The sequence below is a fragment of the Streptomyces cupreus genome (assembly GCF_014257025.1).
In the GTDB taxonomy this organism is placed as follows: Bacteria; Actinomycetota; Actinomycetes; order Streptomycetales; family Streptomycetaceae; genus Streptomyces; species Streptomyces cupreus.
The window spans coordinates 1-99,780 of record NZ_JACMSF010000033.1 but is presented as its reverse complement, the minus strand read 5'-3'; the positions used below and the strand labels follow the sequence as shown (position 1 = coordinate 99,780).

Here is a 99,780-nt window from a genome sequence, read left to right as displayed (position 1 = left end):
GCCCAGACGGCCGCGTACGGCCACTTCGGCCGCGAGCTCCCCGAGTTCACCTGGGAGCGCACCGACCGCGTGGACGCGCTGCGCCAGGCGGCGGGGCTGTAAGGCTCCGCTTCCCGTACGGCTGACGAGGCCCGGTTTCCCTTCGGGGGCGCCGGGCCTCGCCGTATGTCCGCGAGGCGCCGCTGTCAGTGCAGTTTGGTAAGAATGCAAGCGTGAGCAGCGAAGACGGGCAGGTTGACGGTGGGGCTGAGGGGGCGCCGCCCGAGCAGCTCGCGTTCATTCGGGAGAGCGTGCGGAAGGCCAAGGCGCCTCGGGCCAAGCCGCGGACCTGGCGGGGGGCCGCGCTCGCTCCGGAGTTGCCTGTCGCGCGGGTGCTTGTGGACAAGGGGGTGCTGCATCTTGATCGGTACTTCGACTATGCGGTGCCCGAGGAGCTGGATGCCGACGCGCAGCCCGGGGTGCGGGTGCGGGTGCGGTTCGGGGCCGGACGGCACCGGGTGCGGGAAGGGCGCCGTGAGGGTGGGGGGCTGATCGGCGGGTTTCTGATCGAGCGGCTGGCCGAGTCCGAGTACTCGGGGCCGTTGGCCGCGCTGGCTCAGGTGGTGTCGCCGGAGCGGGTGCTCGACGATGAGCTGCTGGGGCTGGCTCGGGCCGTCGCGGATCGGTACGCGGGGAGTCTGGCCGATGTGCTTCAGCTGGCTGTGCCGCCGCGCAGTGCTCGGGCCGAGCAGCGGCCCTCGCCTGAGCCGTTGCCGGCGCCTGGGGCGCCGGAGGCGGGGTCCTGGGGGCGGTACGAGCATGGGGGCGCGTTTCTCCAGGCGCTGGCTTCGGGTGGGGCGCCTCGGGCCGTGTGGAACGCCTTGCCCGGGCCCGAGTGGAGCGAGGAGATCGCCCGGGTTGTCGCGGCGACGCTGGCGTCCGGGCGCGGGGCATTGGTCGTGCTGCCGGACGGGCGGGCCGTCGCGCGGGTCGATGCCGCGCTGACCGCGCTGTTGGGGGCGGGGCGGCATGCCGTGCTCACCGCCGATGCCGGGCCCGAGAAGCGGTATCGGGAGTGGCTTGCCGTGCGGCGGGGGTCCGTGCGGGCCGTGGTGGGGACTCGGGCGGCCATGTTCGCGCCGGTGCGGGATCTTGGGCTGGTGGTCATCTGGGACGACGGGGACGACAGTCACAGTGAGCCGCATGCTCCTCAGCCGCATGCGCGTGATGTGTTGTTGCTGCGGGCCGCGCAGGACAAGTGTGCGTTTCTGCTGGGGGGTTGGAGCTGCACCGTCGAGGCCGCCCAGCTGGTGGAGAGCGGGTGGGCTCGGCCGCTTGTCGCTGGGCGGGAGCAGGTGCGGGGGGCTGCGCCGCTGGTGCGGACCGTGGGGGACGGTGACTTCGCCCGGGACGAGGCCGCCCGGGCCGCTCGGTTGCCGACGCTCGCCTGGCAGGTCGTCAGGGATGCGTTGCGGCAGGGGCCTGTGCTGGTGCAGGTGCCTCGACGGGGGTATGTGCCGCGGCTGGCGTGTGCCAACTGTCGGGCACCTGCGCGGTGTCGGCACTGTTCGGGTCCGTTGGAGGCGCAGGACGCGGGGGCGTTGCGGTGCGGGTGGTGCGGGCGTGATGAAGGCGCCTGGCACTGTGCGGAGTGCGGGGGGTTTCGGCTTCGGGCGCAGATTGTCGGGGCTCGGCGGACCGCGGAGGAGTTGGGGCGGGCGTTTCCTGCCGTGCCGGTGCGGACGTCCGGCCGGGAGCAGGTGCTGGACACGGTGCCGGGGGTGCCTGCGCTGGTGGTCAGTACGCCTGGGGCCGAGCCGGTGGCGGAGGGGGGTTACGCGGCGGCCTTGCTGCTCGATGGGTGGGCCATGCTCGGGCGGCCTGATCTGCGGGCCGGTGAGGATGCGTTGCGGCGGTGGATCGGGGCTGCTGCGCTGGTGCGGCCGCAGGGGGCTGGGGGGACCGTGGTTGTGGTGGCTGAGCCGACCTTGCGGCCTGTGCAGGCGTTGGTGCGGTGGGATCCCGTGGGGCATGCGGTGCGGGAGTTGGCGGAGCGGGCCGAGCTGGGGTTTCCGCCGGTTTCTCGGATGGCTGCGGTGTCGGGGACGGCGGAGGCTGTGGGGGAGTTTCTGCGGGCCGTGGAACTGCCTGGGGAGGCTGAGGTGTTGGGGCCTGTACCGGTGCCTGTTACCGCGCCTGGGAGGCCTCGGCGGGTCGGGGGGCCGCCGCCGGGGGAGCGGTGGGAGCGGGCGTTGATGCGGGTGCCGCCGGGGAGGGGGGCGGCGCTGGCCGCCGCGCTGAAGGCTGCGCAGGCTGCCCGGATGGCTCGCGGGGGTGCGGGTGGGGAGGCGGCGGTCCGGGTGCGGATCGATCCGCCGGACATCGGGTGAACTTCGCGCTGGGGTGACTGTGTGCCTGGGCTGATGTGGGGGGTGCTCGACCGTGTTTGCGGGGTGCCGGTGTCTTTGGCGGCGGGCGCCGGTCCAGGGGCACGACTGCCTGCGGCGGCGGGTGCACGGAGGTGCCTGGCGGGTGGGCGTCGGCATGGTGGGGTGACTGTGCGCCGGGCTGATGTGGGGGTGGGTTTTGCTCGACTTCGCAAGCGCGGCCTCAGCGGTACGACTGGCCACAGCTGCGTGGGTGCAGCGGTACAGCAGGCCGTAGTTGCGGCGGGGCCGCTGCCCGCGTCCCGCGTGCCCGCGCCCCCGTCCTCCCGATGTCGGCGCGGGAGGGTGGGGGCGCGGGGGGTCGGCGGGTCAGCCGTTGCGGGGGGACGGGAAGGCTGGGGGGCGGGGGTCTTCTCGGAGGGTGGGGGTGGATGCCGTGGGCTGCGTGGGCATCGAGCGGGCCGCGGGGACCGCGGGGACCGATGGGATGCCCGCGTTGACGCTCACCGCCCGGGTGCCCGTCGGCTCCGTCGCGCGCTCTGCCTCGGCTGCCGCCTGGGTCACGGCGCGGCGGGAGCCGTAGCGGCGGTGGACCGCCTGCTTGGTCACGCCGAGGGCGGAGCCCACCGCGTCCCACGAGAACCCGAGTGAGCGGTCGAAGTCCACGGCCGCCGTCACCAGGGTCTCGACACTGTCCCGCAGTTCCTGGGCGAGACGTACCGTCGGGGCGGGGGCGCGTCCGTAGACGACGAAGCCCGTGGACGGACCGGAGCGGCGCGGGCGGTAGACGTTGCCCAACTGGGCGGTGAGCGTGCGCAGTGCGTCCACCTGCCGGCGGACCCGCTCGATGTCCCGCACCAGCAAGTGCAGGCTGGCCCGAGCCTGGGCGTCGTGGGTTGCGTGGTCGGCCATGAACAAGCCTCTCGAACCGGCGTTGAAAAGGATCGGGCCGCGCGATGTGCGGCCCGTTGTGGTCAACTCTTTCTTGACCAACGCGTGTGCGCTCCACTGGTCACGCAGAGGGGGCGTACCGGCATATGCGTGCGCCGGGAGGGGGTGGCGGTCACGCGTCGTCGGCGGCTTTCCTGCAGTGGCCGGGGGACCTCCTCCCCCTCGCCCCAATAGACTGGTGCGCTGCCCGACCGACTCCCGACCGAGAGGCCCGCACGCACCCATGAAGCTCGTCTTCGCCGGTACCCCCGAGGTCGCCGTTCCCGCTCTGGACGCTCTTCTCGCCTCCGGGCGGCATGAGGTGGCCGCCGTTGTCACGCGGCCCGACGCTCCTGCCGGGCGCGGGCGCAGGCTCGTCGCCTCTCCTGTGGCCGAGCGGGCCGAGGAGGCCGGGATCGAAGTGCTCAAGCCCGTCAAGCCGCGCGATCCGGAGTTCCTGGAGCGGCTGAGGGAGATCGCGCCGGACTGCTGTCCTGTCGTCGCCTACGGGGCCCTGCTGCCGCGCGTCGCCCTGGACATCCCGGCCCATGGCTGGGTCAACCTGCACTTCTCCCTGCTGCCCGCCTGGCGTGGGGCCGCCCCTGTGCAGCACGCCATCATGGCCGGGGACGAGATCACCGGCGCCTCCACCTTCCTCATCGAGGAGGGGCTGGACTCCGGGCCCGTCTACGGGACCGTGACCGAGACCATCCGGCCCACCGACACCAGCGGCGATCTGCTCACCCGGCTCGCCTTCGCCGGCGCCGGGCTGCTCGCGGCGACCATGGACGGGATCGAGGACGGCTCCCTGAAAGCCGTACCGCAGCCGGGCGAGGGCATCAGTCTGGCCCCGAAGGTCAACGTCGAGGACGCCCACATCGACTGGAGCGCTCCCGCCCTGCGCGTCGACCGGGTGGTACGTGGATGCACCCCGGCGCCCGGCGCGTGGACCGTCTTCCGCGGTGAGCGGCTCAAGCTCATCCAGGTTCAGCCGGTGCCGGACCGTACCGAACTCGCCCCGGGCGAGCTCGCCGTGGGCAAGAACAGTGTGCATGTCGGCACCGGTTCGTACGCCGTCGAGCTGCTGTGGGTGCAGGCGCAGGGCAAGAAGCCGATGAGGGCGGCCGACTGGGCGCGCGGGGTGCGGATCGCCGACGACGAGCGCCTCGGGGCCTGACCGGCCGCGCACCGCGCACGGAGTGCGACGTACGCTGGACGCACAGGTCATCCAGCAACGACGCACCCGTCATCCAGCAATGACGCACCCGTCATCCAGCCATGACGCGCCCTTCATCCAGCAATCCGGAGCACCTTTTTCGTGAGCGACACCTCCCGTCGGCCCCGTAAACCCGGCAAGCCCTACCGGCGGCCCAAGAAGGACCCCGTCCGCGTTCTCGCCTTCGAGGCCCTGCGGGCCGTGGACGAGCGGGACGCGTACGCCAACCTCGTGCTGCCGCCGCTGCTGCGCAAGGCGCGGGAGAAGGGCGACTTCGACGGGCGGGACGCCGCCCTCGCCACCGAGCTGGTGTACGGGACGCTGCGCCGGCAGGGGACGTACGACGCCGTCATCGCCGCCTGTGTCGACCGGCCGCTCAGGGAGGTCGACCCGCCGGTGCTCGATGTGCTGAGCCTCGGGGCGCACCAGCTCCTCGGGACGCGGATTCCGACGCACGCCGCGGTGTCCGCCTCCGTCGAGCTCGCCCGGGTCGTCCTCGGCGACGGGCGGGCCAAGTTCGTGAACGCCGTGCTGCGGAAGGTCTCCCAGCACGATCTCGACGAGTGGATCGAGCGGGTCGCGCCGCCCTACGACGACGACCCCGAGGACCACCTCGCCGTCGTGCACTCGCATCCGCGCTGGGTCGTCTCCGCGCTGTGGGACTCGCTCGGCGGAGGACGCGCCGGGATCGAGCGGCTGCTGGAGGCCGACAACGAGCGGCCCGAGGTGACGCTGGTCGCCCGGCCCGGGCGGGCCACCACCGAGGAACTCCTCGATGAGGACGCCGCCGTGCCGGGGCGCTGGTCGCCGTACGCGGTAAGGCTTGCCGAGGGTGGTGAACCCGGCGCCATCGAGGCCGTGCGCGAGGGGCGTGCCGGGGTGCAGGACGAGGGCAGCCAGCTCGTCGCCCTCGCACTCGCCAACGCTCCGCTCGACGGGCTCGACGCCAAGTGGCTCGACGGATGTGCCGGGCCCGGTGGCAAGGCCGCCCTGCTCGGTGCGCTCGCCGCCGAGCGCGGTGCCATGCTGCTCGCCTCGGAGAAGCAGCCGCACCGGGCCGGTCTCGTGGCCAAGGCCCTCGACGGCAACCCCGGGCCGTATCAGGTCATCGCCGCCGACGGGACCCGGCCGCCGTGGCGGCCCGGCTCCTTCGACCGGGTGCTGATGGACGTGCCGTGCACCGGGCTGGGCGCTCTGCGGCGGCGGCCTGAGGCGCGGTGGCGGCGCAGGCCCGAGGACCTCGACGGGTTCGCGCCGCTCCAGCGGGGCCTGCTGCGCACCGCGCTCGACTCCGTGCGGGTCGGCGGGGTCGTCGGCTATGCCACCTGCTCCCCGCATCTCGCCGAGACCCGTGCCGTCGTGGACGACGTGCTCAAGCAGCACCCGGGCGCGGAACTCATCGACGCCCGCCCACTGCTGCCCGGCGTACCGGACCTGGGCGACGGGCCCGACGTACAGCTGTGGCCGCATCTGCACGGGACCGACGCGATGTATCTGGCGCTTGTCCGCCGGACCGCCTGACGTCAGGGGGTCGCCCGCCCCAGGAGGCGGACAGCGACGAGGAGCTGCTGCGCGCCTACCACCAGCTCCGGCGGATGATCGCCTGGCTCAAGGTCCCGCTGGACGACCCGAGTGTGTCTCCGCCGCAGCAGGAGTGACCGGCACCGGCGCCCCGCCGTCCTCCTTCGCCAGCCGGTGCGGCCACCACACCTTCGGGCCCATGTCCAGGAACAGCGATGTGACCAGGACCGAGCGCACGATGAAGGTGTCCAGCAGCACGCCCAGCGCCACCGCGAAGCCGATCTCCGCGAAGGCGACCATCGGGAGCGTGCCGAGGGCGGCGAACGTGCCGGCCAGCACCAGGCCCGCCGAGGTGATGACCGCGCCCGTCGCGGCGAGTCCGGTCACCACGCCCGGGCGGGTGCCCTGGCGGCCCGCCTCCTCGCGGATCCGGGTGGTCAGGAAGATGTTGTAGTCGATGCCCAGGGCGACCAGGAAGACGAAGACGAACAGCGGGAAGTCCGTCGACTCGCCCGCGTAGTCGAACAGGTGCCGGAAGGCGAGCGCACTGATGCCCAGGGCCGCCGCGAAGGACAGGATCACCGTGCCGATCAGCAGCAGCGGGGCGATCAGGGCGCGCAGCAGGGCGCACAGGATCAGCAGCACGACGACCAGCACCAGCGGGATGATCAGCACGTTGTCGTGCGTGGTCGCCTTGTCCATGTCGAGCAGGGCCGCCGTACCGCCGCCGACCTGGGCGTCGGCGTCCGGCACCGCGTGCACGGCGTCCCGGACCCGCTCCACCGTCTGCTTGGCGGCCTCGCTGTCGGCCGGGTCGGACATGGTGGCCTCGAACAGGACCTTGCCCTCGAAGGACGGTTCGGTGCCCGGTGGCAGGCCCAGGGAGTCCGGGACCACGCCCGGGGTGTCCGCGACGGCTCGGCCGACCTCCTCGGCCTGCGCCTGGTTGCTGATGATGACGAGCGGATCGCCGCTGCCCGCCGGGAAGTAGCGCTCGGAGACCTTCTGGCCGGTGATCGAGTCCGGGGTGCCGGTGAAGGCGTCCGCGTTGCTGATGCCCTCGGCGCGCAGCTGGATCAGACCGAGCGAGCAGACGGCGAGGACCACCGCCGTGACGGCCCAGACCATGCGCGGACGGTCGGCGATACGGCGGCCCATGCGCGCCCAGATGCCCCGCTCGTGCGGGTTCGGGGCGCCCAGGTGCGGGACCACCGGCCAGAAGATCCACCGGCCGAAGATCACCAGCAGTGCCGGGAACAGCGTCATCATGGCCAGCAGTCCCACCGCGACGCCGATCGCCGCGACCGGTCCGAGGCCCCTGGTGGAGTTCATCTCGGCGGCCACCAGCACCAGCATGCTCAGCACGACGGTCGCGCCGGAGGCGATCACCGCCGGGCCCGCGCGGTGCAGGGCCAGCGCCATCGCCTCGTGCCGGTCCTCGTGGCCGCGCAACTCCTCGCGATAGCGGGCGACGAGCAGCAGGGCATAGTCCGTTCCCGCGCCGAAGACGAGCACGGTGAGGATGCCCGCGCTCTGGCCGTTCACGGTCAGTCCCGCGTACTCCGCCAGGAAGTAGATGAGGGCCTGCGCGGTGAACAGGGCGGCGATCACGGCGATCAGCGGGACCAGCAGCAGGGTGGGGCTGCGGTAGGTGATCAGCAGCATGACGATGACGACCGCCATGGCCGACAGCAGCAGCGTGGAGTCGATGCCCTCGAAGGCCTCGGCGAAGTCCGCCGACGTACCGCCCGGGCCGGTGATGTGCACGGCGAGCCCGCCGCCGCCCTCCCCGGTGATGTCCCGGATGTCGTCGACCGCGGGACCGATCCGCTCCCAGCCCTTCTCGTCCATCGTGATCGGCACGTACACCTGCGCCGCGCGCGGATCGGTCTCCCGGTCATAGGTGGGCCCACGGGTCTCGTCCCCGCGGATCCCGTGAGCGGTGAGCTGCTTGAGCTCCCGAACGTCCTCCTCGATGGCGGCCCGGTCCTCGGCCGTAAGCCCGCTCTCCCGGGCGTAGATGACGATGGCGGGGATCTGCTCGGGCCTGAAGTCCTCGGAGATCTCCAGTACTTGGGTGGACTCGGCGGAGCCGGGCAGCCAGGAGGAGGCGTCGTTGTCCTGGGCGTCGGTGAGTTTCTGGGCGAACGGAGCCGTAAGGAACAGCACGATGAGCCACAGCACCAGGACGACCCACTTGGCCCGCCGCCCACAGACGAGATGTGCAACCCCACGCTTTTCAGTCATGGCCACCCCCGTGGCCGAAAGGATGCCACGCAACCGAGCGCCCCGTAAGGGGTTCGGTCAGCCACAGCGGACCCGCGGGCATCATCCGACCGTCACCCCCCGGCCCCCCAACGCCCAAGCCCAGCGGAGCGCATACGCTTGGGTCATGGCCGTGCAGATCAATCCCAGCATCCTGTCCGCCGACTTCGCCCGCCTCGCGGACGAGGCGAAGGCGGTCGGTGGAGCCGACTGGCTCCACGTCGACGTCATGGACAACCATTTCGTCCCGAACCTCACGCTCGGTGTGCCGGTCGTAGAGTCGTTGGCCCGTGCGACGGACACTCCGCTGGACTGCCATCTGATGATCGAGGCCCCCGATCGATGGGCGCCCCAGTACGTAGAAGCGGGGGCCGGTTCCGTCACCTTCCACGTCGAGGCGGCCGCCGCTCCGGTGCGTCTGGCCCGGGAGATCCGGGCCAAGGGCGCGCGAGCCTCCATGGCGCTCAAGCCCGCCACGCCCATCGAGCCGTACGAGGATCTGCTCCCCGAGCTCGACATGCTGCTGATCATGACGGTCGAGCCGGGATTCGGGGGGCAGGCGTTTCTCGACATCATGCTTCCGAAGATTCGCCGCACCCGCGAGTTGATCAGCAAGCACGGTCTTGAGCTGTGGCTTCAGGTGGACGGCGGGGTCTCGGCGTCGACCATCGAGCGGTGCGCGGAGGCGGGCGCGGACGTCTTCGTGGCCGGTTCCGCGGTGTACGGGGCGGCGGACCCCGCCGAGGCGGTGCGCGCGCTGCGCGCCCAGGCGGAAGGAGTGACGAAGTCCGCGGCCTGGGCATGCGACCACTGAGCCAAGGGAACGTGAACGGCGCCCATCAGGGCGGATCCAGTGCGCCGGATCTGCAAGGATGAACGGCGAATCCAGAGTGTGAACAGTAGTGAGGAGATCGCCGTGTCGGGTATGTCGGCGGGCCGGTCAGCCATGCGGATGGGACCCGCTGAGCTGGTGCAGGCGGCGGCCATGGCCCGCCGCTTCTACCTTGAGGGCAAATCCAAGATCCAGATCGCCGAGGAGTTCGGCGTCAGCCGCTTCAAGGTGGCCCGGGTCCTGGAGACCGCCCTCGAACGGGATCTCGTGCGTATCGAGATCCGCGTCCCCGCCGAGCTGGACGCCGAGCGCTCGGACGCGCTGCGCGCCCGCTACGGCCTCAGGCACGCCGTCGTGGTCGAGTCGCCGGCGGAGGCCGAGGACTCTCCCGACCCGGAGAACCTGGGAGAAGTGGCCGCCGATCTGCTCGGCGAACTGGTGAACGAAGGTGATGTGCTGGGCCTGGCCTGGGGCCGGTCCACCATCCATATGGCGGCTGCGCTCGACCGGCTGCCGCCCTGCACGGTGGTGCAGCTGACGGGCGTGTACGACGCCGGGACCGCCGAGCGCGGCTCGGTGGAGGCGGTGCGCCGGGCGGCCCAGGTCTCGGGCGGTGACGCGCACCCGATCTACGCGCCCATGCTGCTGCCGGACGCGGCCACCGCGGCGGCGCTGCGCAACCAGACCGGGATCGCCCGGGCCTTCGAGTACTTCGACAAGGTCACGGTCGCCTGTGTCTCCATCGGCTCCTGGGAGCCGGGCATCTCCACGGTGCACGACATGCTCAGCGACCAGGAGCGGGCGCACTACGCCTCGCTCGGGGTCGCCGCCGAGATGTCGGCGCACCTCTTCGACGCCGACGGCCGCCGGGTCGGGCGGGACCTGGGCGAGCGGTGCATCACCGTCAAGGCCGACCAGCTCCGCCGTATCCCCGAGGTCGTCGCCATCGCGGGTGGGGCGCGCAAGGCGTCCGCGATCGACGCCGTGCTGCGGTCGGGGCTCGTCACCAGCCTGGTGACGGACACCTCGGCGGCGGATGTGCTGATGACGGCGGGGCCGACTCCGAAGCCGGCGCTCAACAGGGCCGACCCGGACGGACAGTGACGGTATGTCAGGAAGGGGGCGGCCCGATGGCCGCCCCCTTCGTTCAACCGCGATCACTACGGACTTGGCGGTACTGAGATGACGGAGCTCGTGGTCACGGTGGACCTCGACGGGGTCCTCGACAAGGCGGGGCTGATGGACCGCTGTGCGCGGGCGCTGGAGCTGCCCGACTGGTTCGGCCGCAACTGGGACGCGCTCGCCGACGTCCTCTCCGACCCGGGACTGTGGCCCGAGGGCGCCGTCGACAGGGAATTGCTGATCGTCGTACGGAACTGGCAGCCGTACGCGAAGGCGCGTCCCGAGGAGTGGGAGACCGCCCGCGAGGTGTTCTCGTCCGCCTCCGCCGCCACTGTGGCGCTCGCTCTTGGAGAATCCTCCTAGGGGCCCCTGACCAGCCTGGACGATGTGACCGGGCATCGCATTCCGGTCGGCATGGGACAATGAAGTACGTGCTCTTCCCCCTGGCTGACCTGTCCGGGGGTCACCTCTGAACGACTGGGATGTGCAGCACGTGCGTTTCCTCAATGACATCCAGCCCCCGTACGACCTGACGTACGACGACGTCTTCATGGTCCCGAGCCGCTCCGCGGTCGGTTCCCGGCAGGGCGTGGACCTCAGTGCCCAGGACGGCTCGGGCACCACGATTCCGCTCGTCGTCGCCAACATGACCGCCATCGCCGGCCGCCGTATGGCGGAGACGATGGCCCGGCGCGGCGGCCTGGTGGTCATCCCGCAGGACATCCCGATCGACGTCGTCACCGAGGTCGTCTCCTGGGTCAAGAGCCGTCACCTGGTCCTCGACACCCCCATCGTGCTGGCCCCGCACCAGACCGTCGCCGACGCCCTCGCCCTGCTGCCCAAGCGGGCGCACAACGCCGGTGTGGTCGTCGACGACGACCACAAGCCGGTCGGCGTGGTCACCGACGCCGACCTGAGCGGCGTGGACCGCTTCACGCAGCTTGAGGTCGTCATGTCCCGCGACCTGCTGCTCCTCGACGCCGACATAGACCCGCGCGAGGCCTTCAACACCCTCGACCACCACAATCGCCGCTACGCCCCGGCCGTGGACGCCGACGGCAAGCTGGCGGGCATCCTCACCCGCAAGGGCGCCCTGCGGGCCACGCTCTACACCCCCGCGGTGGACGCCGACGGCAAGCTGCGCATCGCCGCCGCCGTCGGCATCAACGGCGATGTGGCGGGCAAGGCCAAGCAGTTGCTCGACGCGGGCGTGGACACGCTGGTCATCGACACGGCGCACGGCCACCAGGAGTCGATGATCACAGCGATCAAGCTGGTGCGCGCGCTCGACCCGCAGGTGCCGATCGTGGCCGGCAACGTCGTCGCCGCCGAGGGCGTCCGGGATCTGGTCGAGGCCGGCGCCGACATCGTCAAGGTCGGTGTCGGACCGGGTGCCATGTGCACCACCCGCATGATGACCGGCGTCGGCCGGCCGCAGTTCTCCGCGGTGCTGGAGTGCGCCGCCGAGGCCAGGAAGTACGGCAAGCACGTGTGGGCGGACGGTGGTGTCCGGCATCCGCGTGACGTCGCCATGGCGCTGGCCGCCGGTGCCTCCAACGTGATGGTCGGGTCCTGGTTCGCGGGCACGTACGAGTCGCCGGGTGACCTCCAGCAGGACTCCACCGGCCGCCTCTACAAGGAGTCGTTCGGCATGGCGTCCGCGCGCGCGGTGGCCAACCGTACGTCGGAGGAGTCGGCGTACGACCGTGCCCGCAAGGCGCTGTTCGAGGAGGGCATCTCCACCTCGCGGATGTTCCTCGACCCGGCCCGTCCGGGCGTGGAGGACCTGATCGACTCGATCATCGCGGGTGTGCGGTCGTCGTGCACGTACGCCGGTGCCGGCTCCCTGGAGGAGTTCGCCGAGAAGGCCGTCGTCGGCATCCAGAGCGCCGCCGGCTACGCCGAGGGCAAGCCGCTGCACGCCAGTTGGAGCTGACCAACTCCCTTTCGTACGGCCCCCGTTGTCCCGACGGGGGCCGTACGCGTTTCCCGGCCCCGAAGGGCCCCTACGCAACGGTCGAAAGCCCCCGCGCAACGAACACCCACCCAGCACCGATGAACGCAATGATCTTGCGGGCATACGCAAGGTTGCTGCATTACAACGGCAACGCCGAAGCTCATAGGCTGTCGCCTCGTACGTGGCGTGGCGGGGACCCCGCTCGGTGGGTTCCTGTTTCTCAGGTGTGCCGCCGGTCCCCGTCTCCCTGACCGGCAGCGATAAGGAGCCCAGCGCAGTGCTCAATCAAGGCGCACCCCCGCAGGACAGAAGTCAGACCGCCCCCGCGTCCCTGGGTCTCGGCGCGCGCCTGATGCGTCGCAAGCCCGTAGAACACCTGGTGGAGGAGGGTGGCCAGGGCGAGGGGGGCTCGCTGCGGCGCTCCCTGGGCCTGTGGCAGCTCACCATGATCAGTATCGGTGCCACCCTGGGCACCGGCATCTTCGTCGTCCTCGGCGACGCCGTCCCCGAGGCCGGCCCCGCGGTCACCCTGGCCTTCGTCATCGCCGGTCTCACGGCGCTGTTCTCCGCCCTGTCCTACGCGGAGCTCGCGGGCAGCATCCCGGTCGCGGGCTCCTCGTACTCGTATGCGTACGCAACGATGGGTGAACTCGTCGCCTGGGTCTGCGGCTGGTGTCTGGTGCTGGAGTACGGCGTCTCCGTGGCCGCCGTCGCGGTCGGCTGGGGCGAGTACCTCAACGAGCTCCTCGACGGCACGATCGGTGTCACCATCCCCTCCGCGCTGTCCTCGGCGCCGGGTGAGGGCGGCATCATCAACCTGCCCGCGCTGATCGTCGTCCTGCTGGCGATGGTGTTCCTGCTCGGCGGCGTCCGCGAGTCCGCCCGCGCCAACACCATCATGGTCGCGGTGAAGATCGCCGCGCTCGTGCTGTTCTGCGCGGTCGGCTTCATGGGCTTCAAGTCCGGCAACTACGAGGACTTCATGCCGCTCGGCATGGCGGGCGTCAGCGCCGCCGGTGCCACGCTGTTCTTCTCCTACATCGGCTTCGACGCCGCCTCCACCGCCGGTGAGGAGGCCAAGAACCCCAAGAAGGACCTGCCGCGCGCGATCATGCTCTCGCTGATCATCGTCACAGCGCTGTACATCCTCGTCGCGGCTGTCGCCGTCGGCGCCTGGAACTGGACCAAGTTCGAGGGCTCCGAGGCCTCCCTCGCGGCGATCATGAACGACGTCAGCGGTCAGACCTTCTGGGGCACCCTGCTCGCGCTCGGCGCGGTCATCTCCATCGCGTCCGTGGTCCTCACGGTGCTGTACGGCCAGACCCGCATCCTCTTCGCGATGTCCCGGGACGGTCTGGTGCCCAAGGCGCTCGGCAAGGTTGACGCGAAGACCGGCTCGCCGCGTCTGAACACCGTGATCGTGTCCCTGTTCTGCGGTGTCCTCGCAGCGGTGATCCCGCTCGGCAAGCTCGTCGACGCCACCAGCATCGGCACGCTGTTCGCCTTCGCCCTGGTCAACATCGCGGTGATCGTGCTGCGCTACAAGCGGCCGGAACTGGAGCGCACGTTCAAGGTGCCGTTCGGTCCGGTGCTGCCGATCCTGGGCTTCGCGTTCTGCGCGTACAACATGTTCAGCCTCGACACCGTGACCTGGGTGGTCTTCGGGTTCTGGATGGCGGCGGGTCTCGTGTTCTACTTCCTGTACGGCTATCGCCGTTCCCGTCTCGCGGCGGGAGAAGCTCTCGCAACGCCAGAAGTGAAGTGAACCACCCGCAGTGCTGAACGATCTCGACGAACGCATCGTGCACGCCCTCGCCGAGGACGCCCGCCGCTCCTACGCGGACATCGGGCAGCTCGTCGGCCTGTCCGCGCCTGCCGTGAAGCGGCGCGTGGACCGGCTGCGGGCGACCGGGGCGATCACCGGATTCACGGTGCGCGTCGATCCGGCGGCGCTCGGTTGGGAGACCGAGGGGTTCGTCGAGATCTACTGCCGGCGCAACACCTCGCCGGAGACCATCCAGCGGGGTCTTGAGCGATACCAGGAGGTTGTGGCCGCGTCCACGGTCACCGGGGAGGCGGATGCGGTGGTGCAGGTCTTCGCCTCGGACATGCGGCACTTCGAGAGGGTGCTGGAGCGGATCGCGGGGGAGCCGTTCGTGGAGCGGACCAAGTCCGTACTGGTGCTCTCCCCGCTGCTGAGGCGGTTCTCCTCGGGTTCGCCCACCTAGGCGCTCGGCCTGGGCCGTTCGGCTCGGTCCCTGATCGACGCCAGCAGGCGCCGTATGCCCATCGCGTGTCCGCCCGTTCCGATCGCGAGGCGTCTGTAGAGGCGGCCCGACAGGCCCGGGAAGGCCGCTCGGGTTTCCGCCCGGAGCAGGTAACGGCCCGGGCCCGCCTCGTCGATGTGGAGGGTCAGGGCGTAGATCGAGTAGCGGTGGCGGCCGATGAGGACCAGTTCGCGGCCCCTGTCCGCCGCCTCCACCCGGAATCCCGGCAGCGTCGAGCCCTCCGCCAGTGGGCGCGGGCCTGACGCCCGTACGTCGGCACAGCCCACCAGGCGGGCGTAGGAGGTGGAACGGGCGGCCCCGAAGGACGCGTCCAGGGCCTCCGTCAGGCCCTCCCAGAGCGCGTCGGGGTCCGCGGCGACGATCATCGTGTGCTCGTCGACGTAGGGCAGCGCGGCGATCGTCATCCCGGACTCCTTCACATCGCGTCCCCCGTCTTGCGGGCCAGCGCGTTGTTCCCGATCGAGTTGTGCACGCTGAAGCTCACCGCGTCCGAGCGGTAGCGGTCGTCCGACCACTCCACCGGGCGCCCCTCCCGGGTCGTGGTCACCCGGCGCACGCGCAGCAGCGGACTCGTGCGGCGGAGGCCGAGCAGCTCGCCGTCCTGGGCGCCCGCCGCCACCGCGTCGATGACATGCTCGCCGTAGGCGAAGACCAGGCCGGTGTCCTCGTAGAGCCGCTGGGTGACGGACGGACAGTCCGGTTCGATGGAGGCGACGGCCGGGGAGATCCAGTCCGCGTAGACCGTCCGCTCCAGCAGGACCGGCTCGCCGTCCAGGCCGCGTACCCGGATGATGTGCAACACCTCGGTGCCCGCGGCCAGTTGGAGGCGTACCGCGTCCTCGGCGGTCGCCGGGCTGTACTCCTGCGCGACGACCTGTCCCGTGGCCTGGCGGCCCATCGCGCGCGCCCACTGGGCGAAGCTGCGCAGTTCGGCGAAGCTCTGGCTGCGACGGCTGGCCAGCACCACCCGGCGGGCGCCCTGGCGGGAGCCGATGAGTCCCTCGGCGGTGAGCGCCGCCACGGCCTGGCGGACCGTGCCGCGCGAGACGCCGTAGTGGGCCGCGAGTTCCGTCTCGGCGGGCAGCAGACTGCCGACGGTGTACTCCTCGCGGTCGATCGCCCGGCGCAGCTCGCCCGCGATCTCCTCGTGTCGCGCCGTCATGCTTCCCCTCTGAACCGGTTGCTGTGCACAGCGCGAGCAGCGTACGAAGGCCAACTTGTGCAGACAAGTTCGGGGCATCCTCGGACTGGGCAGGATTTTTCGCTGCACGGGAGCACCGAACCGGCCTAACATCGATGCCATGACCTGGCGACATTGATCCATAACCCGTCGTGCCTCCCGAGGGCCGCCGCGGACGCCGCTTCTCGCTCGCGTCCGATCCGCCCCTCCGGGAAGGCCTCATGACACTCTCACCCGCGCGCGTGCCCGCCACCGGCAGCATCCGACGGCTCACTCGCACGCTGTACGGTTACGCGTTCCTCGAAGATCTCATCCTGCTCTACCCGCTGTACGCACTGCTCTTCGCCGACAGCGGGCTCTCGCTGTGGCAGATCTCCTCGCTGTTCGCCCTGTGGTCGATCACCGGCGTCGTGCTGGAGGTGCCCTCCGGCGCCTGGGCCGACGCCGTCTCCCGTCGAGCGCTGCTGTGGCTGGGTCCGCTGCTCAGCGCGGCCGGCTTCGCCCTGTGGGTGCTCGTGCCCTCGTACTGGGCCTTCGCGGTCGGCTTCGTCCTGTGGGGCATCAGCGGAGCGCTGGGCTCCGGTGCGCTGGAGGCCCTGGTCTACGACGAACTGGACCGGCTCGGTGCCGCCGAGGGCTACGCACGCGTCATGGGCCGGGCCCGGGCCGCGGGGCTGCTGGGCGTGATGGCGGCGATGGCGGCGGCCGGTCCGGTGTTCGCGCTCGGCGGCTATCGGGCCGTGGGCGCGGCGAGTGTCGCGGTCTGTCTGCTGGCCGCGGTGACGGCGAGCCGGTTCCCGGAGGACCGGGGCGCGTCGAGCGACGGCGAGGGCTGGGCGGCGACCCTGCGCACCGGGCTCGCCACCGCCCGCCGTGACCGCTCGCTGCGCCGGACACTGCTGCTCGTCCCGGCCGTCGGCTGCGTGTGGGGCGCGCTCGACGAGTACTCGCCGCTGCTGGTCCGCGAGACCGGTGTGCCCGACGGGTTCGTGCCCTACGCGCTCCTGCTGATCTGGGCCGCGGTCACGGCCGTCAGCCTGCTGGCAGGACCCGCCGAACGGCTCGGCACGACCGGCTTCACCTGGCTGATCGCGGCCTCCGCCCTCGCCCTGGCCCTGGGCGCGGCCGCCCGCACCCCGGCCGGCCTCGTCCTGATCGCCGTGGCATTCGCGGGCTTCCAACTGGCGACCGTCCTCGCCGACGTCCGCCTTCAGCACCGCATCGAGGAGGGCGGCCGAGCCACCCTCACCTCGGTCGCGGGCCTCGGCACGGAGCTGCTGACGGTTGTCGTCTACGGCGCCTACGCGGCGGCCGGCGACCACGCCTCCCACGGCACGGTCTTTGCCCTGTTCGCCCTGCCCTACCTGGTGGGGGCGGTGATCAGAGCGTCCGCGGCCCGGGAGTGACACCGGGGGCCGCGCAACGAATCGCCGCCAGGGCGCCGGTCGACGCAACGTTCCGCTCACGAGCGCGCAACGGCTCCTGCTTGTCCGGCCGAGCGCGCCGACCGTACCGTCTATGTGGCCCCCAAACCTCCTGCCCGGTGAGGATCACGCATGCGCACCGCCCTGCTCCAGAGCTCCGGCCGTCCCGGCTCGGTCGCCGAGAACCTCAAGGTGCTCGACGAGGCCGCGGGCCGTGCCGCCGCCGCGGGCGCCGGGCTGCTGATCGCGCCGGAGATGTTCCTGACCGGGTACGCGATCGGCGACGACATCGCGCGGCTCGCCGAGCCCGCCGACGGGGACAGCGCGGACGCGGTCGCGGAGATCTCCTCCCGACACGGTCTCGCCCTTGCCTACGGCTACCCCGAGCGGGACGGCGAGACCGTGTACAACTCCGCCCAGCTGATTTCCGCCGACGGCACCCGCCTGGCGAACTACCGCAAGACCCACCTCTTCGGCTGCTTCGAGCGCGACCACTTCACGCCGGGGGAGCGGTCCGTGGTGCAGGCGGAGCTGAACGGGCTCCGCGTCGGCATCCTCATCTGCTACGACGTCGAGTTCCCGGAGAACGTCCGCGCCCACGCCCTCGCCGGCACCGACCTGCTGGTCGTGCCGACGGCGCAGATGCACCCGTTCCAGTTCGTCGCCGAGTCGATGATCCCGGTGCGCGCCTTCGAGAACCAGATGTACGTCGCCTACGTCAACCGGGTCGGCCAGGAAGGGGAGTTCGAGTTCATCGGCCTCTCCACACTGGCCGGTCCCGACGGCGTCGCCCGCACCCGCGCCGGACGCGGTGAGGAGCTGGTGTTCGCCGACACCGACCCCGCGTTCCTCGCCGCCGCCCGCGAGGCCAACCCGTACCTGAAGGACCGTCGCCCCGGCCTCTACGGGTCCCTCGTCTGAACCTCCCCCCTCTCGCTTCTCAGCTTTCGCAAGGAGTCCGTACCCCATGACGTCCACGGTGCCCAACGCCGTCCAGCACGCCGACGAGCAGCAGCCGCCGATCACCATGTTCGGTCCGGACTTCCCGTACGCGTACGACGACTTCCTCGCCCACCCGGCGGGCCTCGGCCAGATACCCGCGACCGAGCACGGCACCGAGATCGCGGTGATCGGCGGCGGTCTGTCCGGCATCGTGGCCGCGTACGAGCTGATGAAGATGGGCCTCAAGCCCGTCGTCTACGAGGCCGACCAGATCGGTGGCCGGCTGCGCACCGTCGGCTTCGACGGCCCGGGCACCGACGGTCTGACGGCCGAGATGGGCGCGATGCGTTTCCCGCCCTCCTCCACCGCCCTCCAGCACTACATCGACCTGGTGGGCCTTCAGACCCAGCCCTTCCCCAACCCCCTTGCCGAGGCGACGCCTTCGACCGTCGTCGACCTCAAGGGCGAGTCGCACTACGCCGAGACCATCGACGACCTCCCGCAGGTGTACCGGGACGTCGCCGAGGCCTGGAACAAGTGCCTCGAAGAGGGCGCCGACTTCTCCGACATGAACCGCGCGATGCGCGAACGGGACGTCCCGCGCATCCGCGAGATCTGGGCGCAGCTCGTCGAGAAGCTCGACAACCAGACCTTCTACGGCTTCCTCTGCGACTCCGAGGCCTTCAAGTCCTTCCGGCACCGCGAGATCTTCGGCCAGGTCGGCTTCGGCACCGGCGGCTGGGACACCGACTTCCCGAACTCCATCCTGGAAATCCTGCGCGTCGTCTACACCGAGGCCGACGACCACCACCGCGGCATCGTCGGCGGCTCCCAGCAGCTTCCGCTGCGTCTGTGGGAGCGTGAGCCCGAGAAGATCGTGCACTGGGCCCACGGCACCTCGCTCGCGAGCCTGCACGAGAACGGCGCGCCCCGCCCGGCCGTCACCCGCCTGAACCGGACCGCGGGCAACCGGATCACGGTGACCGACGCGGCCGGCGACATCCGCACCTACCAGGCCGCGATCTTCACCGCGCAGTCCTGGATGCTGCTCTCGAAGATCGCCTGCGACGACTCGCTCTTCCCGATCGACCACTGGACGGCGATCGAGCGCACGCACTACATGGAGTCCTCGAAGCTCTTCGTCCCCGTCGACCGGCCGTTCTGGCTGGACAAGGCCGTCGACGACAGGGGAAACCCGACCGGCCGGGACGTCATGTCGATGACCCTCACCGACCGTATGACGCGCGGTACGTACCTCCTCGACGACGGCCCGGACAAGCCCGCCGTCATCTGCCTCTCCTACACCTGGTGCGACGACAGCCTGAAGTGGCTGCCGCTGTCCGCGAACGAGCGGATGGAGGTCATGCTGAAGTCGCTCGGCGAGATTTACCCGAAGGTCGACATCAGGAAGCACATCATCGGCAACCCGGTGACCGTGTCGTGGGAGAACGAGCCCTACTTCATGGGCGCGTTCAAGGCCAACCTGCCCGGCCACTACCGCTACCAGCGGCGCCTGTTCACGCACTTCATGCAGGACCGGCTGCCCGAGGACAAGCGGGGCATCTTCCTCGCCGGCGACGACATCTCCTGGACGGCCGGCTGGGCCGAGGGCGCGGTGCAGACCGCGCTGAACGCGGTGTGGGGCGTCATGCACCACCTCGGCGGGTCGACCGACGCGACCAACCCCGGCCCGGGTGACCTGTACGACGAGATCGCGCCGGTTGAGCTGCCGGAGGACTGACCGGTCCGGGTCAGTCCGGCAGTGGGGTGAGCAGCATGCGGCCCGCGAACCCCACCGCCGCGTCAAGGCGCTCGGTGAACTCCTCGGCCAGATCGGGGAGTCGGCGCAGCGCCCACAGCGCCCGGGCCGCCGACCAGGTGGCGTCCCGGGCCCGCTCCAGGCTCCACGAGCCGAGCAGATGGGTCAGTGGGTCGGCGATCTGGAGCAGGTCGGGTCCCGGCATCAGATCTTCGCGGATCCGCTCCTCCAGCGAGACGAGGAGATCACCCACGCGATCGAACTCGTCCTCCAGGTCGGTGGGTTCGCAGTCGAGCGTACGACAGGCGTCCACGACGGCGAGCGCCAGATCGTGGCCGATGTGCGCATTGATGCCCGCCAGCGCGAACTGCAACGGTCGTACGCCGGGATGGCGGCGGAACTGGAACAGGGGCCGCCAGCAGGCGGGTGGGCGCCGCTCGTCGGCGACCGTGTCGACCGCCGCGAGATAGCGCTCCGCGAACCGCACGTCCAGCGTGATCGCGGCCCGCGCGTCCGCGAACCGGCCCGCGCCGATGCGCCGGTCCACCGCCTCGGTCACCGCCAGGTAGACGCGGTTGAAGACGGCGACGCCGTCCCGGGCGGGCAGGTCCGCGTCAAGGGCGCGCATACGGCGAATGACCGCGTCCACAGGTGAGGTGAGTTGTTCGCATTGCGCCATGGGGGCAGAGTCGCAGCTTTAGGCTGGCGGAAGTACCGGCGGGCCCGACGCTTCCCCAGAACGGGGGAACGCGCCCGCCGCGGGGGGAGTGAGCAGTGGCAGGGCTACGTGCCCAGCGTCTGGCCGCGCGCAGGTCCGCGCGGCGGCGGACCGCACGGCGGGGAGCCATGGTCGTGGCCGCCTCCGTCGTGGTCGCCGTCGGTACCGCGGCCGGGATGATCTCGGCGCTGGACGAAGGGGGCGGCTCCGACGAGGCCCGCCCCGAGGTGACGTACTCGCCGCGTCTGCAGTCACTGCCCGTGGAGCCGCCGGTGTCCCTGTCGCCCAGCGAGTCGCCCTCCGCCTCGCCCTCGCCGACGAAGAAGAAGGCGAGCCCCACGCCCTCGCCGACGAAGACCGAGCGCGAGCGGCAGACGGCCGCCGTGTTGACCCGCTTGTACCGGCACCCCGAGTCCCAACTGCTGGACTGGGTCCGGGAGAACACCGGTGATCCACGGCACGGCGTCATACAGTCCCGGATCGCCGCGCAGCCGGCCGCGGTGTGGTTCGCCGACTTCAGCCCGGACACCATCACCGCCCGGGTCCGCGCGGTCACTTCCGGCGGCGCCGCCCTTGGCCGGGTGCCGGTGGTCGTGGCGTACGCGATCCGGGACCGCGACTGCGGCGGGGCCAGCCAGGGCGGGGCGCCCGACCTCGACGCCTACGACGACTGGATCGACCGCTTCGCCGCAGGGCTCGGCTCCGACGACGTCATCGTCGTCCTGGAACCCGATTCCGTCGCCCAGGCCGAGTGCCTCTCGGGCGGTCAACGCGCCGACCGCTTCGCCTCGTTGGCCCGCGCGGGGCGCGTCCTGAAGGAGGCCAACCCCAGGGCCCGCGTCTACTACGACGCTGGCCACTCCGGCTGGCACGCTCCCGGCAAACAGGCGGGCTGGCTGAAGCAGGCCGGCGCCGCCTTGCCCGCCTCCTCCGACGGGATCTTCAGCAACGTCTCCAACTTCCACGCCACGGCCGACGAGATCGCCTACGACCGACAGGTCCTCGTGGCCCTCGGCGGCCCCGCCTCGCTCGGCGCCGTCATCGACACCAGCCGCAACGGCAACGGCGCCCCGGCGGACGGCGAGTGGTGCGACCCGGCGGGACGGAGGATCGGCCGGGCCCCCACCCTGAGCACGGGGGAGGCGCGGATCGACGGCTACCTGTGGGTCAAGCTGCCGGGGGAGTCCGACGGCTGCAAGGGGACGCCGGGCACGTTCAGCCCTTCGTACGCCTACGACCTGGCCTCGCCGTAGGAGGACGTGCCCTCGTCGAGGAGCGGCTCCTGTGTCTTGAGGTGGGCCGGGGCGAAGAAGCGCAGGGCGTGGTAGCCGGTGATGACGACCAGGGTGCCCAGCGCGATGCCGCTCAGCTCGAAGGTGTCGGTGAACTCCATGGTGACGTTGCCGACGCCGATGATGATGCCCGCGGCGGCCGGCACCAGGTTGAGCGGGTTGCGCAGGTCCACCTCGGCGTTGATCCAGATCTGCGCGCCGAGCAGGCCGATCATGCCGTACAGGATGACGGTGATGCCGCCGAGGACGCCGCCCGGGATGGCGGCGACGATCGCGCCGAACTTCGGGCACAGGCCGAAGAGGAGGGCGAAACAGGCGGCGGCCCAGTACGCGGCCGTGGAATAGACGCGGGTGGCCGCCATGACGCCGATGTTCTCGGAGTACGTGGTGGTGGGCGGGCCGCCGACCGCGGTGGAGAGCACGGAGCCGACGCCGTCGGCGGAGATCGCGGTGCCGAGCTTGTCGTCCAGGTCGTCGCCGGTCATCTCGCCGACGGCCTTGACGTGTCCTGCGTTCTCGGCGACGAGGGCGATGACGACGGGCAGGGCGACCAGGATCGCCGACCACTCGAAGGACGGGCCGTGGACGGTGGGCAGTCCGATCCAGTCGGCCTGGCCGACGCCGGAGAGGTCCAGGCGCCAGTGGTCGGTGAGCCTGCCGCTCGCGTCGACCGAGTGGATCTTCCCGAAGATCCGGTCGAAGGCCCAGGAGATGCCGTAGCCGAAGATCAGTCCGAGGAAGATCGCGATCCGGGACCAGAAACCGCGCAGACAGACGACGGCCAGGCCGGTGAAGAGCATCACCAGCAGGGCGGTCCACTGGTCCTGGGGCCAGTAGGTGCTCGCGGTGACCGGCGCGAGGTTGAAGCCGATCAGCATCACGACCGCGCCCGTGACGATCGGCGGCATCGCGGCGTGGATGATCCGTGCGCCGAAGCGCTGGACGGCGACGCCGACGAGGAAAAGCGCGACACCGACGACCAGGACCGCGCCGGTCACGGTGGCGCTGGTGCCGCCCTCGGCGCGGATGACCGCCGCGACGCCCACGAAGGACAGCGAGCAGCCCAGATAGCTGGGCACCCGGCCGCGCGTGGCGAGCAGGAAGACCATGGTCGCGACGCCCGACATCATGATCGCCAGATTGGGGTCGAGGCCCATCAGGACCGGGGCCACGAAGGACGCCCCGAACATCGCCACCACATGCTGGGCGCCGAGCCCGGCCGTGCGCGGCCAGGAGAGCCGTTCGTCGGGCCGGACCACCGCTCCGGGCGCCGGCGTGCGTCCGTCGCCGTGCAGTTTCCAGCGGACGCCAAGATCCATGGTGCGGTTTCGCTTTCGGGCGTGCGTGCGGGTGTCCGGACCATTGTCAGGGGTGAATGGGGATGCTGAGGTCCAGGTGAACAGGGGTGCTGAGCGTCCGCTTAGGATGAGAGGTCCGCGTTTCAACTGTCCGGGAGTACGACCCATGACCGCCGAAGTCCCGATCGCCCCCGCCCTGTCGTACGGCCGGCTGATCCCCGTCACCGTCCACTTCGACGACCTGGACGCGCTCGGGCTGCTGCACAACGCCCGCTACCCGGTGATGGTCGAGCGGGCCTGGGCCGAGCTGTGGCAGGAGCACGGCTTCCGCTTCGAGGGCGACTGGGCCGCGGCCGGCGACGCCTGCAACGCGGTCAAGGAACTGCGGATCAGCTACGAGGCGCCGGTGACCAAGCCCGGCGGCTACGCCGTCCACCTCTGGCTGGAGCGGCTCGGCAACACCGGGCTGACCTACGGCTTCCGCTTCTGCTCGGCGGACGGCGCGGTGACCTACGCCGAGGGTGCCCGGGTGCTGGTCCGGCTCGACTCCGCGACGCTCAGGCCGGCGCCGTGGAGCGAGCGGTTCAGGGCCGCGGGTCGGGAACTGCTGCGTCCGGCCGGCTGATCGTCGCGGGCTTGCGCTCGGCGGTGCGCAGTACGCCCGCGAAGGCGGCGAGCCCGGTCGCCAGCAGCGTCACCAGACCGAACGACACCACCAGGCTGGTCGCCTGGGCAAGACCGCCGATCGCGCTGGGCGCGACCAGGCCCGAGGTGTACGTGATGGTCGCGACGCCCGCGATGGCCTGACTGGGGTTGGGGCCGCTGCGGCCCGCCGCGGCGAAGCACAGCGGCACGACCACCGCGATGCCCAGGCCCATCAGACCGAAGCCGGTCATCGCCGGCACGGGATGGTTCGCCACGACGATCAGCAGACCGCCGACGGCCGCGAGGACACCGCCGGTACGGACGGTGCGCACGGCGCCGTACCGGTCCACCACCTTGTCGCCCGCGATCCGGGCGACGGCCATGGTGAGCGTGAAGCCCATCGTGCAGGCGGCGGCCAGACCGGCCGAGGCCGCCAACTCGTCGCGCAGATAGACCGCGGACCAGTCCAGGCTCGCGCCCTCCGCGAACACCGCGCAGAATCCGACCGCGCCGATGAGCAGTGCCGAGCGGGGCGGCAGCGCGAACCGGGGCGGGGGTTCCTCGTCCTGGGCCGGCTGGAGGTCGAGCACCCAGGCGCAGGCGGCCACACCGAGGATCGTCAGTACGGCCGCCGCCACCAGGTGGTGCAGCCGTGCGTCGGTGCCCAGGTGTGCGGCGAGTGTGCCGCCGAGCGAGCCGAGGACGGCGCCCGCGCTCCACATGCCGTGCAGGCCGGACATGATCGACCGGCCCAGGCGGTTCTCCACCTCCACACCGAGCGCGTTCATCGCGACGTCCGCCATTCCGGAGGTGGCGCCGTAGACGAACAGGGCGAGGCAGAGGGTGAGGAGGTTCGGGGCGAGGGACGGCAGCACCAGGGCGAGCGTCCACATTGCGATCAGCGCGCGCAGGGCGCCCCGGGCACCGAACCGGTGGGTGATGCCTCCGGCGAGCGGCATCGCCACGGAGGCGCCGAGCGCGGGGAAGGCCAGGGCGAGCCCCAACTGGCCCGCGCTCACCGAGGCGTGGTCCTGGATCCATGGCACACGGGTCGCGAACGAGCCGGTCACGGCTCCGTGCACGGTGAAGACGGCGGCCACGGCATAGCGCGCCCGCCTCACCTCGCGTCCGTCGTAGACCACGTCACTCATGCTCAGGCCCCTCCCTCGCGTCTGCTGGTGGCGTAAACTATCAGGAACCCTGCCTGATAGATAGGGGATCAGAGGCCGCGCATCGCACGGCCACGCCGATCTGGAAGGATCCCGGCATGTCCGCATCCCCCAGCACCGCCCGGGCCATCAACGACCGGCTGGCCCTGCGCCTGCTCCAGCAGGAGGGCCCGTTGACGGCGGGGCGGCTCAAGGAGCTGACCGGACTGTCCCGGCCGAGCGTCGCCGACCTCGTCGACCGCCTCACCGCCGCCGGACTGATCGAGGTCGTGGGGGAGTCGGGCGAGCAACGCCGGGGACCCAACGCCAAGGTGTACGGCATCGTCGCCGGCCGGGCGCATCTTGCGGCGCTGGATGTGCGCACCGAGGGGGTCGCGGTGGCCGTGTCCGACCTGGTGGGCGAGGTGCTCGCGGAGGCGTCGGCGCCGATCGACGGGGGCGTGGGAACGGGCCCCGCCGTGGAGCAGGCGGTGGCGCTGGTGGAGCGGGCGGTCAAAGAGGCGGGCGTGGACCGGCCGCACACGGTCGGCATCGGCGCGCCGGGCCTGATCGACCCGGCGACGGGTGAACTGCGCAGCTCCACGGGCCTTCCGGAGTGGCACCGGCGTCTCGTGGCGGCGCTCCAGGAGCGGCTTCCCGAGGCGCGGGTCAGCGTGGAGAACGAGACGAACCTGGCGGCGGTGGCGGAACAGCGGGACGGAGCCGCGGCGGACCGCGACACCTTCGTCCTCCTCTGGCTCGGCGTGGGCGTCGGCGCCGCGGTCGTCCTGGACGGCGTCCTGCGCCGGGGCGCCTCGGGCGGCACGGGCGAGATCGGCTTCCTTCCGGTACCGGGCACGACGGGCCTGCCCTCGGCGACGGGCTGCGACGGTGGCTTCCACTCCCTGGCGGGGGCGGCGGCGATCGCGGAACTGGCGGCGGAACACGGAGTGACGGCGCCGGAGGCACCGGGCGAACCACATGCGGCGACCCTGGTCCGTACGGCGGCGGAATCCGCGTCCCTCGCTCCCCACGGCGCCTTCCTGAACACCCTCGCCGACCGCCTGGCCCTCGGCGCCGCCGCGGTGATCTCGGTCCTGGACCCTGGCTGCGTGGTCCTCGGGGGCGAGATCGGGCGAGCGGGCGGAGAGGAACTGGCGGCAAGAGTCCAGGACCGCCTGCTCCACCTGTCCCCGCTGCCCACGGAGGTACGGGCCGGCAGGCTGGGCGGGGAGGCGGTGCTGCGGGGGGCACTGCTGACGGCGCGGGACCGGGCCCAGGAGGAACTGTTCGCTCCGCCCGTGCGCTAGGGGCGGCGGGGGCGAAGAAGCGTCTCAGCGGCCGAAACGTACCGCCAGATGCTCGTCGAACGTGCCCTTCCCCACCGCACGCTCCGGCGCCAAGTGGCCCCCAGCTCTGAAGGCCCGGTACGCCTTGCCCGCCAGAGGCACGTTCACCACCCGCCGCTTCCGACCCGTCGCCTTCAGGTAGGCCCGGGCCAGGGAGTCGAGCGCCCGCGCCTCCGGCCCCGCCATGTCCTCGACCCGGCCCGCGGGGGCGGCCAGAGCCAGTTCGACCAGACGGTCCGCCACCTCCGCCACGTCGACCGGCTGGTCCCGCACCCCCGCCGGGAGCAGCATCACCGGCGGCTTGGACAGGACCCCGAAGACCTGCACCAGCAAGTCGTGGAACTGTGTCGCCCGCAGGATCGTGAAGCCGACGCCCGAGTTCTCGATCAGCTTCTCCACCGCGAGCTTGCTCCGGTAGTAGCCGAACGGCACCCGGTCGACGCCGACGATCGAGATGTAGACCAGATGGCCCACCCCCGCCCTCCGCGCCGCCGCGATCAGATGCGACGCCGCCTCCTCGTCCCCACCGCGCGGCGAACTGGCGCAGTGCACGATCGTGTCCACACCGGAGACGGCCGCGTCCAGCCCGGGCCCGCCCTCACGCAGATCCACGGCGTACGGCTGCGTGTGCCTGCTGAGCACCCGCACCTCGTGCCCGTCCGCCCCCAGCCGCTCCACGACGAGCCGCCCGAGGGTTCCGGTACCGCCGGTCACCAGGATCGAGGTCATGCTGTTCCGTCCTTTCGCAGGCCGAAGCCGCTAAGCCAGTTCAGTCATGACGAACCCTAGTTCGTCGGGATGTTGGAGGCCCGGCGGCGGGCAAGGGCCGTCGTCACCGCCGCCGGGCCGGTCCGAGCGCGGGGCTCAGCAGGCGCCGAGGTCCTGCCACACACCCCATTCACCGGTGGTCCCGGGCTCCTCGCCCTTCGTCCACCACTTGGCCTTCCACGAGTGGCCCTGGTGGGACACGGTGCCGCCCCCGCCGTACTCCGTGCTCGCGCTCCAGGCCGGAGCCGTGCACGAGCCGGTCCCGTCGGAGGGAGTCGGCGACGGAGTGGGAGTCCCGCTCCCCGGCTCCACCACCGTCGTGCCCCGAGTGAGATCCCCCGCCAGCGCATACGTCGTCCCCCCGAACGTCACCGTCCAGTTCGACGGCGTCGACACCGGCAGGTAGTACACGAAGTCCAGCTCCACCGACGCCCCGGGCGCCAGCGTCTGCCAGCTCGGCAGCTTCAGCGAGACACGGTGGTGGTCGCCCTTCAGCCCGCCGACATTGCTCCCGGTGTGGTCACTGCGGATCACCGAAGTACCCCACCCGGACTGGTCCTTGGCGTTCCCGGGAGCCGAAGTGCCGTAGTCGAACCGGAACTCCGTCCCACCCGGCAGCGTCGCCGACGTGTTGTTCGTGATCTTCAGCTTCGGACTGATCGGGTAGTTGGAGTCACCCAGCGGGAACTGACCGAACTCCACACCGATGTTCAGCGCCTTGCCCGGCAGATCGACCGTCGACCGCTTCGCGCCGTACGGGGAGGCGGACTTGAACTTCTCGTACATCGCCGTCGTCAGCGTCGACCCCGGCTCGTACTGCCCCTTCGCCGCGTTCCAGCCGTAGTCACCGGCCAGCTCCCACACCATCGTGCCGCCGATGCCGTTCTCGACGACGTAGTCGGCCTTGGCGTTCACCGACTGCTCGTCCTCGGTGGACAGGAACACCTTCTTCTCGGCGTTCCACAGCCACGGCGCGACCAGCGTGGAGTCGTACTTACGGGCGTAGGTTCCGGTCAGCTCGGTGCCGGCGGGGAAGCCGTACTTCGTCATGTAGTCCCCGACGACGCCCTTCTCCAGGTTCTTGGCGTGCCACATCGGGTTCGAACCAGCGGGCGACTCCTTGCCGTTGGTGTCGAGGTCGTGCCAGAGGTTGTCGATCCCGGTGGCACCGTCACCGCACTTGGTGAGCCCGGATCCGGCAGGGCAGTTCGTGGACGCCGCCTTGCCCCACAGCCCGTCGGTCCCGCCGGTGACGTTCTTGAATCCCCTTGTGTAGTAGGGGAGGCCGATGTTGATCCGTCCGGCCGGCATCGAACCGCGGAAGTAGTGATACGACCAGTCGGTGTTCAGATAGCCGATTCCGCCGTACTGGGCGGTCGAATACACGCCCGCGGCGGCGAGTTCGGCGTCCTTGCCGTCGTCGAAGAGCGAGGCGTTCGGGCCGACGTACTCGTTCCAGGCGCCATGGAGGTCGTACGACATGATGTTGACGTAGTCCAGGTACTTCTGGACCTGGAAGGTCTCCATGCCGCGCAGCAGATATCCGGAGGAAGGTGCCGCGACCGAGAGAAGATAGTGCCTGCCGTCCGCCGCGCCCGCCCGGTCGAGCTTCTCGCGCAGGGTCTTCATCAGGGCCGCGTAGCCCTTGACCAGGCCTGACCTGCGGGCGTTGGAGAGGGACCAGTCGAGCGGGTTGCCCGCGTCCTTCATCGTCGTCGGGTACTCGTAGTCGATGTCGACGCCGTTGAAGCCGTACTTCCTGATGAAGTCGACCGCGGAATCGGCGAAGGTGTCGATGCCCGCCTGATTGACCGAGCCGTCGGCGTTGGTCGCCATCGAGTAGAAGCCGCCCGAGTTCACGCGCGTGCCGTCGTCCGCGAAATAGCCGCCGGTCTCGGCCCAACCGCCTACCGATATCAGCGTCTTGACGTTCGGATGCTGCTTCTTGAATTTGTTGAGCAGGTTGAAATGGCCCTTGTAGGAGAACGCGGGATCCATCTCGGCGCCGCTCACGCCCGGCCAGGTCATCCCGGTCGCCGCGTTGGTCGCGCTGTCCGTGCCGACGGAGATCTTGTTCGAGCCGTCGATGTGCGCGAACGCGTAGTTGAGGTGCGTGACCTTGTCCCATGGGATGTCCGGGGCGAGATAGGCGGGCGTGCCGTCCTTGCCGGTGCGCCAGCCGGTGAAGTAGCCGATCACCCGGCGCTGGTGGTCGGCGCCCATCTTCTCCCGGCCCTCGGCGTCGTAGACCGAGCAGTACGGGACATCGACGCCGGGCGTCTTGTAGAGCCCGTCGGGGCGGCAGGACTCCTGGTCGGCGGCGTGCGAGACGGTGGCCGGGAGCCCGGCGAGCACCAGTCCTGCGACCGTGGCCGCCGCGCCGAGCAGGGCGGGTCTCGCTCGGTTGCGTGACAGCAAGTCGGTTCCTCTCCACGGAAGTTGCGCAGACCTTAGGGAGGACTAGACCAATGAGTCAATAGGTATGGACCAATTCGGGAATGGATTCAGGAGCGAAGAAGTCCATCCGGACAGCCTGTGAGCCACCCCACAGCCCTCACCCGCATGGACGCCCACCCGGCGTGGCACACTGGCCCTGTACCAGAAGCAGCGCACTCCGGGGTCGGTGAAAGTCCGAACCGGCGGTTACAGTCCGCGACCCGACCGCTTCCAGCGGCCGGTTGACCAGGTGAAATTCCTGGACCGACGGTTAAAGTCCGGATGGGAGGCAGTGCGCGGCGGGCGGGCATTCGTGCGCGCCGCCGATTTGAGTTCGTCCCTCGCGGATGGATCTTTCCGGCGTCGCCCCCGGTGTCGTCGTCCGTAGTCTCTGTCGTTCTTCGACAGCCCCGGAGTCCGTGCCCCATGAGGCAGGAGGACCCGGGAAGTGTTCACCGGAATCGTCGAAGAGCTGGGCGAGATCACCGCCGTCGAGAACCTCGGCGACGCCTGTCGCTTCCGTCTGCGCGGCCCCGTCGTCACCGACGGCGCCAAGCACGGCGACTCCATCGCGGTCAACGGCGTCTGCCTCACGGTCGTGGACCACGAGGGCGACGAGTTCACCGCCGATGTGATGGCCGAGACCCTGAACCGCTCCAGCCTGGGCGCCCTCGACGTCGGCTCCCGTGTCAACCTGGAGCGCCCCACCGCGGTCGGCGCCCGCCTCGGCGGCCACATCGTGCAGGGCCATGTCGACGGCACCGGCGCGGTGCTGGAGCGCAAGCCCTCCGACAACTGGGAGATCATCAAGATCTCGCTCCCCGCGGACCTCGCCCGGTACGTCGTGGAGAAGGGCTCCATCACCGTCGACGGCATCAGCCTCACCGTCGTCGACGCGGGCCCCGACTACTTCACCGTCAGCCTCATCCCCACCACCCTCGCCCTGACCACGCTCGGCATCAAGCAGCCCGGCGACCCGGTCAACCTGGAAGTCGACGTCGTCGCCAAGTACGTCGAGCGGCTGCTGGGAGCGACCAAGTGAACTGGCTCAACTCCGAGGCCTTCGTCCTGTTCGGCCAGCACATCATCTGGTCGGACATGGCCGGCAACATCTTCGGCCTCATCGCCCTCGCCCTCGGCTGGCGGCGCTCCGTGTGGACCTGGCCGGTGCAGTTCCTCGCCGGCCTCATCCTCTTCGGCGCCTTCTTCGGCCACCTGACCGGCAGCGCGGGCAAGCAGGCGGTCATCATGGCCGTCGCCCTGTACGGCTGGTGGCAGTGGAAGCGCGGCACGGGTCAGGCGGAGGACGGCCATATCTCCGTACGGTTCGCCACCTGGCGCGAGCGCGGCGCGATGGTCGCGGCGGGCGCCGCCGGCACCGTCGCGGTGGCCCTGCTCTTCAAGGCGTACCCGAGCCTGTCCTGGGACCCTTGGCCGGACGCCTACATCTTCGTCGGCACCATCGTCGCCATGTACGCGCAGGCTCGCGGCATGGTCGAGTTCTGGTTCGCCTGGCTCCTCGTCGACCTGGTCGGCGTCCCGCTGAGTTTCGAGAACGGCTACGCCTTCTCCGGCTTCGTCTACGTCATCTACGGCGCACTCGTCCTGTGGGGCATGCGCGACTGGTGGCTGCGCTCCCGCAGGGACACGCGGCCCGTCCTGGAAGGAGCGCCCGCGTGAGCACCTCACCCGTCCTGTACAGCACCGACAACATCGAGGACTGGTCGCTCGACCCGGTCGAGCAGGCCATCGCCGACATCGCCGCGGGCCGCCCGGTCGTGGTCGTCGACGACGAGGACCGGGAGAACGAGGGCGACCTCGTCATCGCCGCCGAGAAGGCGACCCCCGAGATCGTCGCGTTCATGATGAGCGAGTGCCGCGGTCTGATCTGCGCCCCCATGGAGGGCGAGGAGCTGGACCGGCTGCGCATCCCGCAGATGGTCGAGAACAACACCGAGTCGATGAAGACCGCGTTCACAGTCACCGTCGACGCCTCCGGCGCTCACGGTGTGACCACCGGTATCTCGGCCTCGGACCGCTCGACCACGCTTCAGCTGCTCGCCAGTGGTGAGGCGCAGGCCGACGACTTCGTCCGCCCCGGCCACATCTTCCCGCTGCGCGCCAAGCCCGGCGGCGTCCTGGCCCGCAACGGCCACACCGAGGCCGCCGTCGACCTCGCCCGCCTCGCGGGCCTGCGCCCGGCCGGCGCCATCGTGGAGATCGCCGGCGAGGACGGCCGGATGCTGCGGCTGCCCGAGCTGATCCCGTTCGCCCGCAAGCACGGCCTGACGATCATCTCCATCGAGGACCTGATCGCCTACCGCCGCTCCGCCGAGCCCACCGTACGCCGCGAGGCCGAGGTCCACCTGCCGACCGCGCACGGCACCTTCACGGCGTACGGCTACCGCTCCACCGTCGACGGCGTCGAGCACGTCGCCCTGGTGCACGGCGAGATCGGCGACGGCGAGGACGTCGTGGTCCGCGTCCACTCCGAATGCCTCACCGGCGATGTCTTCGGCTCCCTGCGCTGCGACTGCGGCCCCCAGCTCGACGCCGCCCTGGAGCGCATCCAGGCCGAGGGCCGGGGCGTCGTGGTCTATCTGCGCGGCCACGAGGGACGCGGTATCGGCCTGCTGTCCAAGCTGCGCGCCTACGAGCTCCAGGAGCGCGGCCGCGACACCCTGGACGCCAACCTGGAACTCGGCCTGCCCGCCGACGCGCGCGACTACGCGGCCGGCGCCCAGATCCTCGAAGATCTTGGCGTGCGCAGCGTGCGCCTGATGACCAACAACCCCGACAAGACCGACGCGCTCGTCCGGCACGGCATCAAGGTCACGGACCGGGAGCCGATGCCCGTCACCGCGGGCGAGCACAACCTCCGGTACCTGCGCACCAAGCGGGACCGGATGGGACACGATCTGCCCTGGCTGGAGGCGGCCCCCGTCTCCGCGTGCGGCAACCAGTAGGCGAGAAACACACAAGGAGAGACGTGAGCGGCAAGGGTGCACCGGAACTGTCCGTACAGGGCGTGGGCGATCTGCGGGTCGCCGTCATCGCGGCGCAGTGGCACGAAAAGGTGATGGACGGCCTGGTGGACGGCGCCCTGCGCGCCCTGCACGACCTCGGCATCGACGAGCCGACCCTGCTCAGGGTCCCCGGCAGCTGGGAGCTCCCGGTCGTCGCCAAGGTCCTCGCGGGCCGCGGCTACGACGCCATCGTGGCCCTCGGCGTCGTCATCCGGGGCGGCACCCCGCACTTCGAGTACGTGTGCCAGGGCGTCACCCAGGGCCTCACCCAGGTCTCCGTCGAGACCGGCGTCCCCGTCGGCTTCGGCGTGCTCACCTGCGACACCGAGGAGCAGGCCCTGGACCGCGCCGGTATCGAGGGCTCCAACGAGGACAAGGGGCACGAGGCGGTGACCGCGGCGGTCGCCACCGCGGCCACCCTGCGTTCAGTATCTGAACCCTGGCGCTGACGAACCGGGTGAGTGGCATAGGCTGAGCGTCACCATGTCCAAGAAGACGTTCGAGGAGCTCTTCACCGAGCTCCAGCACAAGGCCGCCAACGGCGATCCCGCCACGTCCCGCACCGCGGAACTGGTCGAGAAGGGCGTCCACGCCATCGGCAAGAAGGTCGTCGAAGAGGCCGCCGAGGTCTGGATGGCCGCCGAGTACGAGGGCAAGGACGCGGCCGCCGAGGAGATCTCGCAGCTGCTGTACCACGTCCAGGTGATGATGGTCGCGCGCGGGATCTCCCTCGACGACGTCTACGCCCACCTCTGAGCCGCCGCACCCACCCGCACATCTCACGCAAAGGAAGCCGACCTCATGCTGCGCATCGCCGTCCCCAACAAGGGTTCCCTGTCAGGCCCTGCGGCGGAGATGCTGCATGAGGCCGGCTACCAGCAGCGCCGCGAGTCCAAGGAACTGCGCATCGTCGACCCGGAGAACGAGGTCGAGTTCTTCTACCTCCGCCCCCGTGACATCGCGATCTATGTCTCCTCCGGCCGTCTCGACATCGGCATCACGGGCCGCGACCTGCTGATCGACTCCGCCGCCGACGCCGAGGAGATCCTCCCGCTCGGCTTCGCCCGCTCCACGTTCCGCTTCGCCGCCAAGCCCGGCACCGCGAACGGCGTCGAGGACCTGAAGGGCAAGACGGTCGCCACGTCCTACGAGGGCATCGTCGAGGGGCACCTCGCCGACAACGGCATCGACGCCTCCGTCGTCCACCTCGACGGCGCCGTCGAGACGGCCATCGAGCTCGGAGTCGCCGAGGTCATCGCCGACGTCGTCGAGACCGGCACCTCGCTGCGCAACGCCGGCCTTGAGGTCTTCGGCGAACCGATCATGAAGTCCGAGGCCGTCGTGATCCGCCGTACCGGCGCCGACGCCGAGGACCCCAAGGTGCAGCAGTTCCTGCGCCGCCTCCAGGGCGTCCTGGTGGCCCGGACGTACGTGATGATGGACTACGACTGCCGCGTCGAGCAGTTGGAGAAGGCCGTCGCCCTCACTCCGGGCCTGGAGTCCCCGACCGTCTCCCCGCTGCACAACGAAGGCTGGGTCGCGGTCCGGGCGATGGTCCCCGCCAAGGAGGCCCAGCGGATCATGGACGACCTGTACGACATCGGCGCGCGGGCCATCCTCACCACGGCCATCCACGCCTGCCGTCTCTGAGAGCCGTACGCCATGTCCGAACTGCCCGCCTTGCCCGTCACCTTCCGGCCGGGCCGCACCCGCGCGGTCCTGCTCACCGCCGGTACCGCCATCTTCGTGGTGATCACCGCGGTGGCCCTGCTGCTGGAGAAGCTCGGCCCCGGCGAGCGCCTGAGCTTCATCTTCACCGGGGCGCTTATGTTCGGCGTCCTGGCCCTGCTCGCCCGGGTCAAGGTCGTCGCCGACGAGTCCGGCGTGACCGTCGTGAACATCGCCGGCCGGCGGCGTCTCGACTGGGCCGAGATCATCCAGGTGAACCTCCGGCCCGGTGACCCCTGGGTGTTCCTCAACCTCAGCGACGGCACCAGCCTGCCCGTACTGGGCATCCAGCCGGGTATCGCCAAGCAGCGCGCGATCGAGGACGCCCGCGCCCTGCGAGCGCTCGTCGAGGCCCGCACGACAAGGGATCTGCCGTAGAGAGCCCTGCCTTGATTAATCTGTTGGCGGAGGCGTTTCCCGGCGCCTCCGCCGCTGATGTTCCCCCTGGTCTTCAGAGGCCCCCTGCTACCCGAGGAGTGACTCCCTCCAGCGATGGACGGATCGTCCTGTAGTACCTGCGCCGCCCCCTCCCGACATATCGAGGCGGCGGCATGACCATCCCCCTGCTGCTCCTTGCCGCGGCATTCCTGCTGATCCTCGCCAACGGCTTCTTCGTGGCCGCCGAGTTCGGCCTGGTCACGGTCGAGCGCCCGGAGGCCGAGAAGGCCGCCGCCGAGGGCGACCGCCGTGCCCGTACGGTCGTCGAGTCGCTGAAGGAACTCTCCTTCCAGCTCTCCGGCACCCAGCTCGGCATCACCATCACCTCCCTGGTGGTCGGCATGCTCGCCGAACCGGCGCTCGCCGAGCTGCTGCACGCCCCGATCACCGCGCTCGGCATCCCCGAGGGCGCCGTCTCCGGGGTCGCGGTGATCGTCGGCATGCTGCTGGCGTCCGCCGTGCAGATGGTGATCGGCGAACTCGTGCCCAAGAACTGGGCGGTGTCCCGCCCCTTGCAGGTCGCACGGTTCGTCGCGGGCCCGCAGCACCTGTTCGCGCGGGTCTTCCGGCCGGTGATCGCCGTTCTGAACTCCGTCGCGAACCGGCTCGTCCGCGCGCTCGGCATCGAGCCCACCGAGGAGCTGGCCTCCGCCCGCACCCCCGGTGAACTCGTCTCCCTGGCCCGCCACTCCGCCCAGGCCGGCACCCTGGAGCAGGACACGGCCGACCTGTTCGTACGGACCCTGTCGCTCGGCGAGCTCACGGCGCAGCATGTGATGACCCCGCGGGTGAAGGTCAGCGCGCTCCAGTCGTCGGCCACCGCCGAGGACGTCGTCAACCTGACCCGCGCCACCGGCCTGTCCCGCTTCCCCGTCTACCGGGAGCGGATCGACGAGGTCGTCGGCATGGCCCACCTCAAGGACGCCCTCGCCGTTCCCGCGGCCGACCGGCTGCGCACCCCGGTCGGCCGGATCGCCCGGCCCGCCCTGCTGGTCCCCGAGACCCTGCCGGTACGGCCGCTGCTCGCCCGGCTGCGCAGCGAACAGCCCATCGCCGTCGTCGTCGACGAGTACGGCGGCACGGCCGGAGTGGTCACCCTGGAGGACATCGTCGAGGAGATCGTCGGCGAGGTCCGCGACGAGCACGACGGCCAGGACCTTCCCGAACTCGCCGCCGCCCCGGCCGAGGACGGCAGGCCCGCCTGGGATGCCGACGGCAGCTGCCGGGTCGACATCCTGCAGCGGATAGGACTCGATGTGCCCGAGGGCCCGTACGAGACCGTCGCGGGTCTGGTCGCCGACCTGCTCGGCCGGATCCCGGTCCCCGGCGACAAGGCCGAACTGCCCGGCTGGCGGCTCTCCGTGCGCCAGGTCGGCCACTACCGCGCCGAGCGGGTCCGCCTGGTCCGCACCGCACCCGTGGTGGAGGCCGCCCGATGAGCGTGCTCCAACTTCTCTTCGCCGCGCTGCTCGTGCTCGCCAACGGCTTCTTCGTCGGCGCCGAGTTCGCCCTGGTCTCCGTCCGCCGCAGCCAGATCGAACCGCTCGGCACGGCCCGGGCCCGCCAGGTGCTGTACGGCCTTGAACACCTGCCGCAGATGATGGCGGCGGCCCAGTTCGGCATCACCGTCTGCTCGCTGACCCTCGGCGCGGTCGCCGAGCCGACGGTCGCGCACATCCTGGAACCGTTCTTCGAGTGGATCCACCTCCCGCACGCGATGATCCATCCGCTGGGGTACGTCATCGCGCTGGCGACCGTCGTCTTCTTCCACCTCGTCATCGGCGAGATGGTCCCGAAGAACCTGGCGATGGCCGCGCCCGAGAAGGCCGCGCTGTGGCTCAGCCCCGGCCTGGTCGCCTTCGCCCGCCTCTGCCGGCCCCTCACCGTCGCCCTCGGCGCCTGCGCCCAGGGCATCCTGCGGCTCTTCCGCGTCGAGCCGAAGGACGAGGTCGAGGCGGTCTTCACCAGCGTGCAGCTGGGCAGGCTCGTGGAGGACGCGGGACAGGCGGGCCTGCTCGACCCCGAGGAACAGGAACGCCTGGAGGACGCCCTGGAGCTGGGCTCGCGCCCGGTGACGGACGTCCTCCTGAGCCGAGAGTCCCTGGTCACGGTCCCGCCCTCGGTCACCCCCGGCCAGATCGTCGGCCTGACCGCCCGCACCGGCTACTCCCGCTTCCCGGTGGTGGCGGACACGGGTGCCTTCATGGGCTACCTGCACGTGAAGGACGTACTGGACCTGGAGGACTCGGAACGGGCGGTGCCCCAGCAGGTGTGGCGCCCCATGACGACGCTCCGCCCCGAACTCCCCCTGGACGACGCCCTGACGGTGATGCGCCGAGCGGCCACACATCTGGCCCAGGTCGCGGACGCCTCGGGCAAGGTGCTGGGCCTGGTCGCGCTGGAGGACGTACTGGAGCTGCTGGTGGGGGAGGTGCGGGATCCGGCGCACCGGGAGACACCGCCGCCACGCAAGGCGGAGCCGAAGGAAGCGGTGCCTGGCTGACGCGGCAGACCCGCGCCCCACAAGGGCGCGGGGAACTGCCGAGCTCTTGGGCGCGCCTCACAACCCCGGAGGATCCTGCGGCCCTCGCCCCGACAACACTTCCCCATACGCCTGCATAAGATCCGGCAACCGCAATGTCGACAAGTCGTCCCGCGTCAAGGTCCCGGGATATGTCGACAACCGCAGATCCCGATACGCGCAGCTCTTCTCGTACAGCGTCCGCAGGAACCGCCCGTTCCCGAGCTCGTCGATCCACCCCTGATCGACCACATGCCCGGCGATGGAGCGCAACTCGTCCAGCGCCTCCTCGTCCCACACGTCACCGTTCTCACCGGCGAGCACCTCGCCGATGGAGGTGAGTTCGAGGGGCCGGTACGAGGGAAAGTCCACCCGGGTGGTGAAGCGGGAGGACAGTCCGGGGTTGGCGGCCAGGAGACGATCCATGCCCTCCGGATAACCGGCCAGGATCACCACCAGGTGGTCCCGGTTGTCCTCCGCCCGCTTCAACAGCACCTGAAGCGCCTCGTCGCCGTACGCGTCGCCCTTGCCGTAGCCGGAGTTGGACAGCGAATAGGCCTCGTCGACGAACAGCACCCCACCCAGCGCGGAGTCGATCAGCTCGTTCGCCTTCACGGCCGTCTGCCCGAGGTACTCGCCCACGAGATCGGCCCGCTGCGCCTCCACCAGATGGTCGCCGCCGAGCAGTCCGAGCGCGTAGAACACCCGGCCAAGGATGCGCGCGACGGTGGTCTTGCCGGTGCCGGAGGGTCCGGAGAAGACGAAGTGCCGTTTCGGCGGCTGGACGGGAAGCCCCTGCCCCGCCCGCAGCCGGGCCATGTTCAACTGCGCGGAGAGCGCCTTGACCTGGCGCTTGACCGGCTCAAGGCCCACCATGCGCTCCAGTTCGGCGAGCGCCTCCTCAAGCAGCGCGGGATCCGTGGGACCGGCGGGCGGCGGCTGCCCGGGGAGGTTCGCCCGCTCGCGCACACCTGGGTCGGGCACCGGCGGAAGCAGGCCGGACGAGGGCAGATCGGGCCCGGAGAGCTTCAGCTCACGCCCCTCGCCGAAGAGCGGGTCGAGGGTGTCGGGGCCGTCCACGGAGTCCTGGCCGAACCCGGTGAGTGTGATCGGCGCGAGATCGCCGGCCTCGTCGTACCCGTCGCCCTCGGCGATGGCGGCGAGCCGGGCCGAGGTGTCCATGAAGGCGGGGTCGACACGGTGCACGGCCCGGTACAGGGGGAGCGCGGCGGCCGACCGGCCGGTGCCCTCATGCGCCCGCGCCAGCCAGTACCGCAACTCCTTGCGCTGCGGCTGCTCGCTGCGGCAGCGCATCAGGGCCGCCGAGAGCAGCGGTTCGGCCTGGCCGTACATCTCCAGACGGACCCGGGCCATGCCGCCGAACAGTCCGGCCTCGATCCCGAGCATGGGGTCGTCGAGCAGCGGGTCGGTGTGCCGGACGAGCTGTTCCCAGTCCTTGACCAGATAGGCCCGGCAGGCGTGCAGGAAGCGGACCTGGGCGTCGGCGTCCACCGGCGGCAGTCCGGCGAGCGCCCGGTCGAGCTCCGGTACGTGCCGGCCGTCCAGCCAGTGCGAGGCGTGCGCGAGCAGCAGGTCGCGCGGGCTCTCCAGCACCGGCTGCACCCACCAGCCAAGCCAGTACCAGGAGTTGAGGGTCCGGCGGTGCCGGGCGCGCTGTTCCCCGAAGCGGTCCCGGTGCCGGAACATCCGTAGCAGCGCGGTCGTCGTGTCCACGCGCAGCGCGTGCAGACCGAGCCAGCCGTCGGCCATGCCGGGATCCATCCGCACCGCGGTGCGGAACTCCTCCTCCGCCTGCGGATAAGCGCCCATGGTGTAGGCGTCCACGCCTCGCAACCAGGCGAGGTCGGCCGGGGCCTCGGGGCCCTGCGTGCCGAAGTCCATCACGTCCCCCACAAACCGTGCCCCCGTCGGTTGGCCACCGGTCCGTCGCCCGTCGGCCTTCGGAGTCGAACCGCCGTACTGCGGACCGGAGTTGCAACGGTGCGCGGAGCAGCAGTCCCAGGTCGCACCGAGGGCATCGTACCTGCGGTAGTGCGGCCCGCCCCAGGGTGCCGCACCGGCCGTTTGGCGAGGTGGGAGCAGATGGGGGCGCAGACTTCGGTAACCGAGGGTGAGCGAATCGCGGCTCGGTGCGGCCGGAAAACGGGTGAGGGCAGAACGAAGCCCCCGATCACGGGGGAACAACCGGGGGCTTCGCGTCTGGCGGGCGATCTGCGTCGACCGCACATTGAGAACGTAAGACCTGTACGGCCCTTGGGTCAAGCCGAGTTGAAGTCACTACGGCAAGTTCTCGCAGGCGCATCTTCACAACTTCACCACATTGCAGATAGTCCCTCACTCAGCGTGAGGAGCTGATCCGTTTCCATGGTCCCGGCAGGCCCGGGACGCAACTCGTAACCCTTCGCGCACTGCCGTACCAAAGCGTCGGCGAACGGCCGTGAGGGGTCCACGGAGAAGTGCTTCTGTTCCGCCTCGACCCAGCCGTCCCAGAACTCCCGCAGTTCCTTCCCGTCCCGTGACCGGCCGCGTGCCCAGGACTCCGCCCGCGGCAGATCCATCCAGAGCAGGAAGGCGAGATACGGCCGCAGCGCGCGCCGCCCGGCGCCGACCCCCTCGACGAGGACCACCGGGGCGGGCGGTAGGGGGACGGGTTCCCGGAAGCGGCGGGCGTGCCAGTCGTAGGGGGAGTAGTGCGCGGTCTCGCCGTGGGAGAGGGGCTCGATCACCTGCGCCAGCAGCCGCTCGGTCCAGTCGAAGAGCTCGTCATGGCTGGCGATGTCGTCGAGCCGCAGCACCGGCGCCCCGCCGAGCGCTCGCGCCAACCGCCCGGCGAACGTGGACTTCCCGGACCCGGCGTGCCCGTCGACCCCGATCAGCCGGACCGGACCGCAGGACGCGGGGAGGCGGCGAAGGAGCGAAGCGAGTTGATGAATGACGGTTCCCGGGGTGAGTCGTGCGTGCACCGGAAGTCTAGTGATGTGGCACCTCGGGTGATGCCAGTGGTCGAGGCCAATATTCCTGGCGCGGCATGCCCCGAAGTGCTGGCAGGAGGCCTCGCCTGCGTCCATAGTTGGCGCACACACCGTGCACTGGACCTGCCCCGACTCGGACACCTGGGGGTCTTCCGCCCATGAGCAGATCCGAACAGCCGTCCCGCAGAACCGTTCTGACCGCCGCGGTCGCCGCAGCCGTGGCCGGCGGCGTCGGCGCGTTACCCGCAGCCGCCGCCACCCCCACCGAAGCGGCCGACCCCGAGCAGGCCGCGGCCCGACAGATCGACAACCGTGCCTGGACGACGTACACCGACTGGCGCTCGGGCACCGCGAAGGGCACCCGTGCCGTCGCGGGCGTCCGGCCCGGCGTGGCGATCGGCGCCCCCGTGGGCCTCGCCGACTACACCGACCCGCACACCGGCACCACCGCCACCTGGGAGTACGCGACCTGGACCTCGCCCGTCCACCGGCTCGCCGTGCCCTCGACCGAGGCCATCGCCTCGTGGAACGCGCACACCCCGGTCGGCACGTGGCTCCAGGTCGAGCTGAAGGGCACGTACTCCGACGGCACCAACAGCCCGTGGTACGTCATGGGCCGCTGGGCCGCCGGCGACCAGGACATCAAGCGGACCTCCGTCGACGACCAGACCGACGACAAGTCCACGATCTGGACCGACACCTTCGCGATCGACGACCCGGCAACGGGCCTGCGCCTGACCTCGTACCGGCTGCGCCTGACCCTCTACCGCAAGCCGGGGACGAAGAAGACCCCCACCGTGTGGCGGCTCGGCGCCATGGGCTCCGATGTCCCGGACCGTTTCACCGTCCCGGCGTCCACGCCCGGTCTCGCCCAGGAGCTGGCCGTACCGCGCTACTCGCAGGAGATCCACATCGGCCAGTACCCCGAGTACGACAACGGCGGTGAGGCCTGGTGCAGCCCCACCTCCTCGCAGATGATCATCGAGTACTGGGGCGGCAGGCTCACCGAGGAGCAGCTCGCCTGGGTCGACCCGAGCTTCGCCGACCCACAGGTGTGCCACGCGGCCCGCTTCACGTACGACTACCAGTACGCGGGCTGCGGCAACTGGCCCTTCAACGCTGCCTACGCGGCCACCTTCAAGGACCTCCAGGGCGTCGTCACCCGGCTCGGTTCGCTGACCGACCTGGAGACGCTGATCGCGGCCGGCATCCCGGCCATAACGTCCCAGTCCTTCCTGAAGGAGGAGCTGACGGGGGCGGGCTACGGCACCTCCGGCCATCTGATGACCGTGATCGGCTTCACCGCCGAGGGCGATGTGATCGCCAACGACCCGAACTCGCCGAACAACGCCGCGGTACGGCGGGTGTACCTCAGGAGGGAGTTCGAGAACATCTGGCTGCGGACCAAGCGGTACAACGCCAGCGGCAAGGTGGTCTCGGGCACCGGAGGCGTCTGCTACCTGTACTTCCCGGCGCGTCCGTCGATGCGCCAGCTCGCGGCGCTCGCGGCGGTGGGCGTGCGCTGAGACGCCGTGGGACGGCCTCCGACGGCTGTCGGGGGCCGTCCGCTGTGACCAAGGTCTCTGCCGGCAAAAGCCCTGTTCAGTGGCAAGGTGGACGGATGAGTACGAATGCAGCCGCCGTCGCCCGTGCCCGCACCGGCGGCCCCGAGGAAGACGGTCCGAAGGTCTTCGAACACGTCATGGGATGGGTCCTCGTCGTGGTCGTCGCGATGCTCGTGACCCAGCTCGGTCTGCTGTGACCTGACACATATTCGAACCTGCCATACTGCGGATGTCCCGCCGCCCGCTTGAGACCAGGGTCGAAATTGAAGAGTCAGCAGCACGTTGCCGTCGTCCGTCCCCGGGCGCGCGGCACCGAGCGGTCGGCGGCCCGCCGCGCCGAACTCATCGCCATCGGGCGGAGGTTGTTCGCCGACACCTCCTATGACGCCCTGTCGATGGACGACATCGCGCGGCAGGCGCATGTGGCCAAGGGACTGATCTACTACTACTTCCAGTCCAAGCGCGGCTACTACCTGGCGATCATCGAGGACTCCGTCGCCGACCTGGTCACCTACGCGGCGGGCGGCGTCGAACTGCCCTCGGCGGAGCGGGTCCACCGCACGATCGACAGCTATCTGCGCTACGCCGAGCACAACCAGGCCGCCTACCGCACGATCGTCAGCGGCGGCGTCGGCTTCGACACCGAGGTGCACGCCATCCGGGACGGGGTGCGCGAGGCGATCGTCGCGACCATCGCCGAGGGCGCCTACGGCCGTACCGACATCGCCCCGCTGGCCCGCATGGCCCTGCTGGCCTGGGTGTGCAGTGTCGAGGGCGCGGCCCTGGACTGGATGGACCACCCCGAACTCTCCCGCGACACCATGCGCGAACTGCTGGTGAAGACCCTGGGCGGCGCCCTGCGCGCCATCGAGGAGCTGGACCCCGCCTTACCCGGCCCCGGGGCCCGCCCGCCGCGGCACATGACGAAGGGGCGGAGTCTCGTGGTCTCCGCCCCCAGGTCCCCCGTGTCAGGGGTCAGTTGATCGCCTTGATGAGCTCACCGTTCGCGGTGTCCCCGCTGAGCTCCCAGAAGAACGTGCCCGCCAGACCCTGCTGGTTCTTGTACGTCATCTTCGTGGCGATGGTCGCCGGGGTGTCGTAGCTCCACCAGTTGGTGCCGCACTTGGCGTAGGCGGTGCCGCCCACCTTGCCGGTCGCCGGGCACTTGGTCTTCAGGACCTTGTAGTCCTCGATGCCGTCCTCCCAGGTCCCGTCCGCCGGTCCGGTCGCGGTGCCGCCGGGCGCCGACTGGGTCACTCCGGTCCAGCCGCGGCCGTAGAAGCCGATGCCGAGCAGGAGCTTGGAGGCCGGGATGCCGAGGCCCTTGAGCTTGGCGATGGTCGCCGAGCTGTGCATGTTGGCCTTCGGGATGCCCGCGTAGGAGTGCAGCGGCGAGTGCGGGGCCGTCGGGCCCGTCGCGTCCCAGGCGCCGAAGTAGTCGTAGGTCATGGGGTTGTACCAGTTGACGTACCGGGCCGCGCCCGCGTAGTCCGCCGCGTCGATCTTGCCGCCGGCGGTGGCGTCGGCGGTGATGGCCGCGGTCACCAGGTTGCCGCTGCCGAACTTCGCGCGCAGGGCCTGCATCAGGTTCTTGAAGGCCGCCCGGCCGCTGGTGTCACAGGTCGCGCCGCAGGCGTTCGGGTACTCCCAGTCGATGTCGATGCCGTCGAAGACGTCCGCCCACTTGGAGTTCTCGACCAGGTTGTAGCAGGACTGGGCGAACGCGGCCGGGTTCTGGGCCGCCTGGCCGAAGCCGCCGGACCAGGTCCAGCCGCCGAAGGACCACAGCACCTTGAGGTTCGGGTGCTTCTTCTTCAGCTCGCGCAACTGGTTGAAGGTGCCGCGCAGCGGCTGGTCCCAGGTGTCGGCGACGCCGTCGACCGACTCGGCCGCGGTGTAGGTCCGTTCGGTGGCCGCGTAGGAGTCGCCGATGGCGCACTTGCCGCCGGTGACATTGCCGAAGGCGTAGTTGATGTGCGTGAGCTTGGCCGCGGAACCGGAGGTCTCGATGTTCTTGACGTAGTACTTGCGGTCGTAGGTGCCCCATTCGGTGAAGTAGCCGATCACCTTGGAGCCGGCGGCCGACTCGGCCGCGGGAGCGCTCGATTTCGCGGTGGCAGAACCCGCCCCGGCAAGCAGTCCGGCGCCGAGGACGGCCGCGCAGGCGGCGGAGACCAGCGTCCGGAATCTGGTGCGGTGGGGAATGTGCATCGGGTGTCTCCTCCTGGGGGGAGAGGGGAACGCGCGCCGATTGGCATGAACGCGGTAAAGCGTTGCCCGCACATTAGGAGGACTAGACCAGTCGGGTCAATGGTTCGGACCAATTTCGTGCGGCTTGAGTTTTCTTGGAGTGAGCGGTCGTTAACTGGTGACTCGGTGCCTCCGATCGGGCATACTCACAGCGCAGAGCCGCTGGTCAGCAGCTTCCGTGACCCGGGAGTGCGGGCCATCGGCCCGCACCCAGTGAGACCCGGCGGAGCCGCCCCACCCAAGGCGCACGTCCGCCGATGCGCCCGATAAGGGAGGAGAGCGTCGCCATGCCCGACCGCGCCCCGCAACCGGTGGACCGGCACCTGCCCACGGACGAGGCCCGGGATCTGATCTCGCTCGTCCGCGACATCGCCCAGCGCGAGATCGCCCCGAAGGCGGCCGAGGAGGAGGACGCCGGACGCTTCCCGCGCGAGGTCTTCGCCCTGCTGTCGGAATCGGGCCTCCTCGGACTGCCCTACGACTCCGAGTACGGCGGCGGCGACCAGCCGTACGAGGTCTACCTCCAGGTCCTCGAAGAGCTCGCCATGGCCCGGCTCACCGTCGGCCTCGGCGTCAGCGTGCACACCCTGGCCTCCTACGCCCTCGCCGCCTACGGAACCAAGGAGCAGCAGGTCGAGCATCTGCCCGCGATGCTCGGCGGAGGACTGCTGGGCGCCTACTGCCTGTCCGAGCCGTCGTCCGGATCCGATGCCGCCTCCCTGCGCACCAAGGCCGTGCGGGATGGGGACGACTGGGTGATCACCGGGACCAAGGCCTGGATCACGCACGGCGGCATCGCCGACTTCTACACGGTCATGGCCCGCACCGGCGAGGAGGGCCCGCGCGGGATCACCGCCTTCCTGGTGCCCGGGGACGCCGAGGGGCTGAGCGGGGCCGCGCCCGAGAAGAAGATGGGCATGAAGGGCTCGCCGACGGCGCAGGTCCACTTCGACGGCGTGCGGGTCCCGGACGAGCGGCGGCTCGGCGAGGAGGGGCAGGGCTTCGCCATCGCCCTGTCCGCGCTGGACTCCGGGCGGCTCGGTATCGCGGCCTGCGCGATCGGCGTGGCCCAGGCGGCGCTGGACGAGGCCGTGGCGTACGCCGCCGGGCGCAGGCAGTTCGGGCGGCCGATCGCCGACTTCCAGGGCCTGCGCTTCATGCTCGCCGACATGGCGACCCAGATCGAGGCGGGCCGTGCGCTGTACCTCGCGGCGGCGCGCCTCAGGGACGCGGGCCGGCCGTTCGCCAAGCAGGCGGCCATGGCCAAACTCCACTGCACCGACACGGCGATGAGGGTGACCACCGACGCCGTGCAGATCCTCGGCGGGTACGGCTACACCGCCGACTTCCCCACCGAGCGCTACATGCGCGAGGCCAAGGTGCTCCAGATCGTCGAGGGCACCAACCAGATCCAGCGCATGGTCATCGCCCGTCACCTCGCGGGTCCCGAGGGGCGCTGAACTCACCCGCCCGTACCGTCGGCGCCGCCAGCCGGACCCACTCCGGGTCGTGGCGGCCCGGCAGGGTACGGCCCCGATCGGCCCAAGTGCGCATCAGATCCCGGTAGATGGGCGGGTCCTGGAACTGGGGCGTGGCCAGCGGAACCGATTCTGCGGGTCGCGGCACGAAGACGCGTCGTTGACGCCCGGTCGTCGAATATGTGGGGGCCATACCAGGGCAACGCGGCGGCGACCGGGCAGGTCACCGATCCACGGAATCGGGCGTGAGTTCGCGGATGCCCCCACGGAGCCCTGTGGGCACACTGAACCCGCACCACGGCAACCTGCGAGCCGGGGTGCGGGATTTCGGCTACTGGGCCAAGAGATCGAGCGGGATCACTCAGGCGGCGTGGCGCCGCATCGCCGGCACGCGCATCGGGCGCGAGCCTGGGCCGCCGACGTGCGAGAACGGCTGCGTCCGCCAGTCGAGTCCCTGAGGGAGCGTCAACAACAGGGCGGTGTCCTGCTCCTGGGGTTCGGCCGACTCGTCCGCGGCGCGGGCGTCGGAGGCGCTGCGGCCGGTGCCGGCGCACACCGTCAGGCCGAACGGGTTCCACGGCGAGGCGCACAGCGCGTGCTCGGGCAGAACCTCCTCGTCCGCCAGCAGCGCGATGGGCTGGGCGCAGTCCGGGCAGATCACCCGGTACATCTCGAAGGTGTCGTACGCGTCGAACTCCTCGTCGGCGAAGTCGCCGTCGGGTTCGACGCCCTCCGGCTCGGGCTCGACGACAAGCTGCGGGCGCTTGGGTGCGGTACGACCAGGGCGCTTAAGACTCTGCATGGGATTCTCCCCCTCGGGCTGGGCCGTTCAGGCACTGCGGCCTCGACCACAGCAAGCACTTCCCGCCCCGTCTCGGCGGTAATCACGAGGACATCACGGAGCCGGTCCGGCGGCTGTGGTGTTCGTCACATGCCGTCCGCAGGTGCCCGGGGCGGCCGGTTTGTCCCCCAGGAGGCTCACAGACTCATCCCCGTCACATCACGAACCGGGCATGACCTGGGCCGCTCAGGTATCCCAGGAGGTCAGGGGCACTGTAGGTTCTTGCGCCATGGAGGAGCTGGACCGACAGATCGTGCAGCTGCTCGTCAAGGACGGGCGGATGAGCTACACAGACCTGGGCAAGGCCACGGGCCTGTCCACGTCGGCCGTGCACCAGCGGGTGCGACGGCTCGAACAGCGTGGCGTCATCCGTGGCTACGCCGCGGTCGTGGACCCCGAGGCCGTCGGGCTGCCCATGACCGCGTTCATCTCGGTGAAACCGTTCGACCCCAGCGCGCCCGACGACATCGCGGACCGCCTGGCCGGGGTCCCCGAGATCGAGGCGTGCCACAGCGTCGCGGGCGACGAGAACTACATCCTCAAGGTGCGCGTGGCCACCCCGCACGAACTGGAGGAACTGCTGGCCCGTCTGCGCTCGCTGGCGGGCGTCTCCACCCGGACGACGGTGGTGCTCTCCACGCCGTACGAGGCACGCCCGCCGCGTATCTGAGCCGGCCTGCGTGCCGGGCGGCCGCGGGGAGGCGGGAGACTGTTCCCCATGAGTGAGCGCACCGCCGAGTCCCAGACCGTTCTGCTTCGCCGCGGGGAGGTCCACAGTCCCGCCGACCCGTTCGCCACCGCGATGGTCGTCGAGCGCGGGCAGGTCGCCTGGGTCGGTTCGGAAGGTGCCGCGGACGCCTTCGCGGACGGTGTGGACGAGGTCGTGGACCTGGACGGCGCGCTCGTCACCCCGGCGTTCACCGACGCCCATGTGCACACCACCGCGACGGGCCTCGCCCTGACCGGCCTCGACCTGTCCGCCGCCCCCTCCCTGGAGGCGGCCCTCGATCTCGTACGGGACTTCGCCGCCGCCCGCCCGAACGACCGCGTCCTCCTGGGCCACGGCTGGGACTCCGCCCGCTGGCCCGGCGGCCGTCCTCCGACGCGGGCCGAGCTCGACGCGGCCACCGGCGGGCGGCCCCTCTATCTCTCCCGTATCGACGTCCACTCGGCGGTCGTGACGACGGCCCTGCTCGACCTGGCGTCCCTGGGCCGGGTCGACGGCCCGCTCACCGCCGACGCCCACCACGCCGTACGCGCCGCAGCTCTCGGCGCGGTGACGCCCGCTCAGCGCGTCGAGGCCCAGCGCGCGGCCCTTGCCCACGCCGCCGCTCTCGGCATCGGCACCCTCCACGAGTGCGGGGGCCCGGAGATCTCCTCCGAGGACGACTTCACCGGCCTGCTCCGGCTCGCCGCCGAGGAGGCCGGACCGCGGGTCGTCGGCTACTGGGCGGAGCAGGACGTGGACAGGGCACGGGAGCTCGGCGCGGCCGGCGCCGCGGGCGACCTCTTCGTCGACGGCGCCCTCGGCTCGCACACCGCCTGTCTGCACCAGCCGTACGCCGACGCCGAGCACACCGGCCTCGCCTACCTCGACGCCGTAGCCGTCGCCGCCCATGTCGCCGCCTGCACCGAGGCGGGCCTCCAGGCAGGCTTCCACGCGATCGGCGACGCCGCCGTGAGGGCCGTCGTCGAGGGCGTGCGCGCCGCCGCGGAGAAGGTCGGCCTCGCCCGCGTCCGCGCCGCCCGGCACCGGGTCGAGCACGCCGAGATGCTGACACCCGAGACGATCGCCGCCTTCGCCGAGTTCGGCCTGACCGCCTCGGTCCAGCCCGCCTTCGACGCGCTGTGGGGCGGCGAGGACGGCATGTACACCGCTCGCCTGGGCGCCGAGCGGGCCCGCACGCTGAACCCCTTCGCGGCCCTGCTGCGGGCCGGTGTCCCGCTCGCCTTCGGCTCGGACAGCCCGGTCACACCCCTGGATCCCTGGGGCACCGTCCGCGCCGCCGCCTTTCACCGGACGCCCGAGCACCGGGTCTCCGTGCGGGCCGCGTTCACGGCGCACACACGGGGCGGCTGGCGCGCGATCGGACGGGACGACGCGGGCATCCTGGTCCCCGGCGCGCCCGCCGACTACGCCGTGTGGCGCACCGACGAACTGGTGGTCCAGGCCCCGGACGACCGGGTCGCCCGCTGGTCGACCGACCCCCGCTCCGGCACCCCTGGCCTGCCCGACCTCACCCCGGGCCGTGACCTGCCCGTCTGTCTGCGGACGGTGGTGGGCGGACGGACGATCTTCGTACGGCCGGGCGAGTGATCTCCCGGGATGGCGTGCGGCCGATCCGGTGCCGCCGCCCCGTCGCGCGACCTGCGTATCCTCCGCGCTGACCAGGGAGTTGAGGAAAGATCCGCAGGTCAAACGGCTGTTGACAGCCGACGGCAGGGGGCCGGTAGGTTCTGCCGAGTCCACCACCGGACGCCCGACCAGGAATGCGTGAACGTTCCGGGAACTCGTCGCAACGCCGCTGGGTCAGAGACGGTGTGCCGCACCGGGGCACCGCCACTGGGAGCCAGGCTCAGCGCCCACGCCACGGCGAGGGAACCTTCCGGCCGGTCGGGGAGGTGAGACTCGGGTGGGGCCCGGGCGCTCAGTAGACAACGGCTTTCGGTCGACCCGCAGCCAGCGGGCCCCAGGTCGGCCCGAAGGGCGCCGGGCCCCCATCCGCAGAGCGCCTGCATGATCCGAAAAGCAGATGGCTACCCCGCTCTTGTGCAATCGACACCACCATACGAACGTGATGTCACGTAATCGCAGGCCGCGCCCACTAAGGTGGACCTTCTGCGGACGCACACGAAGGGGCAGCAGTGAACGACGGCGACGGGATCCGTGAGGCGCAGGCCTCGGGGAGGCGGTTCGGTCCGCTCGGCACCGCGTTGGTGATCATTCCGACCTACAACGAGGCGGAGAACATCAAGGCGATCGTCGGCCGGGTGCGCTCGGCCGTGCCCGAGGCGCACATCCTCGTGGCCGACGACAACAGCCCCGACGGCACCGGCAAGCTCGCCGACGAACTGGCCGCCGAGGACGATCATGTCCAGGTGCTGCACCGCAAGGGCAAGGAAGGCCTCGGCGCCGCCTACCTCGCGGGCTTCCGCTGGGGCCTGGAGAACGGCTACGGCGTCCTGGTCGAGATGGACGCCGACGGCTCCCACCGCCCCGAGGAACTGCCCCGGCTGCTCACCGCGCTCAAGGGTGCCGACCTGGTCCTGGGCTCGCGCTGGGTGCCCGGCGGCCGGGTGGTGAACTGGCCCAAGAGCCGCGAGTTCATCTCCCGCGGCGGCAGCCTGTACTCCCGCATGGCCCTCGATCTGCCGCTGCGCGACATCACCGGCGGCTACCGCGCCTTCCGCCGCGAGACCCTGGAGGGCCTCGGCCTCGACGACGTCGCCTCCCAGGGCTACTGCTTCCAGGTCGACCTCGCCCGCCGCGCCGTCAAGGCCGGCTACCACGTCGTCGAGGTGCCCATCACCTTCGTCGAACGCGAGCTCGGCGACTCCAAGATGAGCCGCGACATCCTCGTGGAGGCCCTGTGGCGGGTCACCACCTGGGGCGCGCAGGAGCGGGCCGGCAAACTCCTCGGCCGCGTGAAGCCCCAGCCGCCCCAGTCCTAGTCCCCGTGCTGGTCCCCGTCCTGTTTCATGGCCGCACTGCCCGTCGATCGCCCCCTTATCCCGCACTGAGCCGGGCCCAGGCACACTGGACGCATGACGACTGGCGCACCGACTCCCACGCATCCCGCCCGGCCCCGGCGCTCCCGGCTGCGCACGTTCCTGCCGCTCGGCATCGCCGCCTGGCTGGTGCTGGAGATCTGGTTGCTGACCGTGGTCGCGGGCGCCGCGGGCGGGCTCACCGTCTTCCTGCTGCTGCTCGCGGGCCTCGTGCTCGGCACCGTGGTGATCAAGCGGGCGGGCAGGCGCGCCTTCCAGAACCTCAACGAGGCGCTCCAGCGGGGCGGCACCCCGGCCCCCTCCGGAGGCGGCAACGGCCTGATGATGCTCGGCGGTCTGCTGCTGATGCTGCCCGGTCTGATCTCGGACGCGGTCGGTCTGCTGCTGCTGATCCCGCCGGTGCAGAAGGCCCTCGGGCGGTACGCCGAGCGCACCGTCGAGCGCAAGCTCCGCCAGGCCGACCCCGGCTCCCTGGGCGGTGCCTTCCAGCAGGCCCGTATTCACCGGCCCGACGGGAAGGTCGTGCAGGGTGAGGTCATCAGGGACGAGCCCGGGGACACCCCCGAGGGACCTCGCCCGCCGCTGACGCACTGAGCCCGGCCGCAGCCGGACACACGAAAGACCGCGGGCGCCGTACGAAGAACGTACGGCGCCCGCGGTCTTGTGCTGTATCGGGGTTCCGGACCCGGGGGACTAGGCCGACTTGCGGCTGTCCCTCGGGTGGACCGCGATGTTCATCGCGCCGGAACGCAGAACGGCCAGGCGCTCCTCGAGGACCTCTTCGAGCTCCTCGCGGGTGCGCCGCTCCATCAGCATGTCCCAATGCGTACGCGCGGGCTTGGCCTTCTTCTCCTCAGGGCCGTCGCCGTCAACGAGGAGTGCCTGGGCCCCGCAGACCTTGCACTCCCACTCCGGCGGGATCTCCGCCTCGACCGAGAAGGGCATCTCGAAGCGGTGCCCCTTCTCGCATGCGTACTCCACGGCCTGGCGCGGGGCCAGGTCGATGCCGCGGTCCGTCTCGTAGCTGGTCACCACGAGGCGCGTGCCGCGAAGAGCTCGCTCACTCATGAATCGTGCCTCCCGGGCTTGTCGCCCACAGGACAGGTGTCGCTGTCGTCGTCATCCGGTCAACGTCCGGTCGGCGGTAAAGATTCCCGTTCCGGGTCATGCGTCGCCGTCGTAGCCGCCCCTTGTTGTACCCACCGGCGCCCGGTTTGTCACATCTGCTAGCAGATGTCACCCAGCGTTTCGGCATCTTTGACGCGCAGTAACGGTACGCCTGGCAGGCCAAACGCGTACACTACAGCCCTTTCGCGTTGAACGCTAAATTCTTGCCGGAACCGGGTTTCCCGCATCGCTGATCGCCTGCCGCACCGGAACCCGCGCGAGCAGCACGAACCCGAGCGCGAAGAAGGCCACCAGCGAGATGATCGCGTCCCGATAACTTCCGGTCAGCTGGTAGGTGAGCCCGAACAGCAGCGGGCCGAGCCAGCTCATCCCGCGGTCGCTCACCTCGTACGCGGAGAAGTACTCGGCCTCCTTGCCCGGCGGTACGAGATGGGAGAACAGGGAGCGGGACAGGGCCTGGCTGCCGCCGAGGACAAGGCCGATCCCGGCCGCCAGCACGAAGAACCACACCGGTGCCCCGGCCGGCAGGAAGTACCCGGCCGCCAGCGTCACCGTCCACGCGACCAGCGATCCGAGAATCGTGCGCTTGGCGCCGTACGTCCGCGCGAGTCGTCCCATGAGCAGCGCCCCCGCCACCGCCAGCACCTGGACCAGCAGCACGGCGCCGATCAGTGTGGACTGGCCGAGCCCCAGTTCCTCGGAGCCATAGATGGAGGCCTGGGAGATCACGGTCTGGATGCCGTCGTTGTAGACGAGGTAGGCCAGCAGGAAGGCGAGCGTCAGCGGATGGCGGCGCATGTCGCGGATCGTCGCCGCGAGCTGCCGGAAGCCGGGCGCGGTCGCCTCCCCGGCCGGGGCGGAGCGGCGGTCGCGCAGTCGGCGCAGCGGTACGAGGGTGAAGGCGCCCCACCACAGGCCGGCCGACGCCAGACAGATGCGGACGGCCGTGGTCTCGGAGACGCCGAAGGAGTCGTGCGCGAGATACAGGACCAGGTTCGCGATCAGGACCAGGGCGCCCGCCGCGTACCCGAACGCCCAGCCGCCGGAGGACACCGCGTCGCGCTCCTCGGGCGGGGCGATCTGCGGCAGATAGGAGTTGTAGAGCATCATCGCGACCGACTGCGCGGCGTTCGCGACGATCAGCAGGGCGCCGCCGAGCAGATAGCGGTCGCCGTCGAGGAAGAACATTGCCGTCGTCGCCGCGGCCCCGGTGTACGCGGCCGCGGCCAGCAGTGGCTTCTTCCGGCCACTGCGGTCGGCGGCGGCGCCGACCAGGGGCATCGCCAGGACGGCCACGATCACCGACAGGGACACCGAGTAGGCGAAGAAGGACCCGGCGCGCACCGGGATGCCGAGCGGGTGGACGAAGCCGTCCGCGTCGGCGGCCTCCTCGGCGACCGAGGTCAGGTAGGGGCCGAGGAACACCGTGAGCACGCTCGTCGAATAGACGGAACACGCCCAGTCGTAGAAGTACCAGCCGCGCTGCTCGCGCCGTCGCCCGGCGACCTCGTCGGCCGCCGTCGCCCCCATGGTGCCGGTGTCCACCCGCGCCCTCGCTTCCCCGTCCGGGCCGCGGCCCGCCGAGGTCTCAGACCCAGACGCCCCGGTCCTCCATGACCTTGCGCAATGTCTCGATGCGATCGGTCATGATGCCATCGACTCCCAGGTCCAGGAGCCGGTGCATACGGTCCTCCTCGTTGATCGTCCACACATGCACCTGGAGCCCGTGCGCGTGGGCCGTGCGCACGAAGCGGTGGTCGACGACCTGGATGCCGGACTGCATCTCGGGAACCTGCGCGGCGACGGCCGAGCGGCGCACCGCCGCGGGCAGCCCCCAGGAGCGCAGCCGCAGATTGAGCACCCCGCGCGTGCCGTACGACGTGGCCAGTCGAGGGCCGGCCAGGCGCTGGGCCCGTACGACCCGGGCTTCGGAGAAGGAGCCCAGGCAGATCCGGTCCCAGGTGTTGGTGCGCTCCACCAGGTCGAGGAAGGGCAGCAGCGCGGGCTCCGCCTTCACGTCCACGTTCCAGCGGGCCTCGGGGAAGGCCTCCAGGAGTTCCTCGAACAGCGGCACGGGCTCCTGACCGGCCACGCGCGCGTGCCGTACGTCCGACCAGGGCAGGTCGGCGATCTTGCCGGCGCCGTCGGTCACCCGGTCCAGCGTGGAGTCGTGGAAGGCGACCAGCTCGCCGTCGCGGGTCGCGTGGACGTCGGTCTCCAGGTACCGGTAGCCCAAGTCCACCGCGCGGCGGAACTGGAACAGGGTGTTCTCCAGGCCGTCCGCCGCCCCGCCCCGGTGGGCGAAGGCGATCGGACCGGGATGGTCGAGATAGGGGTGGCGTATCGGCGTGCTCACCGTCGCAGTATGGCGCGCCGGGGTTGACCCGTGGCAACGACCGTGCTGCCGCCGGGTGCCGGGGGGACGGCGAAGACGCGCAGGAAGAGCTGGGCGAGCGGGCCGATGGCCAGCGCGTACAGCAGGGTGCCGACGCCGATCGTGCCGCCCAGGAGGAAGCCGGAGACGACCACCGCGAGCTCAACCGCCGTACGCATCAGGCGGATCGAGCGGCCGGTACGCCGGTGCAGGCCCGTCATCAGGCCGTCGCGCGGGCCCGGTCCGAAGCGGGCGGCGATGTAGAGGCCGGTGGCCACGCCGTTGAGGACGATGCCGGCGACGAGAAGGGGAATCCGGACGGTGAGGGTGTGCGCCTCGGGGAGGGCGGCCAGGGTGCCGTCCATGGCGATGCCGACGACGAAGACATTGGAGACGGTGCCGAGGCCGGGCCGCTGGCGCAGCGGGATCCACAGGAGCAGCACCGCGGCGCCGACGATGATCGAAACTACGCCGATCGTCAGGCCGGTCAGCTCGGCCAGGCCCTGGTGCAGCACGTTCCAGGGTTCGAGGCCGAGGCCGGCTTCGACGAGAAGGGCCGAGCTCGCCCCGTAGAGCGCGAGACCGACGTACAGCTGGATCAACCGTCGCCCGAGACGGCTTGTGGTGGACAAGAGGGTCCCCCCTGTGGTGGTAGTGGCCTGCGTCATGACACCCTGTGGCTTGAGGAGAACGGCCATCCATGGCCAATCCGGGGAAGGTGGACTGATTTCCATGGCGCAGTGGACCTCGGCGGTGGGGCCGGCTCAGCTCGCCCGGCTGCTCAGCTCCCAGCAGGACCGCCCCGCGGGCCCCGGCACACGCCGCCCGCCCGCCTATCGCGCGCTCGCCGACGGGATACGGCTGCTGGTCCTGGAGGGGCGGGTGCCGGTCGCGGCGCGGCTGCCCGCGGAGCGCGAACTGGCCCTTTCCCTGTCCGTCAGCCGTACGACGGTCGCCGCGGCCTACGAGGCGCTGCGCGCCGAGGGATTCCTGGAGTCCCGGCGCGGGGCCGGTAGTTGGACCGCGGTCCCGGCCGGAAATCCGCTGCCCGCGCGCGGTCTTGAACCCCTGCCGCCCGAGGCCCTCGGTTCGATGATCGACCTCGGCTGCGCGGCGCTCCCCGCACCCGAGCCGTGGCTGACCCGGGCCGTGCAGGGCGCCCTTGAGGAGCTGCCGCCGTATGCCCACACGCACGGCGACTATCCGGCCGGGCTGCCCGCGCTGCGCGCGATGATCGCCGAGCGGTACACCGCGCGCGGGATCCCCACCATGCCCGAGCAGATCATGGTGACGACCGGGGCGATGGGCGCGATCGACGCCATCTGCCATCTCTTCGCCGGGCGGGGCGAGCGGGTCGCCGTGGAGTCGCCGTCGTACGCCAACATCCTTCAGCTGATGCGGGAGGCGGGGGCGCGGCTGGTGCCCGTCGCCATGGCCGAGGGGCTCAGCGGCTGGGACATGGACCGCTGGCGGCAGGTGCTGCGTGACGCGGCGCCCCGGCTCGCCTATGTCGTCGCCGACTTCCACAATCCGACCGGCGCGCTCGCCGACGACGACCAGCGGCGGCGCCTGGTGGAGGCGGCGCGCTCCGCGGGCACGGTGCTGATCGCCGACGAGACGATGAGCGAGCTCTGGCTCGACGCGGATGTCTGCATGCCACGGCCGGTGTGCGCTTTCGATCCGGCTGGGGCCACGGTGATCACCGTCGGCTCCGCGAGCAAGGCGTTCTGGGCGGGGATGAGGATCGGGTGGGTACGGGCGGCGCCCGATGTGATCCGCAGCCTGGTCGCCGCGCGCGCCTACGCCGACCTGGGGACACCGGTGTTGGAGCAGCTCGCGGTGAACTGGCTGTTCAGCACCGGCGGTTGGGAGCAGGCCGTCGAACTGCGCCGCAGCCAGGCCCTGGAGAACCGTGACGCGCTCGTCGACGCGGTGCGTCGGGAGCTGCCGGAGTGGGAGTTCGAGGTCCCGAAGGGCGGCCTGACCCTGTGGGTCCGCACGGGCGGCCTGTCCGGCTCGCGGCTCGCGGAGGCTGGGGAGCGGGTCGGAGTCCGGGTCCCGTCGGGGCCCCGCTTCGGTGTCGACGGCGCCTTCGAGGGGTATGTGCGGCTGCCGTTCACCGTGGGCGGCGCGGTCGCGGAGGAGGCGGCGGTACGGCTGGCCGCGGCGGCGCGGTTGGTGGAGAGCGGGGGGACCGGGGGTGGGGAGGCGCCTCGCACCTTCGTGGCGTGATCGACGGTGAGCGCTACGCCAGCTTTGACGGCTCCGCCGTCACCGCTTCCGCCGTCACCGCTTCCGCCGTCACCGCTTCAGTCGCCACCGGCTCCGGCTGCTGTTCCGCGTCCGCCGGGGTCGTGCGTGGGGGGAGCAGGTCCAGTACCGCCTGGCGGTGGGTGTCCGTGGTGGCGTCGTCGTACGGGTCCGGGGTGGCCGGGACCTGGAGGCGGAGGACCGGGCCCGAGCCCAGTCGGGCGTAGCCGCGGCCCGGGGGGACCTGGGTGGTCGGGGTGGTGTGCGGGGGTGCGCCCAGGAACGCCGTCAGCTGGTCCGCCGTCGCGGGGCCGAGGACCGCACGCGCGCGTGTGTGCTGGCGTACGGCATCGCTCAGCAGCTCCGCGCTGTCGAACTGGTCGGCCACGACCACCGTGACGTTCGCCGCGCGGCCGTGCCGCAGGGGTACCTGGAGCAGGGACTGCGGGTCCTTGTGGCCGTCGGTGGCGGCCAGGTGGGCGAAGGCGGTCGGGCGGTCCAGGAGGATCCACAGGGGGCGCTTGGTGTCCTCCGGTGGCGGGTGACCGGCCTGCCGGGCACGGTTGAGCGCGATCAGCCTGCGCTCCGTCTCGTGCGCCGCCCACTCCAGGCTGGCCAGTGCTCCGGCCAGCGCGCACTCCACTGCGAGGACACCGTCCCGGCCGGTCAGACAGGCGTACTCGCCGGTGGCGCCGCCCTCCACGATGACGACATCGCCGTACTGGAGGGCCTGGAGGGCGATCGAGCGGAGCAGGGTGGAGGTGCCGCTGCCGGGCTGGCCCATGACCAGCAGATGCGGTTCTGTGGAGCGGATCCCGGTGCGCCAGACGACCGGTGGCATGTCGCGCTGCTCCTCGCCGTGGGTGAGGGGGAGCGTGCGCTGGACCTCGCCGGGGTCGGTGAAGCCGAGCACCGTCTCGCCGGGGGCCGTGACGAAGCGCTGGGCGGCGATGTCGGTGGGCAGCGGCGGCAGTACGGAGAGGGAGAGCTGGTTGCCCTCCTCGTCCCAGTCGAAGCGGTACTCCCGGCCGCGTCCCGACTTCGCGGTGAGCAGATGCTCGATCCGCGCTCGGGCCTCGGGCTCGCCGTCGGTGAAGTAGGCCGGGTAGCGGATCGCGAGGCTCGTGACGCGCCCCGAGGCGTCGAACTCGTACTCGGGGAAGGTGCTCTCCCACTCACCGCCGTGCGCGTACAGAGGGGCGGGGTCCTCCGGGGTCGAGAAGTACGGCACCAGTGCCTCGTACAGCGACTTCAGTCGTTCCGTCTGCGACTCGTCCGGGCCCTCGGGGGTCGGCGGGGTGCGGTCCCGGCCCTGCCAGGCCGCCGCCGCCATCAGTGTGACGACGGCGAGCAGTGGGCCGTACGGAACGAGCGCCACGACCAGGATCACCGAGGCCACCAGGAACAGCAGCGGCCCGCGCTTGTCCTTGGGGGTGTCGGCCCACTTGCGCCGCCCCGCCGAGGCCAGCCGGTGCAGCCCGCGAGTGATCGTGATCAGCGGGTGGAGGACGTCGGTGGCACTGGCGACCGCCGTCCGGGCCAGCTCCCGGCTCCGGGCGATCTGCGCGCTGCCTGTGCTCAGGATGCGGGGGAGGGGGCGCCGGGCCACGGCTGTCTCCTGAAGGTGCGTACGGACGGGACGGGCGGGCTCAGAACTTGATGCCGCCGAGCAGGCTCGCCAGGCTCTCGCCGCCGGCCTTGATGCTCGGGGCGATGGCCGTACTGGCCAGGTAGAAGCCGAACAGGGCCGCGACGCAGGCGTGCGAGGCCTTGAGTCCGTCCTTCTTGAAGAAGAGGAAGACGATGATGCCGAGCAGGACCACGCCTGAGATGGAGAGGATCATTTTGGGATCTCCTGGTTCGTGGGGACAGTCACCATGAGTACTTCCAGGCTCACAGAATGTATCCATACGATAAAAGGTGCAACTGGGTGGATTTCTGCAGATTTCCCTCGGTTGGTGGAGTCGTCCAGGGCCGGACGAGCTGGGCTCTTGCGTCCGACCGGGTTCGTGGTGATCTTTACCTCGGGCGCATCGGGTCATGTGCCCGGCGAGCCAGTACCCTGGCGATTCACCTGAACGGTTGTATGGAGAGGCGGTCCGGCGATGAGTGAAGCCCCCGACCCCGAGGTCGTGGAGCTGGCCACCAAGATCTTCGATCTGGCCCGGCAGGGGCGGACCGAGGCGCTCGTGGCGTACCTCGACGCGGGCGTTCCGGCCAACCTCACCAATGACCGCGGCGACTCGCTGGTGATGCTCGCCGCCTACCACGGCCACGCCGAGGCGGTGCGCGCGCTGCTCGCGCGTGGCGCCGAGGCCGACCGGATCAACGACCGAGGCCAGACCCCGCTCGCCGGGGCCGTGTTCAAGGGCGAGACGGATGTGATCAAGGCCCTTCTGGAGGGCGGCGCCGACCCGTCGGCGGGCACTCCGTCGGCCGTCGACACCGCCCGGATGTTCGGCAAGACGGAACTGCTGGAATTGTTCGGCGCACACTGATCCGTACGCTCTGACCAGCTACGACACAGAAAACGGGGGAGGCGGTAAAGGGCCGCCGAAATTTCGGTCGCGGCAGATGGAACTGCCGAGTCATCATGACGTCGTGATTCACGGACGCGATGGCTGGGCAGGTGTTGCCGCACCGCGCGGACCGTGATCGGTCCGCATGGGCCACCGACGAGAGGCAGAGGAAGATGGCTTACAGCAAGCAGGAAACGGCGGGCGCCCCGACGTGTTGTCACGCGGCCAGGTAGAGCACGTCCCCGGTTGCGTCGACGCTTGATGTGAGGCTGTTTCCCATGTTCGATCCGGTCATAGCGCCCAGCGGTACGCTGCTCGGCCTGCTCCAGCGGGGCCGCGGCGACGGCACACTGCACGCGCTCACCGCACCGCGCGCCGAAGCGCTCGCGGCACTGAACCACTGTGTGCTGAGCGACCCCCGCCACGACTGGCAGGTCGAGAACCGCTCCCTTTACTACGCCCGACTTTTCCTCGACCTGAGCGGCGAGCTGGACGAGATCGAGGCCCATCTCTTCGACGTCGAGGACGTCTTCGACACCGAGGAGTCACGCACAGGCCTCGCCCTGGCCGTCCTCGGCCACCTCGCCTCCTACGGCAGGCGGGACGCGCTCGCCCTGCTGCGCAGGTACGCCGCCACCGGCTCCAACTGGGCCTGGGCCCTGGACGAGCTGGCCCTGCGCGACGACGACGCCGGACTGCGCGCGCTCGCCGCGCCCGTCCTGGCGCGCTTCGCCACCGACGCCGAGGGCGAGGCCGAGCTGGCCGCCGCCGTACGCGACGCTTTTGAGCCACGGCCCTGGCGGCTGTGGGCCGAGGATCCGCGCGAATCGATCGCCACGCGTGTGCGTGCCGCTCAGGAGACCGGCTGTTTCGACCGCTGGCAGCGGCAGATGAGCCCCACCGGGCCCCGCCCGGGGTGGAGCGTGCGGGCCGTCTTCGAGTGGGCCCAACAGGGCGTCGACCGCGGCGCCGCGCTCCATGTGCCGGCCGCCCGCTGCCTCACCGCCGTCGCGGGCCCCGAGGACCGGCCCGAGATCGTCCAGGCCGCCAAGGACGGCACCGAAGGCGCCCGCTGCACCGCCCTGCGCTACCTCGCCGACAGCAACGACCCGGACGCCCTCGACCTGATCGAGGCGGCCGTGACGGCAGGGCCGCCGCCCGTCGTGGAGGCCGCCGTCGACGCCTTCGAACGGATGCGCAGTGTCGCCGCAGTGGACCGGGCCCGCGGCTGGGCCCGTCGGCCCGATCCGCTGGGCGCCTCCGCCGGACGCATGCTCGCCTGCCGCGGCGGGGCCCAGGACAGCGACCTGGTCCTCGCGGCGCTGCGGGAGGCCGTCCGGGGCGAGGGGCCCGACGCGAAGACCCTGTGGACCCTCGTGGACGGCACCGGACGGCTCGGGATCGCCTGCGCGGCCCCCGTCCTGCGCCATGTCTATCGCGAGACCGCCTCCTCCCATCTCCGCGGCCGGACCGCCCGCGCCCTGGCCGCGACCGATCCCTCCTTCCCGTCCGGCTTCGCCGTCGAATGCCTCTGGGACTGCGAGGAGACCACCCGCGAGATCGCCGCCCGGCACGCCGAGACCGGCGACAACCGCGTCGTGGAGCGACTGCGCAGGCTCGCCGCCGACCCGGCGGAGGAGGCCGAGGTCCAGACAGCCGTTCGCAGCCGGATCGGGCCTGACACGCCCGCAGGGTGAACGAGGGGTGACCCGCGGGTCAGGCGGGCATGGACACGGTCTGACCTGCTCGGGTGTGCAGCGCAACGCTCATGGGACGTTCCCTGTTCGGAAAGATCCACGTTGACGCGGCCACGTCCAGCACGGCGACAACACCGGTATGCGTGTCGTCATCGTGACCGAATCCTTTCCCCCCGATGTGAACGGCGTGGCCCACTGCGCGCTCCAGACCGCCCGACACCTCGTCGATCGCGGTCACGCCCCCGTCGTCGTCGCCCCGGCCCCCGCTCCCGGGAGCAAGCTCGGCGCTCTCGCGCCCTGCCCCGTCGTCCATGTCCCCTCCCTTCCGCTCCCCGGCTACCCCCAGGTGCGTGTCGCCCTCCCCAGTCGGCGCCTCGCCTCGACGCTCATCGAGCACAACGCCGAGATGGTGCACCTGGCCAGCCCCTTCGTCATCGGCGTCCGCGGGATGGCGGCCGCCGCCCGGCTCGGCATCCCCGCCGTCGCCGTCTACCAGACCGACCTGGCCGGATACGCCCGTACGTACATGGGCGCCGGCGAGGCCGCGGCCTGGCGCCGAATCCGCTCCGTCCACTCCGCCGCCGACCTCACCCTCGCCCCGTCCAGCGCGTCCCTGAGTGACCTGGAGGCCCATGGCGTGCCCCGGGTCAAGCTGTGGCCGCGCGGTGTGGACACCGTCCGCTTCCGCCCCGACCTCCGGGACGAGGCACTGCGCCGGGAGCTCGCCCCGAACGGCGAGCTGATCGTCGGCTACGTCGGCCGGCTCGCCCCCGAGAAGCACATCGAGCTGCTGGCCGGCGCCTGCCGCCTGGAGGGCGTCCGGGTCGTGATCGTGGGCGACGGACCGAGCCGCCCCAACCTGGAGCAGGCGCTGTCCGGCGCGGTCTTCCTCGGCCGCCGCACCGGCGACGACCTCGCCCGGATCTTCGCCTCGCTGGACGTCTTCGCGCACACCGGCCCCTTCGAGACCTTCTGCCAGACCGTGCAGGAGGCCATGGCCAGCGGCGTGCCCGTCGTCGCGCCCGCCGTCGGCGGCCCGCTGGACCTGGTCGCCCACGGGCACACCGGCCTGCTGTTCCCGGCCGGTGACGCCGACGCCGTACGCGAAGCGGTGCGGGCCCTCCAGGCCGACCCGGCCATGCGCACCGCCTACGGCACCGCCGCCCGCGCCATGGTCGAGGGGCGCACCTGGGCGGCCGTCGGCGACCAGCTCATCGGCCACTACGCCGACGTGCTGGTCGGCCGCAGGGCGAAGGTGGCGGCGGCGTGAACGAGTCACTGCGTATCGTCCGGCTCGCCAACTTCGTCGCGCCCGCCTCCGGCGGACTGCGCACGGCGCTGCGCGAGCTCGGCAAGGGCTTCAAGGCGGCCGGGCACGACCCGGTGCTCATCGTGCCCGGCGAGCGCCACACCGACCAGGAGACCGAGCAGGGCCGGGTCATCACCCTGCCCGGGCCGCTGTTGCCCGGCACCGGCGGCTACCGCGTCCTGACCGACAAGCGGCGGGTCGCCGCCCTCCTGGAGGAGCTCGGCCCGGACCGCCTGGAGGTGTCCGACCGTACGACGCTCAGGTGGACCGGCAAGTGGGCGCGACGCGCGCGCGTACCCGCCGTGATGGTCTCCCACGAGACCGCCGACGGCGTCCTGCGCACCTGGGGCGTCCCCGAGGGCGCCGCCCGCCGCGCCGCCGACGCCCTCAACGTCCGTACGGCCCACACGTACTCGCGCGTGGTGTGCACCACGGAGTTCGCCGAGCGGGAGTTCGTGCGGATCGGCGCCCGCAACGTCGTACGCGCTCCGCTCGGCGTCGACCTGGTGCAGCGGCACCCCGCGCTGCACGACGCGGGACTGCGCGCCCGGCACGCGCGCGGGGACGAGGCGCTGCTCGTCACCTGCACCCGGATGTCGGTGGAGAAGCGGCCCGGGACCGCGCTGGACGCGCTGGAGGCGCTGCTCGGCCGGGGCAGGCGGGCGGTGCTGGTGGTGGCCGGGGACGGGCCCCTGCGGCCGCGTCTGGAACAGCGGGCGCGGGAGCGTGGGCTTCCGGTGACCTTCCTCGGGCATGTCTCCGACCGGGTCATGCTCGGGGCGCTCCAGGCATCGGCGGACGTGTGTCTGGCGCCGGGGCCCGCGGAGACCTTCGGGCTCGCCGCCCTGGAGGCGATGGCGTGCGGTACGCCGGTGGCGGTCAGCACGTCGTCCGCGCTGCCGGAGGTGATCGGCTCCGCCGGAGCCGTCGCCGCCGACCACGGGGAGGCGTTCGCCGACGCCGTGGAGAAGCTCCTCGCCCGTCCCGAGGCCGAGCGGCGCGAGGCGGCACGCGCGCGTGCCGAGTGCTTCGGCTGGGACACGGCGGTCACCGCCTTCCTCACCGCGCACGACGTGCCCGTCCCCGGGCGGGCCCGGGTGCCGGAGGGCGTCGCATGAGACCCCTGCGCTTCGTAGCCCTCGGGGATTCACTGACCGAGGGCGTGGGTGATCCCGTCGGGGACGGGTGGCGCGGCTGGGCCGCGCTGCTCGCCGGCGGGCTCTCCGAACAGCCCGTGGACTTCACCAACCTCGCCGTCAGCGGGGCGCAGACACGCGACGTACTGGAACGACAACTGCCCGACGCGCTGGCGCTGCGGCCCGACGTGGTGGCCGTCGTGGTCGGCGTGAACGACACGCTGCGCTGCACCTTCGACATCCATGCCGTCGCCGAACGGCTGGACCAGGTGTACGCGGCGCTCACCGCGCAAGGGGCGGTCGTGCTGACGTCCTGTCTGCCCGATCCGGGGGCCATGCTCCGCCTTCCGGGCGCGCTGGCGCGTCCACTGGCCCGGCGGCAGCGGGCGGTCAACACGGTGGTGCATGCGCTGTCCGAGCGGTACGACGCGGTGCATCTGCACGCGGCCGAGGGCGCCTGGCTGACCGACCGGGCGATGTGGAGCGCGGATCGGCTGCATCCGGGGGAGCGGGGGCATCGGCAACTGGCGGTGCGGTTTCACGCGTTGCTGGCCGAGGGTGGGCTGGCCACCGGCGTCGCGCCTTCGCCCGAGCCCGAGTTTCCGGCTCCCACCAAGTCGGCGAGTCTGTGGTGGCTGGCCACCGCGGGGACCGGGTGGGTGGCTCGGCGGTGCACGGATCTGTTGCCGCAGCTGTTGACGCTCGCGTTCGACGAGATGCGGCACCGCGCGCGCGGGACGAGCGCTCGGCTCGATCTGCGGACGGCGCATGCGGTGTCGGCGGCGCTGGCCGCGTTGTCCGTGGCCGAGCAGCAACCCGACGCCGCGTGATCGTCATCTTCGGCGTATCGCGATGAAGCGGACCGGCGTCCCCGGCACCGCCTGGGCCGCCGCCGGTAGGTCCTGGGCTCGGACCACCGCGATCACCGGGTAACCCCCCGTGGTCGGGTGGTCCGCCAGGAACACCACCGGCCTGCCGTCCGGGGGGACCTGGACGGCGCCCAACACCATGCCCTCGCTGGGGAGTTCGCCGGGGACGGATCTGTCCAGGGCCGGGCCCTCCGTGCGCAGGCCGATGCGGTTGCTCGCGGGTGACACGCGGTACGGGCGGGAGGCGAAGGTCATTACGGCCTCCGCCGTGAACCAGTCGTCCCGGGGGCCGAGGGTCACGTGGAGGACCAACTCCGTTGGCGGGGACGGCTGGGGGGCCGCGTCCACGCGCGCGTGGAAGTCGGTCGGTCGGCCCAGGGGCAGCACTGCGCCGTCCGTCAGGGGGGCCGGGCCCAGGCCGGACAGCAGGTCGGTCGATCGGCTGCCCAGGATCGGGCCCACCGCGATACCGCCGGACACGGCCACATAGCTGCGCACGCCTGAGAGTGCCGGGCCGACGTCCAGGACGGCCCCGGCCGGGACGTGTACCGGGGCGCCCCAGGCGACCGGGCGGCCGTCCACCGTGACCGCGCAGGGGGCTCCCGCGACGGCGGCGGTGACCGTCGAGCGCGGGCGTACGGCAACGCCGTTGAGCGTGGTTTCCAGGACCGCCGCCTCGGGCGGGTTGCCGACCAGTCGGTTGACCAGGGCCGCCGCGGGTGTGTCGAGCGCGCCGGAGCGGGGCACGCCGAGGTGGGCGTGGCCGGGGCGGCCGGTGTCCTGGACGGTGGTCAGGGCACCCGCGCGGACCACGGCCAGGGCGCGGTCCGTCATGAGCGCCTCGCCGGTTCCGCGGGGACGAAGCGCACACGCGTGCCCGGTGCCAGCAGCGCGGCCGGCACGCGCGTGTGGTCCCACAGCACCGCGTCCGTGGTGCCGATCAGCTGCCAGCCGCCAGGTGACGAGCGGGGGTAGATGCCCGTGTACGGGCCCGCGAGGGCGACCGAGCCCGCCGGGACGGCCGTACGCGGGGTTTCCCGGCGCGGTACGTCGTAGTGCGGCGGCAGGCCGGTGAGGTAGCCGAAGCCGGGGGCGAAGCCGCAGAAGGCCACGGTGAACTCCGTGTCGGCGTGGATGCGGGCCACCTCCTGCGCGCGCACTCCCCAGTGCGCGGCGACGTCCGCGAGGTCCGGGCCGTCGTAGCGCACCGGGAGTTCGACCACCTCACGCGCGCGTGGAGGCGCATCGGGCGTCTCGGAGGCGGTGAGCTCGGACGCCAGCCGGGCCGGGTCCGCAACGCCGTCGAGGAGGACCGTACGGGCGGCCGGGACGATCTCGCGGACCGACAGTGAACCTTCCGCGCGGCGGCGCTGCAGTTCCGCGTGCAGTGCCTGGGCCTGCTCGCCCGAGGAGACCTCGACGAGCAGGGCGTCGCCTCCGACGCGCAGCGCCCTCATGCGAAGGCCTCCACCCGGACCCCCGACCGCTGGAGCTCCTCGCGAACCCGGCGGGCGAGGTCCACCGCGCCGGGTGTGTCGCCGTGCAGGCACAGGGAGCGGGCGCTCATCCGGATGCGTGCCCCGGAATGGGCGTCGACCTCGCCGAAGCGGGCCATGCCGACCGAGCGGGCCACGACGGCGTCGGGATCGGTGACGACGGCGCCCTCCCGGTCACGCGGGACGAGGGTGCCCTCGTCGGTGTAGGCGCGGTCCGCGAACGCCTCCGTGACCGTCGCAAGACCCGCCTTGTCGGCCAGCTCCAGCAGGCGGGAGCCGGGCAGGCCGAGCACGGGCAGCGTGGCGTCGGCGAGGAGCACTCCGTCGACGACCGCGCCCGCCTGCTCCTCGTCGTGCACCACGCGGTTGTAGAGCGCGCCGTGCGGCTTGACGTACGACACGCGCGTGCCGGCCGCGCGGGCGAAGACCTCCAGCGCGCCGATCTGGTACGCCACCTCGGCGGTGAGCTCCGCGGGCGGCACGTCCATCGCGCGGCGCCCGAAACCCGCCAGGTCCCGGTAGGAGACCTGGGCGCCGATCCGCACCCCGCGCGCGGCCGCCAGCTCGCACACCCGCCGCATGGTGGCCGCGTCCCCGGCGTGGAATCCGCAGGCCACGTTGGCGCTGGTGACGACGGACAGCAGCCGCTCGTCGTCGGTGAGCCGCCAGCGGCCGAACCCCTCGCCGAGGTCGGCGTTCAGATCGATCGAGGTCATGGGTCTCCTGTCAGGCGGCGTTCAGCACGCGGTACTGCGCGTCGCGGGCGTCGGTGAGGAACATCTGGCCCGGCGCGTGGGTGAGGGCGAACGGTGGGCGGGAGGCCGTCACGGCGGCCTGTGGGGTCACTCCGCAGGCCCAGAACACCGGGATGTCGTCCGGCGCGATCTCCACCGGGTCCCCGAAGTCGGGGCGGCCGAGGTCGTCGATGCCGAGAACCGAGGGATCGCCGCAGTGTACGGGGCCGCCGTGCACCGCCGGGAGCAGACTGCTCTCCCTGATCGCCGCCGCCAGATGCTCCGGCGGCACCGGGCGCATCGACACCACCATCGGTCCGTGCAGCCGCCCCGCCGAGCGGCACTGACGGTCCGTCACATACATCGGGACGTTCCGGCCCTGCTCGATGTGGCGGATCGGGACGCCCGCCTCGGTCAGCGCCCACTCGAAGGTGAAGCTGCACCCGATCAGGAACGACACCAGATCGTCCCGCCAGTGCGCGCGCACATCCGTCGGCTCGGCCACCAACTCGCCGTCCCGCCACACCCGGTAGCGCGGCAGATCGGTGCGCAGATCGGCACCGTCGGCGAGGACGGTCGTCCACGACCCGGCGTCCGTGACGTCGAGCACCGGACAGGGCTTGGGGTTGCGCTGGCAGAACAGCAGCATGTCGTACGCCCAGTCGGCGGGCACCGAGATCAGGTTGACCTGGGTGTGGCCCGCGGCGACCCCGGCCGTGGGGCCCGAGAGCCCCGCGCGGAAGCGGGTGCGGGCGTCCGCGGGCCGCCACGCGTGCGCGTGCTGGTCGACGAGGACCAAGGGGTGGTCGTCGGTGCGGTTCACGCGAGCTCCTTCCCGCGCGTCTCCGGCAGTCCGAGCAGCGCCAGCGCGGCCAGTGCGTAGCCGATCGCGCCGAAGACCAGCGCGCCGCCCACGCCCCAGCTGTCGGCCAGGAAGCCGACCGTCGTCGGGAAGACGGCACCCACCGCGCGGCCGGTGTTGTAGGTGAAGCCCTGTCCGGTGCCGCGCACCGCCGTCGGGTACAGCTCGCTCAGGAAGGACCCGAAGCCGCTGAAGATCGCCGACATGCAGAACCCGAGCGGGAAACCGAGCACCAGGAGCAGGGCGTTGGCGCCGCTCGGGATGTTCGCGTACGCCAGGATGCAGATTGCCGACAGCAGCGCGAACAGCCAGATGTTGCGGCGCCGGCCGAGCCGGTCGGTGAGGTAGCCGCCGGTCAGATAGCCGAGGAAGGCGCCCGAGATCAGGAAGCTCAGATAGCCGCCCGTGCCCACGACCGACAGGTCGCGCTCCGTCTTCAGGTACGTCGGCACCCATGTGGCCAGGGTGTAGTAGCCGCCTTGGACTCCGGTGGAGAGCAGCACGGCGAACACCGTCGTGCGCAGCAGGCCCGGTGAACCGGGGGTGCCGGGCCTGAAGATCGTGGCGAAGGAGCCCTTCGCGGAACCCTTCTCCCGTACGGCCACCGCCTGGGGCGCGTCGTGCACACGGCGGCGCATCCAGACCACGAGCAGCGCGGGCAGCGCGCCGGTCCAGAACATCACCCGCCAGGCCAGATCCTCGTCGAGCAGCGAGAAGACCAGCGTGTACATGATCGCGGCAAGCGCCCAGCCCACGGCCCAGGAGCTCTGGATCGCGCCGAGGGTGCGGCCCCGGTGCTTGGCGCTCGCGTACTCGGCGACCAGGATCGCGCCGACCGCCCACTCGCCGCCGAAGCCGAGACCCTGGAGGGCGCGGAAGACCAGCAGCGTCTCGTAGTTGGGCGCGAATCCGCAGGCGACGGTGAAGACCGCGTACGTGACGACGGTGATCATCAGCGCCTTGACCCGGCCGATCCGGTCCGCCACCACGCCCGCGAGGGCGCCGCCGACCGCGGAGACCACGAGCGTGACCGTGGTGAACAGGCCCGTCTGGCCGCTGTCCAGGCCGAAGTACGCGGCCAGCGCCACCATGCTCAACGGCAGCGTGAAGTAGTCGTAGGAGTCCAGGGCATAGCCGCCGAACGCGCCGGCGAAGGCGCGCCGGCCCCGCGGTCCCAGGGCGCGCAGCCAGCCCAGGGGGCCGTCGTCGGCGGTCCGTTCACCCGCGGCGGGACGGGCGTGGGTGGTGGGAGGGGTCGTGCTCATGTGCACCTCGCAGAGGGAGGACGGAGGGTGCTGGGGACTGAGCCGTGCCGTGCGGAAGTGACCGGCGCCGCGGTGAGGGAGGCGGCGCCGTGCGTAGCAAGGTAGAGGATCGTTGAACGATCCCTCAATACCCGTGTTGTTTCGTTCTTGTATCTGCGATTGAATTCCGGGCATGGCAGAGCAGTTGACGGGTCTGGCCGACGACCGCGCCCTCCTGGGTCGCACCAGCACCGCCGAGCGGGTCTCGGACATCCTCAGGACCCGGATCGCCGAGGGATACTTCCCGCCCGGCACCCGTCTGTCGGAGGACAGCATCGGCGGCGCCCTCGGCGTCTCCCGCAACACGCTGCGCGAGGCGTTCCGCCTGCTCACCCATGAGCGCCTGCTCGTCCACGAGCTGAACCGGGGCGTCTTCGTCCGGGTCCTGACCGTCGAGGACGTCGAGGACATCTACCGCACCCGGAGCCTGGTGGAGTGCGCGGTCGTACGCGGGCTCGGGGAGGCGCCGTACGGCCTGGAGGATCTTGAGGAGGCCGTCGGGGACGGGCAGCGGGCGGCGCGCGAAGGTGACTGGAACGGGGTGGGTACGGCCAATATCCACTTCCACCGGGAACTGGTGGCCCTCGCGGGCAGCGACCGCACCGACGAGCTGATGCGCAGCGTCTTCGCCGAACTGCGCCTCGCCTTCCATGTCGTGGACGATCCGCGGCGACTGCACGAGCCGTATCTGGTCCGGAACCAGGAGATCCTCCAGGCGTTGCAGGGCGGCGACCGGGACAAGGCGGAGCGGCTGCTCGCGGTCTACCTCGACGACTCGCTGCGGCGGGTGGTGGAGGTCTACCGGCGCCGGGTGGGGGAGGACGGGGCCGGGCTCGGCTGAGGTCTCTCGCGGTCTGTCGTGCGGTTGCGACGGCCGTCGCTTCTGAGTCGTTTGGGTCGTTGTCAGACCTAGGACCTAGTCTGTGCACCGTGACTTCGCCTGCTTCGACGGACAGCGTTCCGCCCCAGCTCAGCGCGGGGCCGCGCCCCGCGTTGGGCCCGGCCGCCGACGAGGGCCTGGCGCGGCGCCTGCGCGCGCTCGCCTGCACCGCCCCACTGCACGACCTGGACGCGCGCAAGGCCAACCTGGCCGGTGAGTACTCGGTGTACGGCATGGCGGAGGTGGCGCTCGCCGCCATCGACCTGGTCACCCTGAACATGGACTTCGACACGGGCGCCGACCATGACCAGATAGTGGCCCGGCTCATCCCGCGCATCGCCGCCCAGGCCCCGCACCGGTCCGTCGTCGAGCACGAGCGCGTGGCCCGCTGGGTGCTGGAGAACCTGATCAACGTCGGCAGCGTCGACCGGGGATTCCGTGCCGTTTACGGGACTTTCGCCTCTGATGGCACCTATGTCCGGCGCGACTACGACTTCAAGCTGATCGAAGAGGTGCCGGGCCCCGGCGGCACGGTGTACCTCCGTACCACGGACGAAGCGGTCAACGTCCTCGTCGGCGCACTGGACACCGATGTCACGAGCGCCCAGATCGCCGCCGAGGTCAAGCTGGAGGTGCTGATCAGCCGGGGCCGCCTCGCCGACGCCCAACTCGCCGCCGAGCAGGCCCGCTACCGGACCGTGCAGTACTCGGAGACCCTGCGCAGGGCCCTGGACGCGACCCGGCGCAACGTCCGCGCGGTGGACTGGCTCCAGACGGTGCCCGACATGATCGCCGAGGCGCTGGACCACGTCGCCGACCGGTACCGCCACGAGAACGCGATCCTCACCAACATCCGCAAGGCGCGGGACGAGTCCGAGGACCCCGAGCACAAGCGCCGCGCCGCCGAGCTCGTCGACATCGTCAAGGACTGCATCCGACGGCACACCCAGTTGCAGTCGCGACTGCTGGAGGCAGGCCCGCTGTTCCGCGCGGAACAGGACCGGCAGGCCTTCGCGACACCGATGACGACATCGGGCGTAGACCTGTACGGCCATCTCGTCGCCCCCGTGCTGCCGCTGCCCGTCGAACGGGCGGTCCGGGTCACGGACGCGTTCTTCGGGCGCGGGACGGGATTGCGGACGCCGGTGTCGGTGCGGGTCGGGGACCTGGTGGACATACTGCTGACACCGCCGGTGGAGCGTGAGCACCTCGGGGCGGAGATGCCCGAGCCGGATCTCATCGCCACCCCGGACGACAGCCGGTTCAGCGAGGAACAGCTCGCCGCGGCCATGGAGCTGCTGGACCTGCCGGCGGACGCGCCACGACGGCTGTCCGGATTGCTGGCGCAAGCGCGCCGGTCCGATCCCGATCTGCCGTATCTGGTCGCCCTGTTGGCCGTTCACGCGGCCAGTCCGGCGGTCGGGACCGCCTATCGGCAGGGCGAGGAGAAGCTCCTGTTCGCCGTGGACGACGGGACCGAACTGGACGATCCCGAGTTCGGCGGGGCGGATCTGATCGTGGGTACGGCCCTGCTGGACGCCGCGGGGATGGCGGCGGACAGGACGGAAGCAGCATGAGTCGAGCGACAGCACAGCAAGGAGCCCAACCGTGAGCGAGCACGTCGAGTGGAGTGAGCCCGAGGCCGCAGCCCCCTCCACGAGCGCCGCCGTCACGCCCGCCGACGCCGCCGACGCCGCACGGCTCGTCGCCTTCGGGCTCCAGCCGAAGCTTCAGCCCGCGCGGGACCAGGAGTACACCGAACTGCTGCGGCGCTACCGGGAGGACCCGCCGTTCGCCCGGCTCGCGGACGCGGTCGCCGCCGGGCTCGGGCTCGTGGTGCTGGAGGTGTCCCCGCGCGCGGGCATGGCCGTGACCGCCGCCGAGGACTCGGTGTTCGCCGTCCGCATGGGCGACTACGCCCGCCGGACCTCCGCCGACTCCGGGGACCGCTTCCTGCACGGCCTCGCCCACCTCGCCGTCGCCGCCCTGGCGTTCCCCCGGCCCGAGGACCTCGCCGACGACGGCTACATCGGCCGCGTCTCCGTCAACGGCGTCGACGCCTTCGTACGGCAGGCCTGTCGGCGCCTTGAGGAGCGGGCCGAGGAACAGGGCGAGAACACCGACCCGGCCAGCGACGCACCCGGTCTGGAGGCCGCCTGGCGGATCTGGGCCAGACGCACCGCCACCGGCGCCACCAAGGACGCCCGCAGACTCGCCGGGTCCACCACCGGCATCGTCGGCAAGGCCGTCGCCTTCCTCACCGACTCCGGGTTCCTCCAGCGCACCGGCGACGACAACGGCGGCACGTACCGCACGACCGCCCGCTACCAGCTCCAGGTGCGCGACATGGCGGGCAGCGCCGCGATGGCCGAACTGCTGGAACTGGGCGTCGTCCCGGTCACCGACGGCACGGCGACGCTGCTGCCGCCCGAGGAGAGCGACGACCTGGACCTGGTGGCCGACGCCGGACTGCCGTTCCACTCCGCCTGAACCACCCCCACCTGCCGAAGACTTACGAGAGTCCGCCATGTACGAGCTGTCCCGGGTCCGCCTCTACTCCATCGGGCCCGCCGGTGCGCGCTACGCCGACACCGTGCTTGACCTGCGGGGTGTGGGCGAGCCCGTGCCCGATCCCGCGCCCACCCAGGCGGAGTTCTTCGAGGAGGAGCCCGTCGGCCCGCCGCGCCGGCCCGCGCCCGCCGGTGTGCTGTTCCTGGAGAACGGCGGCGGCAAGTCCGTGCTGCTCAAGCTGATCTTCTCGGTGATGCTGCCGGGCCATCGCAACACCCTCGGTGGCGCCAGCTCCGGTGTGCTGCGCAAGTTCCTGCTCGCCGACGACTGCGGACATGTCGCCCTGGAGTGGCAGCACACCCTGACCGGTGAGTGTGTGGTGGTCGGCAAGGTGAGCGAGTGGCGGGGGCGGCAGGTCTCCAACGACCCGCGGAAGTTCGCCGAGGCCTGGTACTCCTTCCGGCCCGGGCCCGGGCTCTCGCTGGACAACCTCCCGGTCGCCGAGTCCACCGCCGTACGGCCGCCCGTGGAGGGCGCCTCCGGCGCGCAGGGCCGCCGCCGCACCATGAAGGGCTTCCGGGACGCCATTACCGAGGCGGGCAAGGCGTATCCGCACCTGGAGGTGCACTGGGAGGAGATCCATGACCGGTGGATCGAGCACCTCGGCGACCTCGGCCTGGACCCCGAACTCTTCCGCTACCAGCGGGAGATGAACGCCGACGAAGGTGAAGCCGCCGGTCTTTTCGCCGTCAAGAAGGACTCCGACTTCACCGACCTCCTGCTGCGCGCGGTGACCGACACCCGGGACACCGACGGGCTCGCCGACCTGGTCAGCGGGTTCGGCAACAAGCTCGGTCGGCGCGCCGAGCTGATCGCCGAACGGGACTTCACCGCCGGGTCCGTCGATCTGCTCGGGCGGATCGTGGAGGCGGCCGAGGCGCGCTCCCGCGCGCGGGACATCCACGCCGGGGCCGAGCGGCGGACCCGGACCCTGGCGCGGCGGCTGTCCGCGCGCGGGGTCCGGGAGCGCGTGCGCGCCGCCGACCTCGCCCAGCGGGTCACCGCCGCCGCGTACGCGGTCACCCACGCCGAGGCGGGGCGCGAGCGCAGCGCGTCGATCGCCGCCGAACTCGCCTACCGGCACGCCTCGTTGGCCCTCGCCGCAGCCGAGAAGTCGGCGGCCGCGCAGAAGCGAGAGCTCGCCGAGGCACGCACCCTGCACTCCGCCTGGCAGGCCGCCGAGGCCGTGCTGCGGCACCGCGCCGCCGCCGACCGCGTCGCGCGCGTGGCCGCCGCCATCCAGGAGGCCGAGCGGGACGCCGCCCCCGCCCTCGCCGCCCGCGCCAAGGCCGCCGTCGATCTCGTACGGGCGCTGCACGCGGCCGCGGAGAGTGCCGAGGCCCTCGCCAACGAGGGGGAAGAGCGGTCCGCCGCGCTCCAGGAGGTCGGCGAGGCCGCCTACCGGGACTCCACCTCCGCCGCCACGGAGGCCCAGCGCGCCCGCAGCGAGATCGGTCACCTCAAGCAGCGCCTGTCCGAGGTCGAGCAGGAGACGGCCGAGGCCGTGCGCGCCGGCTGGCTCGACGACAGCGCCCGCGACGCCGACCCGGCCCGCGCCGCCCTCGCCGCGAGCGACGCCGAGAAGAGCGCCGTCGCCGCCTGGGACACGGCGCGGGACGCCTCCCGGCGGGCGTCGGAGCATGCGCGCGAGGCGGCCGCCACGGAGTCCCGCGCGGAGCTGACGGCGGCCCGCGCGGCGGACGCCGCGACCGCCGCCGAGCGTGCCTATGAGGCCGAGCGCCGTCTCGCCGAGGGGCTGGCGGGGGAGGAGCGGCTGGCCGAGCTGCTGAGCCTGCCGGGCGCCCCTGGCGGGCCCCGGGCGGGCCTGCCCGGACCCCGAGCCGGGACGGACGCCGTGTCCGGCGGGACGCCCTCCGCACAGGGCGGGGCAGCGGCCGGCGGCAACGGCCCGCACGCCGACGCCGCCACAGCGTCGCGCGGCCGGACGACCGGCTCCGGCGCCGGAGAGCCCGTCGGCACCCGGGCCCCGCGCCTCGCTTCTGACGGCACGCTCACGCCCGAGGAACTCGACCGCGTCGCCGACGAGTTGCGTGAACTCCTCGACGACGCCGTCTCCTCCGCCGAGCGGCAGCTCTTCGAGCTGCGGACGGCCGCGGCCGACGACTCCCGGATCCTCGGCGCCCTCGGCGACGGCGGACTGCTGCCGCCGGGACCGGACGTGCTGGCCACCGTGGAGTTCCTCGGTGAGCACGGCATCCCCGCGCTGCCCGGCTGGCGGTACCTCGCCCAGGCCGTCGACCCCGCCGACCACGCGCGCGTGCTGGCCGCCCGGCCCGAACTGGTCGACGGCGTCATCATCACCGACCCCGACACACACGCGCGTGCCCGCGAGGCGCTCAGCGAAGCGGCCCTGCTGCCCCGGTCCGCCGTGGCCGTCGGCACGGCCGCCGCCCTCCTCGCCCCGACGCCCGGCACCGGCGCACAGAGCGGCGACGTCTTCCTCGTACCGCCGAACCCGGCCATGCACGACGAGCACGCCGCCGACGAGGAGCGGCAGGCGCTGCGCGCGCGGGCGAGTGAGCGGGACGAGGAGATCCGTACCCTGGCCGCCCGGCTCGGCAAGGACCGGGAGCTGGCCGCGCGGCTCGCCTCCTGGCGTACCGGCTGCCCGGCCGGACGGCTGGTCGAGCTGGCCGAGGCCGCACGGGTGGCGCGCGCGTTCGCCGAGGAGTCCGAGGCCGAGCTCGCCGAGGCACGCACCGTGCGCGCGGAGGCCGACGAGGCCGCCGCCGAGGCCGCCCAGGTCCGCGACGAGCGGCAGGAGGCCGCGCAGAAGGCCAGGCGAGCCGCCGACGCCCTCGCCGGACTCGCCTTCCGGCTGCGCGAGCGGGCCGGTTGGCAGGCCAAGCTGCGCGAACTCGCCGACGAGGCCACCGAGTCGGAGGCCCGCGCCCAGTCCTACCTGGAGCGCGCCCGCGCCGCCGACGAGGACCGGCGCGCCGCCCAGCGCGCGGCCGATGACGCCCGCCGCACCGCGCGTGCCCTGCGCGCCGAGCGCTCCGAGATCGCGGGCGCCCCCGACGACGTACCGGAGACCGACGCGGACGCCCCCAAGGCGTCCCTGCCCGCCCTGCGCGAGGCCTACCGGGCCGCCTCGCAGGTATACGAGAAGGTCGGCGTCGCCGCCGATCTACGGGCCGAGCAGGCGCGTGCGGAGAGCGACGAGAGCGCGGCGCGCGCCGAGCTGGACCGGCTGAGCAACAAGGTCCGTACGCGCGCGGAGCAGTTGCTGGAGTCGCCCGACGGCTCCGACGGGCCGTCCCGGCAGGCGGCCGTCGCCCGCGCGGAGGAGCTGGTGCAGCTCCTGGAGACCCGGATGTCGACGGCGAGCGAGCAGCTCGGACGGCTGCGCGGCGAGGCCGAGCGGCACGCGCCCGAGGACGGCGAGGCGCACACCGAGCTGTCCGAGGAGCTTCAGCCGCGCGACGCCGAGCACGCCCAGGCGCTGCTGCGCACGGCCACGTCCGAACTGGCCTCGCGCACCGAGGCGTTGGGGCAGGCCCGGGAGGCGCACGCGGAACTGCTGGCGGCCCATCGCGCCGCCGAGGACGCGGCCGGCGGCTTCGACGAGATCGCCGCGATGCTCCGCGACCTGCTGCGCGAGCACGCCCCCGAGGAGGACCAGGAGGAGCCCGAGCCGTACCCCGGCAGCCTCGACGAGGCCCGGCAGTCCGCCGCCGAGGCCCGCCGGTCCCTGCGTGGCTGCGCCGCCGACCTCTCCGCCGCCGAGGCCGCCGTACGCGAGGCGAGCGATGTGCTCGTGCGGCACGCCAACTCCACGCGGTACGAGCAGGTGCGCACCCCCGCACGGCAGCAGATCCGGGAGCTGCCCGCCGCCGCGCTGCCCGAGCACGCGCAGAAGTGGGCGGACGCCTTCGCGCCCCGACTGCGGGTCCTCACCGATGAGTTGGAGCAGCTGGAGCGCAACCGCGACTCGATCGTGGACCGGCTACGAGGTCTTGTGGAGTCGGCGCTCGCCACGCTCAGGTCCGCACAGCGGCTCTCCCGGCTCCCCGAGGGGCTCGGCGAGTGGTCAGGGCAGGAGTTCTTGCGCATCCGCTTCGAGGAGCCCGATCAGGCCACGCTCACCGAGCGGCTCGGCGAGGTCATCGACGAGGCCACGCGCGCGGCGGTGAGGAAGAACTCCGATCTGCGGCGGGACGGAATGTCCCTGCTGCTGCAGGGAGTCGGCGCCGCGCTCCAGCCCAAGGGCGTCGCCGTCGAGATCCTCAAGCCGGACGCGGTCCTGCGCGCGGAGCGCGTGCCCGTCGGGCAGATGGGCGACGTGTTCTCCGGCGGACAGCTTCTTACCGCGGCCATCGCGCTGTACTGCACGATGGCGGCCCTGCGCTCCAACGACCGGGGCCGGGACAAGCACCGCCATGCGGGCACGCTGTTCCTGGACAACCCCATCGGCCGCGCCAACGCGACCTATCTGCTGGAGCTCCAGCGCGCGGTGTCCGACGCCCTCGGTGTCCAGCTCCTGTACACCACCGGTCTGTTCGACACCACCGCGCTCGCCGAGTTCCCGCTGGTCATCCGGTTGCGCAACGACGCCGACCTCCGGGCGGGACTGAAGTACATCAGCGTCGAGGAACACCTCCGCCCGGGACTGCCCCAGCAGCCCCAGGCAGAGGAGACGGTGCACAGCGAGATCACGGCGACCCGGATGTTCAAGCGGCCGCAGGACCAACAGGGCTGAAGAGCGTCCTCCTTCAGCAGGTCCGCGCATTTCTCGCCGATCATCATCGTCGTGATGCACGGATCAGGAGTGCGACAACTGCCCCGCACCCCGCCCGGGTATCCGCTCCTGGGCGCGCTCGGTCGTCCTCGCCTGCCGCCGCTCCCTGCGCCGCTCCCGCCGCAGCGTCCGCGCGGTGCTGGCCGGTGTCGAGACCACGCCATTGCGCTGGTTCCAGACCTGGCGGGTCACCCAGACGTCCAGCGCACCCCAGGTGGCGACCACTGTGCCGGCCACGCTGCTGAGCACCATCGGGAACGCCAGCCACGATCCGGCCAACGTGCACAGGAAGGCCACCATCGCCTGGATCAGCGTCACGGCGATGATCAGCACCGCCCGCACCGCCGCCGTACGTACCGGATCGGGCATCCGGCGCCGCCGCGCCGGTTCCTCGACCCACAACGGGCGATCCAGCGCCTGCGCTTGCGCCCTCTCACGCTTGTCGGAGCCGGTGACCTGCGCGTACGCCATCGGCTTCTCGTCCGGGCCCGTCAGAACCTCACCCCGGTCCGCCGGAATGTCGCGATCCGGCGCCTCCGGGCCCTGGCGCACCGTCAAGCGCGCCGCCGCACCGCCGTCGTCGGGCGCCTCGCGCCGCTCCGCCGTGCCCATCACCGTGTCACTCCCCACCGCCAGCAGACCGCTCGCTCCCGTGTCCGAAGACCCGACTCCCCAGTGGCTGCCCGGCTTGCGCTGATTTACGCCGCCGGGAGGCGAGATGCGGCTCCTGTGGCCGATTCCGCCCCCGTTTCCCATAGAGAAGGACGAACGACATCGCCCGAAGATTCCCAACGAAGGAAAAATTCCAGCCAATTGACATTGCGGACGAGTAGGGCCGGTTCCACCGGCCGACGCCGGAATCCGGTAGGCAATCTCCCCCAATGACCGGACAACTCCCCATGTCTCCTCCCCGGTGCGGAAGTTCAGCTTCCGGATGGCTCTTCGAGTTACCTGTGCGTCGGTAGTAGGCTCGCGCCGTTTGTTGACGCACATGTGTACCCCCGGCCCGCGGGGGTCGAGCTGGGGGAGGCCATGCGCTTTCGCGGGAAGTCCATCCGCCGGAAGATCGTGGCGTTGCTTCTCGTGCCGCTGGTGTCCCTCACCGCGATCTGGGGCTTCGCCACGGTACTGACGGGTCGTGAGGCACAAGACCTGTTCAACGTGTCGTCCGTCGTGGAGAAGATCGGCTACCCCGTCGAGGACACGGTCCGTGTCCTCCAGCAGGAACGCCGTCAGACGCTTGTCCACCTCGCCGACCCGCGCGCCTCCGACGGGCTCGCCGCCCTGAGGCGCAGCCGCAGCGCCACCGACGAAGCCGTCGCCGAGATCCGCAAGAACGCCAAGAACCCCGACGTGCGCGACGCGATGGGCCAGGGCACGGACGAGCGCCTCACCGCCGTCCTTGACGCCTTCGACGGCATCGCCTCCCTGCGCCGCAGCGTCGAGGACGGCACCGTCAACCGGGCCACGGCCTTCCACTTCTACAACAGCCTGGTCGACCCCTGCTACGTCCTGCTCGCCAACCTCCACGTCGTCGACAACGTGGAGATGGACAAGCAGTACCGAGCCCTCGTCAACCTCGCGCGCGCCCGCGAACTGCTCTCCCGCGAGGACGCCCTCCTCGGCTCCGCCCTGATCGTCGGCAAGCTCTCGCGCGACGAGGTCCGCGACGTCTCCGCCTACGCCGCCCAGCGCACCCTGATCTACGACGTCAACCTCCCCCTGCTGCCCTCCTGGGAGCGGGACCGCTTCACGCGCTTCTGGAAGAACGCCGCCAGCGCCCCGCTCCGCGTCGCCGAGGAGTCCGCCGTCGCGACGGGTGCCGGCACGCCCAGCGGCGTCACGGCGAAGAGCTGGGACACCGAGGCCGGCAATGTCCTCGAAGAGCTCGCCGAGCTCAACGACCAAGCGGGCGACCGCTACCAGGACCGCGTCCGGCCGGTCGCCATGGGCGTCATCGCCAAGGCGGCCATCGCCGGAGTGCTCGGTCTCGTCGCCCTGCTGCTCTCGCTGTTCCTGTCCGTGCGCATCGGCCGCGGCCTCATCCGCGACCTGCGACAGCTGCGCCTGGAGGCCCACGAGGCGTCCGGTGTCCGGCTGCCCAGCGTGATGCGCCGTCTGTCGACGGGCGAACAGGTCGACGTGGAGACCGAGGTGCCGCGCCTGGAGTACGACAAGAACGAGATCGGCGAGGTCGGCCAGGCCCTCAACACCCTCCAGCGCGCCGCCGTCGAGGCCGCCGTCAAACAGGCCGAGCTGCGCGCCGGCGTCTCCGAGGTCTTCGTCAACCTCGCCCGCCGCAGCCAGGTACTCCTTCACAAGCAGCTCACCCTCCTCGACACCATGGAACGCCGGACCGAGGACACCGACGAACTCGCCGACCTGTTCCGCCTGGACCACCTGACCACCCGTATGCGCCGGCACGCCGAGGGCCTGGTGATCCTCTCCGGCGCCGCCCCCTCCCGGCAGTGGCGCAAGCCCGTCCAGCTCATGGACGTGGTGCGGGCCGCCGTCGCCGAGGTCGAGGACTACGAGCGCATCGAGGTCCGCCGACTGCCCCGCGTCGCCGTCACCGGCCCGGCGGTCGCCGACCTCACCCACCTCGTGGCCGAACTCCTGGAGAACGCCACCGTGTTCTCCCCGCCGCACACCGCCGTCCAGGTGCTCGGCGAACGCGTCGCCAACGGCTTCACCCTGGAGATCCACGACCGCGGACTCGGCATGGCCGCCGACGCTCTCCTGGACGCCAACCTGCGGCTCGCCGAGACCCCCGAGTTCGAGCTCTCCGACACCGACCGGCTTGGTCTCTTCGTGGTCAGCCGGCTCGCCCAGCGCCAGAACGTACGGGTCTCCCTCCAGCCGTCCCCGTACGGCGGCACCACGGCCGTCGTGTTCATCCCCGATGCCCTGCTGACGGACGACGTACCGGACACCAACGGCATCGGCTTCCGTCTGGACCGGCCCGGCCCCTCCAAGGAGGCCGAGCTGGAGGAGACCCGTCGGCTGCAGGAGAGCCGCAGGGCTGCCCTCGCCCAGGTGCCGGTACAACTGCCCGGCCTGCCCACCCAGCGCCTGGACGGGCCGGTCGAGCTGGAGGCGCCCGTCGACCTGGACGCCCTGGACGACTTCCCGGACGGACTGGACGAGGAGGACGGGGAGCGCGGCGGCCTGTTCCGCCCGCGCCGAACCCACCTCGCCCGCGCGGAGGACACTGCCACCGCCCGCCACGACGCGCCGGACTCCGCCGGCCCGGACCATGACGCCCCGGAGCACCACCTGAGCGCCGCGGTTCCGCTGCCCCGGCGCCGGACGCCCAAGCTGGTCAGCTCGCACGGGCGCCCGGTCACCGAGCAGGGCCCCGGGCGCGACGAGGCCGAGGAGCCCCCGACCGGCGCCGCCCGCCACGAGCCGGACGCCCCGGCACCGCTGCCGACCCGGCGGCGCGGGGACGCGCCCCTGCGCCGCGGCCCCGGCACTTCCGAACCGGTCGGTGAGCGAACCGGCACAGGCTCCGCCACAGGCAGGGACCCCTCCGGGCAGCCCCCCGCGCTACCCCGGCGCACCCGGCGCGCGGAGATCGAGTCGAGCAACCCGAACACACCGGACCGGCGTCCGGCCCCCATGCCGCAGCAGACCGGCTCCGGTGCGGGACCGCTGCCCCGGCGCGTGCGCCAGGCCAACCTGGCCCCACAGCTCAAACGGGATCCCGCCCGACCGACCGAGGGCTCGACCGAGCCCGCCGAGCGGGACGCCGACGAGGTACGCAACCGCATGGCCTCGCTCCAGCGGGGCTGGCAGCGCGGCCGCGAGGAGAACGCCGCGGGCGACGACGCCCACAGCGGCACAGCACCACGAGGAACGACAAAGGGGGACGGTCCATGACCGCACCGAAGGTGACCGGCCAGACCGCGACCACCGCGTCCGGCGAGCTCAACTGGCTCCTCGACGACCTGGTGGACCGCGTCGCCAGCATCCGCAAGGCCATCGTGCTCTCCGGCGACGGACTGCCGACGGGCGCGTCCAAGGACCTGACCAGGGAGGACAGCGAGCACCTGGCCGCCGTCGCCTCCGGCTTCCACAGCCTCGCCAAGGGCGTGGGCCGCCACTTCGAGGCCGGTAGCGTGCGGCAGACGGTCGTCGAGCTCGACGACGCCTTCCTGTTCGTGACGGCCGCCGGGGACGGCAGCTGCCTGGCCGTTCTCTCGGACGCCGACTCGGACGTCGGCCAGGTCGCGTACGAGATGACGCTCCTGGTCAAGCGGGTCGGTGTGCATCTGGGCACCGCTCCGCGCACCGATCTGCCCGCGGGCGGGTAGTGGGATGACATGAGCGCAGACGGTCAGGGAAGAAGCCACTGGTTCGACGACGAGGCCGGACCGGTCGTCCGTCCGTACGCCATGACGCGCGGCCGCACCACCAGCGCGGCCCAGCACCGCCTCGACCTCATCGCGGTGGTCGTCACGGAGTCGCACGCGGACGATCCGGAACCGGACTCGACCCTGTCCCCGGAACATGTGGACATCGTCGAGCTGTGCCGTGACACCCCGCAGTCGGTCGCCGAACTCGCCGCCGAACTCGACCTTCCCATCGGAGTGGTACGGGTCCTCGTCGGGGACCTGGTGGACGGGGAACTCGTCCATGTGAACCGGCCCGTTCCCCCGGCGGAACTGGTCGACGAGAGTATCCTGCGCGACGTGATCAACGGCCTCCGGGCGCTGTGACCGGCGCGGAAGCGGGGTAGTGACGTGACTGGCTGGCAGTTCTGGGTCGATCGAGGCGGCACCTTCACCGATATCGTCGCGCGACGTCCGGACGGCCGTCTGCTCACGCACAAGCTGCTCTCGGAGAACCCGGCACGCTACTCCGATGCGGCCGTCGAGGGCGTACGCCGTTTGATGAACGGCTCGGAGGAACCCGTCGAGGCCGTCCGTATGGGTACCACCGTCGCCACCAACGCCCTCCTGGAACGCAAGGGCGAGCGCACCCTCCTGGTCGTCACCCGCGGCTTCCGCGACGCCCTGCGCATCGCCTACCAGAACCGCCCCCGCATCTTCGCCCGCCGCATCGAACTCCCGGAGCTGCTGTACGAGCGGGTCGTCGAGGTCGACGAGCGCATCGCCGCCGACGGCACCGTCCTGCGCGCCCCCGACCTGGAAGCCCTCTCCGGGCCGCTGCAAGAGGCTTACGACGACGGGATCCGCGCCGTGGCCGTGGTGTGCATGCACAGCCATCTCCACCCGGCCCACGAGCAGGCGGTCGGGCAACTGGCCACCCGGATCGGCTTCCCCCAGATCTCGCTGTCCAGCGAGGTCAGCCCGCTGATGAAGCTCGTCCCGCGTGGGGACACCGCCGTCGTCGACGCCTACCTCTCGCCCGTACTGCGCCGCTACGTCCAGCACGTCGCCGACGAACTCCACGGTGTGCGGCTGATGTTCATGCAGTCCAACGGCGGGCTCGCCGAAGCAGGGCAGTTCCGTGGGAAGGACGCCATCCTCTCCGGCCCCGCCGGCGGCATCGTCGGCATGGCCCGGATGTCGCAGCTGGCCGGATTCGACCGGGTGATCGGCTTCGACATGGGCGGCACCTCCACCGACGTGTCGCACTTCGCGGGCGAGTACGAACGCGTGTTCACCACCCAGATCGCCGGTGTCCGGCTGCGCGCCCCCATGCTGGACATCCACACCGTCGCGGCGGGCGGCGGCTCCGTCCTCCACTTCGACGGCTCCCGCTACCGGGTGGGACCCGACTCGGCGGGCGCGGACCCCGGCCCCGCCTGTTACCGCGGCGGCGGGCCGCTTGCCGTGACCGACGCCAATGTCATGCTCGGCCGCATCCAACCGGCCCACTTTCCGCTGGTGTTCGGCCCCGACGGCGACCAGCCGCTCGACGCGGACCTCGTCCGCGGCCGCTTCGCCGCCCTCGCGCGCGAGATCAGAGAACGCACCGGCGACGACCGCACCCCCGAGCAGGTCGCCGAGGGCTACCTCCAGATCGCCGTCGCCAACATCGCCAACGCGGTCAAGCGGATCTCCGTGCAGAAGGGCCACGACGTCACCCGCTACGCCCTCACCACCTTCGGTGGTGCGGGCGGACAGCACGCCTGCATGGTCGCCGACTCGCTCGGCATCCGCACCGTCCTCGTCCCGCCCATGGCCGGCGTCCTGTCCGCGCTCGGGATCGGCCTCGCCGACACCACCGCCATGCGCGAACAGTCCGTCGAGGCCCCCCTGGAGACCGCCTCGATGCCGGGCGTCCTCAAGACCGCCGACGACCTGCAAGCCGCCGCCCGCACCGAACTCCTCGCCGAGGACGTCCCCGAGGACCGCGTCAAGGTCATCCGTCGCGCGCAGCTCCGCTACGACGGCACCGACACCACCCTCACCGTCGAGCTCAACGAGCCCGACACCATGCGCCGCACCTTCGAAGAACGTCATCGCGCCACGTACTCCTTCATCCTCGACCGCCCGATCGTCGTCGAAGCCCTCTCCGTCGAAGCCACCGGCATCACCGAACCCCCCGATCTGTCCGCCCTTGCCACCCACCAGGGCCGTGCCTCCGCCCCCGACACCGTCCGCCTCCACACGGGCGGCGTCTGGCGCGACGTACCCCTCCACCGCCGCGAGGACCTTCCTCCCGGCGAGTCCGTCAGCGGCCCCGCGATCATCGCCGAGGCCGGCGCGACGACCGTCGTCGACGACGGCTGGCGGGCCGCGACGACCGACGACGGGCATCTGGTCATGGAACGTGCGGCGATTACGGAGAGTTCCGATCTCGACACAAAAGTCGATCCGGTTCTGCTGGAGGTCTTCAACAACCTCTTCATGTCGATCGCCGAGCAGATGGGCGCCCGTCTGGAGTCCACCGCCCAGTCCGTCAACATCAAGGAGCGCCTGGACTTCTCCTGCGCCCTCTTCGACCCCGACGGAAACCTGGTGGCCAACGCCCCGCACATCCCCGTCCACCTGGGCTCGATGGGCACCAGCGTCAAGGAGGTCATCCGGCGCCGCGGCGACTCGATGCGGCCCGGCGACACCTACGCGGTCAACGATCCGTACCACGGCGGCACCCACCTGCCCGACGTCACCGTGATCACCCCGGTCTTCGACACGCAGGGTGACCGGATCCTTTTCTACGTCGCCTCCCGCGGCCACCACGCCGAGATCGGCGGTATCGCCCCCGGCTCCATGCCCGCCAACAGCCGGACCATCGAGGAGGAGGGCATCCTCTTCGACAACTGGCTGCTCGCAGAGGACGGCAGCTTCCGCGAGGAGGAGACCCTCCGCCTGCTCACCGAGGCGCCTTACCCCTCCCGCAACCCGAAGACCAACCTCGCCGACCTGCGCGCCCAGATCGCGGCCAACCGGAAAGGCGTCGACGAAGTCGCCCGCATGATCGAGGACTTCGGCCTCGACGTCGTCCAGGCCTACATGAGGCACGTCCAGGACAACGCCGAGGAAGCCGTCCGCCGCGTCATCGACGCCCTCGACGACGGCGAGTACGCCTACGAGACCGACTCCGGCGCCGTCATCCGCGTACGCGTGCGCGTGGACCGCGAGAACCGTTCCGCCACCGTCGACTTCACCGGCACCTCCCCGCAGCTGACCACCAACTTCAACGCCCCCTTCTCCGTGGTCAACGCGGCCGTCCTGTACGTCTTCCGCACCCTCGTCGACGACGACATCCCGCTCAACGACGGTTGTCTGCGCCCCCTGAGGATCGTCGTGCCGCCCGGCTCCATGCTCGCCCCCGAACCGCCGGCCGCGGTCGTCGCGGGCAACGTGGAGACCTCCCAGGCGATCACCGGCGCGCTCTACGCGGCGCTCGGCGTCCAGGCCGAGGGCTCGGGCACCATGAACAACGTCACCTTCGGCAACGAACGCCACCAGTACTACGAGACCGTCGCCTCCGGATCCGGCGCGGGAGACGGCTTCCCCGGCGCGCCCGTCGTACAGACCCATATGACCAACTCGCGGCTCACCGACCCCGAGGTCCTGGAGTGGCGACTGCCCGTACAGCTCGACGAGTTCGCCGTCCGGCGCGGCAGCGGCGGGGCCGGACGGTGGCGGGGAGGGGACGGCGCGGTGCGCCGGATCCGCTTCCACGAGCCCATGACCGTCTCCACACTCTCCCAGCACCGCAGGGTCCCGCCCTACGGCCTGGCAGGCGGCGAACCCGGTGCACTCGGCGCCAACCGTGTGGAACGGGCGGACGGCACGGTCACCGCACTCGACGGCAGCGACACGGCGGACGTCGGCCCCGGCGACGTACTCGTCATCGAAACCCCCGGCGGCGGAGGCTACGGCCCACCGTCGCCCGACCCCCATCAAGCAGGAGAAGAGATCGATGATCTTCGGGCGTTCTGAGCGCGGCAAGCCCCCGGTCGAGCCCGTCACGCTCAAGATCCTCGTGGCCGGCGGTTTCGGGGTGGGCAAGACCACCCTGGTCGGCGCGGTCAGCGAGATCAGGCCGCTGCGCACCGAGGAGTTCCTCACCGAGGCCGGCCGCCCCATCGACGACACGAGCGGGGTGGAGGGCAAGAACACCACCACCGTGGCGATGGACTTCGGCCGTATCACCCTGCGCGAGGACCTCGTGCTGTACCTCTTCGGGACGCCCGGCCAGGAGCGGTTCTGGTTCATGTGGGACGAGCTCTCCGAGGGTGCGCTCGGCGCCGTCGTACTGGCCGACACTCGCCGGCTGGAGGACTGCTTCGCCGCCGTCGACTACTTCGAACGGCGCTCCATACCCTTCCTCGTCGGCGTCAACTGCTTCGAGGGAGCGGCCCGTTACCCGGCCGAGGACATCAAGCGGGCCCTCGACCTCGACGACGACGTACCCCTCGTGCTGTGCGACGCACGCGACAGGGAGTCCGTCAAGGAGGTCCTCATCGGCGTCGTCCAGCACGCGATGGCCCAGGCGGCCGACCGCAGGCAGGCCGTCACCACCTGAACCGGCGTGCGCACGGCCCGTACCCCCACCGACCGGGGTACGGGCCGCGGCTCGTGGAGCTCCGCACGCGCGCGTGTCTACTCCTCGCCGTCCTCCAGCCAGCCGAAGCTCTTCTCCACGGCCTTGCGCCAGTTGCGGTACTCACGGTCCCGCACCGCCGCCTCCATCGACGGCGTCCACTCGACGTCCTTCTGCCAGTGGGCCTTGAGCTCGTCGAGGTCGTTCCACACACCGGTCGCGAGCCCGGCCGCGTACGCGGCGCCCAGGCAGGTCGTCTCGGACACCCTGGGCCGGATCACCGGCACATCGAGCACATCCGCCTGGTGCTGCATGAGCAGGTTGTTCTTCGTCATGCCGCCGTCCACCTTCAAGGTGGTGATCTGCACCCCGGAATCCTGGTACATGGCGTCCACGACCTCGCGCGTCTGCCAGCTCGTCGCCTCCAGCACCGCACGCGCGAGATGCGCCTTGGTGACGTACCGGGTGAGCCCGGTGACCACCCCGCGCGCGTCGGAGCGCCAGTACGGCGCGAACAGGCCGGAGAACGCGGGCACGATGTACGCGCCGCCGTTGTCGTCGACGCTCGCCGCCAGGGACTCGATCTCGTCCGCGGTACGGATGATGCCGAGCTGGTCGCGGAACCATTGGACCAGCGCGCCCGTTATGGCAATCGACCCCTCCAGGCAGTACACGGGCGCCTCACTGCCGATCTTGTAGCCCATCGTCGTCAGCAGGCCGCTCTTCGACGGCACCGGCCGGTTGCCGGTGTTGAGCAGCAGGAAGCTGCCCGTTCCGTACGTGTTCTTCGCCGTGCCCACGTCATAGCAGGCCTGCCCGAAGATCGCCGCCTGCTGGTCGCCCAGCGCGGAGGCGACCGGCACCCCGGCGAGCTGGCCGACCGCGGTGCCGTACACCTCGGCGGACGAGCGGATCTCGGGCAGCACCGCCTCGGGGACGTTCATGGCGGAGAGGATCGAGGAGTCCCACTGAAGGGTCTCCAGGTTCATCAGCATGGTGCGCCCGGCGTTCGTCACGTCGGTCACATGGTGGCCGCCGTCCGTGCCGCCCGTGAGGTTCCAGATCAGCCAGGAGTCGATGGTGCCGAAGGCGATCTCCCCGCTCTCGGCACGAGCCCGCAGCCCGGGCACGTTGTCCAGCAGCCAGGCCGCCTTGGGCCCGGAGAAGTAGCTGGCCAGCGGCAGCCCGGTCTGCTCGCGGAAACGGTCCTGCCCGTCCGAGCCGCCGAGCTGGTTGCACAGCGCCGAGGTGCGGGTGTCCTGCCACACGATCGCGTTGTGCACGGGCTTGCCCGTCGCGCGGTCCCACAGGACGGTCGTCTCGCGCTGGTTGGTGATGCCGAGCGCGCTGAGCTGGTCGGCGCGCAGTCCGGCCTTGGCGATGGCCCCGGCGACCACCGCCTGCACCTTGGACCAGATCTCGGTGGCATCGTGCTCCACCCAGCCCGGCTTGGGGAAGATCTGGCGGTGTTCGCGCTGGTCGACGGCGACGATCGCGCCGTTCTGGTCGAAGATGATGCAGCGGCTGGAGGTGGTGCCCTGGTCGATAGCGGCGACGAACTTGTCCGTCATGACGTCCCCTTCGTCGGTTCCTTCAGAAGGCTGCGTTGAAGATGAGCCCGGACAGCGCCCCGCCGATCAGCGGTCCCACCACCGGGATCCACGCGTAACCCCAGTCCGAGGTGCCCTTGTTGGGGATCGGCAGGACGGCGTGCGTCAGCCGCGGTCCGAGGTCGCGGGCCGGGTTGATGGCGTATCCGGTGGGACCGCCGAGCGACAGACCGATGCCGACCACCAGGAAGGAGACGATCAGGATCGCCGTACCGGACTCGCCGAGTCCCTTGGTCAGCCCGAACGCCAGGATCGGCAGCACCAGTCCGATGGTCGCGATGATCTCGGTGATGAGGTTCGCCACGGGATTGCGGATCGCGGGCGCGGTGGAGAAGATCCCGAGGGTCGGCTGCGCCTTGTCCTCCTCCGCGTTGGCCTGGAACTGCGCGAAGTAGACCAGCCAGCACAGCACCGCGCCGAGGATCGCGCCGACCATCTGCCCGGCGACGTAGATGTGGACCTTGTCCCAGTCCCCGGTGTCGATGGCGATCCCCAAGGTCACCGCCGGGTTCAGATGCCCACCGGACAGCGGCGCGGCCGTGTACGCCCCGGCCATCACCCCGAAACCCCAGCCGAACGCGATGACGACCCAGCCCGCGTCCTTCGCCTTTGAGTAGTTCAGTACGACGGCGGCGACGACTCCGGCGCCGAACAGGATCAGGATCGCGGTTCCGATGACCTCACCGAGGAAGATGTCTCCATTGCTCATGGCGGCTCCTAGGCCCTGGCCCGGGGTGATCGACCCCGGTCCTCCGTGCAGGGTGCGTTTCCCACGGCGACTTCAGCCGAAGGCAGGGAAGGTCCCGCGCCCCGCCCGGCGTCCGTGACGAGCGTGCCGTCGTCGCATCGCCCGTGGGGAGTGGCCGTGGCTGGATCAGGCGGAGCCCGCGCGGCACAGTGCCTGGTACGCCGTGAATGTACGGCGATGCCGACTGACACCGGAAGTGTTCACCGATGTCCCAAGGGCGTCAAGGTCGCGGACGGCAACGGTTGAGGGCACGTCCGTGCGGCCGTACGTGACACCGACAGGCCCGGATTCAGCCCCTGCCCGGCTCTGCGACCGCCCACTGCGCCTGTGCCTGCGTGGCCGCTGCTCCGGCCCCGCGCCGGATCTCATGGCCCGGCAGCCCCGCCCGGCCCAGCACCCAACTGGCCCCGCGCAAGGACTTCGCGGCCTGTTTGAGCGGCGCGAGGCAGGCGGCCGCCTGCCGGTGGTCCACGACACTCCCTGGCGCACACAGGACCGTCGCGAGGGACAGCGTGACGGGACGTCCGCCCGCCGACCAGGGGGCGTCCAGCACGGTGGCGGCCAGCGGATCAAGGCCCTCCGGATCCGCGAGCACCAGGAAGTCGTCGCCGCCGATGTGCCCCACGCGCGTACTGCCGGACGCGGCGTGCTGCAACGTCCGTCCCACGGCCCGGATCAACTCGTCGCCCGCCGCGAATCCCGCCCCGTCGTTGACCTGTTTGAAGTGATCGACATCAAGCCAGCTCAGGGCGAACGTCCGCCCGTCCGCGATCCGCCGGTCCACCTCACCGGTGATGGCGTCCGAACCGGGCAGCCGCGTCAGCGGGTTGAGCCCGGCCGCCTCCTCGACACGCGACTCGGCGAGCGCCCGCACGAGGTCCGCGAGCCGTACGACGCCCACACACCGCCCGTACCGGTCCACGACCGCCACGTCGTCGGACGTACGGTCCCGGCCGCCGACCGCCACGACGTCCAGCACCTCCCAGGCGGTGGCGTCGACGCCGACCGTCCGAGGCGGATCGCCGAGCTTGAACGCCGGCCGATCGGCGTACAGGGCATGGCCGTAGCGCCCCGACATGGACAGCAGGAAGCGGGAGCGGTGCACCGAGCGCACGGGCACCCCGCGCGTGTCCACGAGCAGCACCCCGGACACGTCCGGTGACCCGGTCAGGAGAGTGCGCACCTGACCGGCCGACGCGGTGGCCGGCAGCAGCGCGGCGGGCCGTACGAATTCCCGGACAGCCGGACCCGAACGCTGCGGCGCTCCGCCACCGGGGCGGCGGGGTGGAACGTATACGTCCGCTGCGGGCAGCCGGGCGGGCGGCGCGAACAACTCGCCCTGCGCCAGCTGCGCCCCGGCCGAAACCGCCGCCGCGCACTGCAGTTCAGTCTCGACACCCTCCACGCACAGCAGCGCCCCCAACTCGTCGCACAGCGTCCGCATCGCGCGCACGGCCGCCGCCCGCGCCAGCAGCGACGCGTCGAGCTTGACCAGGTCGGGCGCCAGATCGACGAGCAGCCGCAGGGGTACGTCGCCGTCTCCGACGCCGTCCGCACTGATCCGGAAGCCCTGCTCCCGCAACCCGGCCACCGCCTCCAGCAGCGCCTGCTGAGGCACGTGTGTGTACGGCGGGACGATGTCGAGGGTCACCTCCCAGGGCATCCGCCCCGCTTCCCGTACGGCGTCGGCCAGTTGGGCCAGTCCGCCGAGGTCGGCGAGGGTGCCGGCGAAGACGTTGACGTGCAGCGGCAGCAGGGTCTCCTTGCGGGCCGCCGCCCGGACGGCCGACACGGCGAGGCCGCCGTCGAGTTCAGGATCCCGCCGGGCCTCGGCCAGGATGTCGCCGGCCTCCGGACGGGCAAGAACCTCCAGCCCCGCCACTCCACCGGTCGTCAGATTGACCACCGGCTGGAAGGCGAAGCGGAGAGTATCCGACCAGGAGTGCACGGGAGCATACTCGCGCTCCCTTCACGCGCCCGAGCCCAGTTCATGAGACGTTCACGCAGGATTCCGGGATGGTCACAGAGCGTGGAAAGCTGGCGTAGCCGCCCCTCATCCACCGCCCGCGTCAGCGCACCGCGATCACTGCCGAGCCGTGCCCGAACAACCCCTGGTTCGCCGAGACGCCCACGCGCGCGTCCGCTATCTGCCGCTCGCCCGCGAATCCCCTCAACTGCCAGGTCAGCTCGCAGACTTGGGCGATGGCCTGGGCGGGGACGGCCTCGCCGAAGGAGGCGAGCCCGCCGCTGGCGTTCACGGGTATGCGCCCGCCCGGGCTCGTCGCGCCCTCCCGCAGCAACTTCGCGCCCTCGCCCTCGGCGCACAACCCCAGATCCTCGTACCACTGCAACTCCAGCGCGGTGGACAGGTCGTAGACCTCCGCGAGGGAGAGATCCTCGGGCCCGATGCCGGCCTCCTCGTAGGCAGCGGTGGCGATCGACGCCCGGAACGGCTCCGCGGCGGGCTCCGCCGCGACCGCCGAGTCCGTCGCGATGTCCGGCAGGTCGAGGACGGTGTTGGGGTAGCGCGGGGTCACCGTGGACACCGCGCGGATCCGCACCGGCTCCGCCACGCAGTGCCGCCGCGCGAACTCCATGCTGGACAGCACCAGCGCCGCCCCGCCGTCGGAGGTCGCGCAGATGTCCAACAGCCGCAGCGGATCGGCGACCACCGCGGAGGCCGCCACCTCCTGCGCCGTGACCCGTTTGCGATAGCGCGCGTGCGGATTCAACGCCCCCATGGCGGAGTTCTTCACCTTGACCTGCGCGAAGTCCTCGGGCGTGTCTCCGTGCAGGGCCATGCGCCGCCGCGCGTACAGCCCGAAGTACGTCGGATTCGTCGCCCCGAGCACCCGGAACCGGAGCCAGTCCGGATCGTCGGGCCGGTCTCCTCCCGCCGGCCGGAAGAAGCCCTTGGGGGCGGCATCGGCTCCCACCACGAGCACCGTCTCCGCGAGCCCCGCCAGGATCTGCGCCCGCGCGGCACCGATGGCCTGCGCCCCGGACGCGCATGCCGCGTACACGCTGGTGACCCGGGCGCCCTGCCAGCCGAGCGCCTTCGCGAACGTGGCCCCGGCGACATATCCCGGATAGCCGCCCCGCACCGTGTCCGCGCCGACGATCGACCGGATGTCCCGCCAGTCCAACTCCGCGTCGGCGAGCGCGGCACGAGCGGCCGCCGCCCCGTACTCGACGAAGCTGCGCCCCCGCTTGCCCCAGGGATGCAGTCCCACACCGAGCACCGCCACATCCTCCGTCATGCCGTCACCGCCCCCTCGTCGGCCGCCACTGCCAGGTCGTCCAGACCGTCTCCGCGTCCTCATGGAGCACGCCCGGTACGACCTCCACCTCCATGCCCACCGCCAGATCACCCACAGTGACCCCGGGAACCGCCTGCCCCAGCACCACCAGGCCTTCGGCGGCCAGCTCCACTGCGATCAACGTGTACGGCTCCCACGGAAGTTCCGGATCGGTCACATAGGGTGACGGTGGCCGATAACGGCTGTCCGTGTACGACCAGACGCGGCCCCGGCGGGACAGCGGGACCTCCTTCAGGTCGCCACCCGGACACGCGGGGTTGCGGCAGTGCGCGTCCTCGCGGGGGAAGAAGACCGATGCGCAGGCGGAGCAGCGCGTTCCGAGAAGCCGGAAGCCGTCTCCGTCCCCGATGAACCATCCGGCGACCACGGGTGTGCGTGTACGTGACAAAACCCCTCCCCGGAAACAGATCTGACGAAACGTCAGAAGTGTGCCACGAGCATCCGGGAATGGGCACCGGTCCCTCCACCACGGTGCATCGCCCGCCCCCCGGAAGACGTCCTTCCCGTGATCGGCTACAGTCCGCCGCGTGTCCGAAACTCAACACTCCAACGCCAACTCCGCGCTCGGCTCCCATTGTTCGAGCTGCGGAGCGCCCTATGGAGAGGGCGTCACCGGCTGGCCCCGCACCTGCCCGGTCTGCGGCACCCTCGCCTACCGCAATCCGCTCCCGGTCGCCGTCGCGCTCCAGCCCGTGTACGACACGAAGGGCACCGCCCTGGTCGTCATCACCCGCACGGTCGCTCCCGCGCGCGGGGGCATCGCACTGCCCGGCGGCTACATCGACGACCGCGAGGACTGGCGGCAGGCCGTCGTCCGCGAACTCAAGGAAGAGACCGGCATCGACGCCGCCGCCCGGGAGGTACGGCTCGTGGACGCGATGAGCTCGCCCGACGGCCATCTGCTGCTGTTCGGGCTGCTCCCGGAACGGCCGGCCGACAACCTCCCGGCGTCCGCACGGACGGACGAGACGGAGGGCTGGCACCTCCTGCGCCGCCCCGAGGAGCTCGCCTTCCCCCTGCACACCGTGGCCGTACGGGCCTGGTTCGAGGGCCGCTACATCTGAGCTCAGGCCCGCCCGAGCCCTCGCAGCCGCACCGGGTAGGGCGGCTCACTCACGCCGCCCTCACCCTCCCGCTCCACGACCACCTGCCGGCCCTCCCAGCGGGCGACGTACCGCTCGACCTCCGGTTCGTCCCAGCCGTCGCCCGCGTCCGGCACGACCAGCCCACCCCCGGTCCTGCCCCGAGGCGGCGCCCACACCTCCAGCTCCAGTCCGCCGTCCTCCCCACGCACGGGCATGACGGCACCCGCGCGCGCGAGCACCGGGATACGGGACAGCGGTGCGTCGACCAGCACCTGCCCCGGCCCCTCGTGCACACGCTCCGTCGCCGTGTTGTACCACCGCCCCCGCGGCAACTGCACCGCACGCCGGTCCGCGCCCGGATCGAGGACCGGAGCCACCAGCAGACAGTCACCCAACAGGAACGCGTCCTCGCAGTCACGCAAGGCCCGGTCCTCAGGGGCGCCCCACCAGAGCGGCCGCACATAGGGCGCCCCGGTACGCCGAGCCAGATGCGCCAGCGTCAGGAAATACGGCAGCAGCCGCCGGCGCTCCAGGAGCGCCACGCGTGCGTGCTCCAACACATCGAGGCCGAACTCCCACGGTTCCCTGCGCCCCGCCCGCAGACTCGCGTGCGTACGGAACAGCGGCAGATACGCGCCCAGTTGGAACCACCGCAAATACAGCTCGGCAGACGGACTCCCGTCGAATCCCCCCACATCCGGCCCCGAGTACGGCACCCCGCACAGCCCGAGCCCCATCACCAGCGACAGCGAGGCGCGCAGCCCCGGCCACCCCGTCGCCACGTCGCCCGACCACGTCCCGCCGTAGCGCTGGAGACCGGCCCACCCGGAACGGGAGAAGACGAAGGGCCGCTCAAGGGGCGCCAGTTCGCGCAGTCCCTCGTACCCCGCCCTTGCCATGCACAGCGCGTAGACGTTGTGCGCCTCGCGATGGTCGCCGCCCCGCCCCTCCAGGGAATGCCGGGCGGAACGCGGCAACGTCGACTCCCCGAACGCGGTGAACGACGTGGGTTCGTTCATGTCGTGCCAGAAGCCCGCGAACCCCTGCGCCAGCCGTTCCTCGTAGAGCCCGCCCCACCACTCACGCACACGCGCGTGCGTGAAGTCCGGAAACACCGCTTCCCCCGGCCAGACGACTCCCTCGACCAGGCGGCCGGAGGCATCCCGCACGAACGCGTCCACCGCCCTCCCGCTGTCGTACACCGCATTGCCCGGAGCGGCCTTGACCGCCGGGTCGACGATCGACACCAGCCGGACCCCGTCCCGTCGCAGCTCCTCGGCGAGCTGGGGCAGCTTGGGGAAGCGGTCATGATCGACGGTGAACACCTGATGGCCGTCATAGTGGTCGATGTCCAGGTGGACCGCGTCCAGAGGCAGCCCGCGCTCCAGATACCCCGCCACGATCCTCCGCACTTCCTGCTCGCTGCCGAAGCCCCACCGCGCGTGATGGTGCCCGAGCGCCCACGCGGGCGGCAGAGCCGGCGCCCCCGTCAGCGAAGCCCAGGTGAGCAGCACGCGCGCGGGAGTGCCCACCATGACCCAGCAGCGCAGCGGCCCGCCCTCCATCCGCACCTCGCACGTCCCCGCCCGGTCGTGCCCGGAACCGGCCCCCTCCTCGCCCTCCCGCAACGTCACCGTGCCGTCCCACGAGGTGTCGTGGAACACCAGATGCGTGGCCGCGTCGGCCACCACCATCTGCACCGGCATCGTGATGTACAGCGGATCGTCGTCCGGCCCGAACGCCCGCCCGGGGTCGGTGTTCCACAGCCGGTACGTTCCGTCCCGCAGCCGGGGCCCCGACGCCCGCCCGCCGAGCCCGAAGAAACGCGCGTCCGCGGCCACTTCCGAGCGCTGCATCCAGCGCGCCGGGCCCCCCTCCACCGGCTCCCACCACCGAGGCGGCAGATCACGGCGCAGGGTGACGCCACCGGGCGTCCGCACCTCCACGGCACCGTGCCGCGAGACCACGACCGTCACCCGTTCGGCCACCACCCGCCAGCCGCCGTCCTTGTCCGGCTCCAGCACGGCCCGGGGATCCGGATCCGGGCAACGACCGGCGAGCGCGTACGACGGCTCCGCCTCCGCCCCGTCCCAGCCCCAGAACACGGCGCCGTTCACGGTCACCGTGATCCGCAACAGAGTCCGACTGAACCGAAGGACGCCACCACCAGGACCGGGCTCCACATGCTGCACGGGACCGGGCACACGCGCGCGTTCGGCCCCCCTGGGCGGCAGCCCGGCGGCGTCCGCGCGCCGCCTGCGCCATGCCGCCCGCACGGTACGCAACCCCTGGGCCGCCCCCGCAGAACCGACCACCTTCACCGAACGCACCAGGTCACGACCGTCCATGCTGCTCAGCCTGCCATTGACTGCCCCACGCGTGCGTGCCGTTCAACTGCCGTTCACCCGTGCCGGGACCACATCTTCACGACACGGACTATGTGGGGGGCACCCTGGTGCAGGAGTCGATCACATGGCATCGTCCGTGTCAGCCGCGTCACGCGCACACCCCAGCTCGTGCGCGGACGACGCACACGACGCGCACAGTCCGGGAGCCGCCCCATGTCGACCCTGAACCCCGAGCCGCTCTGGCAGCCCGATCCGGAACGCATCGCCCACGCACAGGTCACGAAGTTCCAGGCCTGGGCGGCGGAACGCCACGGAGCACCGGCCGAAGGCGGCTACGCGGCACTGCACCGCTGGTCCGTCGACGAACTGGACACGTTCTGGCAAGCCGTCACCGAGTGGTTCGACGTACGGTTCTCGACGCCGTACACGCGCGTGCTGGGCAGCCGCGCGATGCCCGGCGCCCAGTGGTTCCCCGGGGCAACCCTGAACTACGCCGAGCACGCCCTCCGCGCCGCCGCGACCCGCGCCGACGAACCCGCGCTCCTCCACGTCGACGAGACCCACGAACCGAGCCCGGTCACCTGGGCCGAACTGCGCCGCCAGGTCGGCTCCCTCGCCGCCGAACTGCGCGCGCTCGGTGTACGCCCCGGAGACCGTGTCAGCGGCTACCTCCCGAACATCCCGCAGGCCGTCGTCGCCCTCCTCGCCACGGCCGCCGTGGGCGGCGTATGGACCTCCTGCGCTCCCGACTTCGGCGCCCGCAGCGTCCTCGACCGTTTCCAGCAGGTCGAACCGGTCGTCCTGTTCACCGTCGACGGCTACCGCTACGGCGGCAAGGAACACGACCGCCGCGACACCGTCGCAGAACTGCGCAGCGAACTGCCCACCCTGCGTGCCGTCGTCCACATCCCGCTCCTCGGCACCGAGGCACCCGACGGCGCCGTGGAATGGTCGGCCCTCACCAGCGCCGACATCGAACCCGTCTTCGAGCAGGTGCCCTTCGACCACCCCCTGTGGGTGCTCTACTCGTCCGGCACCACCGGTCTGCCCAAGGCCATCGTCCAGTCCCAGGGCGGCATCCTCGTCGAGCACCTCAAGCAGCTCGGCCTGCACTGCGACCTCGGCCGCGAGGACACCTTCTTCTGGTACACCTCGACCGGCTGGATGATGTGGAACTTCCTCGTCTCCGGCCTCCTGACCGGCACCACGATCGTCCTGTACGACGGCAGCCCCGGCTACCCGGACACCGGCGCCCAGTGGCGCGTCGCCGAACGCACCGGCGCCACCCTCTACGGCACCTCCGCCGCGTACGTCATGGCCTGCCGCAAAGCGGACGTGCACCCGGGGCGCGACTTCGACCTCTCGAAGGTGCAGTGCGTCGCCACCACCGGTTCGCCCCTGCCGCCCGACGGCTTCCGCTGGCTGCACGACGAGGTCCGCGAGGACCTCTGGATCGCCTCCGTCAGCGGCGGAACCGATGTCTGCTCCTGCTTCGCGGGAGCCGTACCGACCCTGCCCGTCCACATCGGAGAGCTCCAGGCCCCCAGCCTGGGCACCGACCTGCAGTCGTGGGACCCGAGCGGTAAGCCCCTCATCGACGAGGTCGGCGAGCTCGTGGTCACCAACCCGATGCCGTCCATGCCGATCCACTTCTGGAACGACCCCGACGGCAGCCGCTACCACGACAGCTACTTCGACACCTACCCCGGCGTCTGGCGGCACGGAGACTGGATCACCGTCACCGCACGCGGCTCGGTCGTCATCCACGGCCGCTCCGACTCCACGCTCAACCGCCAGGGCGTCCGAATGGGCTCGGCCGACATCTACGAAGCCGTCGAGCGGCTTCCCGAGATCAAGGAATCCCTCGTCGTCGGCATCGAACAGCCCGACGGCGGCTACTGGATGCCGCTCTTCGTCCACCTGGCTCCCGGCGCGGTCCTCGACGAGGCCCTGCTCAACCGCATCAAGCAGACCATCCGGGAACACCTCTCACCACGCCACGTCCCCGACGAGGTCATCGAGGTACCGGGCGTCCCACACACCCTCACCGGCAAGCGCATCGAGGTCCCCGTCAAGCGCCTCCTCCAGGGCACCCCCTTGGACAAGGCCGTCAACCCGGGCTCCATCGACAACCTCGACCTCCTGCACTTCTACGAGGAACTCGCCCGCAAGCGGGCCTGACCGACCCGCACCGGAACACCCCGCAACCTGGCCTCGGACCGCCGAGCAAGACGGCAAAGTCCGAGGCCAGGCCCATTGTCAGTGCCGCCGGTTACCGTGAGTGAGCATTGATCGACCGTGCACGCACAGGGGGAAAACATGGCGCACACCGACCACCAGACCATGCGACGCGTCCTGCGCCGCGAAATCGCCGGCACCATCGGCCTGCTCACCGACGAGTACGACTTCCGCGCCATGCGGCGCTATCGCAGCTTCGCCTTCGACGACCACACGACCTACCTCCAACAGGTCGAGGCCCTCCTCAAAACCCGAGCCTCCCAGGGCAGCCACACGACAGTGGCCCTCTTCGACCCCCAGGAGTACGCCGAATTCTGCGCGGACACCGGCCTGGACCCCGACATCGCGTCCAGCCGCACACGCTTCACCGCCGCACTCGCGACCACAGGCCCCAGCCTTCCCTACGACGGCCAGCCCCTGGCCGACCTCGTCCCGGACCTCATCGACGAGGCCGTCCGCCAGGCCACCTGGGAGTATGCATCCACCCTCCTGGCCCGCCTGGGCGCATGCGCCACCTGTGGCGAGGACATCGGCCGTGCCGCCTTCGCCCGGGCCTCGTCCCTGCTCGTCCGCATCCTCGACACCGCCGGGCCCGGCCACCGACATCTCGTCTGCAGCGTCTCCGGCACACCAGAAGCACTGGTCTCCGTCCTGCACGCCGACGAGGACACGAGCGGCACCACAGAACTCGACGAGGCCGAAGCCCTCGAATTCACCACGGTCCTGGCCCTCGGCATCGCCACCCACAGCCCCGGCGGACTCGTCATGCGCACCAGTACACCCGGCACCACCGACACCATCTACGGCTGGCGCCTGCGCGGAGACGGCCTCGAACCCCTCACCGCGGGCGAGGTCTTCGACGCCTACTGCACCGACATCGAGTCCGGCGATCTCATCTCCCCGGAGTCAGGCGTCGACTACACCGTCCCGCCGGACCTCGGAGAAGCGGGAGCAGCCTCCGGACACACCCACTGAACGCGGGAGGGGCGCCCCACCCGAAGGTGGAGCGCCCCTCCCAAGACCAGGCGAATGGCGCCCAGGACCGACTACTCGCCGGACAGCACGGCCTGAGCCGCGCTGCGTGCCTCCTCGGCGCTGTCCGCCGCCCGCGCGGCCGCCGCGGCGCGCTCGCACTGAGCCAGCGTGTACTTCGCGAGGGTCGCCCGCACATAAGGAATCGACGCCGCACCCATGGAAAGGGAGGTGACACCCAGACCCGTCAGCACACACGCGAGCAGCGGGTCGGACGCCGCCTCACCGCAGACACCACAGCTCTTGCCCTCCGCCTTCGCCGCCTCCGCGGACAGCGCCACCAGGTCCAGCAGCGCCGGCTGCCACGGGTCCTGCAGACGGGACACCGCGCCCACCTGACGGTCGGCGGCGAACGTGTACTGGGCGAGGTCGTTGGTGCCCAGGGACAGGAACTCGACCTCCTGAAGGATCGAGCGCGCCCGCAGCGCCGCCGACGGGATCTCCACCATCGCGCCGAACTTCGCCCGAAGTCCGGCGGCACGGCAGGCGTCCGCGAACGCCTTGGCGTCGGCACGGTCGGCCACCATCGGGGCCATGACCTCAAGGTAGACCGGCACACCCTCGGCCGCCTTGGCGAGCGCCGTCAGCTGGGTGCGCAGAATCTCCGGGTGGTCGAGCAGCGTCCGCAGGCCGCGCACGCCCAGCGCCGGGTTCGGCTCGTCGGCCGGAGTGAGGAAGTCCAGCGGCTTGTCCGCGCCCGCGTCCAGCACTCGCACGACGACACGGCCCTCGGGGAAGGCCTCAAGCACCTGACGGTAGGCCTCGACCTGCTTCTCCTCCGACGGCGCGTTCTTGCTGTCATCGAGGAAGAGGAACTCGGTACGGAACAGACCGACACCCTCGGCACCGGCCTCGACCGCGGCCGGCACGTCCGACGGGCCACCCACGTTGGCCAGCAGCGGCACCTTGTGGCCGTCGGCTGTGGCGCCCGGACCGGTCGAGGCCGCCAGCGCGGCCTTGCGCTCGGCGGCCGCGGCCTCCAGCTGTCCCCTCTTCTCCTCGCTGGGGTTCACGAAGATCTCGCCGGTGCTGCCGTCGACAGCGATCATCGTGCCCTCGGCGAGCTCACCGACACCGGGCAGCGCCACGACGGCCGGAACACCGAGAGCCCGCGCCAGGATCGCGCTGTGGCTGGTCGGTCCGCCCTCCTCGGTGACAAAGCCGAGCACCAGGGTCGGATCCAGCAGTGCCGTGTCCGCCGGTGCGAGGTCCCGGGCCACAAGGACGTAAGGCTCGTCGCTGTCCGGGACGCCCGGCATCGGCACCCCGAGAAGACGGGCGACGATACGATTCCGCACGTCGTCGAGGTCGGCCACCCGGCCGGCCAGGTACTCCCCGGCACTCGCCAACAGCTCGCGATACGCGGCGAAGGCGTCGTACACCGCGCGCTCCGCGGTGCTGCCGACGGCGATACGGCGCTCCACGTCCGCCATCAGCTCGGGATCCTGGGCCATCATGGCCTGGGCCTCAAGAACCGCCTGGGCTTCGCCCCCCGCCAGATTGCCGCGCGCAATCAGGTCGGCTGCCACAGCCTCCACGGCCTTGCGGGCGCGCCCCTGTTCACGCTCCGCCTCCTCCGCCGGAATCTGCTTGGCCGGCGGTTCGAGGACCGCCGTTCCCATGTGCCGAACCTCGCCGATCGCCACACCGTGGCTCACGCCGACGCCTCGCAGCGTTGTCTCCATCTCACCCGTCTCCGTTAGTGTGGCGGGTCCCGCCGCCGCGGTGGTTGTCCCTACTTGCCGTCATGGACGGCGCTGACGTCACTTCCAGAGGAAGAGGCTGTCGCCGGCCTTCACATCGCCCTCGTCACGGAGATCGGCAAGAGCCTCGGCGGTGGCCTCAAGAGCGACGATCGGGCACACCGGGGACTTTCCGGCGGCCTCGACGGCGGTCGGGTCCCAGCGCACCACGCCCTGACCACGGGTCACGGTGTCGCCCTTGTTCACGAGCAGCTCGAAGCCCTCGCCGTTGAGCTGCACGGTGTCGATGCCCAGGTGGGTGAGCACGCCATGGCCCTGGTCGTCCACTACTACGAACGCGTGCGGGTGGAGGGAAACGATGACCCCGTCCACCGGGGATACGGCCTCGGAAGGCTCGCGGACGGGGTCGATCGCTGTGCCCGGGCCGACCATGGCTCCGGAGAAGACCGGATCCGGCACTGCCGCCAGTCCGATGGCGCGTCCTGCCAGCGGGGACGTCACGGTGGTCATGGGAAGCCTCCCAGGGGTGGAGATTCAAATGGGCCGTCACTGCCTGTACCGGACGGCGCACTGTTGAGCAGGGTATGTCATGTGAACTACCGGTTCCGCGTGAAGAGGAGCCGTCCAGTGGTCTAGACCATACCCCCAAACGATTTGCACCCGCTCCGCGGCCCCGTGTACAGTCGTACTCCTGCTTGAGGCTGAGCGACGCAAACCAAGCGCCTTTGCCTGGCAGCACCCAACTTGTCAGATCCTATCTCGGGGTCACCTTCTGCATGCCCGCAGGACGGTGGTCAGAGAGCCGGAAAAACC

84 protein-coding genes, 1 pseudogene and 1 riboswitch are annotated in these 99,780 nt (G+C 71.4%); of the genes and pseudogenes, 51 read left to right on the top strand and 34 right to left on the bottom strand.

Features of this window, described 5'->3' with window-relative positions; all coding sequences use genetic code 11:
- Positions 1 to 212 precede the first annotated feature (212 nt).
- Positions 213 to 2,369 carry a primosomal protein N' gene (locus H4N64_RS27215; RefSeq protein WP_186285066.1) on the top strand — a complete coding sequence of 719 codons (2,157 nt, stop codon included), beginning with the start codon at positions 213 to 215 and terminating at the stop codon, positions 2,367 to 2,369.
- Positions 2,370 to 2,735: 366 nt separating this feature from the next.
- On the opposite strand, the gene H4N64_RS27210 is transcribed toward H4N64_RS27215, so the two are convergent.
- On the bottom strand, positions 2,736 to 3,278 hold the full coding sequence (locus H4N64_RS27210; RefSeq protein ID WP_186285065.1) for a hypothetical protein: 543 nt from the start codon (positions 3,276 to 3,278) through the stop codon (positions 2,736 to 2,738).
- Positions 3,279 to 3,540: 262 nt separating this feature from the next.
- Between H4N64_RS27210 and fmt the strand changes: the two genes are divergently transcribed.
- From fmt to H4N64_RS46875, 3 genes are all read left to right on the top strand, one after another.
- On the top strand, positions 3,541 to 4,473 hold the full coding sequence (fmt, locus tag H4N64_RS27205; RefSeq protein ID WP_186285064.1) for a methionyl-tRNA formyltransferase: 933 nt from the start codon (positions 3,541 to 3,543) through the stop codon (positions 4,471 to 4,473).
- Positions 4,474 to 4,614: 141 nt separating this feature from the next.
- Positions 4,615 to 6,033, top strand: coding sequence for a transcription antitermination factor NusB (locus tag H4N64_RS27200; RefSeq protein WP_186285063.1), 1,419 nt, complete (start codon positions 4,615 to 4,617; stop codon positions 6,031 to 6,033).
- Entirely contained in the window at positions 5,973 to 6,170 is a 198-nt protein-coding gene (locus tag H4N64_RS46875) for a DUF6027 family protein (protein WP_418896295.1), read from the top strand. The genes H4N64_RS27200 and H4N64_RS46875 overlap by 61 nt, the downstream gene beginning before the upstream one ends.
- On the opposite strand, the gene H4N64_RS27195 is transcribed toward H4N64_RS46875, so the two are convergent.
- A complete protein-coding gene (locus tag H4N64_RS27195; protein ID WP_186285062.1) occupies positions 6,121 to 8,280 on the bottom strand; it encodes an MMPL family transporter in 2,160 nt (719 codons plus the stop codon). The two genes, H4N64_RS46875 and H4N64_RS27195, sit on opposite strands and share 50 nt — an antisense overlap.
- A 145-nt stretch (positions 8,281 to 8,425) precedes the next feature.
- On the opposite strand from H4N64_RS27195, the gene rpe reads away from it, so the two are divergent.
- The 6 genes from rpe to H4N64_RS27165 all read left to right on the top strand — a co-directional run bounded on the left by rpe (position 8,426) and on the right by H4N64_RS27165 (position 14,437).
- Complete coding sequence (gene rpe / locus H4N64_RS27190; protein ID WP_186285061.1) at positions 8,426 to 9,112, top strand: ribulose-phosphate 3-epimerase; 687 nt, start codon at positions 8,426 to 8,428, stop codon at positions 9,110 to 9,112.
- 78 nt (positions 9,113 to 9,190) lie between these two features.
- The gene (locus tag H4N64_RS27185) at positions 9,191 to 10,234 is read left to right on the top strand and encodes a sugar-binding domain-containing protein (RefSeq protein WP_186285060.1); all 1,044 of its coding nucleotides are present in this window, start codon (positions 9,191 to 9,193) and stop codon (positions 10,232 to 10,234) included.
- A 78-nt stretch (positions 10,235 to 10,312) separates the two neighbouring features.
- Positions 10,313 to 10,615: a barstar family protein gene (locus tag H4N64_RS27180; protein WP_186285059.1), complete on the top strand. Its 303-nt coding sequence runs from the start codon at positions 10,313 to 10,315 to the stop codon at positions 10,613 to 10,615.
- Between the two features lie 130 nt (positions 10,616 to 10,745).
- Positions 10,746 to 12,188 carry a GuaB1 family IMP dehydrogenase-related protein gene (locus H4N64_RS27175; protein ID WP_186285058.1) on the top strand — a complete coding sequence of 481 codons (1,443 nt, stop codon included), beginning with the start codon at positions 10,746 to 10,748 and terminating at the stop codon, positions 12,186 to 12,188.
- A gap of 298 nt (positions 12,189 to 12,486) precedes the next feature.
- Complete coding sequence (locus H4N64_RS27170) at positions 12,487 to 13,974, top strand: amino acid transporter (RefSeq protein ID WP_186285057.1); 1,488 nt, start codon at positions 12,487 to 12,489, stop codon at positions 13,972 to 13,974.
- Between the two features lie 10 nt (positions 13,975 to 13,984).
- A complete protein-coding gene (locus tag H4N64_RS27165) occupies positions 13,985 to 14,437 on the top strand; it encodes an Lrp/AsnC family transcriptional regulator (protein ID WP_015661832.1) in 453 nt (150 codons plus the stop codon).
- On the opposite strand, the gene H4N64_RS27160 is transcribed toward H4N64_RS27165, so the two are convergent.
- Together H4N64_RS27160 and H4N64_RS27155 are read right to left on the bottom strand one after the other, a co-directional pair.
- Positions 14,434 to 14,901, bottom strand: a complete 468-nt coding sequence (locus H4N64_RS27160; protein WP_186285056.1) for a hypothetical protein — start codon at positions 14,899 to 14,901, stop codon at positions 14,434 to 14,436. The two genes, H4N64_RS27165 and H4N64_RS27160, sit on opposite strands and share 4 nt — an antisense overlap.
- 11 nt (positions 14,902 to 14,912) lie before the next feature.
- Positions 14,913 to 15,659: a GntR family transcriptional regulator gene (locus H4N64_RS27155; RefSeq protein WP_186285055.1), complete on the bottom strand. Its 747-nt coding sequence runs from the start codon at positions 15,657 to 15,659 to the stop codon at positions 14,913 to 14,915.
- A gap of 239 nt (positions 15,660 to 15,898) precedes the next feature.
- Here H4N64_RS27155 and H4N64_RS27150 point away from each other — a divergent pair, with 239 nt between their 5' ends.
- The 3 genes from H4N64_RS27150 to H4N64_RS27140 all read left to right on the top strand — a co-directional run bounded on the left by H4N64_RS27150 (position 15,899) and on the right by H4N64_RS27140 (position 19,784).
- Positions 15,899 to 17,083 carry an MFS transporter gene (locus H4N64_RS27150; protein ID WP_186285054.1) on the top strand — a complete coding sequence of 395 codons (1,185 nt, stop codon included), beginning with the start codon at positions 15,899 to 15,901 and terminating at the stop codon, positions 17,081 to 17,083.
- 150 nt (positions 17,084 to 17,233) lie between these two features.
- The gene (locus H4N64_RS27145; protein WP_186285053.1) at positions 17,234 to 18,022 is read left to right on the top strand and encodes a carbon-nitrogen hydrolase family protein; all 789 of its coding nucleotides are present in this window, start codon (positions 17,234 to 17,236) and stop codon (positions 18,020 to 18,022) included.
- Between the two features lie 46 nt (positions 18,023 to 18,068).
- Positions 18,069 to 19,784 carry a flavin monoamine oxidase family protein gene (locus tag H4N64_RS27140; protein ID WP_186285052.1) on the top strand — a complete coding sequence of 572 codons (1,716 nt, stop codon included), beginning with the start codon at positions 18,069 to 18,071 and terminating at the stop codon, positions 19,782 to 19,784.
- Positions 19,785 to 19,794: 10 nt separating this feature from the next.
- Here H4N64_RS27140 and H4N64_RS27135 read toward each other — a convergent pair whose 3' ends face one another.
- Complete coding sequence (locus H4N64_RS27135; RefSeq protein WP_186285051.1) at positions 19,795 to 20,481, bottom strand: DUF5995 family protein; 687 nt, start codon at positions 20,479 to 20,481, stop codon at positions 19,795 to 19,797.
- Positions 20,482 to 20,648: 167 nt separating this feature from the next.
- On the opposite strand from H4N64_RS27135, the gene H4N64_RS27130 reads away from it, so the two are divergent.
- Positions 20,649 to 21,773: a glycoside hydrolase family 6 protein gene (locus H4N64_RS27130; protein ID WP_186285069.1), complete on the top strand. Its 1,125-nt coding sequence runs from the start codon at positions 20,649 to 20,651 to the stop codon at positions 21,771 to 21,773.
- On the opposite strand, the gene H4N64_RS27125 is transcribed toward H4N64_RS27130, so the two are convergent.
- The gene (locus H4N64_RS27125; protein ID WP_186285050.1) at positions 21,752 to 23,131 is read right to left on the bottom strand and encodes a uracil-xanthine permease family protein; all 1,380 of its coding nucleotides are present in this window, start codon (positions 23,129 to 23,131) and stop codon (positions 21,752 to 21,754) included. The two genes, H4N64_RS27130 and H4N64_RS27125, sit on opposite strands and share 22 nt — an antisense overlap.
- 145 nt (positions 23,132 to 23,276) lie before the next feature.
- On the opposite strand from H4N64_RS27125, the gene H4N64_RS27120 reads away from it, so the two are divergent.
- Complete coding sequence (locus H4N64_RS27120) at positions 23,277 to 23,735, top strand: acyl-CoA thioesterase (RefSeq protein ID WP_186285049.1); 459 nt, start codon at positions 23,277 to 23,279, stop codon at positions 23,733 to 23,735.
- Here H4N64_RS27120 and H4N64_RS27115 read toward each other — a convergent pair.
- The gene (locus tag H4N64_RS27115; protein ID WP_186285048.1) at positions 23,695 to 24,906 is read right to left on the bottom strand and encodes an MFS transporter; all 1,212 of its coding nucleotides are present in this window, start codon (positions 24,904 to 24,906) and stop codon (positions 23,695 to 23,697) included. The genes H4N64_RS27120 and H4N64_RS27115 overlap by 41 nt on opposite strands.
- Positions 24,907 to 25,022: 116 nt before the next feature.
- Between H4N64_RS27115 and H4N64_RS27110 the strand changes: the two genes are divergently transcribed.
- Positions 25,023 to 26,213, top strand: a complete 1,191-nt coding sequence (locus H4N64_RS27110; RefSeq protein ID WP_186285047.1) for an ROK family transcriptional regulator — start codon at positions 25,023 to 25,025, stop codon at positions 26,211 to 26,213.
- Positions 26,214 to 26,237: 24 nt separating this feature from the next.
- Here the strand turns inward: H4N64_RS27110 and H4N64_RS27105 are convergent, their stop codons facing one another.
- Both H4N64_RS27105 and H4N64_RS27100 read right to left on the bottom strand, forming a co-directional pair.
- Positions 26,238 to 26,981 carry an SDR family oxidoreductase gene (locus H4N64_RS27105; protein ID WP_186285046.1) on the bottom strand — a complete coding sequence of 248 codons (744 nt, stop codon included), beginning with the start codon at positions 26,979 to 26,981 and terminating at the stop codon, positions 26,238 to 26,240.
- 135 nt (positions 26,982 to 27,116) lie between these two features.
- Positions 27,117 to 29,438, bottom strand: coding sequence for a chitinase C-terminal domain-containing protein (locus tag H4N64_RS27100; RefSeq protein ID WP_186285045.1), 2,322 nt, complete (start codon positions 29,436 to 29,438; stop codon positions 27,117 to 27,119).
- A 187-nt stretch (positions 29,439 to 29,625) separates the two neighbouring features.
- Positions 29,626 to 29,756: riboswitch (FMN riboswitch) on the top strand.
- Positions 29,757 to 29,904: 148 nt separating this feature from the next.
- Here H4N64_RS27100 and H4N64_RS27095 point away from each other — a divergent pair.
- The 9 genes from H4N64_RS27095 (at position 29,905) to H4N64_RS27055 (ending at position 37,151) form a co-directional block, all read left to right on the top strand.
- The gene (locus H4N64_RS27095) at positions 29,905 to 30,498 is read left to right on the top strand and encodes a riboflavin synthase (RefSeq protein ID WP_186285044.1); all 594 of its coding nucleotides are present in this window, start codon (positions 29,905 to 29,907) and stop codon (positions 30,496 to 30,498) included.
- The gene (locus H4N64_RS27090) at positions 30,495 to 31,136 is read left to right on the top strand and encodes a nicotinamide mononucleotide transporter (RefSeq protein ID WP_186285043.1); all 642 of its coding nucleotides are present in this window, start codon (positions 30,495 to 30,497) and stop codon (positions 31,134 to 31,136) included. Before H4N64_RS27095 ends, H4N64_RS27090 begins: the two co-directional genes overlap by 4 nt.
- On the top strand, positions 31,133 to 32,422 hold the full coding sequence (locus H4N64_RS27085) for a bifunctional 3,4-dihydroxy-2-butanone-4-phosphate synthase/GTP cyclohydrolase II (RefSeq protein WP_186285042.1): 1,290 nt from the start codon (positions 31,133 to 31,135) through the stop codon (positions 32,420 to 32,422). The genes H4N64_RS27090 and H4N64_RS27085 overlap by 4 nt, the downstream gene beginning before the upstream one ends.
- A gap of 23 nt (positions 32,423 to 32,445) precedes the next feature.
- Positions 32,446 to 32,931 (top strand): 6,7-dimethyl-8-ribityllumazine synthase, encoded by a 486-nt coding sequence (gene ribH, locus H4N64_RS27080; protein WP_186285041.1) that lies wholly within the window; start codon positions 32,446 to 32,448, stop codon positions 32,929 to 32,931.
- A gap of 34 nt (positions 32,932 to 32,965) precedes the next feature.
- Positions 32,966 to 33,238 carry a phosphoribosyl-ATP diphosphatase gene (locus H4N64_RS27075; protein WP_186285040.1) on the top strand — a complete coding sequence of 91 codons (273 nt, stop codon included), beginning with the start codon at positions 32,966 to 32,968 and terminating at the stop codon, positions 33,236 to 33,238.
- A gap of 45 nt (positions 33,239 to 33,283) precedes the next feature.
- Entirely contained in the window at positions 33,284 to 34,132 is an 849-nt protein-coding gene (gene hisG, locus H4N64_RS27070) for an ATP phosphoribosyltransferase (protein WP_186285039.1), read from the top strand.
- A gap of 12 nt (positions 34,133 to 34,144) precedes the next feature.
- A complete protein-coding gene (locus H4N64_RS27065; RefSeq protein WP_186285038.1) occupies positions 34,145 to 34,588 on the top strand; it encodes a PH domain-containing protein in 444 nt (147 codons plus the stop codon).
- 173 nt (positions 34,589 to 34,761) lie between these two features.
- Positions 34,762 to 36,087, top strand: coding sequence for a hemolysin family protein (locus H4N64_RS27060; RefSeq protein WP_186285037.1), 1,326 nt, complete (start codon positions 34,762 to 34,764; stop codon positions 36,085 to 36,087).
- Entirely contained in the window at positions 36,084 to 37,151 is a 1,068-nt protein-coding gene (locus H4N64_RS27055; protein WP_186285036.1) for a hemolysin family protein, read from the top strand. Before H4N64_RS27060 ends, H4N64_RS27055 begins: the two co-directional genes overlap by 4 nt.
- 57 nt (positions 37,152 to 37,208) lie before the next feature.
- On the opposite strand, the gene H4N64_RS27050 is transcribed toward H4N64_RS27055, so the two are convergent.
- Positions 37,209 to 39,071 (bottom strand): AAA family ATPase, encoded by a 1,863-nt coding sequence (locus H4N64_RS27050; protein ID WP_186285035.1) that lies wholly within the window; start codon positions 39,069 to 39,071, stop codon positions 37,209 to 37,211.
- Between the two features lie 431 nt (positions 39,072 to 39,502).
- Positions 39,503 to 40,153, bottom strand: coding sequence for a uridine kinase family protein (locus tag H4N64_RS27045; protein WP_336246808.1), 651 nt, complete (start codon positions 40,151 to 40,153; stop codon positions 39,503 to 39,505).
- Positions 40,154 to 40,320: 167 nt separating this feature from the next.
- On the opposite strand from H4N64_RS27045, the gene H4N64_RS27040 reads away from it, so the two are divergent.
- The 3 genes and pseudogenes from H4N64_RS27040 to H4N64_RS27030 all read left to right on the top strand — a co-directional run bounded on the left by H4N64_RS27040 (position 40,321) and on the right by H4N64_RS27030 (position 42,651).
- Entirely contained in the window at positions 40,321 to 41,688 is a 1,368-nt protein-coding gene (locus tag H4N64_RS27040) for a peptidase C39 family protein (RefSeq protein ID WP_186285034.1), read from the top strand.
- Between the two features lie 95 nt (positions 41,689 to 41,783).
- Positions 41,784 to 41,924 (top strand): SCO1431 family membrane protein, encoded by a 141-nt coding sequence (locus H4N64_RS27035; protein ID WP_186285033.1) that lies wholly within the window; start codon positions 41,784 to 41,786, stop codon positions 41,922 to 41,924.
- 66 nt (positions 41,925 to 41,990) lie between these two features.
- A pseudogene (locus H4N64_RS27030) lies at positions 41,991 to 42,651 on the top strand (TetR/AcrR family transcriptional regulator).
- Between the two features lie 51 nt (positions 42,652 to 42,702).
- On the opposite strand, the gene H4N64_RS27025 reads toward H4N64_RS27030, so the two are convergent.
- Positions 42,703 to 43,938: a glycoside hydrolase family 18 protein gene (locus tag H4N64_RS27025; protein ID WP_186285031.1), complete on the bottom strand. Its 1,236-nt coding sequence runs from the start codon at positions 43,936 to 43,938 to the stop codon at positions 42,703 to 42,705.
- A 326-nt stretch (positions 43,939 to 44,264) separates the two neighbouring features.
- Between H4N64_RS27025 and H4N64_RS27020 the strand changes: the two genes are divergently transcribed.
- A complete protein-coding gene (locus tag H4N64_RS27020) occupies positions 44,265 to 45,437 on the top strand; it encodes an acyl-CoA dehydrogenase family protein (RefSeq protein ID WP_186285030.1) in 1,173 nt (390 codons plus the stop codon).
- Here H4N64_RS27020 and H4N64_RS45540 read toward each other — a convergent pair.
- Positions 45,400 to 45,648 (bottom strand): hypothetical protein, encoded by a 249-nt coding sequence (locus H4N64_RS45540; RefSeq protein ID WP_260859995.1) that lies wholly within the window; start codon positions 45,646 to 45,648, stop codon positions 45,400 to 45,402. The genes H4N64_RS27020 and H4N64_RS45540 overlap by 38 nt on opposite strands.
- Before the next feature lie 168 nt (positions 45,649 to 45,816).
- Positions 45,817 to 46,257: a hypothetical protein gene (locus H4N64_RS27015; protein WP_186285029.1), complete on the bottom strand. Its 441-nt coding sequence runs from the start codon at positions 46,255 to 46,257 to the stop codon at positions 45,817 to 45,819.
- A gap of 268 nt (positions 46,258 to 46,525) precedes the next feature.
- On the opposite strand from H4N64_RS27015, the gene H4N64_RS27010 reads away from it, so the two are divergent.
- The 4 genes from H4N64_RS27010 to fxsA all read left to right on the top strand — a co-directional run bounded on the left by H4N64_RS27010 (position 46,526) and on the right by fxsA (position 50,619).
- Entirely contained in the window at positions 46,526 to 46,966 is a 441-nt protein-coding gene (locus H4N64_RS27010; RefSeq protein WP_004002750.1) for an Lrp/AsnC family transcriptional regulator, read from the top strand.
- A 48-nt stretch (positions 46,967 to 47,014) separates the two neighbouring features.
- Positions 47,015 to 48,613 (top strand): amidohydrolase, encoded by a 1,599-nt coding sequence (locus tag H4N64_RS27005; RefSeq protein ID WP_186285028.1) that lies wholly within the window; start codon positions 47,015 to 47,017, stop codon positions 48,611 to 48,613.
- A 548-nt stretch (positions 48,614 to 49,161) separates the two neighbouring features.
- On the top strand, positions 49,162 to 49,968 hold the full coding sequence (locus H4N64_RS27000; protein ID WP_186285027.1) for a glycosyltransferase: 807 nt from the start codon (positions 49,162 to 49,164) through the stop codon (positions 49,966 to 49,968).
- 93 nt (positions 49,969 to 50,061) lie between these two features.
- Entirely contained in the window at positions 50,062 to 50,619 is a 558-nt protein-coding gene (fxsA, locus tag H4N64_RS26995; protein ID WP_186285026.1) for an FxsA family membrane protein, read from the top strand.
- A gap of 99 nt (positions 50,620 to 50,718) precedes the next feature.
- Here the strand turns inward: fxsA and H4N64_RS26990 are convergent, their stop codons facing one another.
- From H4N64_RS26990 to yczE, 4 genes are all read right to left on the bottom strand, one after another.
- On the bottom strand, positions 50,719 to 51,093 hold the full coding sequence (locus H4N64_RS26990; protein WP_003977404.1) for an RNA polymerase-binding protein RbpA: 375 nt from the start codon (positions 51,091 to 51,093) through the stop codon (positions 50,719 to 50,721).
- A 255-nt stretch (positions 51,094 to 51,348) separates the two neighbouring features.
- Positions 51,349 to 52,683: an MFS transporter gene (locus H4N64_RS26985; RefSeq protein ID WP_186285067.1), complete on the bottom strand. Its 1,335-nt coding sequence runs from the start codon at positions 52,681 to 52,683 to the stop codon at positions 51,349 to 51,351.
- 58 nt (positions 52,684 to 52,741) lie between these two features.
- The gene (locus H4N64_RS26980; RefSeq protein ID WP_186285025.1) at positions 52,742 to 53,509 is read right to left on the bottom strand and encodes a glycerophosphodiester phosphodiesterase family protein; all 768 of its coding nucleotides are present in this window, start codon (positions 53,507 to 53,509) and stop codon (positions 52,742 to 52,744) included.
- Complete coding sequence (yczE, locus tag H4N64_RS26975) at positions 53,506 to 54,195, bottom strand: membrane protein YczE (protein WP_186285024.1); 690 nt, start codon at positions 54,193 to 54,195, stop codon at positions 53,506 to 53,508. The genes H4N64_RS26980 and yczE overlap by 4 nt, the downstream gene beginning before the upstream one ends.
- A gap of 64 nt (positions 54,196 to 54,259) precedes the next feature.
- On the opposite strand from yczE, the gene H4N64_RS26970 reads away from it, so the two are divergent.
- Positions 54,260 to 55,759 (top strand): SCO1417 family PLP biosynthesis transcription factor, encoded by a 1,500-nt coding sequence (locus H4N64_RS26970; protein WP_186285023.1) that lies wholly within the window; start codon positions 54,260 to 54,262, stop codon positions 55,757 to 55,759.
- Between the two features lie 13 nt (positions 55,760 to 55,772).
- Here the strand turns inward: H4N64_RS26970 and H4N64_RS26965 are convergent, their stop codons facing one another.
- Both H4N64_RS26965 and H4N64_RS26960 read right to left on the bottom strand, forming a co-directional pair.
- Positions 55,773 to 57,386 (bottom strand): P-loop NTPase family protein, encoded by a 1,614-nt coding sequence (locus tag H4N64_RS26965; RefSeq protein ID WP_186285022.1) that lies wholly within the window; start codon positions 57,384 to 57,386, stop codon positions 55,773 to 55,775.
- Between the two features lie 40 nt (positions 57,387 to 57,426).
- On the bottom strand, positions 57,427 to 57,621 hold the full coding sequence (locus tag H4N64_RS26960) for a hypothetical protein (protein ID WP_186285021.1): 195 nt from the start codon (positions 57,619 to 57,621) through the stop codon (positions 57,427 to 57,429).
- 261 nt (positions 57,622 to 57,882) lie between these two features.
- Here H4N64_RS26960 and H4N64_RS26955 point away from each other — a divergent pair, with 261 nt between their 5' ends.
- The 5 genes from H4N64_RS26955 to H4N64_RS26935 all read left to right on the top strand — a co-directional run bounded on the left by H4N64_RS26955 (position 57,883) and on the right by H4N64_RS26935 (position 63,268).
- Positions 57,883 to 58,275 (top strand): ankyrin repeat domain-containing protein, encoded by a 393-nt coding sequence (locus tag H4N64_RS26955; RefSeq protein ID WP_186285020.1) that lies wholly within the window; start codon positions 57,883 to 57,885, stop codon positions 58,273 to 58,275.
- A 299-nt stretch (positions 58,276 to 58,574) separates the two neighbouring features.
- Positions 58,575 to 59,993 (top strand): HEAT repeat domain-containing protein, encoded by a 1,419-nt coding sequence (locus H4N64_RS26950; protein ID WP_186285019.1) that lies wholly within the window; start codon positions 58,575 to 58,577, stop codon positions 59,991 to 59,993.
- A gap of 139 nt (positions 59,994 to 60,132) precedes the next feature.
- Positions 60,133 to 61,263 carry a glycosyltransferase family 4 protein gene (locus tag H4N64_RS26945; RefSeq protein ID WP_186285018.1) on the top strand — a complete coding sequence of 377 codons (1,131 nt, stop codon included), beginning with the start codon at positions 60,133 to 60,135 and terminating at the stop codon, positions 61,261 to 61,263.
- Positions 61,260 to 62,420 carry a glycosyltransferase gene (locus H4N64_RS26940; protein ID WP_186285017.1) on the top strand — a complete coding sequence of 387 codons (1,161 nt, stop codon included), beginning with the start codon at positions 61,260 to 61,262 and terminating at the stop codon, positions 62,418 to 62,420. The genes H4N64_RS26945 and H4N64_RS26940 overlap by 4 nt, the downstream gene beginning before the upstream one ends.
- A complete protein-coding gene (locus tag H4N64_RS26935; RefSeq protein WP_186285016.1) occupies positions 62,417 to 63,268 on the top strand; it encodes an SGNH/GDSL hydrolase family protein in 852 nt (283 codons plus the stop codon). Before H4N64_RS26940 ends, H4N64_RS26935 begins: the two co-directional genes overlap by 4 nt.
- A gap of 3 nt (positions 63,269 to 63,271) precedes the next feature.
- On the opposite strand, the gene H4N64_RS26930 is transcribed toward H4N64_RS26935, so the two are convergent.
- The 5 genes from H4N64_RS26930 to H4N64_RS26910 are packed head-to-tail and all read right to left on the bottom strand — an operon-like array spanning position 63,272 to position 67,664.
- Positions 63,272 to 64,141, bottom strand: a complete 870-nt coding sequence (locus H4N64_RS26930) for a 5-oxoprolinase subunit C family protein (protein WP_186285015.1) — start codon at positions 64,139 to 64,141, stop codon at positions 63,272 to 63,274.
- Positions 64,138 to 64,764: a 5-oxoprolinase subunit B family protein gene (locus H4N64_RS26925; RefSeq protein WP_186285014.1), complete on the bottom strand. Its 627-nt coding sequence runs from the start codon at positions 64,762 to 64,764 to the stop codon at positions 64,138 to 64,140. The genes H4N64_RS26930 and H4N64_RS26925 overlap by 4 nt, the downstream gene beginning before the upstream one ends.
- Positions 64,761 to 65,519, bottom strand: coding sequence for a LamB/YcsF family protein (locus H4N64_RS26920; RefSeq protein WP_186285013.1), 759 nt, complete (start codon positions 65,517 to 65,519; stop codon positions 64,761 to 64,763). The genes H4N64_RS26925 and H4N64_RS26920 overlap by 4 nt, the downstream gene beginning before the upstream one ends.
- 10 nt (positions 65,520 to 65,529) lie before the next feature.
- A complete protein-coding gene (locus tag H4N64_RS26915) occupies positions 65,530 to 66,360 on the bottom strand; it encodes a putative hydro-lyase (protein ID WP_186285012.1) in 831 nt (276 codons plus the stop codon).
- Positions 66,357 to 67,664, bottom strand: a complete 1,308-nt coding sequence (locus tag H4N64_RS26910; RefSeq protein ID WP_186285011.1) for an MFS transporter — start codon at positions 67,662 to 67,664, stop codon at positions 66,357 to 66,359. The genes H4N64_RS26915 and H4N64_RS26910 overlap by 4 nt, the downstream gene beginning before the upstream one ends.
- Before the next feature lie 172 nt (positions 67,665 to 67,836).
- On the opposite strand from H4N64_RS26910, the gene H4N64_RS26905 reads away from it, so the two are divergent.
- From H4N64_RS26905 to H4N64_RS26890, 4 genes are all read left to right on the top strand, one after another.
- Positions 67,837 to 68,544 (top strand): GntR family transcriptional regulator, encoded by a 708-nt coding sequence (locus H4N64_RS26905; protein WP_186285010.1) that lies wholly within the window; start codon positions 67,837 to 67,839, stop codon positions 68,542 to 68,544.
- An 89-nt stretch (positions 68,545 to 68,633) separates the two neighbouring features.
- On the top strand, positions 68,634 to 70,160 hold the full coding sequence (locus H4N64_RS26900) for a hypothetical protein (protein WP_186285009.1): 1,527 nt from the start codon (positions 68,634 to 68,636) through the stop codon (positions 70,158 to 70,160).
- Positions 70,161 to 70,191: 31 nt separating this feature from the next.
- On the top strand, positions 70,192 to 71,073 hold the full coding sequence (locus H4N64_RS26895; RefSeq protein ID WP_186285008.1) for a hypothetical protein: 882 nt from the start codon (positions 70,192 to 70,194) through the stop codon (positions 71,071 to 71,073).
- Between the two features lie 37 nt (positions 71,074 to 71,110).
- Positions 71,111 to 75,877, top strand: a complete 4,767-nt coding sequence (locus H4N64_RS26890) for a hypothetical protein (protein ID WP_186285007.1) — start codon at positions 71,111 to 71,113, stop codon at positions 75,875 to 75,877.
- Between the two features lie 63 nt (positions 75,878 to 75,940).
- Here the strand turns inward: H4N64_RS26890 and H4N64_RS26885 are convergent, their stop codons facing one another.
- On the bottom strand, positions 75,941 to 76,528 hold the full coding sequence (locus H4N64_RS26885) for a hypothetical protein (RefSeq protein ID WP_186285006.1): 588 nt from the start codon (positions 76,526 to 76,528) through the stop codon (positions 75,941 to 75,943).
- A 420-nt stretch (positions 76,529 to 76,948) separates the two neighbouring features.
- Here H4N64_RS26885 and H4N64_RS26880 point away from each other — a divergent pair, with 420 nt between their 5' ends.
- The 5 genes from H4N64_RS26880 to H4N64_RS26860 are packed head-to-tail and all read left to right on the top strand — an operon-like array spanning position 76,949 to position 84,865.
- A complete protein-coding gene (locus H4N64_RS26880) occupies positions 76,949 to 79,798 on the top strand; it encodes a nitrate- and nitrite sensing domain-containing protein (protein ID WP_186285005.1) in 2,850 nt (949 codons plus the stop codon).
- Entirely contained in the window at positions 79,795 to 80,232 is a 438-nt protein-coding gene (locus H4N64_RS26875) for a roadblock/LC7 domain-containing protein (RefSeq protein ID WP_186285004.1), read from the top strand. The genes H4N64_RS26880 and H4N64_RS26875 overlap by 4 nt, the downstream gene beginning before the upstream one ends.
- 9 nt (positions 80,233 to 80,241) lie before the next feature.
- Complete coding sequence (locus tag H4N64_RS26870; RefSeq protein ID WP_186285003.1) at positions 80,242 to 80,637, top strand: DUF742 domain-containing protein; 396 nt, start codon at positions 80,242 to 80,244, stop codon at positions 80,635 to 80,637.
- 24 nt (positions 80,638 to 80,661) lie between these two features.
- Positions 80,662 to 84,279, top strand: coding sequence for a hydantoinase B/oxoprolinase family protein (locus tag H4N64_RS26865; RefSeq protein WP_186285002.1), 3,618 nt, complete (start codon positions 80,662 to 80,664; stop codon positions 84,277 to 84,279).
- Positions 84,260 to 84,865, top strand: coding sequence for a GTP-binding protein (locus H4N64_RS26860; protein ID WP_186285001.1), 606 nt, complete (start codon positions 84,260 to 84,262; stop codon positions 84,863 to 84,865). The genes H4N64_RS26865 and H4N64_RS26860 overlap by 20 nt, the downstream gene beginning before the upstream one ends.
- Positions 84,866 to 84,942: 77 nt before the next feature.
- Here the strand turns inward: H4N64_RS26860 and glpK are convergent, their stop codons facing one another.
- The 5 genes from glpK to H4N64_RS26835 form a co-directional block, all read right to left on the bottom strand.
- On the bottom strand, positions 84,943 to 86,454 hold the full coding sequence (gene glpK / locus H4N64_RS26855) for a glycerol kinase GlpK (protein WP_186285000.1): 1,512 nt from the start codon (positions 86,452 to 86,454) through the stop codon (positions 84,943 to 84,945).
- A 22-nt stretch (positions 86,455 to 86,476) separates the two neighbouring features.
- A complete protein-coding gene (locus tag H4N64_RS26850) occupies positions 86,477 to 87,202 on the bottom strand; it encodes an MIP/aquaporin family protein (RefSeq protein WP_186284999.1) in 726 nt (241 codons plus the stop codon).
- Between the two features lie 328 nt (positions 87,203 to 87,530).
- The gene (locus H4N64_RS26845) at positions 87,531 to 89,189 is read right to left on the bottom strand and encodes an EAL domain-containing protein (protein WP_186284998.1); all 1,659 of its coding nucleotides are present in this window, start codon (positions 89,187 to 89,189) and stop codon (positions 87,531 to 87,533) included.
- A 121-nt stretch (positions 89,190 to 89,310) separates the two neighbouring features.
- On the bottom strand, positions 89,311 to 90,501 hold the full coding sequence (locus tag H4N64_RS26840; protein WP_186284997.1) for a lipid-transfer protein: 1,191 nt from the start codon (positions 90,499 to 90,501) through the stop codon (positions 89,311 to 89,313).
- 4 nt (positions 90,502 to 90,505) lie between these two features.
- Positions 90,506 to 90,928, bottom strand: coding sequence for a zinc ribbon domain-containing protein (locus H4N64_RS26835; RefSeq protein WP_186284996.1), 423 nt, complete (start codon positions 90,926 to 90,928; stop codon positions 90,506 to 90,508).
- Positions 90,929 to 91,088: 160 nt separating this feature from the next.
- On the opposite strand from H4N64_RS26835, the gene H4N64_RS26830 reads away from it, so the two are divergent.
- Positions 91,089 to 91,625 (top strand): NUDIX domain-containing protein, encoded by a 537-nt coding sequence (locus H4N64_RS26830; RefSeq protein WP_186284995.1) that lies wholly within the window; start codon positions 91,089 to 91,091, stop codon positions 91,623 to 91,625.
- Between the two features lie 2 nt (positions 91,626 to 91,627).
- Here the strand turns inward: H4N64_RS26830 and H4N64_RS26825 are convergent, their stop codons facing one another.
- A complete protein-coding gene (locus tag H4N64_RS26825; RefSeq protein WP_186284994.1) occupies positions 91,628 to 93,994 on the bottom strand; it encodes a glycoside hydrolase family 31 protein in 2,367 nt (788 codons plus the stop codon).
- 213 nt (positions 93,995 to 94,207) lie between these two features.
- On the opposite strand from H4N64_RS26825, the gene H4N64_RS26820 reads away from it, so the two are divergent.
- On the top strand, positions 94,208 to 96,175 hold the full coding sequence (locus H4N64_RS26820; RefSeq protein ID WP_186284993.1) for an acetoacetate--CoA ligase: 1,968 nt from the start codon (positions 94,208 to 94,210) through the stop codon (positions 96,173 to 96,175).
- 138 nt (positions 96,176 to 96,313) lie between these two features.
- Positions 96,314 to 97,207 carry a hypothetical protein gene (locus tag H4N64_RS26815; protein ID WP_186284992.1) on the top strand — a complete coding sequence of 298 codons (894 nt, stop codon included), beginning with the start codon at positions 96,314 to 96,316 and terminating at the stop codon, positions 97,205 to 97,207.
- 71 nt (positions 97,208 to 97,278) lie between these two features.
- Here H4N64_RS26815 and ptsP read toward each other — a convergent pair whose 3' ends face one another.
- Both ptsP and H4N64_RS26805 read right to left on the bottom strand, forming a co-directional pair.
- Positions 97,279 to 98,949 (bottom strand): phosphoenolpyruvate--protein phosphotransferase, encoded by a 1,671-nt coding sequence (ptsP, locus tag H4N64_RS26810; protein WP_186284991.1) that lies wholly within the window; start codon positions 98,947 to 98,949, stop codon positions 97,279 to 97,281.
- 78 nt (positions 98,950 to 99,027) lie between these two features.
- Positions 99,028 to 99,477: a PTS sugar transporter subunit IIA gene (locus tag H4N64_RS26805; protein ID WP_186284990.1), complete on the bottom strand. Its 450-nt coding sequence runs from the start codon at positions 99,475 to 99,477 to the stop codon at positions 99,028 to 99,030.
- Positions 99,478 to 99,780: the final 303 nt, after the last annotated feature.

Bases quoted from the DNA above. Each gene is read 5' to 3' on its own strand.
- H4N64_RS27145 (WP_186285053.1), top strand. From the start codon at position 17,234: ATGCGCACCGCCCTGCTCCAGAGCTCCGGCCGTCCCGGCTCGGTCGCC.
- H4N64_RS26870 (WP_186285003.1), top strand. From the start codon at position 80,242: ATGAGCGCAGACGGTCAGGGAAGAAGCCACTGGTTCGACGACGAGGCC.
- H4N64_RS27005 (WP_186285028.1), top strand. From the start codon at position 47,015: ATGAGTGAGCGCACCGCCGAGTCCCAGACCGTTCTGCTTCGCCGCGGG.
- H4N64_RS27155 (WP_186285055.1), bottom strand. From the start codon at position 15,659: ATGACGGCGCGACACGAGGAGATCGCGGGCGAGCTGCGCCGGGCGATC.
- H4N64_RS26860 (WP_186285001.1), top strand. From the start codon at position 84,260: ATGATCTTCGGGCGTTCTGAGCGCGGCAAGCCCCCGGTCGAGCCCGTC.
- H4N64_RS26985 (WP_186285067.1), bottom strand. From the start codon at position 52,683: ATGGGGGCGACGGCGGCCGACGAGGTCGCCGGGCGACGGCGCGAGCAG.
- H4N64_RS26955 (WP_186285020.1), top strand. From the start codon at position 57,883: ATGAGTGAAGCCCCCGACCCCGAGGTCGTGGAGCTGGCCACCAAGATC.
- rpe (WP_186285061.1), top strand. From the start codon at position 8,426: ATGGCCGTGCAGATCAATCCCAGCATCCTGTCCGCCGACTTCGCCCGC.
- ptsP (WP_186284991.1), bottom strand. From the start codon at position 98,949: ATGGAGACAACGCTGCGAGGCGTCGGCGTGAGCCACGGTGTGGCGATC.
- H4N64_RS27210 (WP_186285065.1), bottom strand. From the start codon at position 3,278: ATGGCCGACCACGCAACCCACGACGCCCAGGCTCGGGCCAGCCTGCAC.
- H4N64_RS27180 (WP_186285059.1), top strand. From the start codon at position 10,313: ATGACGGAGCTCGTGGTCACGGTGGACCTCGACGGGGTCCTCGACAAG.
- glpK (WP_186285000.1), bottom strand. From the start codon at position 86,454: ATGACGGACAAGTTCGTCGCCGCTATCGACCAGGGCACCACCTCCAGC.
- hisG (WP_186285039.1), top strand. From the start codon at position 33,284: ATGCTGCGCATCGCCGTCCCCAACAAGGGTTCCCTGTCAGGCCCTGCG.
- H4N64_RS27125 (WP_186285050.1), bottom strand. From the start codon at position 23,131: ATGGATCTTGGCGTCCGCTGGAAACTGCACGGCGACGGACGCACGCCG.
- H4N64_RS27010 (WP_004002750.1), top strand. From the start codon at position 46,526: ATGGAGGAGCTGGACCGACAGATCGTGCAGCTGCTCGTCAAGGACGGG.
- H4N64_RS27040 (WP_186285034.1), top strand. From the start codon at position 40,321: ATGAGCAGATCCGAACAGCCGTCCCGCAGAACCGTTCTGACCGCCGCG.
- H4N64_RS26885 (WP_186285006.1), bottom strand. From the start codon at position 76,528: ATGGGCACGGCGGAGCGGCGCGAGGCGCCCGACGACGGCGGTGCGGCG.
- H4N64_RS26880 (WP_186285005.1), top strand. From the start codon at position 76,949: ATGCGCTTTCGCGGGAAGTCCATCCGCCGGAAGATCGTGGCGTTGCTT.
- H4N64_RS26825 (WP_186284994.1), bottom strand. From the start codon at position 93,994: ATGGACGGTCGTGACCTGGTGCGTTCGGTGAAGGTGGTCGGTTCTGCG.
- H4N64_RS26840 (WP_186284997.1), bottom strand. From the start codon at position 90,501: ATGACGGAGGATGTGGCGGTGCTCGGTGTGGGACTGCATCCCTGGGGC.
- H4N64_RS27020 (WP_186285030.1), top strand. From the start codon at position 44,265: ATGCCCGACCGCGCCCCGCAACCGGTGGACCGGCACCTGCCCACGGAC.
- H4N64_RS26935 (WP_186285016.1), top strand. From the start codon at position 62,417: ATGAGACCCCTGCGCTTCGTAGCCCTCGGGGATTCACTGACCGAGGGC.
- H4N64_RS26875 (WP_186285004.1), top strand. From the start codon at position 79,795: ATGACCGCACCGAAGGTGACCGGCCAGACCGCGACCACCGCGTCCGGC.
- H4N64_RS27035 (WP_186285033.1), top strand. From the start codon at position 41,784: ATGAGTACGAATGCAGCCGCCGTCGCCCGTGCCCGCACCGGCGGCCCC.
- H4N64_RS27130 (WP_186285069.1), top strand. From the start codon at position 20,649: ATGGTCGTGGCCGCCTCCGTCGTGGTCGCCGTCGGTACCGCGGCCGGG.
- H4N64_RS26890 (WP_186285007.1), top strand. From the start codon at position 71,111: ATGTACGAGCTGTCCCGGGTCCGCCTCTACTCCATCGGGCCCGCCGGT.
- H4N64_RS27135 (WP_186285051.1), bottom strand. From the start codon at position 20,481: ATGGCGCAATGCGAACAACTCACCTCACCTGTGGACGCGGTCATTCGC.
- H4N64_RS27060 (WP_186285037.1), top strand. From the start codon at position 34,762: ATGACCATCCCCCTGCTGCTCCTTGCCGCGGCATTCCTGCTGATCCTC.
- H4N64_RS26805 (WP_186284990.1), bottom strand. From the start codon at position 99,477: ATGACCACCGTGACGTCCCCGCTGGCAGGACGCGCCATCGGACTGGCG.
- H4N64_RS26970 (WP_186285023.1), top strand. From the start codon at position 54,260: ATGGCGCAGTGGACCTCGGCGGTGGGGCCGGCTCAGCTCGCCCGGCTG.
- H4N64_RS26930 (WP_186285015.1), bottom strand. From the start codon at position 64,141: ATGACGGACCGCGCCCTGGCCGTGGTCCGCGCGGGTGCCCTGACCACC.
- H4N64_RS27140 (WP_186285052.1), top strand. From the start codon at position 18,069: ATGACGTCCACGGTGCCCAACGCCGTCCAGCACGCCGACGAGCAGCAG.
- H4N64_RS27195 (WP_186285062.1), bottom strand. From the start codon at position 8,280: ATGACTGAAAAGCGTGGGGTTGCACATCTCGTCTGTGGGCGGCGGGCC.
- H4N64_RS26945 (WP_186285018.1), top strand. From the start codon at position 60,133: ATGCGTGTCGTCATCGTGACCGAATCCTTTCCCCCCGATGTGAACGGC.
- H4N64_RS26990 (WP_003977404.1), bottom strand. From the start codon at position 51,093: ATGAGTGAGCGAGCTCTTCGCGGCACGCGCCTCGTGGTGACCAGCTAC.
- H4N64_RS26850 (WP_186284999.1), bottom strand. From the start codon at position 87,202: ATGAGCAATGGAGACATCTTCCTCGGTGAGGTCATCGGAACCGCGATC.
- H4N64_RS45540 (WP_260859995.1), bottom strand. From the start codon at position 45,648: ATGGCCCCCACATATTCGACGACCGGGCGTCAACGACGCGTCTTCGTG.
- H4N64_RS26920 (WP_186285013.1), bottom strand. From the start codon at position 65,519: ATGACCTCGATCGATCTGAACGCCGACCTCGGCGAGGGGTTCGGCCGC.
- H4N64_RS27050 (WP_186285035.1), bottom strand. From the start codon at position 39,071: ATGGACTTCGGCACGCAGGGCCCCGAGGCCCCGGCCGACCTCGCCTGG.
- fmt (WP_186285064.1), top strand. From the start codon at position 3,541: ATGAAGCTCGTCTTCGCCGGTACCCCCGAGGTCGCCGTTCCCGCTCTG.
- H4N64_RS27105 (WP_186285046.1), bottom strand. From the start codon at position 26,981: ATGACCTCGATCCTGGTGACCGGCGGTACCGGAACCCTCGGGCGGCTC.
- H4N64_RS27025 (WP_186285031.1), bottom strand. From the start codon at position 43,938: ATGCACATTCCCCACCGCACCAGATTCCGGACGCTGGTCTCCGCCGCC.
- yczE (WP_186285024.1), bottom strand. From the start codon at position 54,195: ATGACGCAGGCCACTACCACCACAGGGGGGACCCTCTTGTCCACCACA.
- H4N64_RS27075 (WP_186285040.1), top strand. From the start codon at position 32,966: ATGTCCAAGAAGACGTTCGAGGAGCTCTTCACCGAGCTCCAGCACAAG.
- H4N64_RS27065 (WP_186285038.1), top strand. From the start codon at position 34,145: ATGTCCGAACTGCCCGCCTTGCCCGTCACCTTCCGGCCGGGCCGCACC.
- H4N64_RS26950 (WP_186285019.1), top strand. From the start codon at position 58,575: ATGTTCGATCCGGTCATAGCGCCCAGCGGTACGCTGCTCGGCCTGCTC.
- H4N64_RS27015 (WP_186285029.1), bottom strand. From the start codon at position 46,257: ATGCAGAGTCTTAAGCGCCCTGGTCGTACCGCACCCAAGCGCCCGCAG.
- H4N64_RS26815 (WP_186284992.1), top strand. From the start codon at position 96,314: ATGGCGCACACCGACCACCAGACCATGCGACGCGTCCTGCGCCGCGAA.
- H4N64_RS27120 (WP_186285049.1), top strand. From the start codon at position 23,277: ATGACCGCCGAAGTCCCGATCGCCCCCGCCCTGTCGTACGGCCGGCTG.
- H4N64_RS26905 (WP_186285010.1), top strand. From the start codon at position 67,837: ATGGCAGAGCAGTTGACGGGTCTGGCCGACGACCGCGCCCTCCTGGGT.
- H4N64_RS26925 (WP_186285014.1), bottom strand. From the start codon at position 64,764: ATGAGGGCGCTGCGCGTCGGAGGCGACGCCCTGCTCGTCGAGGTCTCC.
- H4N64_RS27055 (WP_186285036.1), top strand. From the start codon at position 36,084: ATGAGCGTGCTCCAACTTCTCTTCGCCGCGCTGCTCGTGCTCGCCAAC.
- H4N64_RS26820 (WP_186284993.1), top strand. From the start codon at position 94,208: ATGTCGACCCTGAACCCCGAGCCGCTCTGGCAGCCCGATCCGGAACGC.
- H4N64_RS27110 (WP_186285047.1), top strand. From the start codon at position 25,023: ATGTCCGCATCCCCCAGCACCGCCCGGGCCATCAACGACCGGCTGGCC.
- H4N64_RS26910 (WP_186285011.1), bottom strand. From the start codon at position 67,664: ATGAGCACGACCCCTCCCACCACCCACGCCCGTCCCGCCGCGGGTGAA.
- H4N64_RS27115 (WP_186285048.1), bottom strand. From the start codon at position 24,906: ATGAGTGACGTGGTCTACGACGGACGCGAGGTGAGGCGGGCGCGCTAT.
- H4N64_RS27150 (WP_186285054.1), top strand. From the start codon at position 15,899: ATGACACTCTCACCCGCGCGCGTGCCCGCCACCGGCAGCATCCGACGG.
- H4N64_RS27160 (WP_186285056.1), bottom strand. From the start codon at position 14,901: ATGACGATCGCCGCGCTGCCCTACGTCGACGAGCACACGATGATCGTC.
- H4N64_RS26960 (WP_186285021.1), bottom strand. From the start codon at position 57,621: ATGATCCTCTCCATCTCAGGCGTGGTCCTGCTCGGCATCATCGTCTTC.
- fxsA (WP_186285026.1), top strand. From the start codon at position 50,062: ATGACGACTGGCGCACCGACTCCCACGCATCCCGCCCGGCCCCGGCGC.